We start from the raw sequence: 110,703 nt of genomic DNA on the forward strand, positions 1-110,703 counted from the left end.
CGAGGGCGACCACGGCCAGCCAGGCCGCGGCGGCGAGCACCCCGGCCGGGGGCCGGCGGCGGGCGGCGCGGGCGACAGTGGCGCCGGCGGTCTCGACGGCGGCGTCGGTGGTGCGTGTGGCCTCGGCGGTGCGCGTGCTGTCGGCGGTGCGCGTGGTCTCAGCGGTGCTCATGGGCGATCCTCGGGTCGATCGTGCGGTACAGCAGGTCGACCGCGAAGGTGGCCACGACCACGCCGACGGCGCTGACCACCACCACGGCCTGGACGACGGGGAAGTCCCGGCCGGCGATGGCGCCGGAGACGAGACTGCCGACGCCGGGCACCGCGAACAGCGACTCGACCAGCACCGAACCGCCCAGCGAGGTTCCGATGCCGATGCCGACCAGCGTCACCAGCGGCAGGCTGGACGGCCGCAGGGCGCGGAGCAGCAGCAGCCGGGTGGTGCCCATGCCGCGGCTGCGGGCGGCGGCGATGTACGGCTGGTCGAGGGTGTCGAGCAGTTGTCCGCGCAGGGTGCGGGTGAAGACGGCGGCCTCGGTGAGGCCGAGGGTGAGCGCGGGCAGCACCAGGTGGCGCAGGTTCTCGGCCGGGTCCTCGGTGAACGGGGTCCAGCCGGTGGCGGGCAGGAGGCGCAGTTGGACGGCGGCGATCCAGATGAGCAGCAGTCCGAGGGCGAAGCCGGGGACGGCGAGCCAGCCGAAGGTGGCGGTGGTGGCGACCTTGTCGAAGGTGCCGCCGGGCCGCCAGGCGGAGAGCAGGGCGACGGGCACGGCCAGGCAGAGTGCCACCAGCTGGGCGGCGAGGAAGAGTTCGAGGGTGACCGGGATGCGGTCGGCGAGCTCGGTGGTGACGGAGACCCGGGTGGCCAGCGAGTGGCCGAGGTCGCCGTGCAGGGCGTCGCCGATCCACTGCCAGGTGGCGGCGAACACGTTGCGGTCCAGGCCGAGCCCGGCCTCGTAGGCGGAGATCTGTTCGGGGGTGGCGGTGGGGCCGAGGGCGGCGACGGCGGGTGAGCCGGGCATCAGGTGGGGCAGGGCGAGCGCGCCGACGGTCACCAGCAGCAGGACGGCCACGGCGCGGCCGGCCTGCCCGCCGTACCGCAGGGTGGTCCGGGTACGGGGGGTCATCGCTTCACCCACAGGGTGGCGGGGGAGACGTTGAGGACGGTGCGCTTGGACAGGTCGGGCAGTCCGCCGACCTTGGTGGCGGAGAGGAAGCCGACGGTGTTCTCGGTGAGGAAGGCCATCGGCGCCTCGCCGACGACCCGCTTGGCGGCCTGGCCGTAGGCGGCCGAGCGCTTGGCGGCGTCGGTCGAGGCGCGGCCCTCGGTGATCGCCTTCTGGGCCTCGACGTCGTTCCAACCGGTGAAGTTGTACGGCGAGTTCGGCAGGTAGAGGCTGGCGAGCGCGGTGTCGGTGTCACCGAACATGCTGGTGATGAAGTCCATCACCTGGAACTTGCGCTGGAGCATCGCGGTGCCGAGGCTCGCGTTGTCGAGCGGCTTGACGGTCATCCTGATCCCGGCTTCGCCGAGCATCTGCTGGAGTACGGTGGCGCGCTGCTGGGCCTCGGGCCGGCTGTCGACGAGGTACTCGAAGGCGAGGTCGGGGTGGCCGGACTCGGCGAGCAGGGCGCGGGCCTTGCCCAGATCGCGGGCCGGGTACTCGGCCGCGGTGCGGTACGGGGAGCGGGAGCCGATCGGGCCGTCGGAGACGGAGCCCTGGCCGAGGAAAACGACCTTCTCCAGCGCCTCGCGGTCGATCGCGTACTGCACCGCCCGGCGGACCCGTACGTCGTCGAAGGGCGCCGACGCGGTGTTGAAGACGACGGTGCTGGTGGAGCCGGGCCCGGTCGCGGTGCGCAGCCCGTCGGCGGCGGCCTGCTTGAGCTGGCTGGGCGTCTCGGTCCAGATCAGGTCGGTGTCGCCGGAGCGCAGCGACTGGTAGCGGCTGTCGGCGTCGGGCAGCACCCGGTAGACGAGCTTGTCGGCGTGGCCCTTGGCGCCCCAGTACGCGGGGTTGCGGGTGAGGGTGACGGAGACTCCGGGCTGCAGGCTCTCCACGGTGTACGGGCCGGAGCCGACGGCGGGGGAGTCGCCGGCCGGGGCCTCGGAGACGTAGCCGAGGGCGCGGGTGAACAGGCTGGGGAAGGCGGCGTCGGGCGCCTTGAGGGTGAAGGCGACGGTGGTCGGGCCGGTCACCGCGGTGTTGCCGATGGCGGCCGCGTCGAGGGCGCAGGCGCACTTGCTCTCGGGCTTGGCGAGCCGGGCGACGTGGTCGGCGACGGCCTGGGCGTCCAGCGGCTTGCCGTCGGCGAACGTGACGCCCTCGCGCAGGTCGAGGGTCCAGAGCGTGGCGTCCGCGTTGGGGGTGAAGGACTTGGCGAGGTAGGGCTGGACGGTGCCGTTGTCGCCGTTGACCATCAGCGGGTCGTAGAGGGCGTTGGCGAGGACCATCATCGGCATCGAGGTCAGGGTGCCGTCGGCGGGGTCGAGCTTGGTGAACGGCCGGTCCAGGCCGATCTTGAGCGTGCCGCCGTCCACGGCCGGCCCGTCGCTCGCCGCGCCGGTGTTCCCGGCCGTGCCGCCGGCGCCGGACAGCGCGTCGTCGGAGGCGGAGCAGGCGGTGAGGGTGAGCGCGGTCGTGAGGGTCGCCGCTGCCAGGAGGTAGTGCCGCTTCATGGTTCCTCGGTTCGGGGGAGTGGGGCGGCCAGGGGGAGTTCGGCCGCCGACGCCCCACACCATTCCGGAACTGGCAGTACTGCCAAAAGGCAGTTGTGCAAACTTCGGATGACGAACCCCGGAAGAGTCGGATCCCGCCTTGAGCGAGCACGGTCGGACGTGATTCGGTACTGACAGCCGCCCCCTCGGCGGCCTCGTCGAGACCCGAAGCACCCACTCGACCCACCTCAACTCACCGAACAGGAGCGGCAGAACGATGCAGGGGACGGACACCGTGGCGGAGCCGGGCATGCGCGACCGCAAGAAGGCGCGCACCCGCGACAACATCCGCACCGCGGCGCTCGACCTCTTCGAGGAACAGGGCTACGAGCGCACCACCGTGGACCAGATCTGCCGCCGGGCCGACGTCGCCCACCGCACCTTCTTCCGCTACTACCCCGCCAAGGAGGCCCTGCTGTACGGCTGGGACTTCGGCCACGTCCTCCTCGACGCCTTCGCCGACGCCCCCGCCGAACTTCCCCTCTGGGCCGCGCTCGAACACGCGGTGACCGTCACCGGCGGACGGCTGGAGGAGCCCGTCGAACACACCGCCCGGCGCCGCCGGCTGCGCCGGGGCCTGATGGAGGTGCACTCCGTCCACAACTACGCCCTGGTCGTCATCGACGCCTTCGTCGAGCAGACCGTCACCATCGCCGCCGAGCGGCTCGGCGTCGACCCGGCCACCGACCTGCGCCCGACCGCGCTCGGCGCGATGTTCGGCGGCATGGTGCGCCGCCACATCCTGATCGGCCAGGAGAGCGGCACGCTGGCCGACTGGGTCAAGGCCTACCGGGACGTGCTCGCCGCCGCGGGCTGATCCGACCTGACCCGAACCGACCCAGACCCCGACCCAGACCCCGACCCAGACCCCGACCCAGACCCCGACCCAGACCCCGACCCAGACCCCGACCCAGACCCCGACCCCGCCACCATCCCGGGCGTGCCGCAGGCCGCCCGGACGGCACCGCACGCCCGTTTCCCCCGTCACCCCCTTCGCGCGTCCTCGTCACACCCCCCTTCGTCACACCCTTCGCAATGCGCAATTCCCGAAAGGCCCCCGCATGTCCCTGGTCAACTTCCGTGACCCCGCCGTGCTCGCCGACCCCGCGAGCCGCTGGATCCGCCCCGGTGCCCTGTTCCGCTCCGCCCAGCCCTTCCCCGCCGCCGACGCCGCCGTCGTCGCCCAGCTGTGCGAGCACGGCGTCGCCACCGTCGTCGACCTCCGGGGCGAGGCCGAGAGCAGCCCCGAGGACTGGGCCGCCGTCGAGGCCGCCGGCATCACCGTGGTCGCCGCGCGCATCGAGCCGACCAACGACGAACTGGCGCAGGCCATGCGCACCATGACCACCGCCGAGGACCTCGGCGCCTTCTACCTGCTGATGGCCGAGTCCGCGCCGCAGGCCCTGGCCGCCGCCGTCGAGGCCGCCGCCCGCCCCGGCGGGGTGCTGGTGCACTGCGCGGCCGGCAAGGACCGCACCGGGCTGCTCACCGCGCTGCTGCTGGAGCTCCTCGGGGTGCCCGCCGAGGAGATCGTCGCCGACTACGCCCGCACCAACGAGGCGATCCAGCAGATCTGGGCCGGTCTCGCCGACCGCAACCGCGCCGCCCTCAACGAGGTCGAGGCGGGCCGGCTGGTCGTCCCCGCGCCGCTGCTGGAGGCCCCCGCCGGGGCGATGAGCGCCTTCCTCGACCTGGTCCGCGCCGAGCACGGCGGCGCCGCCGGCTTCCTGGCCGCCTGCGGGGTCACCGCCGAGACCCTGGACGCCTTCCGCGCCAAGGCCGCCGCCCGCACCGAGACCGTCGAGGTGACGGCATGACGACGACCGTCCTGCACCACACCGACGGCACCCCCTTCCGCGACCTCAACCACAACGGCACCATGGAGCCCTACGAGGACCCGCGGCTGCCCGTCGAGGAGCGGGTCGAGGACCTCCTCGGCCGGATGACGCCCGCCGAGAAGGCCGCGCTGATGCTGCACGGCCGGATGCTCCCCGGCGACCACCCGCCGTTCCCCTCCGGCGCCGACCTGATCACCGAGCACGGGCTCACCCACTTCGCCATGATGGCGGTCCCCGACCCGCGCGCGATGGCCGAGTGGAACAACCACGTCCAGGACCTCGCCGCGGCCGCCCGGCTGGGCATCCCGGTGACCCTCTCCTCCGACCCCCGGCACGGCTTCACCGCCAACCCGGCCACCGCCCACACCGGCGGCGGCTTCAGCACGGGCCCCGAGCCGATCGGTCTCGCCGCCACCGACGACGCCGAACTGGTGCGCCGCTACGCCGACCTGATCCGCCGCGAGCTGGTCGCCGTCGGCATCCGGGTCGCCATCCACCCGATGGCCGACCTCGCCACCGAGCCCCGCTGGGCCCGGATCAGCGGCACCTTCGGGGAGGACCCGGAGCGCGCCTCCCGCATGATCACCGGGTACATCGAGGGCCTCCAGGGCGAGCGGATCGGTCCGGACAGCGTCGCCTGCATGACCAAGCACTTCCCCGGTGGTGGCCCGCAGGCCGGCGGGGAGGACTCGCACTTCGCCGCCGGGCGCCGACTGGTCTACCCCGGCGGCGAGTTCGAGACCCACCTGCGCCCCTTCGAGGCGGCCTTCGCCGCGGGCACCGCGCAGATCATGCCCGCCTACGCGATCCCCTCCGGCAGCGGCCTCGCCGAGGTCGGCGCCAACTTCAACCGGGACGTCATCACCGGCCTGCTGCGCGGGCGCTACGGCTTCGACGGCGTGGTCTGCACCGACTTCAACGCCATCACCGGCATGAGCGTCCCCGGCGTGGTCACCCTGCCCCCGCGGCACTGGGGCGTCGAGGAGCTGTCCGTCGCCGAGCAGGTCGTGCTCACCCTGGACGCGGGCGCCGACCAGCTCGGCGGTGAGACCGACCCGGAGCTGATCCTGGCGGCAGTGCGCTCCGGCGCCGTCACCGAGGCCCGGCTCGACGAGTCGGTCCGCCGCATTCTGCGCGACAAGTTCCGCCTCGGCCTCTTCGACGACCCGTACGTCGACGTGGACGCCGCCGCCGAACTGGTCGGCGCTCCGGACGGCCGGGCACTCGGCCGCGAGGTCCAGCGCCGCTCGGTGGTCCACCTGGCCGGCGAACCGCGCACCGCCACCCGGCTCTACGTCGAGGGCGTCGACCCGGCCGTCGCCGCCGGCTACGGCACCGTGGTCGAGCACCCCGAGCTGGCCGACCTGGCGGTCGTCCGCCTCGCCACCCCCTACGAGCGGCGCGAGGGCATGCTGGAACAGCACTTCCACAGCGGCTCCCTGGAGTTCGACCCGGCCGAGGTCGAACGGCTCACCGCACTGGCCGCCGCCGTCCCGACGGTCTTCGCCGCCCAGCTGGAACGGCCCGCCGTCCTCACCCCGCTGGCCCCGCACGCGGCCCTGTTGATCGGGGAGTTCGGCGCCGCGGACGAGGTCGTCCTGGACGCCGCGCTCGGCCGCGCCCCGATGACCGCGACCCTCCCGTTCGACCTGCCCGCCTCGGACGCCGCCGTCGCCGCGGCCCGCGAGGACGTCCCCTTCGACACCCAGGCCCCGCTCTACCGCTACGGCCACCGCGCCCCCGGCGCGAACTGACCCGCTCCGCCCGCCCCGGGGGCCGCCGTCGGCGGACGGCGCCCCCGGGGCGGGATCGTCATATCCCGGCCGACAAAGCGACCACTCAGGAGTGACCCGACAGCACCTCCACCCCGTCGTCGTCCCCCGCGCGCGCCGACGATCGGCCCGGATCGCCGAGCGGCCCACCGGTTGTGACCGACCCCGCCCGGAAGGGGATGATGAGGCCGTCCGCTGTCGGCCGGCGCCGCCGTTCGTCTCACGCCGTCCGGATGCGCATGCGGCACGGATCCGGGAGCGATGGGCTGCCGGCATCCGGTCGAGTCCTGATCGGTCACGCGTGTACGGGGTGCGGTGCCATGGTTGACGACTGGCGGAGCGACAGGATCGGCAGCGCTCTGAGGGGCACGAACCCGACGGTGCTCCGGCGGCTGGACGCCGGGTTCGCGGTGATCGGCGACGTGCAGTTCCTGCCGGGCTATTCGGTCCTCCTGGTGGACGAGCCCGACGTGCGGCGTCTGTCCGATCTTCCGCGCGGCAGGCGGACGGCCTTCCTGGCGGACATGGACCGGCTGGGCGAGGCGGTGGAGCGGGTCTGCCGGCGGCTGGACGCGGAGTTCCGGCGCGTGAACCTGGAGATCCTCGGCAACGCCGACAACGTCCTGCACGCGCACGTGTGGCCGCGGTTCGAGTGGGAGAGCCCGGATCTCGTCCGTCGCCCGGTGTGGCTGTATCCCGCGGAGAACTGGCGCGATCCCGAAACGGCACTCGGACCGCAGCACGACGGACTGCGCGAGGCGATCGGTCGTGAACTCGACCGGTTGTCCGTGCCCGCCGCCGGTCCGGAGGACGGGGCACGGGCCTGAGATCCGGCCGCGGTCCGGCACAGCACCCGGTGTCGTGGTGCGGATCCGACGGCTCCAGGCTCTCGCCGACCGACCCGCCCTGCCGGCGCGAGCGACGTACGCAGCGTCCGGGCGGCCCGGTTCCCCCGTGGCGGTGAACCCACCACACGGCGCGCCCGCTGCGGCCCGTCAGGGCAGCCGGGCCTCGATCTGCGCGAGGTGGGCGGCGAGGATCTCCTCGAACGCGACGCGGCGCTCCACTCCGAGGGGGCGGATGTCGCGGGCGAAGTGGGCCAGGGCGGGGAAGCGTTCGGGGTCGGCTCCGAGCACCGTGACACGGAACTGCTCCATGCCCTGCTCGTACTCCTTGGGGGCGATGGTGCTGATGCCGGCCTCGGAGGAGATCAGTGAGACGAGGAGGATGACGATGCGGTGGTAGTGCACCGGGACCTCCTCGTCGGGCAGACCGGACGCGCGCAGTGCCTGGAGGAGTTCCTCCATGGCCATGCGGGATCCGGTGCCGCCGGACCCGTAGCGTCCCCACACCGCGGCGAGTTGGAGCTGCTCGCCGAAGGCCTCGCGCAGGCGTAGGGCCAGGGCGGTGACGCGCTGCTTCCAGTCGCCCTCGGGGCGGTAGCCGTCCATGGAGGCGAGCAGGATGCGGTCGGCGACCGCGCGCAGGAGTTCGGTCTTGTTCCGGAAGTGCCGGTAGAGGCTGGAGGAGTCGGTGCCGAGCGCCGCGGCGAGTCTGCGCACGCTGAAGGACTCGGCGTCGCCCGTGCGCAGCAGTTCCGCCGCCGTGTCGAGGATCTCCTCGGTCGACCATCGCCGTCGGCCAGTCATTCCGCGCCTCAGCCGCCCTTCGTCCCGTGCCTTGCCTGGTGCGGACTCAGGCTAGCCCATGCACTTGCTGTTGCACGCACCGCGTGCATAATCGGTGCAACGCACTGTCCGACTGCGAGGAGACCCCGGCTTCCGGCCGGGAGGGGGAGAAGGACACATGAGTGGGAACGCATTCGCGACACGGCCGCCCGAGCCGGACCTCTCGGCGATCACGACGGAGGAACTGCTCGCCTACCGTGACGCGGAGAACCGCTGGCGGGCGTCGGACGAGGCCCGGGCCGTCCTGGGGGAGCCCGACCCCGGCGCCGCGATCGCCTGGCAGCGGGTGACGCTGCCCGGCCGTGACCTCCCGGTCCGGGTGTACCGGCCGACGGCGACGGGGGACGGCGGTGCCGGCACCCGAACCGGGCTGCCGCTCGTGGTCCACGTCCACGGAGGTGGATTCGTGGGCACGGCGGCGCAGTGCGACTGGACCAGCAGCCGCCTCGCCGCCGCCCTGCCCGCCGTCGTCGTCTCGGTCGAACACCGCCTCCTCGCCCCCGGCAGCCCGCTCGCGGACGCCGCCGACGACGGCTGGGACGTCCTCGGGCACCTGGTGCGGCATTCCGCGCGGTGGGGTGTCGATCCGGCGCGCGTGGCCGTCTTCGGGGAGAGCTGCGGTGCGCTGATCAGCGCGTTGACGGCGATCAGGGCCAGGGAGGCCGGCCTGGAGCTCAAGGCACAGGTGCTGGTCAACCCGGTGGCCGATGTCACCACCCCGGGCATGTTCGACCACCCCTCGATCGCCGAGTACGCGACCGACGGGAGCCCGGCCCTGGCGCAGCTGAAGCTCTTCCAGCGGCTCGCCGTCCCGCCGGGGGCCGACGCCGCCGCGGTCTCGCCGCTGCAGGCGGACGACCTGAGCGGGCTCGCCCCGGCCCTCGTGGTGGTGCCCACCCTGGACCCGGTCGCCGACCACGGCCGCCGCTACGCCGAGCGGCTGCGCGAAGCAGGAACCTCCGTACGGCTCTCCGAGTACCCGGGAGCCAGGCACGCGTTCCTCACCCTGCCCGCCCTGGAACCCCAGGCCGGGCCCGCCCAGGCGGAGATCATCGCCTTCCTCCACGCGGCCCTGACGGGCTGAGGACTGCTTCAGTCCTTCGGCGAAGAGACCGCAGGCGACGGACGGGCGGTCGGTCAGTCGCTGACGGCGAGATGCAGGACGGTGGCCCAACTGTCGGTGACCAGCAGCAGGTTGCGCCACCAGATGTAGCTCGTGTGCGGCCCCCCGACATCGCCGCAGCCACGGACGGGGCCCAGGTGCGCCTCGACGAGGTCGGCGATGCCGTCGGCGAGTTCGCCGGCCCGCCGGATGTCGTCGGGCGCCTACCGGTCGGGTGCCGCGTGCCCGTCGCCCCGGGCGGGCTGCATGTACCCCTCGGTCACCTGGTGGCGGAAGATGTCCCGCCACGCCCGGGGCGACGCGAACAGGCCCACCGGCGCCTTCACCTGGTATCCGCTGCCCCAGCCGCCGGCGTCGAAGACGGCCTGGGCGAGGACCTGCATCCGGTCACGCCCGGGTGTCGTCCCGGTCGCGGGGACCACGTGCAGCAGTTCGATGAACGGCTGGTGGTTGTTGCCCAGGAGCAGGTCCTCAAGGGGTTCCGCCGCGGCCGCCAGCGCGTCCGGTGTGGAGAACGGGTCGAGCATGGGGATCCGGGGCCTCTCGTCCGATGTCGCGGTCCGGCCCATTGTGCGGGCCCAGCGCCCGTTCGTGCGACGGGGTTTCCACGGCCTCCCGCAGAGGCGGCGGTTCCGGCGCCCCGACCGCGACGGTACCGCCGCGGTCGGGGCAATTGTGCTGGTGGGCCGGCGGTTCGCGCTGACGTAGGGGGAGCCCACGTTCGGAGTGCCGGTGCCGGTGCCGCGCGTTGCTCAGTCGGTGTCCGTGTCCTCGGTGTCGTCGTCGTACTGGCTCAGGCCGAGAGCCGAGAGTATGTCCTCGACCTCCTGGTCGTCGGCTCCTTCGATCTCGATGTCGCCCCACACGTGGAAGTCGAGGTGGGCGAACCGGGGGGCCAGTTCGGCCAGGACGGTGAGAGGGGAGTGGTCCTCGTCCGTGTCCTCGATCACCAGTTCCCTGATGCTCAGGTAGTCGAGCTGGGGAAGCAGCGAGCTCTCCGCGAGGACGACGAAGTCGCCCGCCTCATCGGGTTCGAATTCCGCCTCGCTCAGGTCGAGGCTCCTCAGCCGGGGGTACCGGGAGGCCTGGAGCTCCTCCAGCTGGGCGTTGGATTCGACGGTGCCGTGGACGTCGTAGTCGGACTCCACCTCCAGCGAGGTGAGAGCCGGCGTCGAGAAGGGGAACAGGGAACCGTCCGCGAAGACGGACCCCCGGATCCGCAGATGCGTCAGAGCGCCGTGCTCCAGGTCGTCGAACAGGAACGCGCCTTCGAGCTCCAGGCTGCGCAGGGCGGGCAGGGACGCCCACAGGGCCTGCTCCACGTCCTTCGGGACCACCGCGTTGTCCAGGTAGTCCTCGGGGTCGATCCGGTTTCCCGTCGACGTCTCGTGGAGCTCCAGGAGCAGGTCGAAGTCGTGGCCGAAGCGCAGGGCTTCGAGCCGGGGCCACGACCGGCGGGACAGGGCGGCCGCGGCGCGCTCGGCGGAGTGGTGGTAGTCGGTGAGGTGCAGCTCCAGGTCGGTCAGCAGGCGGCTCGCCGGGTGGGACAGCAGGACGTCGATCAGCGCCGCCTCCCACTGTTCGGGATCGGTCAGGTCGAAGGCACCGGTGTCGGGCAGGTCGGCCAGGAACCGCTCCACCAGGGCGCGGCGCTGTGGCGCGGTCTCCGCCACCAGCCGGAAGACGGCCTTGTCGACGAAGCCGCGGGACCACGTGAACTGCCAGGAACCGTCACCGCGCAGGCCGTCGAGACCGAGCTCCCGCTCCACCTCCGCGTACACCTCGGCAAGTCGGCTCGCCGCGTCCCCGGCGCCGCCGGCGTCGAGGTGTTCCAACCGGATCGCTTCTCCTCGTGGATCACCCGCCGCGGTGAGGGCGTCCGCGTACGCGAGCCACGGCCCCCACGTGTCCGACCCGGGTACGGCCACGTCGTCGACAAAGCGCATGTCATCCTCCTGCTCAGGGGTACGAGGCACCCTAGGCGGCGCGACTGACACCGGCTCATGTCGGGTTCACCGCAAGACCGCCATGAGGGCCGGGCCGTCCGTGACGCGGGCCGGCTCAGCCGCGCGCGGCGGCCTGCCGCAGTGCCCGGTGGGTGGGGGAGCAGTCGGCGGCGCCGGCCCACCGTGCAGCGCGGTCCCGATGTGCCGGGGTGCCCCGCGGTCGGCTTCTGCCACGAAGCGGTCCCGGATGATTCACGATTCGCCGACGGGTGCCGCGCGGGGCGCGTGAAGCTGCTATCACGGGGGAAGCGCAGGCGCATCGGGGTGGCTCGCGGGCCCGGGACGGGCCGGTGGGAGGGGGCTGGAATGTCACGTGGGCGGACAGTCACGGTGATCGTGGTGGCGGTGGCGGGGATCCTCTCGACACCGGTGTTCTGGCTGATGGACGGACCTGACGCCGGACAGCTGGTCGGGGCGTCGGTCCAGGGCGCCTCGGGGATCGCCGCCCTGGTCTGGGCCGTTCTCGAGCAGCGGTCCGCGACGGCGGCGTCGGCGTCCGGATCGCCGTCGGCCTCCGGAGCGGCGTCGGCGTCCGGCCCGGTCGACACGGCCGTCCGTACCGGCGCGGCAGAGGCGGGCGACGGCGGGGTGGCCAGCTCGGGCGTTCGCCGTCCCGGGGGCTCGGGCGGCGGGAGTTCCCGGGCGGATCGGACCGGGAACGCCAAGGCCACCGGCCGGGGCAGCAAGGCCGTCACCGGCGTCGACCACAGCTGAACCGCGAAACCACCGGACGGGGTCTGCCGTGAAGAAGGTCAGGGAGTGGTGGCGCGGTCGGTCGGCCGCGCCCGGGGAACCGGCGCGACCGGAGCCCGACGATCCGTCGGCGCCGACGCCGGCGAGGGTACGGGTCACCGAGTCCGGCGACGCGAGGGCCGAGGACGGTGGCCGTGCCGTGACGGGGTTCCACGGGCCAGGCGATCCGGAGGAGCTCCCCGCACTCCTGATCTCGCAGACCGGCAACGCGTTCGCGAGCGGTCACAACTCCATTGCCGTCAGCGGAAACGCGTACATCACCCAGGAGCGGCGCAAGCCCTTGCCGCTGCCGCACCGGATCGGCGTGCTGCCCTCCGAGGCCGGCTGTTTCCAGGACCGGGGGAGGGACGACCCCGGACTCCGGGAGGCCCTGGCGAACCCGGGGACCGTCGTGCTGACGGGAACCGGAGGGGCGGGCAAGACCCAGGTCGCCGCCGACCACGCGAACCGCCGGTGGAAGGACGGCTGCCTGGACCTGTTGGTCTGGGTGAACGCCTCGACCCGCCAGGGTGTCGTCGACGCCTATGCCGGGGCAGCGGTCGACCTGCTCGGCGCCGACCCGAGGAACAGCGAGCGGGCGGCGCAGGAGTTCCTGGCCCGGCTGCATCCCCGGCCGGGCCGGTCCTGCCGGTGGCTGATCGTTCTGGACGACCTCGCCGACCCCGAGGACCTCGTGGGTCTCTGGCCGCCGGCCGACCCCGAAACCGGGAACTCCCAGACGCTGGTGACCACCCGGCGCCGTGACGCCGAACTCGTCCGGCGCGGACGTCTCGTTCCGGTCGGCATGTTCACCGCCGACCAGGCCGACGCCTACCTCCGCGCCGCCCTGAAGCCCGCCGACCGCGACGACGCGGCCGAGGACCTCCGGGCCCTGGCCTCGGACCTCGGCCACCTCCCGCTGGCCCTGTCCCAGGCCTCCGCCTACCTGGTCGAGGCCGCCGAGATCGACGTCGCCGAGTACCGCACCCGGCTCGCCGACCGTGCCCGGACCCTGGCCGACCTCTTCCCCGAATCCGTGCGGGTGGACGACTACCGCATCTCGGTCGCCGCCGCGTGGTCGCTGTCCGTCGAACGTGCCGACCAGTTGCACCCGCGGGGACTGGCGAGGCCCGTGCTCCAACTCGCCGCCGTGCTCGCCCCCAGCGGGATCCCGAGCGGTGTGTTCACCAGCCCGCCCGCCCTGGCCCATCTGGGGCTCCGTGCGAACGACGGGGCAGCGCCCGCCGGGGCGACCGCAGCGCCCACCGAGGCGACCGAGGACATCGCCGGGGAGATCGCCGAGCCCTCCGAAACGAGGGCAGAACCCTCCGAGGAGCACTCGGAGCCTGCCGGGGTGACCGTCGAACAGGCCGTCGCCGCCCTGCGTACCCTGCACCGCCTGAGCCTGATCGACTTCACCCCCAGGACGCCTCACCACGCGGTCCGCGTCCACCGGCTCATCCAGCGGGCCACCCGGGAGTCGCTCGCCCCCGGTCGGCGCGACGAACTCGCCCGGACGGCGGCCGACGCGCTGTTCGCGGCCTGGCCCGGCCTCGACCACGACGCGGTCCTCGCCACCTCCCTGCGCACCAACGCCGCCGTGCTGATCGGCGACGCCGGCGAAGCCCTGTACCGGCCCGACGCCGCCCACCCACTGATCAACCGCCACGGTTACAGCCTGGAACAGGGGGGCCGGTCGGCGGCCGCGCGGGACTTCTTCCGGCAGGTGGCCGCGGACGCCGCGCGCCACCTGGGACCGGAGCACCGGGACACGCTGACCGCCCGCAGCAACCTCGCCACCTGCGAGGGCGCCTGCGGCAACACCGCGGGCGCGGTCTCCGGCCACACCGACCTGCTCGCCGACATGCTGCGGGTCCACGGCCCCGATCACCGCCACACCCTGTCCACCCGGAACAACCTCGCCCTGTGGCGGAGTCGGACCGGAGAGACCGCCGCCGTGGTCGTCGCCTACGAGGAGCTCCTCCGCGACCTCATCCGTGTGTTCGGTCCCGACCACGACCTGGCCATGACCGTGCGCAACAACCTCGCCTACAGCCGCGGCGAGGCCGGCGACCCCACGGGGGCGTCCGCCGCGTACCAGGAACTCCACCGGGACCTGCTCCGCCTCCTGGGCCCGGACCATCCCGACGTCCTCACGGCCCGCCACAACCTGGCCCTCTGGCGTGGTCAGTCGGGCGACGCCTCCGGAGCGCTCGCCGCGTACGAGGCGCTGCTCCCCGATCGGGTACGCCTGCTGGGCCCCGATCACCCCCACACCCTGGCCACACGCGGCAACCTCGCCCGGTGGCGCGGCACGCTCGGTGACCCCGGGCGCGCGGTGACCGAGTTCGGCGAACTGCTCGCGGACCGGCTCCGGATCCACGGCCCGGACCACCCGGACACCCTGATCGCCCGTCACAGCCTGGCGGCCTGGCGCGGGGAGGCGGGGGACGCCGCCGGGGCGCGCGCCGAGCTGGAGGCCCTCCTGCCCGACATGCTGCGGGTGCTCGGACCCGATCATCCCGACACGCTCGGCGCCCGCAACCAGCTCGCCGGTCAGCAGCGCGCCCTCGGTGATCCCGAGGGCGCGGTCGTCGCCTTCGAGGGACTGCTCCTGGACCAGGTGAGGGTCCTGGGTCCCGACCACCCCGACACGCTCATCACCAGGAACAACCTCGCCGCCTGTCGGGGGAAGGCGGGGGACCAGGCAGCGGCGATCGCCTCCTTCGAGGCACTCCTCCCCGACCTGCTGCGGGTCCTGGGCCCGGACCACCCCGAAACCCTCACCGCGCGCAACAACCTAGCCTCGGCGCGGCACGAGGCGGGCGACGCCGCGGGCGCGGCCGCCGCCTTCGAGGAGCTCCTCGCGGACCAGGCCCGGATCAGCGGCCCCGACCACCCCGACACCCTCTCCGTCGGCAACCGGCTCGCCTGGTCGATCGGCGCCACCGGCGACGCCGCCGGGGCGGTCGCCGCGTTCGAGCGGTTGCTCGCCGCCCAGCTGCGTGCGCACGGACCCGACCACCGGCACACCCTCGCCGCCCGGCACAACCTCGCCTCCTGGCGCGGGAAGGCGGGGGACGTCGCGGGTGCGGCCGCCGCCTTCGAGGAGCTCCTCGCGGACCGGGTCCGGATCAGCGGCCCCGACGACCCGGGCACACGGGCCGCTCTCCGCCACCTCGCCGGGGCGCGGGGCGAGGCCGGGGATTCCGCGGGCGCGATCGCGCGCTTCGAGGAGCTCCGCGACAGGCTGCGGGATGCCGAAGGCCCGGACCATCCCGACACCCTGACCGCCCGAAGCGAGCTCGCCCACTGGCGCGGGAAGTCCGGGGATGCCGCCGGGGCGGCCGCCGTTCTGGAGGGATTGCTGGCCGACCGGCTGCGGGTGCTGGGCCCCGACCACCCGGACACCCTCCACTCCCGCACCAACCTCGCCTACTGGCGGGTGGAGGTGGACGACCTCCGGGGAGCGGCCGCCGCCTTCGGGGAACTCCTCGACGCGCAGGTCCGTGTCCTCGGCCCGACCCATCGCGACACCCTGGCCACCCAGGGCCACCTGGCCTCCTGCCTCGGGATCGCCGGCGACGCGGCGGGCTCGGCCGCGGTCCACGAGGACCTCCACGCCAAGCTGCGGCAGCTCGACGGTCCCGACCACCCCGACACCCTCGAGGCCTGCCACGACCTCGCCGCCGCGCGCGGCGGGGCGGGGGACGCCTCCGGGGCCGCCGCGGCCTACGGGGAACTCCACGCGGGCCGGGCCCGGGTGCTGGGGCCGGACCACCCCGACACCAGGAGCGCCCTGGCCCTCGCCGCCACCTGGCGGCAGCGGGCCGGGGACCCGGCCGGGGCGGCCGCCGCGTTCGAGGAACTCCTCGTCGCCGAGTCACGCGAGCTCGGCCCGGACCATCCGCAGACCATGACGGTCCGGCACAACCTCGCGTTCTGCCGCGGCGAGGCGGGGGACCCCGTGAGCGCCGCGGCAGGACTGGAGGCCGTGCTCGCCGATCGGGCGCGGGTGCTGGGCGCGGACCACCTCCACACGCTGACCACCCGTGGCAACCTCGCCCGTTGGCGGGGGGAGGCGGGCGACGCCGCGGGTGCCGCCGCGGCGATGGAGGAACAGCTGGCGAGTCTGCTGCGGGTCCTCGGACCCGACGACCCCCGCACCCTCCGGGCCCGCCGTGTCCTCGAGCACTGGAGGAACGTGGCGGACGGAGCGGCCGACGACGCCGGGTGAACCGACCCGGTCGTCGGTCCCGGTGCCCACGCGTGCCTTCACCGCCGCCGTCCCGCGGTCGTCCCCGCCCGGCGTCGGCGCCGCGGGGCCGTGGCCGATGCGCCGCACGCCCGTGCCGGGTGGATCGTCGCACGTGACGAGGAGGACGTCAGGGATCTGGCCCGAGGCGACTACGGGCCGGTGTTCGACGCCGCCGCCGACCACGGCCTGCCCGTCTTCGCGATGACGGCACGCAACGGGCACCTGCTGCGGCCGCGCGCGGCGAAACCGTGAACGTGGGCGGACGCCGGAAGCCGCTTGGCCTCCTCGGGGAATCGAACAAATCGGATGAAACCATTCGAAACATGAATTTAAAGTCGTATGTCGGGTAAGACCCCCCATGCGACCGCGTGAATCTCCCCGGTCGCCCCAGCACCCCGATGGGGGTGCCACCAGGACCGCGCTTGAAGAAGCCGGGCAGGGTCCTGGGGGAAGAGGCCCGCGACGCACGAGGTGCGGATCCGCACCCGTCGGTGGGCGTTCACCCCGATGCCCAGGAGCGATCACGTGTCCATCCATCTGGAAGCAAGCGGCCGGGAGGGCCCGCCCCCGGGCGTGCCGGCCGACGTCCCGCCCAGGCCGTCGCCGGCGGAACTGCGCCGCATGGGGAAGTGCGAGGCGCGTGAGCTGAGCGACGCGCTGTTCGCGCGGCTGGGCGGGCTGGCCCGTGAGAGCCGCGCCTACAGCTATGTGCGCGGCACGATCATCGAGCTCAACATGCCGCTGGTGCGCTTCATCGCGGCCCGTTTCCGTCATCGCGCCGAGGACATGGAGGACATCCTCCAGGTCGGCACGATCGGCCTGATCAAGGCCGTCGACGGCTACGAGCCGGAGCGGGGCGTCGAGTTCGTCACGTACGCGATCCCCACCATCACCGGCGAGATCAAGCGCTTCTTCCGCGACACCTCCTGGCCGGTGCGGGTCCCGCGCGGCATGCAGGAGCTCTACCTCTGCGTCGCCCGCGGCTCGGACCGACTGGAACAGCGGCTCGGCCGCCTGCCCCGGCCCGAGGAGATCGCCGAGGACCTGCACCTCACCGTCGAGCAGGCCACCGAGGGACTCACCGCCGGCCGCGTCTACCGCCCCAACTCCCTGGACGCCCTGCGCGACCAGGACACCGACGAGACCGGCAGCGCCCTGCTCGACCGCCTCGGCGGCTGCGACCCCGGCATCGAGCTCGCCGACTTCCGCATCGCGGTGCGCCCCCTGCTGGCGGGGCTGCCCGAACGCGAGCAGACCGTCCTCAAGCTGCGGTTCTGGGACGGCTGGACCCAGTCCCGGATCGCGGAGCGGATCGGCGTCTCCCAGATGCACGTCTCCCGGCTGCTCAGCGCCACCCTGGCCTGGCTGCGCGAGGAACTGGAGGACCGGAACGCCCCTGGCTGGGCCGGCGAGCCCCAGCCGCCGGACTGAGACCCGGGGACGGCCGACGCGCTGCCGGGCTTCCCGCCGGGGTGCGCCACCGGGCCGGCCATCACGAGACCTGGTGATTTCCCCGCCGTTTGCCGGTCCCGGCCACGGGTAGCCGATGGGCTCCAGGGTCCGGCCGGGCGCTCGAGAACCTTCGGAGGTGACCGCCATGGACGCGCGTGAAGGCGGTGATGCGGCCGAAGCCGTCCGCGTCCCGCGGACCGCGGACCGGCCGGCGGGTTCGGGGTGGACCTTCCTCACGAACCACGCCCGGGTGCTGGTGCAGATCGCCCGGGATCCGGGGATCCGGGTGCGGGACATCGCGGCACGGTGCCTGCTCACCGAGCGGGCGGTGCAGCGGATCATCGTCGACCTGGAGGAGACCGGGTACCTCAGTCACGAGCGGCGGGGGCGCACCAATCACTACCACGTGATCGCCGGCAAGCAGCTTCGCCACCCGGCGGACGCGGGCCCGACCCTGGCGGAGCTGCTGGCGGTCCTCCTGCGGCCGCGGTGACGGCCGCGGTGACGGCCGGTCACCATCGGTGCCACCGGGGCCGCTGGTCGCCGGCCTCGCGCCGGCCCGGGGCTCAGTCCAGGCCCCGGGCGCGGCGGAAGCGGGACGTGAGGGCGTCCGGGGCGATGAGCGGGGCCGGGTAGTCGGGGGTGGGGTCGAGCAGCCAGGGGCGGTGGACGGCCGGCCCGGGCAGGTGGGCGAGTTCCGGCACCCAGCGGCGTACGTACGCCCCGTCCGGGTCGTACCGGTCGGCCTGGCGCAGCGGGTTGAGCACCCGGTTGGGTCGGGTGTCGGTGCCGGTGCCCGCGACCCACTGCCAGTTGAGCTGGTTGTCGGCCACGTCCCCGTCGACCAACAGCGACAGGAAGTGGGCGGCGCCGATCCGCCAGTCCAGGTAGAGGCATTTGGCGAGGAAGCCCGCGGTCAGCAGGCGGGCCCGGTTGTGCATCCAGCCCTCCTCGGCGAGCTGGCGCATTCCGGCGTCGACGATCGGGTAGCCGGTGCGGCCCTGCCGCCAGGCCTCGGCCTCGCGCTCGTCCCGGTGCCAGCGGTCGTTCCTGGCCCGGTAGTCGCGGTGCGCGGAGTCGGGGCGGGCGGCGAGGACCTGGTGGTGGAAGTCGCGCCAGGCGAGCTGTCGGACGAACGTCCGTGCCCCCTCGCCGTCGTGCCGCAGGGCGCGTTCGACGAGTTCGGTGGGGGACAGGCAGCCGAAGTGCAGGTACGGGGAGAGCCGGGAGGTGGCGTCGGCGGCGAGGTCGTCGTGCACCCGCGCGTACCCGTCGACGTCCCAGCGCCGCCACCGCTCCCTGGCCGCGCTCTCGCCTCCGGGCGGTAGGGCGGGCGAGAGCGGCCCGGTGAGCAGCAGGTTCTCGCTGCCGATGCCGCTCGGGGCGTCGAGCACCCGCGGCGCGCCCAGCACCGTGCGGCGGGGCACCTGCTGCCAGGCCCGGTGGTACGGGGTGAAGACCGCGTAGTGGTCCCGGCCGGCGGGGGTGATCCGGCCCGCCGGGACGACCGTCAGCGAGGCGTCGTGGACGTGCAGACGGTCGCCGAACACCTCGCGCAGCCGTGCCTCGCGCCGCTGCGCGAAGGCGCTGACACCCGCGGCGACGTGCACGGTGGTGGTCCCGGCACCGACCCGGGCCCCGGCACCGGCCTCGACACCCGCGCGGGCTCCGGCACCCGCGCCGGCTTCGGCCTCGGCCGCGACCCGGGCCGCCTGCTCGGCGGGCTCGCCGCGGCGCACGACCAGCCGGGAGCCGATCCGGCGCAGCGAGGCGTCCAGGTCGGTGAGGCAGTCGGCGAGGAACGCCTGTCGGTTGGGTGCGGCGAATCCGGCGCCCTCGACGGCCGGGTCCAGCACGAACAGCGGGACGACCCGGTCGGCCGCGGACCGGGCGGCGTGCAGCACGGGGTTGTCGTGCAGCCGCAGGTCCTGGGTGAACAGGGCGATCGATACGCTCACGGGTGGGGCCTCGCAGGTGGTGCCGTCGGGAGTCCGGGTGTTCGGGTGCTTCTGCCGCTTCGTACTGTTTCGTACGGCTTCTCCCCGGATGTTCGGAGCGGCCCGCGACGCGGATTGGTCCCGGGGCCCGTCCGAGCGGCGCCGCGGGCCGCCCCGCGGGCGCCGGCCGGTGCGCCCGTGGGCGTGCGTCGGGCAGGGGCGTGTTGCGGTGCGGGCGCCGCGTGAGAGGCTCGTCGCATGGAACAGCGCGTACTCGGCCGCACCGGCCGCCCCGTCTCGATCGTCGGACTCGGCACCTGGCAGCTCGGCGCGGACTGGGGAGACGTCCGGGAAGAGGACGCCCTGGCCGTGCTGGAGGCCTCGGTGGAAGCCGGCGTCACCCTCTTCGACACCGCCGACGTCTACGGCGACGGCCGCAGCGAGCGGCTGATCGGCCGTTTCCTGAAGGACCGCCCGGACGCCGACGTGTTCGTCGCCACCAAGTTCGGCCGCCGGGTCGAGCAGCGGCCCGAGCACTACAACCTCGCCAACTTCCGTGCCTGGGCCGACCGTTCACGGGACAACCTGGGTGTGGAGCGGCTCGACCTGGTGCAGCTGCACTGCCCGCCGACGCCGGTCTACTCCTCGGACGAGGTGTTCGACGCCATGGACACCCTGGTGGACGAGGGTCGGATCGCCGCCTACGGGGTGAGCGTGGAGACCTGCGCCGAGGCGCTGACCGCGATCGCCCGCCCGAACGTCGCGAGCGTGCAGATCATCCTGAACGCGTTCCGGCTCAAGCCGCTGGAGCAGGTGCTGCCCGCCGCCGAGGCGGCCGGAGTGGGGATCCTCGCACGCGTGCCACTGGCCTCGGGCCTGCTGTCGGGCCGGTACGACGAACACACCGTCTTCGCCCCGGACGACCACCGCACCTACAACCGTCACGGCGAGTCCTTCGACCAGGGGGAGACCTTCTCCGGGGTGGACTTCGCGACGGGCGTCGAGGCGGCGGTGGAGTTCGCCGCGCTCGCGCCCGAGGGCGCCAGCGCGGCGCAGGCGGCGCTGCGCTGGGTCACCCAGCAGCCGGGGGTGACGACGGTGATCCCCGGCGCCCGCAACGTGGCGCAGGCCCGGGCCAACGCGGCCGCCGCCGACCTGCCGCCGCTGCCGTCGGCCACCCTGGCCGCCGTGCGCGACCTCTACGACCGGCGGATCAGGCCGCAGGTGCACGCCCGCTGGTAGCGGCGGTCACCGCGCGGAGCCGCCACCCTTGCGACAGCCGTCGGCGCGGCTCCGGTCGGTGAGCCCGCCACCGCGGCGCCCGGCTGCCCCGCCCGCCGGGAGGCATGCCCGGTCCGGCCGTCCCGGCGGCGGGTGGGGCGGAGTCAGGAGAGCAGCTGGGCGAGAGCGGCGTCGACGTCCAGGTGCTCGGTCTCGGTGCCGGCGGGTACCAGGCGGAAGGAGTCGAGCAGGAAGGCCGTCACGACGGCGGCCGGAATGCTGATGACGGCCCGCGCGGACGGGGAGCGCAGGGTGATCAGCACGCGATCCTCCGGCCCGGGCGCGACGGTCACGTCCCCGAGGCCGACCGGGCCGTGCCGGCCCCGGTCGAGCAGCTCGCGCGCGAAGGTCCACTGCGCCGCTTCGTCGTCGCCGAGCGGCGGGAAGGCCAGGCACACCGCGTACGGCGACGCGGTGTCGAACCGCAGCTGCGCCTCCACGGCGACATCGGGGAACGGGCCTTCGGGCAGGGTGACGGCGGTGGACCAGGAGGTGGCGACGGTCATGCGACGAACTCCCATTCTGGCGGTGGCACCGGGTTCTCCGGCCTCGGGGACCGGGGTTGCAGCGCTCGGCTACCCGCGCGCCCGGGGTGCATTCCTCGTCTCTCAACGCGACCGGGCCGCCCGGCGTGATCCCCCGCTCGGGTGGTTTCCCGCCCCGCAGTTCCCGGGCAGCGAAGCCCGCCCCGGCGCACGGTCGCCGGGGCGGGGCTTCGGGTCACCGAGTGATCGCGTGGGGCCTCACGGCGCCACGGTGTCCGCCGCGGGTGGCTCGGGCTCGTCGTCCTCGTCCCGCTCGGCCTTCCGCCGGACGTCCGCGGGGGTCGGGGACGTGATCGCGCGCTCCTCGGCGGAGCGCTCCCGGGCTCCGACCCGGCCCTCGGCCTTCCGTCGGACGTCCGCCGGGGTCGGGGAGGTGATCGCGCGCTCCTCGGCGGACCGTTCCCGCGTCGTCTCGTCCGGCTGCGTTCCGTGGTCGTCGGGTGTGGTCATGGGCTCGTTCCCCTTTCCGGGTCCTGGGTTTCGACGGATCGGATACCGGGCGGGTGCCCCGGATGTCCGGTTCTGAAGCGGATGTCCGGTCGTGAACCGGACGGACGAGGTCGGGCGGCGGCCGGGCGGGCGGCGACCGACGGCCGGCGATCAGCGACCGACCACCGACGACCGGCGCGGCCTTCCGACCGTAACCCCGGGCGGGATGCCGCGCCGCCGGACGTGACGGGCGGCGACCCGGGCTCCCACCGGGACCGCCGTCGTGAGCCCTGGCCGCACCGGGCGGGCTGCGCTTGCGGCCCGGGAAAGGGAATCGACAATGAAGGCGTGAGGCGGCGAGTGGCGTGTTTCGGCATTCCTCGTACGGGCCGAGCGGTCTGCGGAGCCCTGGTGGAGCCTCACCGGCGACGAGGAGATGGATCCGTATGCCGACGCTTCCCTGGGCGACGCCGAACCCGGCCCCCTCGCACACCCGGTCGTACGTCATGGCGTCCCGCTTCACCCTGAGGTCCCGCAGGGACGTACCGAGGTTTCTCCTGAACTCCCTGAAGGCGTGGCGGCAGGTGCGTTCCGCGCCCGGGGTGTTCGGCGCCTCCCTGGACGCCCACCCCGTGAGTGGTGTCTTCCTGACCCTGTCCGCCTGGGAGGACCGCGACGCGCTGTACGAGTTCGCGGGCACCGAACCTCACCGGAGCGTCATGGAGACCCTGCGCCCCACCATGCGCACCGCGACCTTCACCTTCTGGGAGGTCGCCACCGACGAGCTTCCGATCTCCTGGAAAGACGCCCGTCGGCGTCTCGACGAACAGGCCGCCGCCGACACCGTCCGGGGCCGGGCCACCGCAGCGGACAACTGACCCCCGCCGGGCTCGACCTGATCCTCGACCTGGTCCCGCCCGCCGGCCCCGGCCGCGCCGTCGCCTCAGGCCAGCACCAGCGAGCGCAGCAGGTCGAGCTCCTCGAACTCGAACCCGGCGAGGACGGTGGCGAGTTCGCAGGCGCCGGGGGCGAGCAGATCGACGGTGGCCAGGACGTCCCGCCCGCCGGCGCGGTCGACTTCGTCCAGCGCGCGGGGCAGGTTGCGGCGCCACAGGACGGCCGGTGCGGGCGGGCCCTCGGCGCCGCGGCCGCGGTGGAGGGTGCCCTCCGGGGACACCCAGAGCGGCCGGTCGTCGGGCGGACGAGGGCCGTCGGCGGCGGGCGCGGCGGGGCGGTGTAGCAGTAGGCGGTGGTCCATCGCGCGGAACCCGTGGGCGAGGAAGGCCCGGGTGGTGGCCGACCGGCGGTGGAGCGACAGACCGGCCAGGTGGGGCGGCCAGGGCGGGGGATCGGTGAAGGCGGTGACGGCGGTCAGGCCGCTGCTCCCGGCCACGACCGTCCGGACGAGGACCTCGGCCGCGTCCGGGGCCTCCCGGCAGTGCAGCCAGGCCACCCCGCCGGTGAGACGGCCGGCTGTCGTTCGGCGGTGGACGGCCATCGCCCCGAGGAGCAGTCCGTCCTCGTCGTGGAGGACGAGGACGGTCCGGTCGGGTCGGCGGTCCCAGCCGGCGGGGGCCGCCGCCGGGAAGGGCACGACAGGCCGGTCGGCCGCGATCAGCCGGACCACCTGTGCCTGGTCCTCGCGGGTCGCGGGCCTGACCCGCAGCGCCCGTTCCGCCCTGAGGGACACCTTCATCGCGCTCCTGTCCGCGTGCACGTACACATCCACGTCCTCGTTCCCGTCCTCGCCCACCGGTGGCATGGTGGGTTCGGTGCCGACCCGGACCCGGATGGGCGAAGGCACCCGGCCTCACCCGAACGAAGGACAACCGGCGCCCGGGGACGGCCGCGCGGATCACCCCGAGGACGCGGTGACGGTCCGCTCCAGGAGGTCGAGGGCGCTCGCCAGGCTCTGCGGGCCCGCGGCTGTGCCCGGGGCACCGGAGCGGCCCCAGCCGGGGCCGGTGGCCAGCACCAGGGCCCGGCCACGGGACCCGCGCGCGCCCCACGTGGAGTCGGCCACCCGCCGGACCAGCTCGTGGTCGGCGGTGAGCGGGAGCTGGGACCAGAGCATCACGGCGCCGGGGCCGATCCGGTGCACCGCGTCCAGCAGCGCCCTGGGCGGGACGGCCGCACCCAGCATCCGGAAGGGCAACGCCCGCTCACCCAGGCCCGCCGCGGTCGCCTCCAGCGCCAGGCTGTGCTGCTCGTCGGGCATCGCGGCCAGCAGGACGGGCGGGGCGGGCGGGGCGGGCGGCGCGGTCCGGGGTCTGGCGGGCCGTACGGCCGCGGCGCGCAGCACCGTGGACACGTGCCAGGACAGCAGGTGCTCGACCTCGACGTACTGCTCGCCGGAGGAGGCCCACTTGCGTCCGGTCGCGCGCAGCGCGGGCATCATGACCTCCGTCCAGGCGGCGACGACGCCGAGGGAATCCACCACCTCCCGCAGGATCCGGGCGACCTCCGGTGCGTCCAGGCGGACGGCGGCCCGGGCCAGGCCCCGGCACTCGGGGCGGACCGCTCCCATCCGCAGCGCGCGGCCGCCGGCCGGGCCCCGGTCGGCCTCCGGCCCGGACCGCGAGGCCTGCTCGGGCACCGGGCCGAAGGCCGGCGGTGACCCGACGGCGGCAGCGGCTTCGGGCACGGCCGCGCGGTGGGAGGCCAGCACGGCCCGGGCGGCTTCGGCCGGGCGCACACCGCGGGCCGCCAGCCGGCACATCGCTTCGAGCAGGGCGATGTCCTCCGGGCTCCAGCGGCGGTGGTGGCCCGGGTCGCGCCGGGAGGGGCCGATGCCGTAGCGGCGCTCCCAGGAGCGGATCGTGGTGGGGGACACCCCGAGGAGCCGGGCCACGTTCCCGGTCGGCATGCCCGCCTCGTCGGCCCCCATCGTGCTCCTCCCGTGGAAGTCCCGAGCGTCCTCGAAGTCCGGTGAGCCCGGTGGGCCCGGTGGGCCCGGTGGGCCCGGAGCGTCCTGAACCGTTCCCATGATCCTCCGTCGCCCCGTGCGCTCCCGCCCGTTCCGCCCCGGGTGTCAGGCTCCGTCGAAGGCCGCCCGCAGCCGCAGCAGCCCGTCCCGCATGCGCGTCTTCACCGTGCCCAGCGGTACGCCGAGGGCCCGGGCGATCTCGCGCTGCGAGTACCCGCCGTAGTACGCCAGCACGAGCGACTCGCGCTGGACGCCGCTCAGCCGGGCGAGCGCGGACCGCACCCGGCCGGCGTCGAAGGCCCGCTCGACCTGCTCGGCGACCGGCTCGGCGTCCGGCTCACGGACGGGCTGCTCCCGCAGCGCCACCCGCAGTTCGCGGTCGGCGGCGGCGCGTGCGGCCCTGGCCCGGTCCACCGCGCGCCGGTGGGCGATGGTGAGCACCCAGGCCATCACCGTGCCGCGGACCGGCCGGTAGGCGGCCGCCGTGCGCCAGACCTCCAGCAGCACCTCCTGCGCGACCTCCTCGGCCTGTGAGGGGCTGCGCAGCGTCCGCAGGGCGGTCCCGTACACCGGGGCGGCCACGGCCCGGTACAGCCGCGCGTACGCCGCCTGGTCCCCCCGGGCCACCGCGGCGACCAGTCCGCCCAGCTCCGGAGCCGGCGCGGGGAGGGGCGGGGCGGAGGGGGAGGAACGGTCTCGCGTGGTCACCCCGGCACTGTGCAGCGTTTCGGGACTCCGGGACCACCTGCACCCTTTGTGCAGCGTTTCGAGGTCGGGGACGCCCTCGTCCTCGGGTCTGGCGCCGGGATCGTGCCGGCCCCGCTCGGGTCCCCGCGGGTAATTCGGTTGACCGGGCCGCTCGGTAACGCTGCACTTCGGGGGGCGCCACACGCGGTGGCGCCGGTTTCGCGGGGAGGCAGCAGCACCACATGGAGATTCGTTCCACGACCGACCAGGACCTCAAGGCCTACGTCGACACCTTCCACGCCGCGCTGGGGCGCCTCCCGGAGGCCGCGGACGCGAACGGCGGCGGGGTCTGGTGGGCGGCGACCGAGATGGACCGCAACCTGCTCGCCGTGACGGCGGACGGGCGGCCCGTCGGCACCGCCGGTGCGCACACCTTCGAGCTCACCCTGCCCGGGCAGGTCGTCGTCCCGGCCGCCGGGGTGACGTGCGTCGGTGTCCTGCCCACCCACCGGCGTCAGGGCGTGCTCACCGCGATGATGCGCCGTCAGCTCGCCGACCTGCGGGCCCGCGGGGAGTTCCTCTCCGTGCTGCTGGCCTCCGAGGCCGGGATCTACGGCAGGTTCGGCTACGGTCCGGCGACGTACACCCAGCGGCTGACGGTGCAGCGCCACCAGGCCGCCTTCGCCGCACCCCGGGCGCAGCGGGCGGACGACGCCCCGGCGGGCGGCACGGTCGAACTGATGCGGCGGGCCGAGTGCGGCGAGATCGTGGAGGCGGTCTACGACCGCTACCGCCGGGCCCAGCCCGGCGCGCTGTCCCGGCCGCGCCGCTGGTGGGAGCTGGGCGCGGGGCAGGTCCCGATCGCCCCGACGCCGCGCTACGTCGCCGTCCACCGGGACGCCGACGGCACCCCGGACGGGTACGCCAGCTACTGGACGGACGCGGGCACCCTGATGGTGGACGAGACCGTCGCCGTCGACGACGCGGCCCACACCGAGCTGGCCCGGTTCGTGCTCGGCCACGACCTGGTCGAAAAGGCCGTGTTCCGTCACCACCCGCCGGAGCACCCGCTGCGCTGGCAGCTCGCCGACTTCAACGCCGGCGAGCTGAGCAACCACACCGACTGGCTGTGGGTGCGGCTGCTGGACGTCCCGCGCGCGCTCACCTCGCGCGGCTGGTTCACGGACGGCGAGCTGGTCCTGGACGTCGACGACCCGTTCCTCGGCGAGCACCACCGGTACCTGCTGACCGTCCGGGACGGGAAGGCCGAGTGCGTCCCGACGGACCGGGAGCCCGATCTGTCCCTGGACGTGCGGGACTTGGGCGCGGTCTACCTCGGTGGCACCGCCCCGAGCGTGCTCGTCCGGGCCGGACACATCAGGGCCCACCGCCCCGGCGCGGCCGTCCTCGCCGACGCCCTGTTCCGTGCCGAGCGCGCGCCGCACTGCCTGCACTGGTTCTGATCCGGCGGCTGAAGAGCCTCCGCCACGACGAACGCCGGTCCCGCCCTCACCAGGGCGGGACCGGCGTTCGGCATTTCCGGGGGCACTGCGCACCGCCCGTGGGGGCGCGGCCGGTTGCCCCGGAGGACCACGCCGATTGCCCTCAGGGGACAGACCGCGGCGTGTCGTGGGCGGGTCGGCTTTGTTCGTACGGGTGCACGATGCAACAGTGTCCGTCGAGTGTTGACATGGTCACGAGATGTGAGCGGGGATGCGGGAGGAGCAGGAAATTCGAGACGAACGGGCCGGAGTCGTTCAGTTCCCCGGCCGAATGTCGCTCAACGTCCCGCTGATGTTGAGGAGTTCGTGGCACGCGGGCGCCTGCTTGCCCGAGGCCGGGGTGCCCGGCGCCTCGCAGGTCACGTTCGCCGTCACGGCCTGGTCCTCGGGGACCTGGATGGGAGTCACCCAGTGGTAGTCCTGATTGCGGAAGGTCTCCAAGGCGATCGTGGTGATCGTCTTGTTGCCGGCCGTGATGGTCACCAGCCCCTGGTCGCCCTGGAAGTTGGCGACCACGAGGTCCGTGATGTCGAAGACCTTGCCGTGCGGCACCTGGTAACTCCCGGTCGCGGCGGCGCCGTTCTGGGTCTGCACGTCGATCGTGGCGGAGCTCTGCTGTCCGGTCCCGGGCACCGCCAGGCCACCGGGGCCGACCTGGCTGCCGGGACCGGTGGCCGGCTTCCCGGCACCCGGCTTGGTCTGGCCGCCGGGAGTGCTCCCGCTGGAGGGGGCGCCCGGTGTGTCACCGGCCGGGACCTCGGCGGGCGGGGCCGGGGTGGCGCTCTGCTGGGCGACGGCCTGCTCGGCGGCCTGCTTCGCGGAGCTGCGCACCGCCGGGCGGACCAGGGCGAACCAGGCCAGCAGCAGCGCGATCAGCAAGGCCAGGAGCGCCAGCAGCCACCGGGGGAAGACCGGCAGCTGGAGGAACTCGCCCTCCAGGACCGGCTTCTGGGCCTCCGGTGCGGTGACCGCCTCCGGGGCGGCCGCGGGCTTGCCACTCGTACCCTTGCTGTCCTTGGCGTCCTTGCTGTCCTTGGTGTCCTTGCCGTCCGCCCGTTCCTCCGGGCCCACCGTGACCTCGAACGGCCAGGTCGCCGGTTTGCCGAACCAGATCAGCTTGCGGGTGCGCGCCTGCACCCGCACTTCCCCGGACTCACCGGGCTCCAGACGCAGCTTCTCCGGCGCGACCCCGAACCTCAGGTCCTCACCGGCCTGTCCGGGCGTGAAGGCCACCGTGGTGGGAGCGTTCCCCAGGTTGCGCACCGAGGCCCGGTAACGTCCGCGCAGCCAGCCACGGCGACGACGCGGGGCGAGCGCGGCCCGCAGCTCGTGGAACGGCGTCACGGTGACCGTGGTCTCCGGCACCGCCACCAGATCGGGGCGCTCGACGGGCAGTACCCGGATGCCGAGCGGGAACTCCCCGGCCCGGGAGGCGGGGGAGCGCGGCGGAGCCAGCCGGACCGTCACCGTCTCGGAGGTCCCGGGGTAGAGCGAGATCCGGGTCGGCTCGACCGTCGTCCACGCGGCACAGTCGCCGACCACCTCGAAGGTGTACGCCTCAACGATGTCGAGGTCGTTGCGTACCGTCAGGGTCGTGGTGGCCACGCCACCGGGGGCCACCGTCAGTGCTGGCAGGCCGAGTTCGGCGGATGTGGTCATAGCGTGACGGTAGGGCGGTACGGCGCCGGAGGAGAGGGCCGTACGGGCAAGCTGTGGGCACACCCCTTGCCCGTACCGACCGACCGGAGACCCCGCCCGGAGCGGCCGAGGGCCCGGCCCGGCCACGCGTGACCCGCGCTCCCACAGTCCCCCGGCCGGCTCCGCCTCGCGGCGGCCGGCCGTCACCCTCGCAGGACCAGAGAAATGGAGTAGTTCGATGACGTCGACCGATACAACCCGTGAGGAAGCCGTCACCGCCCGCCGGACAGGAACGGCACCGCGCTCCGGCACCGCAGGCCTGCCGCGCGTCCCCGAGCAACTGCGCGGCAGGCGGGCCCAGGTGCGGGTGGCCGTCTTCGCGGAGGACATCATCCTGCAGACCGGCGTGGTCCAACAGCTGCGCCAGCGGCCCGAGGTGGAGCTGCTGAACGAGAGCGAGGCCGGACGGGCGGAGGTCTCCCTGCTGGTCGTCGACGCGCTGACCGAGACGGTGACCGAACACCTGCGCCGACTGCGGCTCGCCACCCCGGGCCGGATAGGCCTGGTGGTGGGGCACTTCGAGGCCGGCGGGCTGCAGACCATCGTGGAGCACGGGGTCGCCGCGGTGCTGCGCCGCTCCGAGGCCGACCAGGACCGGCTGGTGAACCTGATCACGGCGCTGGCGAATGGAGAGGGCGTGATGCCCGGAGACCTGCTGGGCGAACTGCTCGACCGGATCGGGATGTTGCAGCGCACCATGCTGGACGGGCGGGGTCTGACCCTCTCGACGTTGACCGCGCGGGAGGCCGAGATGCTGAAGCTGGTGGCGGAGGGGTTCGACACCAGTGAGATCGCCGCCAAGACGTCGTACTCGGAGCGGACGGTGAAGAACGTGCTGCACGAGATCATCACCCGCCTCGGCCTGCGCAACCGGGCCCACGCCGTGGGCTACGCCATGCGGCGCGGGCTCATATAGGGGAAGCGGTAGCGGTGCCTCGCCCGTCCGGGCGAGGCACCGATCGGCGTGGGGGAGCGCTCAGAGGAGGTCGAAGTCGAACTCCCCGGTGGCCACGGCGGCGATGAAGGAGGAGTGGGCCGCGCGGCCGAAGGCCAGGGCGGGGCCGTAAGGGTCCTTGGAGTCGCGGATGTAGGAGACCGGCCCGCCGGGGATGGCAACCTCGACGCAGTTGTCGTCTCCGGCGCTGTAGCTGGACTTCTTGAAGATCTGCTGGGTCACTTGATCCTGTCTCTCTGTGCGGTGATGAAGGCGAGCGAAGCATCGACGGACATGGCTTCTGCTGTGATCTCCTGGAACTTCGCTCGGTAGAGCTCCACGTCGGTTGGATCCTCGACCCACAGGCTGCTCAGCATCCCTTCGGCCAGGACGACATCGAGGTCTTTCCGCTGTGGGAAGCCCATGAGCGCGAACGCTCCGTTCATCCCCGGGTGGATCGCAGCGCCGATCGGCATGACCTGGATGTTGATGTTGGACAGGCTGCTGAGCGTCAGGAGTCTGTCCAATTGGGGGACCATGATCTCGGGGCGGTTGGCGTTGGAGCAGAGGGCGGCCTCGTGGATGACGGCCCATACCTGCACAGGATTTGGTCGCGTCAGGATGGATTGCCGTGCCATTCGCACCTGAACCAGGTCCTCAACGGACCCACCGGACCGGATGCGCAGCCGGTCGATGACGATGCGCGCGTATTCAGGAGTCTGGAAGAGCCCCGGGACCAAGGACGGTTCGTACGTCTTGTAGGTGGTGGCGTCCGACTCCAGGAGGATCAGGTCGGATGTGGTGGAGTTGATCACATCCCGATAGCTCAGCCACCAGCCGCGCTTGCTCCCGTCCTTCGTGATGGCGATCAGCCCGGCGCGGTACTCCTCGTCATCGCATCCGTAGAAGTCGAGGAGCCTGTTGACGTCCTCGACCTTGGCCGCCGTGTGGGCGGTCTCGATTCGAGTGAGCTTGGCCTGGCTCATCCCCGTTGCCTCTGCCACCACCTCTGCGGTGAGCCTCCGCTCTTCGCGGAGCTTTCGCAGCACGCCTCCGAGTCGGCGTCGGCGAACGGTTGACACCACCATGTGTTGTCCCCTCCAGAACTCATCAGTCGACCAGTCTGCCTGTGTGGCGGTCGGCCGCGCTACCGATAACTGGCAGTCGTAGAGGCCGAATTCAGGTTCGATTTGCAAATATGCGACTTGCAGTGAGTGAGTTGCGCCACATGACACAAAGGCTGCATGCTGAGCGTAGCGGATCGCGTGCACTGAGTAGGCGCAAGTCCGTGACCTCGCCGTTCCTCAGGTGCATCTGCCCGAGGTGTGGCGACTGACGACCCACTTCACCCCCCGCGGAGGTTTCATCGTGCTCCCCCACGACATCCCCCCTGACTGGTCGGCCGCGCGCGAAGAGTTGCGCGTACTCACGGCGCGCGCCGGGTGGACGCCCGACCTGGTCGCCGATGCCGAGACCGCGCTCCTCGAACTGTTCGTCAATGCCTGGCGCCACGGCGGCAGTGCGGCTCCGCTGGTCGTCATCGCGCTGCTTGACCACGTCCTCCGGGTCTCCGTCAGCGACGGGAGCCCCATCCGTCCGGTCCAGCGCGACGGCTCCGACCTCCTCGCGGTCTCCGGCCGGGGCCTGCGCCTCGTCCGCTCCCTCACCGACCGCTTCGGCACGGAAGACCGCAAGACGGGCAAGTCCGTCTGGTTCGAGCTGGACGCCGCCGCGTGACCGCCGACCACCGCCGCCCGACCGGGCCGGCCGACGCGATCATGCGCACCTACACCGAGCCGGAGGTCGCCTCGCTGCTCGACGAACTCCACGAGCGCGGACGCAAGTTCGGCCTGATCTGGCCCGCCCTGGCCACGGACCGGGTGGTCGACGGCCGGGTCCTGGTCCGCTTCGGCGCCACCCCGGCCAGCACCGTGCTCAACCTCCTCGCGATCCTCCGTCACTACGACAAGGCCGAGGCCCCGTGCGACTCCTGATCAACCTCGCCCTTCCCCTCCTCCTGCTCCTCGCCATCGCCGTCGTCGGCCTCTGCGCGGTCGTCGTCCTGCGGATGCCCCACCGCCCGGACCCCATCGCGACCACGACCACCGCTCCCGACCGAGAGCGCGATCGCCAACCCGTGGCCTGAAACCCCACCCCGCCCACGCCGCCCGGCCGGGACCCACCGGGCGGCGGAAGCGCGCGCAGGAACTCGACCCTGCCCGGCCATCGTTGAAGCGGAGCGCAGAACGGCACGGTGGCCGTCTCCCACTCCCGCGGAGCCGCTACATCACGGCGTAGTCCTTCCAGCGTCCGTGGTCGACGGCGTAGTCGAAGATCTCCCGGAACGTCGGGAAGAACGCCAGATCACCGTTGCCGAACCAGAGGAACCGTCCCGGGCCGGCCCCAGCCGGGATCATCACACTCACCACAGCTGTCCCGTACTCTTGTATCTCCGTGCCTGCTGCTGATTCTCCAGTAGGAACGGACACGATCCTCGGCCGCCCGCGGCCCGGCCACCGGCCCCTGACTCCACGCAGCGGGCCCGCCATCGCTGAGCCGGCGGCAACAGTGCGCGGAGCGGTGGCTCGACGCCCTGGAACTCCGATGAAACCGGTCGGCTCTCGATCTAGGATCTGCGGTATGGCAACACGACTCGTGCAGATCAACATGAAGGCCCAGGACGACGCCGCGCTCGGCCGGTTCTGGGCAGAGGTACTCGGATGGGGTGTCGACAGCGAGGGCCCCGGCGTGACCAACCTCGAACCGGTCGGCTTCGCCTACCCCGCCCCCGCGGCCGTCTGCATCGACCTCGTCGCCCGGCCGGAACCCAAGACGGTGAAGAACCGGGTGCACCTCGACCTGGCCACCACGTCGACGGCCCATCAGGCGGAGCTGGTCGCGCGCCTGAAGGACCTCGGTGCGACGCTCGCCGACGTGGGGCAGGGCGACGTCCCCTGGACGGTCATGGCCGACCCGGAGGGCAACGAGTTCTGCGTCCTGGAGCCCCGGGAGATCTACCGGGACACCGGGCCGATCGCCGCGGTGGTGGTCGACTGCACCGACCCGCGGGCGATGGCCCGGTTCTGGGGCGAGGCAATGGACTGGACGGTGCACGAGGTCGCCGACGACCACGCGTCCATGCGTTCCGCCCACGGCGTCGGCCCCTACCTGGAGTTCGTCCGCACTCCCGACATCAAGAGCGGGTGGAACCGGGTCCACCTGGACATCCGCCCCTACCGCGGTGACGACCCGGAAGCCGAGGAGGCCAGGCTGCGCGCTCTGGGTGCCTCCGACCCGGGCATCGACCAGTCAGCCATCTCGTGGCGGATCCTGACCGACCCGGAAGGCAACGAGTTCTGCCTGCTCAGCCCCCGTTAGCCCCGCCCCGCCCCAGGCCGATCGCCTGTTTGACCACCGTTGCTCCCCGGCCCCGGGCCCCGGGCCATTCGACCGGATGGCCCGGGCCCCGGGAGTCAGGGCCCGTGTGGCCGGTGCACCTGGTCGTCCGACCCGGCTCCACGGTCTTTCGGCGGGATCTGTGAGACGGGGGGCACATCACCCTGTCGTCGCGGGATCGAACGCGAGCCTACGCGGAACTGCCGTGGTCCGTTGCGGGCTCCGCCAGGACCAGGTCGAGGAGACCGGGGAACCGCCGGTCGAATTCGGGGCGGCGGAGCCGGTTGAGGCGGCGCGGTCCCTCGTCGCGCTGCTCGATGAGGCCAGCGGTGCGCAGCACGGTGAAGTGGTGACTGCGCGTCGCCTTGGCCACCGGCAGGTCGAACGTGCCGCAGGCGCGGGTCCAGTCGGGGGCGCCGGCCAACTCCCTGAGGATGGTGCGTCGTACGGGGTCGCTTACCGCGTCGAGCGCGTCCTGGAGCGACACCTCGGTCGGATGGGTGTGGGTGAGGCTGCGGGTGCGGGCGGACATGGACGGATCCTCTGCAGAGTGTTCGATGGTCACCGAACACTGATATGGTCGATGCTGATCGAACACTGTAGCCCCGGCCTTCCGGAAAGCGAGCGTTCTCATGCCCCTGGTCCGCATCGACCTGTCCGCCAACCGGCCGCCCGCCGTCCGACGCGCGATCGCCGACGGTGTGCACCAGGCCCTCGTCGACGCCGTCGGCATCCCGGCCGGTGACCGCTTCCAGATCGTCACCCCGCACGAGCCCGAAGAGCTGATCTTCGATCCGAACTACCTGGACGTGGCCCGCCGGGACGTCGTCTGCGTCCAGATCACCCTGGTGGCGGGTCGGCCTCGGGAGCTCAAGCTCGACCTGTACCAGCGGATCGCCGCCAATCTGACCGACGTCGGCGTGCGGCCCGAGGACGTGTTCGTCACGCTCACCGAGAACGCCCTCGACGACTGGTCGGTGGGCAACGGCAGGGCGCAACTGGTCGAGCTGGGTGCCGTGGCGGGAACGCGCGTCGAGCCGTGATCCGGCGCGTCACGCCCGTGCCCCGCATGCCGATCCGCTCGGGCGGGGCGCCGACGCACGATCGATCGGCTACGCGGTCGTGCGCCTGCGGGCCACGGGCGTCCGCTGTGCCGGCCACGCCCACAGACAGCCAACCCACCCCAACCGACCGGCACTTGCCGTTCCGCACCCCCACCCCGAGCGACTTCGCCAGCAGAGTCGCCCCGCCGACTTCCTGTGCACCGCATCTCACCAGGGGTGAAGCCCTTGCCGCCCGGGCCCGAGCCGTGCAAGATCAACTACGGCGACCGGTCGAAAGCGACCGCTGCCGGGGTGTGCGGTGCGAGGGGGAAGCATGCTGAAAGTCCTGGGGCTCGACGGGCAGGCCGAGGCCGTCTACCGCCGGCTGCTGGCTCACCCGGCGACGACTCGTGCCGAACTCGCTGCCCGACTCGGTGAGACCGAGGAGGTCATCGGTCCCGCCCTCGACCGGCTGGGCGACCTGTCGCTGGTCAGCCTGGACGGATCCGGTCTCGTGCACGCCGTCCGTGCGGAGGTCGGGATGAAATGGCTCCTGGACCGCAAGCAGGCGGACCTGGCCGCGCTCCAGCAGCAGCTCGAAATGTCCCGCATCGCCGCCGCTCACCTGATCTCCGAGGTGACCGGCCCCGACCAGGGCGCGGGCCACCGGCACCCGGTGGCCGAACACCTGCCGAGCAGGGAGGCCATGCGTGCGCGCATCGTCGAACTGGCCGGACAGCTCACCCAGGAGTTCATCAGTGTGGGGCGGGGCGAGTCCTACTCCTTCTGCGACCTGGAGGTGGCTCGGAGCGTCGACCGCCAGATGCTCGAACGCGGCATCAGCGTGCGCGCCTTGTGGCCGGACAGTCTCCGGGGCGACAACCGAACGCTGGAGTACGCCGAGTGGTTCCGTTCCCTCGGCGGCCGAGCCCGTACCGTTGCGACCCTCCCGATCCAGATGATCATCATGGACCGTGAGTACGTCGTCCTCCTGCCCGTGATCACGGACGACTCCGACGCCGACGCAGTTCTCATCCACAGTCAGGAGGTCGCCGCCGCGCTGTGCGCCGTGTTCGAGGCGACCTGGAAGAGGGCAACGGAGCTGGGCGCTCTCGAGCCGCTCGACAACCACGGGCTGACGACGCACGAGAGGGAGTACATGAGGCTGCTCGTCCTGGGGCTCACCGATCAGGCAGTGGCGGTCCGACTCGGAGTCTCCCATCGCACCGCCCGCCGCATCGCGGCATCGCTCATGGAGAAGATCGGGGCCCGAAGCCGCTTCGAAGCCGGCTTCAAGGCGGCGACAGGCGGTTGGCTCTCCGACTCGTGACCCACGAGACACGCCCGTGAGGGTCCGTCGGCGAGCTGACGGACCCTCACGGGGATCGAGGCTACGTTCCGTAGTTGATGAGGGACAGGGGCCCGCTGAGCTCCCTGTACTCCACGCCGGCAACGATCCTGATCGACGAGCTGTAGTAGGTGCTGCCTATCACGTACCCCTGGCCGGCGTAGAGACCCCAGCTCCTCATCGACTTGGCGTTGTGGCTGATGGGCGACGGGAAGGTCGAGTAGGTCCCGATCTGCCACTCGAAACAGTCGCCGGTGTACTGGTAGCCGCTGAACACCTGGGCGTATCCGGCCGTCCTGTAGTGGTAGCAGTTTCCGGCGGCACTGGCGCCGGGGGCGGCCGCGACCAGGCCTCCGGTAGCCGCCAGGGCCGCCAACGCGGTGATTCCGGCTTTGAGTCGTAGCGTCTTGGTCATGTGAGGTCTCCGCTCTCTTCGCATTCCACCGGGAGTGGAAGTGGCACCACCACGTCCGGTGACGGGAAACAGCCTCTCCGACCCGCCCACTGCGGCGGAAGGGATCACCCCTGGACTCAAGGGGCCGTGGCTCAAAGAGGCCTCACCCGTACCCGGCGCGGGGCACTCCGCCCTTTGTGGACATCGCCTCGTCGGTCGGTCTGAATGGCTGACGAATCAGCTGTCTTGACGATTCATCAAGGGCTGCCCCGTAAGGTTCCCTGGAATTCGAGCCCTTCTCTCGTGGGTCTGGTAAGGCGCCTTCAGGAAACCGGGCCGGCTGGTGCAAGAAGCTTCCCGACCGCCGCTGGCCTGCGAAGATGTCATGGTTTCGGCGGCATTGAGTGCTTTCTGGCGGTGCAGGTGAGTTTGCTGACATAGTGCCAATTGGAACGTCGATCACCTGGCGTATCGTCAATTCCGCTACTTCGCACACTTGCTGTTCCGGTGTGAGTTCCCGATAGGCTCCGCTGCGGCCGCGATCCGGCCGACATCGACAGTGGAGGTCACTGATGCACGATCCGATAGCCCGATCACGCCGACGAGGGAGGGGGAGGCCGCCCCTGCTCGGCAGGATCTCGCTGAGCCTGCTCCCGCTCGCCCTCACGGCCGGCCTCGTCGGCGCCGGTCTTCCGAGCGCCGTCGCGGACGAACCGGTCGGCGGGCAGGTGCAGCTGAGCGACCGCGAGCGCGCGGTGCAGGCGTGGCTCGCGGGCGGTACCAAGGTCCACGCGCTCGCCGAGACCGCGCTCGCCGGTTCCGACCAGGACGTCAAGCGGTTCCTGGAGAGCGACCTGGCCGGGGCCCAGCACGCGGACGACCTGCTCGCCGCCTCGCAGATCTCCAGCGTCGGCGGACCGGCCGTCCGTGCGGCGGCGGACAAGGCGATCGAGGGAAGCGCCGCCGAGCTGAGCACGTTCCTGCAGACGGGCTGGCAGGCGGCGCTCCAGACCGATCAGCGGCTCGCGGCGACGCGGATCACCGACCCGAAGACGGGAGCCGGCCGGGCGCTCCAGGCCGCCGGTGACGCCGCACTGCGCGGCAGCAGCGACGACCTGCAGCGGTTCCTGACCGAGGGTCAGTACACGGCGAAGGACGGCGACGACCGGGTCAAGCTGGTCCAGATCCTGAGTTCCGGTGGTCCCAACGTCCAGGCGGCGGCGCGCGCCGCGCTCAATGGCACGATCGAGGACGTCCGCGAGTTCCTCGCGGTCGGGCAGTACGTCGCGCAGAGCCGTGACCAGGAGCGCGCGAGCATCGCGCAGCTGACCCAGCAGGTGAAGGACGCCAGTGCCCAGTCGGCCCTGGAGACGGTCGCCGCGACCGAGGCCAAGGACACGGCCGTCAAGAACTCGGAGACGGCCAAGGCGGATGCCGCGCGGGCCGCGTTCGAGACCCAGCAGGCCGGCAACGACACGGCCAAGGCCACGGAGGCCGCCAACAAGGCCGCCAGCGCTGCCCAGCGTGCCGGTAGCGCGGCGCAGACGGCCGTCACCGCCGCCCGCGCAGCCAACGCCTCGGCCCGCAGCGCGGCCTACGCGGCGTCGAACGCCGCCGCCGCGGCCGCTGCCGCCTCGCGGGCCGCCGCGCGCGCCCGTACGTCCGCGGCCGCGGCCGCCAGTGATGCGAGCCTGGCCCACCAGGCGCGGGTGGACGCCGACGCCGCCGCCGCGGCGGCCAAGCTCGCCGCCGAGGCGCAGGGCGCGCTCGAGCAGGCGGGCCGTGCCTCCACGGACAGCAAGGAAGCGTCGGGAGCCGCGCTGAGCGCGAGGCTCAACGCGGACGCGGCAGCGGGTTCGGCCGACCAGGCGGGCGCCTACGCCGACAGCGCCGGTGCGCAGTCGGCCAAGGCCAAGCAGGCCGCGGCGACGACGCGCCGCCAGGCCGCCGAAGCCGGTCGCGCGGCCACCGCCTCCCGGCAGCTGTCCGAGGAGGCCGCCACGAAGGCCCAGGACGCCGCGGCCCTCCTGAAGTCCGCGGCCGAACACGCGACGGCGGCCGCCCAGGCCGCTCGGGACGCCGCCGACCACGCCGGCCAGAGCGCCAACGCCGCCCAGGAGTCCACCGACCACGCCAACGCCGCCTCCGCGCTCGCCAAGGAGGCCCAGGAGACGGTCGACAAGGCGAACGGGATCCAGGACCTGGCCCGCCGCACCGAGGCCGAGGACCTGACGAACCGCACCGCGGCCGCCACCGAGGCGGCCCGCAAGGCCAAGGCCGAAGAGGAGGACAAGCAGAAGGAGACCGACCTGGCACGCCAGGAGGTCCAGAAGGCCAAGGCCGAGGCCGAGCGCCTCTCCCAGGCCGTCAACCAGCCGGGCGCCACCGTGGAGCAGGTCGCCACCGACGGTCGCAAGCTCGCCATCCTCTCCCGGAAGATATCCGGCACCTGGGGGCAGAAGGCCGCCGAGGTCGCCCTCTCCGGTCCGGACGTCGCCGTCGTCACCTACCTGAAGTCCGCACGGGCCGACGCGCAGGCCCAGGACGACCGCGAGGACGTCCGGCAGCTCTACTACAACTCCGAGAACGCCGCCGTCCGCGCCGCGGCCTACGACACCCTCAAGTCCACCGACGCCGCCAAGGTCGGCGCCTTCCTGACCAGCGGTCAGTACGCCGCCGAAGCGCCCGACAACCGGCTGGCGATCACCCGCCTCACCGACAAGGCCGGTCCGGCCGTCAAGACGGCCGCCGACGCCGCACTGCGGACCAACACCCCCGAGGCCCTGCGCGCGTTCCTCGACAAGGGCCTCATCGACGCGCAGATCGCCGACGACCGCCTCACCGCCACCCGCCTGGAGGACGCCCCGGCCACCGAGCCCGAGCTCAAGGCCGCGGCGAGGATCGCCCTCGAAGGCCCTGCCGTCAAGCTGCGCGCCTTCGTGGCCCAAGGCCAGTACTCGGCCCAGCGCAAGGACCACCTGGCGGCCGTCCACGTCGCCGACGTCACGGGCCTGATCGCCGAGGCCACCGCGGCCTCGGCCACCGCCCAGAAGAACGCCGCCGAGGCCCAGCGCGTCGCCGCCCTCGCCCGCGACGCCGCCACCGAGGCCGGCGGCTACGCCGCCGCGGCCCAGCAGTCGGCCAACACGGCCACCGAGTACGTCGCCAAGGCCCAGGCCGCCGCCGACTCCGCCCAGGCCGCCGCGGCCCGGGCCGCCGGGGCCGCCAAGACGGCCGGAGCCGCCGAGGCCTCGGCCCGGCACGACGCCGCGTCGGCCACGTACTCGGCCCAGCGGGCCCAGCAGTCGGCGGGCTCGGCCCGCCGTTCCGCCAACGACGCGTACGCCTCCGCCGCATCGGCCCGGGCTTCGGCCGAAGCCGCGGGCCAGGACGCGACGGCGGCCGAGGCCGCCTCCAAGGAGGCCTGGGGAACCTACGAGGCCAAGTACGAGGCCGAGCAGAAGGCCAAGGAGGAGGCCCTCGCACAGGCCCGTGCGGAGGTCGAGCGGCTGCGCGCGCAGGAGGCCGCCGAGCAGAAGGCCGCCGACGAGCAGGCGGCCAAGGAGAAGCAGGACCAGGTCTCGGCGATCGAGGCGGAGATCAAGAAGCAGGCGGACCAGAAGGACCAGGCCAGCTTCATCTACACCCTCATCTCCGAGAGCATCCACCTCACCCTGGACGTCATCGGCGGCGCCGGCGGCGTCATCGCCCCCGGCCTCGCCGACATCGCCGACCTGATCAACTGCGCCTACTACGCGATCGAGGGCAAGAAGGCGGAGGCCATCACCTCCTGCATCGGCGCGATCCCGTTCGCCGGCGACGGCGCGGCCATGGCCAAGTTCGTCCAGTGGGGCAAGAAGTTCGGCTCCTGGGGCGAGAAGGCCGTCGAGTTCGTCAAGAAGCTGCTCACCCGGGTTCCCCCGAGCTGCCTCAACAGCTTCCCGGCCGGCACGCCCGTCCTCATGGCGGACGGCTCCGCCCGGTCCATCGAGGACGTCCGGACCGGTGACACGGTCCTGTCCACCGATCCCACCCAGGCCGAGACGGGGCCGCGGCGCGTCGACGCCACCATCTACACACCCGACGACCGGCAGTTCACGGACCTGACCCTGGCCGGCGGCGGCTCACTCACCGCCACCAGCAGCCACCCCTTCTGGAACGCCACCGAGCGTTCCTGGGTTGACGCCTCGCGCCTGCAGGCCGGGGACACCCTGCTGACGCCCTCCGGCAGCCGGGCGACCATCGGGGCGACCAGGCAGTGGGAGGGCCTTCAGGCCGCCTACAACCTCACCGTCGCCGACTTCCACACCTTCTACGTCCTGGCGGGCACCACCCCGGTCCTCGTCCACAACTGCTTCACGCCGGTCGCCCTGGGCTACGAGTGGACCGGTACCGCGGGATGGGCGAACAACCAGGGCTTCAGGCACTTCCTGGATCCCAAGTACGGGGGGAACGAGTGGAGGGGGCCCGTCCGGAAGGCCATCGACGACCCCAAGGTCGAGATCCACGTCAACATGAAGGGCTTCGACGGCGATTTCGAGGGGATGGCGGTGGCCGGCCTCGCCCCGGGTGCCAAGGCCACCCAGGAAGAGATGTCATGGATCGCCCGGGCGGTGATCGGCGAGCGGGTGCCGTGGAGCAAGTTCAGGTTCTACGACGAAAGCGGGAAGCGGATCGACGTGCCGGAGCCCAAGTGGCATGACGGCAAATGGCAGAAGGCCTGGATGTTCGAGTGGGCCCCCTGACAGCGATCCCTGTCGGGCGGCCGTTCACGGCGGCCGCCCGACAGGGGCCGGTAACCTGTCCGAGCTTGAGTACGAAGGGAGGATTCCATGACCGACGCGAACGGTGCGACCGGCGGTGACCCATCGAGCGGATCCGGGCACTATCCGGAGTTCGCCCGCTTCGGAGGCCTGACGGCCACCATCCTCGCGACCGCTGCCGAACACGGCATCGATCTCGGGGACGAGACCCCGCCGCCGGTTCCCGACTGGTCGCCGAAAGTCGCGGTGTTCGAGTCACCCGCGCGGCGGGTGAGGGTCAACCTCCTGCTGGAGGAAAGAGGGTTCGTCCTTTGGCTGGGCAGCGGTCGAGGACTGCGGGCATCGGCCGGCGGAACCACTCCTGACCTCGTCGAGACCGCCAGGGTCATCGCGGCCTGGAAGCGGGGGGCCACGCTCAAGGAGCTCTCCGAAGAGTTTCCCTTCATGACGTACTCACGGCTGAGTCAGGGGTACGAGGACGGAAACCCGGAAGCCGTGATGTGGGACCTCCTCCTCGGCAACGAGGAATTCGAGGACTACCGGAACCTCATCACCGCACTGCGTGCGGAGCCGGTCCTCGCGGAGATGTTCCCCTACATCTCGATGTGGACGCTGGTCCTGGCGAAGGACGCCTACGACGAGCAGCCGGGGCAGCTGAGGATCCGGCAGGAGACCGACGGTTCCTACCTGTTGTCCTCATCGAAGGCCGAGGAGGACAACAGGCGGTTCGACCGGCTGGACGACCTGGTCGCCGCGGCTGTCGCCCTGCGGGCCGACCTCTGATCGACCCTCGGAGCACACGGCGCCGCCTCTCCACGCCCGCAAGGGCGGGCGAGAGGCGGCGCCTTCGCGTTGGGGCGCGGCCGTCCCTGGAGCCGACCCGCCGGCCGACCGCCCCCCACGCGCCGGCCCACGCGCCCCACGACCGTCCCGGCCTGCCCTCCGGGGACACCGGTCGTTTCCCCCGCTGAGGGTGCCGGCGCCCTGTCGCTGCCCGCCCCGGCCCGGGACACTGCGGGGGAGACCGCCCCTGCAACCTGTGAGGTCGAGCGTGATCGGCGCCACCGCCACCCCCCGCTCCGTCCGGCGGCCGGCCAGGGCCGCCGTCGCGGTGCTGCTCGCGCTCGCGGCGGCCCTGGTGACCCTGACCGGCGCCGCCCCCGGCGGGCAGGGTGCCGCCGCGGCCTCGGTGGCCGCCGTCGACCCGGCGGCCGGGCGGATCGTCTTCGCCGGCACCAACCACCGCGGCCTCGGCAAGGTCACCGGCGCGGAGTCGAGCACCCCGCTGTTCGGGCCCGGCCCGATCCACTTCGACCGCGACCCCTCGGCCCGCGGCGACGAACTGGTCTTCACCAGCCTGCGCGACGGCCCGCTGCCCCAGGTGTACCTGCGCGACGCGGCCGGCGCGGTGCACCGGCTCACCACCGGCATGGACACCGCCCACCCCGCGTTGGCCCCGGACGGCAAGGGCGTCGTCTTCGAGGCCCTGGAGGCCCGAGGCGGGAACGGCGGTACCCAGCACGTCCTGTGGGCCGTCAACCGGGACGGCAGCGGACTGCGCCGGATCACCGACGGCGCCGCCGACGAGACCCACCCGACGGTCTCGCCCGACGGCAAGTGGATCGCGTACTCCTGCGACGGCGAACCGGAGCACCGCCAGATCTACCTGCGGCCGTTCGAGGGCGGCGCGCCCGTCAAGGTCACCAACGTGACCAACGGGGACGCGGTCGACCCGACCTGGAACCCGGTGAACGACGACGCCCACCGCAACGAGATCGTCTACACCTGGGACCAGCGCGACCAGGGCAGGACCCTGATGCTCACCTCGCCCACCGGCGGCGACAAGGCGTTCTTCCCCGGTACCGGATCCACCTGGAAGACCGGCTCCGCCGCCTGGATGGCCGACGGCAGCGGCGTGCTCTTCCTCAGCGCCGACCTGCTCGACCCCAACAACCCGACCCCGCAGCCCGACCCGGCCCAGCCACCGGTGGTGAACCTCTACCGCGCGCTGACCTGCAACTGCGACGCGCCCAAGATGCTCTACCGCGCAAACCGGTTGATCGCCACACCCGCCTGGCTGGGCACCCAGAACGAGGGCGGCCCCGTCGTCGAGCAGACCAGCGCCTCCGGCGCCAACGTCGCGGACGTGGAGGACATGCGTCCCGACGGCGGCGATCCGCGCGACCTCGGCATCAGCGTGCTCCGCGAGGACCCGGCCGCCGATACCAACACCAGCACCGACCCCGCCACTGACCCCCTGTTCCACCCCCGCCCCGGCTTCGACCCCTGGTACGAGCGCCAGACCTTCACGCCCGACGGCCGGCAGATCGTGGTGACCCGCTACGAGGACGGCCCCGCCGGCCGGATCCAGCGGATCTGGACCGCCGACGCCGACGGCGCGGACCCCCAGCCGATGAACCTCGCCGGACGCGGTCCGAACGACCGGGACACCGACCCGTCGATCTCCCCGGACGGCCGACTGATCGTCTTCAGCCGCAGCGCCCCGGCCACCGGCCGGCAACCGGCCCGGCCCGGGCGGGTCCTGATCGCCGAGGTGTCCACGGGGCGGATCGTCGGCACCGTCCAGCCGCCGGCCGGGCAGCAGGGCGCCTCCGACGGCCAGCCGTTCTGGTCGCCCGACGGCAAGCTGATCGCCTTCTCCCGCACCGCCGTGGTCAACGCAAACGCCGGCAACCTGCACGTCTGGACGGTCTCCGCGGACGACCTCACCCGGCAGACCGACCTGAGTCGGACGGCCTGCCCGGGCAGCTGCAACGTCATCGACGACAGCCCCGCGTTCGCCCCCGACGGCCGCCGGATCGCCTTCAACCGCAAGGCCGGCGACGGCGGGAACAACCAGCAGGACGGCGTGGTGGTCACCACGCCCACCGGCGCCGACTGCACCGTGGTCGTACCCGCCGGGCTCGGCGTGGGCGCCTGCACCCGGCCGCTGCCCGACCGCCCCACCACCGGGCCCTTCCAGCCCCGCGACGTCGCCTGGACGGCCGACGGCGCACAGCTGCTGATGACCTCCCGCCGGGCCGCGCCGCCCAGCTCGCCGGAGGGGCTCAAGGTCTACGACTTCGCGAGCGCCAAGCTCACCGAACTCGACTGGCGGCTGCCGGGCCGTCAGAAGGAGCCGGCCGTCCAGCAGTCCGTCGACCTGGCGGTCAGCGCGCCCGAGCGGACCCCGGCCGTCCCCGTCGACGGCAGCACCGAGGTGACCGTCACCGTCACCAACAAGGGCCCCGCGCCCTCACCCGGTACCGCCCTCACCGTCTCGGTGCCGACCGGCGGCCGGCTCGGCCGGCTGACCACTCCGACCGGATCGTGCGACGCGGCCGCCCTGCGCTGCGAACTGGGCACCCTGGCACCGCGCGCGGTGGTCCGGATCAAGGCCACCCTGATCGGCACCCGGCCCGGTGTCCCGGACTTCGGCTGGAGCGTCACCGGCGCGGTGGTCGACCCGAACCCCGACGACGACTCCGCCCGGACCTTCCTGCCGGTGCTGGAGCCGCCCACCCCCACGCCGACCCCGACCACCACCCCGTCACCGACCGCCTCGCCGTCACCGACGCCGACACCGACTCCGACTCCGACGTCGAGCCCGACACCCACGCTCAGCCCGACCGCCACACCCACCCCCGTACCGCCGCCGCCCCCGGCCCCCGCCCCGCCGCCGCAGGCGGGCCCGGAAGTCGCGGTCGACGCCCAGCCGAACCCCGGCTACGTCGGCGGCCACGTGACCGTCAGCTACACGGTGCGCAACACCGGCCAGGCCCTCGCCACCGGACTGCGCCTGACCCTGGGCCTGCCCGCCGCAGTGCCCACCGAGAAGCTGCCCCCCGGCTGCCGGAACGGCACCTGCACCGTGAGCGACCTGGCCCCGGGCCGAAGCGCGGTGGTCCGGGTGGTGCTCTCGCCCGTGGCGGTGCTGGACACCACCATCACCGCGGAGCTGACCACCACCGGCACCGACGCCACCCCCGGGCCGCACCGGGCGAGCACCCCGCTGCGCATCCTCCAGCCCCGCATCGTCGCGGTGCCGCCGATCGGCAAGCCCGGCTTCGTGACCTCGGTGCGCGGCGTGGACTTCCCGCCCGGCACGCCGGTGACGTTCACCTGGAACCCCGGCATCACCGCCGCGGCGGCGCCCACCCGCCCGAAGGGCGACGGCACCTTCGCCGGCCAGCTGCTCATCCTCCCCAAGGACGAGACCGGCCCCCGCACCATCACCGCCGAAGGCCCCGGCTTCTCCCCGGTGACCTGCCCCTTCCTGGTGGTCGAGGGCAGCATCGGCCCGCCCGGGGAGGTGGAGCGGCGGTGATCCACGAGGTCGACGAGGCGCTGCGGCAGCTGCTCGCCGAGACCGGTCTGCCCGAACGCGGGATCGAGGTGGTCTTCGACGCGCCCACCCGGGACTTCGCGGCCCGGCGCAACGCGCCCACGGTCAGCGTCTTCCTCTACGGGCTCCGCGAGGACACCGGCCGCCGGCAGTCGGGCACCGTCGCGGAGTACGACGCGGACGGGCTGGTGACCGGCCACCGCCCCGCGCCGCGCTGGTTCGAGCTGGCCTACCTGGTCACCGCCTGGACCAACCGGCCGCAGGACGAACACCGGCTGCTGGCCGAGGTGTTGCAGTGCCTGACCGCCACCGACGTGCTGCCCGCCCGGCTGCTCACCGGCTCGCTCGCCGAGCTCGGACTGACCGTCGCGCTGGACATCGCGGGGCGCGACACCGGCCTGCCGTCGGTGTCCGACGTCTGGTCCTCGCTCGGCGGGGAGCTACGGCCGTCGGTGGACCTCCGGGTACTCGCCCCGCTGCCCGGCGGGCGCACCCCGGCGGGGCCGCCGGTCACCGAGGGGCTGGTGCTGCACGCCGACCAGACCAGGCCGGACGGTCCGCGGCCCGACACCGGCCCGGCCGGCCCGCCGCCCGCCGCCGGCCCGTCACCCTCCGCCGCCCCGCCGCCCCCGGACGGCCCGGGCCGCCGGCTGCGCTACCAGGGCGCCGGGGACCCGGGGGCGGACGGCTTCGCCGCGCCCCGGGAACGCGGGCTGCCGCCCGGCCGCCGGCCACGGGGCAGGGCGCGATGAGCCTCGACCTGGACCAGAGGGCGAACGGCGCACCGCCCGCCCCCGACCACCTCTGGGAGCGGCTGCACCGGGTCGAACGGCGGGTCCGCGCCGCGGTGCGCGAACGCCGGGCCGACGACCCGGACCCGGACGACCCGTACCGCGGCCAGTACCTCGGCCCGGAGGCGGTGGAACGCATCCTGGCGGCCTCCGCCGCCGTCCACCGGGGCGCCGCGGACCCCGGTGACGGGCCCGTGCCGCCGCCCGGCTCCCGGCTCTGGCGGCTCACTGCTGCCTTCGGGCTGCTCCCGGTGGACCTCGACCTGCTGCTGGTGGCCCTCGCCCCCGACCTCGACTCCCGCTTCGAACAGCTCTACGGCTACCTCAACGACGACCTGACCCGCCGCCGGGCGACCATCGGTCTGGCCCTCGACCTGTGCGGGCTGTCCGGAGCCGGCGACGGCCGCTTCCGGTTCTCCGTCCGGGCCCCGCTGATCGCCGGCGGCCTGCTGGAGATCACCGAACCGGACCGGCCGCTGCTCTCCCGCACCCTGCGCGTGCCGGACCGGGTGACGGCCCATCTGCTCGGCGACGACGAGCCGGACGGCACCCTCGTCGGACTGGCCCATCGCGCCGGGCCCGGCCACCGCCCCCACCAGCCGCTCGAACAGCTGCGGGCGCTGGCCGCGGACGGCGGCCTGGTGCACCTGCTCGACCGGGGCGGGCACGCGGGCCCGCTCGCGGTGGCCGCCCTCGCGGTCGACGGCCCGCCGCCCCTGGTGGTCGACGCCGCCGTCCTCGCCGCCCGCCCGCCGGAGGCCACCGTACGGGTGCTCGCCCGCGAGGCGCGGCTGGGCGGGGGCGGCGTGGTGCTCGGACCGCTGGACCGGCTCGAACCCGAACGGCCCGAGCGGGCCGCCCTGCTGCGCGAACTGTGCGCGCGGCTCGCCGGCGTCCCGCTGGTCGTGCACGGCCCGCAGGTCTGGGACCCGGCCTGGGCGGCGCAGAGCCCCGTGGTGCTCACCGTCCCGCCGCCGGACGCGCGCGGCCGGGCCGAGCAGTGGGCGCACGCGCTGGGTTCGGAGCAGGGCGAGGAGTTGGGCGAGGAGTTGGGCGAGGAGTTGGGAGAGGAGCTGACCGAGGCGGTGGCCGCCTACCGGTTGGACCAGGAGCAACTGGCCCGCGCCGCCTCGGTCGCGGCCCGGACGGCGGCCGCCGAGCGGCGCCCGGTTCACGCCGAGGACCTGCGCACGGCGGTGCGGGCGCAGAACGCCGCCGGCCTGGCCCGGCTCGCCCGTCGGATCGAGCCCGGGGTCGGCTGGTCCGACCTCGTCCTGCCCGCCCCCACCGCGGGCCGGCTGCGCGAACTCGTGCTGCGCGCCCGGCACCGCGACCAGGTGCTCGGACGGTGGCGGATGCGCCCGGGAGGCGGCCGGGGCACCGGTGTGATCGCCCTGTTCGCCGGGGAGTCCGGCACCGGCAAGACGATGTCGGCCGAGGTGGTCGCCGCCGAACTCGGCATGGAGCTGTACGTGGTGGACCTCTCCACCGTGGTGGACAAGTACATCGGCGAGACCGAGAAGAACCTGGAACGGATCTTCACCGAGGCCGCGCAGGTGAACGGAGTCCTGCTGTTCGACGAGGCGGACGCGCTGTTCGGCAAGCGCTCGGAGGTCAAGGACTCCCGGGACCGCCACGCCAACGTGGAGACGGCCTACCTGCTCCAGCGGATGGAGTCCTTCGACGGGATCGCCGTGCTGACGTCCAATCTGCGGGCCAACCTCGACGAGGCGTTCACCCGACGGCTGGACGTCATCGCCGAGTTCCCGCTGCCGGACGCGGCGCAGCGGCGCCTGCTGTGGGACCGCTGCCTGGGGCCGTTGGTGCCCCGGGGCGACGACCTCGACCTGGACTTCTGCGCCCGGAACTTCGAGCTCACCGGCGGCTCCATCCGGGCCTGTGCCGTCTCCGCGGCCTACCTGGCCGCCGGGACGGGTGCCCCGCTGGGCATGGCGCAGCTGGTCTCCGCGGTGGTCGGGGAGTACCGCAAGCTCGGTCGGCTGGTGCTGGCGAGCGAGTTCGGGCCGTGGCTGGGCGTCCTCGGGGACGCCGGGCACGGCTGACCGCGCCTGGGCACGGCTGGTCGCCCCCGGACGGCTGATCGCCCCCGGGACGGCCGGCAGCCCCGGCACGGCGGGGCGGCCGGTGCGCCCGGGACGGCCGGGGGGGACCTGGGGGAACGCGCTGCGATGTCCCCCGGGGGCACCCGTTCCTGCCCCCGGTCGGGGACCGGCGGACATGTTTCCGGGTGGCGTCCGGGCAGCAGACTCGGGGGCGAATGACCGGCGAACCGATTGGCCAGTTGAAGGAGCGCGTATGCCGTCGTACCTCACCCCGGGCGTGTACGTGGAGGAGGTCCAGTCCGGTGCCCGGCCGATCGAGGGCGTCGGCACGGCCGTCGCCGCCTTCGTCGGCTTCGCCGAGACCGGGCCCTTCCACGAGCCCACACTGGTGACCAACTGGGACCAGTACGTCCAGCGGTTCGGCGGCTTCACCGAGGGCACCTACCTGGCGCACTCGGTGTACGGCTTCTTCGCCAACGGCGGCGGCTCCGCCTACGTGGTGCGGGTCGGCGACCCGGCCCGGCGGACGCCCGGCGCCGCCCCCGCCGTCACCGCGGCCCCGCCCGTCGAGATCGCCGGGTTCCTCTTCTCCGCCCTGCCGGGCGCGGGCGCCGAGGTGTCCGTCGAGGTCGCCGACCCGGAGGGCGAGAACGTCCCCGAGGACCGCTTCCGGCTGCTGGTGCGCCGGGGCGCCGAGGTCGCGGAGACGTACGACGTCTCGACCCGCAAGAGCACCAAGGGCTACGTCGTCACCCAGCTGCGCGAGTCGAAGCTGGTCGCCGTCGCCGAACAGCCCGGCACCGCGCCGAGCCGCCCCGAGCGCCGTACCCACGCCCTGGCCGCCGCGCCCGCGCCGGCCGCGGTCCCGGCGGGCCGGCTCGACCCCGCCGAGTACGTCGGCGACGCCGCCGCCCGGACCGGCTTCGGCGGCCTGGAGGCGATCGACGAGATCACCATGGTCGCGGTGCCCGACCTGATGAGCGCCTACCAGCGCGGCGACATCGACGACGAGGGCCTGCGCACCGTCCAGCTCGCGGTGATGTCGCACTGCGAGCAGATGGGCGACCGGATCGCGGTGCTGGACCCGCCGCCCGGTCTCGACGCCCAGCGGATGCGCACCTGGCGCAACGACGAGGCGGGCTTCGACTCCCGCTACGCCGCGCTCTACTACCCGTGGATCAAGGTCTTCGACCCGGCGAGCGGCCGCAACGTGCTGGTCCCGCCGAGCGGGCACGTCGCCGGGGTGTGGGCGCGCAGCGACGCCGAGCGCGGCGTGCACAAGGCGCCCGCCAACGAGGTCATCCGCGGCGCGGTGGACCTGGAGCTGCGCCTGAGCAAGGGCGAGCAGGACCTGCTGAACCCGATCGGCGTCAACTGCGTACGGGCGTTCCCCGGGCGCGGCATCCGGATCTGGGGTGCGCGCACCCTCTCCTCCGACCCCGCGTGGCGCTACCTGAACGTGCGCCGGCTCTTCAACTACCTGGAGGAGTCCATCCTCCTGGGGACCCAGTGGGTGGTCTTCGAACCCAACGACGACCGGCTGTGGTCCAGCATCCGCCGGAACATCACCGCGTTCCTCACCGAGGAGTGGCGGCGCGGGGCCCTGTTCGGGCAGACCGCGGCCGAGGCCTTCTACGTCAAGTGCGACCGCGACAACAACCCGCCGGAGTCCATCGACCTCGGCCAGGTGATCTGCGAGATCGGCGTCGCCCCGGTGAAGCCCGCGGAGTTCGTGGTGTTCCGGCTGTCCCAGTTCTCCGACAGCACGAGCCTCGTCAACGAGTGACCGGCCCGGTCGGCACCACCCCTCGGCACCCCTCGCATCGGAAGGTGACACAAACCCATGGCTGAAGGCGATCCGCTCTCCACACATATATTCGGCGTCCAACTCGGCGGCTACAACGTCGAGTCCGTCAAGGAGATCAGCAACCTGACGGTCGAACAGGACGTCGTCGAGTACAAGCAGGTGACCCAAGAGGGCAAACTGATCGTCCGCAAGCAGCCCGGCGCCCGGCTTCCCGGCGAGGTGACCATCACCCGCGGCCTGGACAAGAGCGGCGCGTTCACGGACTGGATCAAGGAGACCCTCAACAACGGGGCGATCAACACCGCGCGGCAGAACCTCACCATCGAGGTCAAGGACACCACCGGTGCCACCCTGCGGCGCATCCAGCTGACCAACGCCTGGGCGAGCCGCTGGGAGGGTCCCACCCTCAGCGCCGGCGAGTCCAGCGCCGCGACCGAGACCGTGACCATCGTGTTCGAGGAGATCTCGGTCGAGTGAGGCGGAAGATCGGCCTGGAGGAGCTGCTGGAACGGGCTCCGGCCCCGCAGAGCACCGCGCCGCAGCAGCAGGCCCCGGCGGCAGCGGTGGCGGCGGCGCAGCCCCGGGGGCGGGCGCCGCACACCGAGTTCGAGTTCGAGCTGCCGCTCGGCTACGTCGACGACGAGGGCACCGTGCACCGGCACGGTGCCATGCGCCTGGCCACCGCCCGCGACGAGCTGATGCCGCAGATCGACCTGCGGGTCAAGGAGAACCCGGCGTACCTCAGCGTGGTGCTGCTCAGCCATGTCATCACCAGGCTGGGCGACATCACCGACGTGCACGCCGGGGTCGTCGAGCGGATGTACGCCACCGACGTGGCCTTCCTCCAGGACCTCTACCAGCGGATCAACAGCGAAGGCCACACGCGCGCCGCGGTGACCTGCCCGCACTGCGACGGCGCCTTCGAGGTCGACCTCGCCGGTGGGCGCCTGGGGGAATCGTGACGTACGCGCCTGCTCGGCTGTACGAGGAGATCGCGTACATCGCGTACCACTTCCACTGGCAGCGGGAGGACATCCTCGACCTGACCCACCGCGAACGCGGGCAGTGGGTCAGGGAGATCGCGCGGCTCAACACCCGCATCAGCGAAGGCGGGTGAGCCGGATGGGGCTTCGGGACTGGATCGGCCGCCGCAGGGGCGGCGAGGCCGGGGACGGCGAGGGTGCCGCTTCCGGCGGCGCTCACGGCGCGGCCTCCGGCAGTGCCGGAGGCACGGGCGCGGCCGCTCGGCGGCGCCCGGCGGCCGGGGACGGGGGCTGGCGCGCGGTCGCGCCGCTGGTTCCGACCCTGGCCGGGCCGGCCCACGGCGTCAGTGACGGCCTGAGGTTCCGGTCCCGGCTCACCGCCTGGCAGGACCCGTCGCTCTGCGGCCCGCTCGGCCACGCGGTGCTGCCGACCGCCCCGGTCGGCATCCTGCGGGCCGTGGCGGCGCCGGGCTCGCCGGCTCCCGTCCGCACGGGCGGGGACGAGCTCGTGGTGCCGGTCCTCCCGGGGGAGTCCGGGGCCGAGGCGTTGTCGGAGGAGGGGCAGCCGGGCACGGTCCGGCAGGTCCGTCCGGTCCAGCGGTCCGTCCGGCAGCGGCGGCTTCCGGTCCGGTCCGGGCCGCGACCGGCACGCGCGGGCGGCGCCGAGCGACGAGCGGCGGGGGAGGGTGCTGAGGGCGGTGCGCCGAGGCCCGCGGCGGCGACGCCCGGTGCGGCGACGCCCCGCGCGTCCACGTCTGATGGGTCGAAGTCCGATGGGATGAGGGGGAGTTCGCCGAGGAGTGCCGCCATGGCGCCCGGTGCGGAAGCGCCGAGCGTCTCGGCTGCTGTCGCGGCGACGCCCGAGGCGGTCACCGGCTCCTCGCGCCCGAACGACTCGGCGGTGCGGGCGGAGCGCCCCGTACGGCCGCGGTCCCTCGGGGCCCCGCTGGTCGTGGCGCGGCGCCCGACGTCGCTGCCCGCGCGGCCCGTGGCGGCCGTCCCGGGGCAGGTCGGGAGGCCGGAGGCGGTCACCGAGCCGACGAGCCGCAGCGCGGACGCGCCGCGGCCCGCGGCGGTGACGGGCGAACCCGTCGACGGCACGCGCCGCCCGTCCGCGAGCGGCGGAGCCACCGAACGGTCGACGGCGCCAGGCCCGGCCGTTGCCCCCGCGCCCACGCGGAACGAGCGCACCGAAGGGGTGGTCCAGCGTGCCGCCGCGACCGGCGCCGCCGTACCCGCCCGCCCGGTTCTCGGCGCGCCGCTGACCGCGCTGCCCGCGAGCGCCACACCGCTGGCCACCGACGGCCCCCGGACCCCTGGCGCCTCCTCGGGGCACCCGGCCATGCCCGTCGTTCCCGCCGGCGCCGGGTCCACCGGCCCCGAGACGGGCGGGCGCGACGAGGTCCGGCCGTCCGCGGACGGGGACCGTGGCACGACCACCTCGGCCCGACGCGCCCGTACGGCCGGGGCGTCCGTCGGCTCGGCACCGTCCCGGCCCCAACGCGGGTCCGGCGGCGGCGCGCCCGTCCAGCGCACGCCGTCCTCGTCGCCGACCCCCGAGCGCGCCGTGCCCGTCCAGACCGATCCGGCCCCTGAACGGCGGAACGGGGCCGCCGAGGGCGCGTCAGTGCAGCGCGCCCCGGCCTCGCCCGCCGTCTCCTCGCCTGTCACCTCCGCGCCGGCACCGCTGGCGCCGACGCCCGAAAGCGTCGCGCCGGGTCGGACCGACCCCGCCCGTGCCGACCGGAGTGCGCCCGCGGAGGGCGTGTCCGTGCAGCGCGCCCCGTCCGGGACCGCCGCCTCCACGCCCGTATCGCCGGCTCCGTCGGCCGATCGCGCCGTTCCGCTTCAGCCCGCCCCTTCCCCTGCCCGTACGCGTGGAGGCCTGGGCGCGCCGCTCGACGCGCTGCCGCCGACGGCGGCCGTGGCGGGAGGCGCCGCTCCGCTGCTCGGCGGGCGCCGATCGGTCCAGCGGATCACGGCCCCGGCGGCGGGCGACTCCGCGCCCGCCGTCATCGTGCCCGCGGCCGGTGAGGGGCTTCCCGTGCAGCGTGCCACCCCGCGTTCCGGCGACGGCCCGGCGGAGGCGATGTCCCCGTACGGGAACGGTGGTGACGGGCGGTCGGCAGCTCCGAGCACTCCGAGCACTCCGAGCACCCCGATCGCCCCGGCCGCCGGTGGCCGCAGTGCGCATCCGAGCTCCGAGCGAGGCCGGCTCGGATCGGCTGCCGGGCGTGCCGTGGCCCCCCGGGGGACGACGGCTGCCTCCGCCGCGCAGCCGACCGTTCCCGGGACGCGACCCGTGGGCGCCCCGCTCGCAGCGGGTAGCGGTCCGGTGGTACCCGTGACGGTTCCCGCGCGCCGGTCCTCCGGAGGCCCGGGTGTGCAGCGTGCCGTTCAACTCATCGGTCAGAGGCGCGGGTTGCTCGGGGACCGTCGAATGACGGTCGCCCTCTCCACCGCGCCGGCACCATCCGTTCCCCCTGCCGCCGCTTCCGGCGGCGCCGGTTCGGCACCGACACCACCCGTGGTCCGGCCCGTCTGGCCCACGGCGCTCGCGGCCCCTGCGAACAGCGAAGCGTCGGCCGCCCCGGCCGCCGCCGTTCCGCAGCGCTCGCGGTCACGGGCGCGGCGCTCGCCGGGTGCCGGGACCGAGGCCGGAGGCGCAGCACGGGGTTCGGCCTCGCAGCCCGGCTCGGTGCGACTCCCGGACCCGGCCGCGCCGCGCGGCGTCTTGGCCGCCGTGCAGCGTGCGTTCTCCCGACGCCCGTCGGACCGGCCGGTCGCCCGGGCGGCAGCCGATCACCTGGCAGCGCCCGCAGGTCCGTCGGCACCCGCCACCGCCGCTACCCCGGTCGCGCCGGCGGACCTGGCCCGCGTCCTGCCCGGTCGCTCCCGTGCGGCGGCCCCGAACGCGGGCGCTCAGGCACTGCCACGGCCCGGCACCGTGAGCGGGGGCCGCTCGGCCGTACAGCGTTCCGCCACGCCGACGTCCGGTGGGAACCCGAACTCCGTCACCCCCGGCACCCTCGGTGTGCCTTCCGCCATGACGGCCACCCCGCGCCCGCCGGTCGTCCGGCTCAGGCCCGTGACGGCCGCGCCGATCCAGCGCCTGCCGGCCACCGCCCTGCCCCCGCAGCCATCCCCGGTGCAGCCGCCCGCCGTCGCGGCCCCGGCGGGCACGAGTCGGCCACCGGGCCCACAGCCGGCCACCGCATTCGCGCCGTCGACCACGCCGTCGGCCGCGTCCGCGCCCGCGCTCGTCGTCTCCCGGGCCCTGTCCGCGGGGCACACCACCAGCGCCCCGCCCACCTCGTCGGCGCCGTCCGCGCCGACCTCGCCCGCCACGGCGCGGCTGTTGCAGCGGGTGGCCGAGCAGACGGGCCTGACCGGGGTGCCCCTGACCGCCGTGCCCGCGCGCACACCCACCACCGTGCAGCTCGCGACGCCGACCCGGTCCGCGGCGCCCGGGACCCCGTCCGCCGCGGGCACCCCCGGCAAGCCCCCCACCGCACCGGGCGCCGAGCGGCGCGCCGACCCCGCCGACCTCGACGAACTGGCCCGGCGTCTGGTCGAACCGGTCGGCCGGCTGCTGCGCACCGAGTTGCGCAGGGGCCGGGAACGCGGCGGCAAACCGTACGACATGCGCCGCTGAGACCGGGCCGGACCGCGGACGACGAAGCGGACCGGAGCGTGGACCAGACGGACGGCCGACAACAGGCCGCAGCGACGTGACCGGAAGCAGGGAGCAGGAGCAGAAGCGATGACCGACAACATCTTCGCGTCCAGTGTGTTCTTCAGCCTGACCATCGGCGGCAACGACCTGGGCGAGTTCACCACCTGCTCGGGTCTCGGCGCCCAGGTCGAGATCGAGCAGTACGCGGAGGGCGGCAACAACGGCTTCGCGTGGCAGTTGCCGGGCCGCATCACCTGGTCGAACATCACGCTGACCCGCGCGGTCACCGCCGACACCACCAAGATCGCCCGCTGGCTGTCCGAGATCGTCCGCAAGGTCGAGCCGAAGGACGGCGAGATCGTGGCGCTGAGGCCCGACCTGAGCCGGATCGTCGGCTGGCAGGTGCTCGGGATCGTCCCGGTGCGCTGGGAGGGGCCGTCCTTCGACCCCGCCAACTCCCAGGCGGCGATGGAGACCCTGGAGATCGCCCACGCGGGCCTGCGCCCCTCCTGACCTCACCGCACGCCCGGCCCCACGCCCCCGCCCCCGCCCGACACCCCGACCCACGGAAGGAGCACCAGGATGTCCCCAGCGGTCCCCGCCAGCGTCACCCGGGCCCAACTGACCATCATGGAGCCACCGTCCACGGTCGGTGCCCAACCCGGCGGTACGCTCGCGCAGCTCCGGCTCCAGTTCAACCCGGCGACGCTGGTGTTGAGCAAGACCACCGAGTGGCGGCGCACCCCGTCCCGGATGGCGGGCGAGTCCGCGCTGCCCGAGTTCGTCGGCAGCGGTCCGCGCTCGCTCTCCCTCGACGTCTTCCTGGACTCCACCGCGACCCACGACAACTCGGTGGAGCGGGCGGTGGAACAGCTGATGACGGCGTGCGTGCCCACCCCGGCCAGCCTGGCGCGCAAGACGCCGGCCAGCCCGTGGATCCGGCTGGACTGGGGCACCCTGAAGACCACCTCGTTCAACGGGGTGCTGACCGGCCTCTCGGTCACCTACTCGCTCTTCGACGTCGACGGGAAACCGCTGCGGGCGGTCTGCTCGCTGACCATCGACGAGGCCAGCGTCGACCCGGCCGGCCAGAACCCGACCTCCGGCTCGCCGGAGGCCCGCAGCACCCACCGGGTGATCGCCGGCGACAGCCTGCCCATGCTCGCCTGGCGCGCGTACGGGGACGCCACGGCCTGGCGCACCATCGCGGAGGCCAACGACATCGACGATCCGCTCGCGCTGGTCCCCGGTGCGGACCTGATCGTGCCGGGCATCGAGGAACTCACCCAGAGCCACAGCCGGACCCACAGCCGGAGCGAACTCACCCAGGGCGGACGGCCATGACCACTCCCGAGGCCCGCGGCGGCCGGTCCTTCGCCGCCGATCCCGTCGTCGAGGCGCCCGGCCCGCTGCCGCCGATCTGGGCGACCCAACTGGTCTCCTGCGACATCGAGGAGAGCGTCGGCCTGCCCGACACCGCCGTGCTGTCCTTCCGGGACGCCGACCACACCTTCCTCTCCGCCACCGGCATCACCATCGGCACCCCGCTGAAGGTGTCCGTGGTCACCGTGCAGGGCAACACCCGGGCGCGGCTGTTCACCGGCGAGGTGACGGCGCTGGAGCTGGAGGTGGACTCCACCGGCTCGTACACCGTGGTGCGGGCCTCGGCGGTCACCCACCGGCTGATGCGCGGGCGCCGGGTGAAGGCCTTCCGGAACATGACGACCGCCGACATCGTCCGCCAGGTCGCCTCGGGCGCGGGACTGACCTGCGGGAAGGTCGACTCCTTCCCGGTCGTCCACCAGCAGCTCTCGCAGGCGAACGTCCCGGACTGGGAGTTCCTCCAGTTCCTGGCCCAGGAGAGCGGCGCCCAGGTGCGGGTGGACGACGACGGCCGGCTGGAGTTCGTCCGGCCCGACCCCGCCTCCGGCGCGCCGGCCCCCTCCACCCCCGCGCCGCAGAACCCTCTGGTGCTGGAGTACGGCCGCAACCTGCTGGAGCTGCGCGGTGTGCTGACCGGCGCGGGAGGAGCGGACACCGTCGAGGCCCGCGGCTGGAACGTCACCACCAAGAGCGCCCTGGTCGCCACCGAGCCGGCCGTGACCTCCCGGACGGTACAGCCGGGGATGAGCCCCTCGGTGGTGTCCTCCGCCTTCCCCGGCCGGACCCGACTGACCGTCGCCGACACCCCGTACCGCACCCAGGCGGAGACCGCCTCGGTGGCCCGGTCGCTGGCCGCCTCGGTGGCGGCCGGCTTCGGTGAGCTGGAGGTGGTCGCCGAGGGCAACCCGCGGCTGCGGGCCGGCACCGCGGTCGCCCTGGGCAACGTCGGCGCCGCCTTCTCCGGCCGCTACACCGCCACCGGGGTGCGCCATCTGCTCGAACCGTTCCGCGGCTACCGGACCACCGTGGTGGTCAGCGCCGCCCCCGACCGCTCCCTGGCCGGGCTGACCAGTGGCGGCAACGCGCCGCCGCGCGGGCCGCGGATGCCCGGCCTGGCCGTCGCCGTGGTCACCGATGTCCGGGAGCCGGGCGGCGGTCAGCGCGGCTGGGTGAAGCTCAAGTTCCCCTGGCTGGACGACACCTACGTCTCCGATTGGGTGCGCACCGTGCAGTGGGGCGGCGCCGGGGGAGGCGGCGTGGTCAGCCCCGAGGTCAACGACGAGGTGCTGGTCGGCTTCGAGCAGGGCGACCTGGACAGCCCGTACGTGCTGGGCGGGCTCTACAACGGCGTGGACCGGCCCTCCCAGCACGACGTGCCATTGGTCGACGGGGCCTCCGGAAAGGTCAACCGCCGCTCGGTGGTGTCCCGTTCGGGCCACCGGATGGAGCTGCTGGACGTGCCGGGCGGCAAGTCCGGCGTCCGGCTGGCGAGCGGCGACGGGAAGCTGGAGGTCAGCCTGGACCAACAGCGCGGCGAGATCGTGCTGACCGTCCACGGCCTCGGCGGCGGAGCCGGCAGCACGGTGCGGCTCTCCTCCTCCGGCATCACCCTGGACGCGGGCACCGGCGCGGTGAACGTGCGCGGCGGCTCGGTCACCGTCCGGGGAACGACCTCCGTCACCGTGGACGGCGGCGCCCAGGCTGTGCTCAAGGGAACCTTCGTGCGCATCAACTGACGGACAGTCAAGGAAACAACGGCAGTAGACGAGTGCCCGCGACCGGCGCGGCACCATCGGAAACGGAGACCGCACATGCCCCCCGCAGCCCGGACCGGCGACCTCACCGACCACGGCGGCGCCCTCACCACCCCGCCGCCGGGCGCCCTCAAGGTGGCGACCGTGCTGATCGGCGGCCGTCCCGCCGCCGTGGTCGGCAGCGTGCACGCCTGCGTCGTCCCCCCGCACCTGGCTCTGGGCCCCGGCAACCTGGTGCTGCCCTCCCCGGGCGCGGTCACCGGGGGAATGGTGCTCATCGGCGGCCTGCCCGCGGCCCGCATGGGCGACAAGACGACCTGTGGCGCCACCATCACCTCCGGTGCGTTCGACGTGCTGATCGGAGGCTGAGCATGAGCGGCAGCTTCATAGGCCGCGGCTGGGCGTTCCCGCTGCGGGTGAACGCCACCGGCGGCATCGCCATGGTGGAGCGGGACCGGGAGCTCGCGGAGGCGATCCGCCTGATCCTCGGCACCGCCCCGGGAGAGCGGCCGATGCGCCCCGAGTTCGGCTGCGGCATCCACGAGTACGTCTTCGCCCCGGGCGACAGCACCACCGCCGGGCGGATCGCCCGCGAGGTGCGCATCGCGCTGGAGCGCTGGGAGCCGCGGATCGAGGTCGACGACGTCGTGATCGCCTTCGACAGCGCCGAGGAGGGCACCCTCTACATCGACGTCCACTACACGGTGCGGGCCACCAACGACCGCCGCAACCTGGTCTTCCCCTTCTACACCATCCCGGAGCACCCGGGAGCGGACTCCCTCGACACCGTCGCCGGGGGTGCGCGCTGATGGCCCTGCCCTCCCCGAACCTGGACGACCGCCGCTTCCAGCAGCTCGTCGACGAGGCCAAGCGCTACGTCCAGCAGCGCGCCCCGGAGTGGACCGACCACAACGTCTCCGACCCGGGCGTCACCCTGATCGAGACCTTCGCCTACCTGGTGGACCAGCTGCTCTACCGGCTGAACCGGGTGCCGGAGAAGAACTACGCCGCCTTCCTCGACCTGCTCGGCATCCGGCTGTTCCCGCCCGCCGCGGCCCGGGCCGAGGTCGACTTCTGGCTCTCCGTCCCGCAGCCCGAGACGGTCCTGCTGCGGGCCGGCACCGAGGTCTCCACGCTGCGCACCGAGACCGACGACGCGGTGGTCTTCTCCACCGCCGAGGACCTGCCGATCGTCCCCAGCTCGCTGGAGCGGCTGGTGACCGTCTCCGCCTCCGGCGAGCAGTCCGACGGCACGGCCCGGCTGGCCGACGGCGCGGACGTGACCTGCTTCCAGTCGCGCCCGGCGCCCGGGGACGCGATGCTCTTCGCGCTGCCCGCCGTGGTGCCGCGCTGCATCCTGATCGTCCGGCTGGACAGCCGGGTGGAGGGCGTCGGCGTCGACCCGCGTCAGCCGCCGCTGGCCTGGGAGGTCTGGGACGGCGCGCGCTGGATCGCCTGCGAGACCGGCAGCGACACCACCGGCGGCCTCAACCGGCCCGGCGAGGTCGTCGTCTTCGTGCCCGCCGGGCACACCGCCTCGGTGGTCGCCGGCCGACGGGCCGGCTGGCTGCGCTGCCGGGTCACCGAGCCGCAGCCGGGCCAGCCGTTCTACTCCGAGTCGCCCACCGTCCGCCGGGCCGAGGTGTTCACCGTCGGCGGCACCGCCACCGCCGTCCACGCGCAGACCGTCACCGACGCGCCGCTCGGCGCCTCGGAGGGCGTCGCGGGCCAGCGCTTCAGCCTGGCCCGGCCGCCGGTGCTGCTCGACGGCGAGCCCCCGGTGGTCGAGGTCACGGCCGGCGAGGGCTGGGAACGCTGGACGGTCGTCGAGCACTTCGGCGAGTCCTCGCCCGCCGACCGGCACGTGGTCCTGGACGCGACCACCGGCGAGTTCCTCTTCCCGCCCGCGGTCCGGGAACCGGACGGCAGCCTGCGCACCTTCGGCGCCGTGCCGCCCAAGGGCGCCCGGCTGCGCGTCCCGCAGTACCGCACCGGCGGCGGGATCGCGGGCAACGTGGCCCGCGGCACCGTCACGGTGCTGCGCAGCTCCGTCCCGTACATCGCCCGGGTCGACAACCGGGAGGCGGCGCGGGGCGGGGTCGACGGCGAGACCGTGGAGAATGCCAAGGCCCGTGCCCCGCACCAGCTGCGCCTGCAGGAACGCGCCGTCACCGCCGGGGACTTCGAGCTGATCGCCCGGCAGGCCGCGCCGTCCGCCGCCCGGATCAGCTGCCTGCCCGCCGGCGGTGCGGAGGCGGGGGCGGTGCGGGTGCTGGTGGTCCCCGACGCCGTCGCCGACGAGGGCGACCGGTTGCGCTTCGAACAGCTGATCCCCGACGAGCAGGTGCTGGCCGCCGTCGCGACCGCCCTCGACGAGCGCCGGCTGATCGGCACCCGGCTGGTCGTGCAACCCCCCACCTACCAGGGCGTGACGGTGGTCGCCCGCCTCACCACCCGCTCCGCCGACCCCGACCGGGTCCGTGAGGAGGTGCTCGCCGCGCTGTACCGGTACCTCAACCCCCTGCGCGGCGGCGCCGACGGCGAGGGCTGGCCGTTCGGCCGGGCCGTGCAGTACGGCGAGGTGTTCGCGGTGCTCCAGCGGGTGGCCGCCGTCTCGGGCGTCGAGGAGGTGCGGCTGTTCCCGGCCGATCCGATCACCGGACGCCGGGGCGCGCCCACCGAGCGGGTCGAGGTCCCGCCGGACGCCCTGGTCTTCTCCCACCAGCACCAGGTCGTGGTCACCGCGGTCGCCGAGGGCAGCGAGGCGGGCGCATGACACGGGCCGCCGTTCCGGGGCTGCCCAGCCCGCACCCGATCGGCGAACTGCTGCCCGCGCTGTTCGCCGACGACGACTTCGCCCAGCGGTTCACGGCCGGCCTGGACACCGTCCTCGCCCCGGTCTTCGCGACCCTGGACAACCTGCCCGCCTACTTCCGGCCCGGCCTCGCGCCGGCCGACTTCCTCGACTGGCTGGCCTCCTGGGTCGCCGTGGAGGTGGACCCGGACTGGCCGGTGGAGGTGCGCCGCGCGGTGGTCGAGAGCGCCGTGGAGCTGCACCGCTGGCGCGGCACCCGCCGCGGCCTCACCGAACGGCTGCGGCTGGTGCTCGGCGCCGGAGCCGAGATCGTGGACGGCGGCGGCGCCTCCTGGTCCACCGACCCGCGGGCCGCGCTGCCGCCCGCGCCGAGTGGCGACGTCCTGGTCCGGGTCTGGCCGCTGAGCGGACCGGCACCGGACGAGGAGCAGGTGCGGTCCGTCGTCAGGGCGGGCTGCCCGGTCCATCTGACCTGCCGGGTGGAGATCCTGCCCGGCCCACCCGGGCGAACGGAGGGCTGACGGATGCCGGTGTGCCCCGAATGCGGAACGGCCAACGGGGAGGGGGACGACTTCTGCGGCAACTGCGGCGCCTACCTCGGCTGGTCGCGCAGCGCTGCCGCCGCTCCGGCGGCGCCGACGGCTGGGCCCGTGGCGGCGCCCGCTCCCGCGCGGGCCGAGCCCGAACCTGCGCCCGCACCCGCACCAGAGCCCGCGCCCGCGCCCGTCGAGTCCAGCCGGCGGAGCGTCTCGCGCCGGATCGCGCGCCCCAGGGCGGAAGCCAAGCCGGAGACCACGGCGGAGGCCAAACCGGAGGCCACGGAAGAACCCAAGGCGGAATCCAAGCCGGGACCCAGGGCGGAGACCAAACCCGAGGCCAAGCCGGAGCAGCCGCCCGCTCCGCCCGCCGAGCCCCTGCCCGCCGAGCCGTCGGCGCCCGAGCCTCCGCGCCCGAGCACCGCCCCCGTGCGCCCGAGCACCGCCCCCGTACGGCCGGCTCCCGCGCAGGCCGTTCCCGCCCCCGCGCCGCAGGCCGACCCGGTGGCCGTCCAGCCCGCCAAGCCCGTCGCGCCGCGCCCCGTCAGCCGGGCGGCCGAGGCCGTCGAAACCCAGGACGGCCCGCCCTGCCCCCAGTGCGGCACGCCCAACCTGCCCGAGCGGAAGTTCTGCCGCCGCTGCGCCGCCCCGCTGAATCCCGCCGCGGCCGTGCCCGAGCTGCCCTGGTGGCGCACCCGCTGGCCGTTCCGGCGCCGGGTGCGGATCGGCGGCTCGGGCAACGCGCTGCGCCGCACCATCGCGCTGCTCGTGCTGGTCGCGGTGGTGGTCGCCGGGATCCTGCTGTACCCGGCCGGCAAGGTCGCCTTCCAGGACGTGCTGGACAAGCTCCGCAGCACCGCGCCGATCACCCCGTCCGCCACCTCGGCGAGCGCCGCCGTCGAGGGCCATCCGGCCACCGCCGCCGACGACGGCCTCAGTAACACCTACTGGGGGGCGCCCGCGATCGGGGACTCCGTCACGTTCTCCTTCCGCACCCCGTTCCGGCTGGTGGACCTGATCATCCACACCGGGGATTCGGTGGACCCGCAGCACTTCCAGCAGCAGGCCCGCCCGATCGTCCTCTCCCTGGAGGTCACCGCCGAGGACGGCGAGGTCCACACCCAGCAGGTCCCGCTCGACGACCGACCCGGACCGCAGACCGTGCAGACCGGACTCAGCGACGTCACCCAGGTGAAGCTCACCGTCCGGGAGGCCGCCGGAACCGGTCCGGGCCGCGCCATCGCACTCTCGGAGGTGGAGTTCTTCAAGCGCACCTGACCCCTGGCCCGTCACACGGCCTGCTCCCAGAGGTCCAGTCCGGCCCGGAGGAGGTCGCGCACGGCCGCGGTCTCCTCCTCCGTCCAGGCGTCCTCCCCGGCGGTCGGTTCGAGAGCGTCACCGCCGAAGAGCTTCTCGTAGGCGCTGTCGTGGACCGGTCCCTGGGAGGGAAGGCGCGGGCCGGACTCCACGCTGTGGGAGAGGTCCTCGAAGAAGTTCCACGCGTCCAACAGCAGTCCGGCCGGCACCGGGCCGAGGCCGGGGTGCTCGACCCATCGCCGTACGGCGGCCAGGTCGAGGGTGGCTTCGGCCTCCCAGACGAGCTCCCGGTCGTTGCGGTCACAGTGTTCCCGCAGCGTCCTGAGGTCCCGGAACGCGAGGAGTCCGCCACGGTCGTCCACGAGGAGCCGGTCGGGCGCGTCGCCCTCGCCGGGGCTCCAGATCAGTGTCAGATCCCCTCTCCTGGTCTCGATGCGGTACGGATAGTAGTCGGCCATGCGGAGTCTCCCGTGCTGTCGCGACGACACCCGCCGCGGGGGTCATCCTGCCTGCAACGACCGTCGGCGATGACCGCGGGTCAGGTCGACGTCTCGCCGTCGTCCCCGTCGCCGGAACCCGCACCGGCCGTGCGTCCGCCCCGGACGGGGTGCCACTCCACCAGCAGGATCGTGGCGTCGTCCCGCAGCCGGTGGTCCCGGTGGGTGATCGGGTCGCGGCCCGCCCTCATCCGCACGGCGGACGCCACGGCGGTGCGGTCGCCCGTGGCGTGCCAGCGTGGAGGGGCGCGGCCGGACACGAGCGGGGAAACGGGCCCCTGCCGGGGTCGGCCGGGAGCGCTGGGAGCAGCCGATGGACGAGACCCGGAACACCCCCGGCCGGGCGGTGGGAGTCCCGTCGGACGAACAGGCCACGCGGGTCCGCCGGGACGGCTACGCCCGGCTGGGCGCCGCCGACCTGGGCATCGACACCGGCGCCATGGCGGCGGACTTCGCCGAACTCGCCGAGGCGTACCGGGACCTGCCCCCGGACCCGTACGCGCGGCAGACCCACCGGTTCCGCCGCTACTCGCACGCCGTCCACCTGCCGTGGACCGGCGAGTTGTCCTTCATCCCCGGGGCGCCGGACAAGGAGTTCGGCACCGTCACCGAGTACTGGCAGGTCGAGCACAACCCGGAGTATCCCCGGGTGCGCCGCCGGTTGCCCGACATCCCGCCCGCCCTGCGCGGCAACCGGCTGCTCGACGCCCTGATCCGTGCCGACCTGGGCCACGCGCTGTGGCTGGAGGACCTCCACCGCGTGCCGGTCCACGTCGGAGTCCACCTGATCGCGCTCGGCGTGCACGGGCGGGACGAGGTCGCCGTCTCCTCGCCCGACTGTCTCCACCAGGAGGGTGGTTCGTCGGCCACCTTCACCTTCGCCCACCTCGTCGGCCGCCGGAACGTCGAGGGTGGCGAGAACGTCATCGCCACCCCGGAGAGCGCCGGACGCCGGCCCGACGCGCTGCCGCCCGAGGCCGTCCACGAGCGGTTCGTCCTGACCGAGCCGCTGGACGGCTACGGCGTGCACGACGGCCGCGTCAGCCACTACGTCGGCCCGGTCCGTCTCGGTGACGCCGGCGACGACGGCCGACGCGACATCCTGATCGTCGGCATCGCCCCCTACACGCTCGCGCTGTAGGCCCTGCATCCGATAGGGCCTACGCCCCGGGCCCGCTGTGACGTGGCGGTTCCGACCGGGTGGCTCGCCCGTGCGCCGGCTCAGCCGTAGAGCGCCACCCGGGGCTCGACCGTCCCCTGGACCGGCGCCGCCCCGACGACGGTGATCCGGTAGCGCTCGGTCAGGGTGTGGTGGCCGTGCAGGACGAGCTTGGCCGAGGTGAGCCGGGTGTACAGCGTGCCGGTCTGGCTGGCGAGCGGCAGGGTGCGCCAGTGGCCGTCGGAGGAGAGCACTTCCAGCCGGATGCTCGCCGGATCGAGGAAGGGCCCCTTCACGGGGGACTCGATGAGGACCTGCGGGGCCACCGTACGGTCGGCCGAGGAGTCGTTGCGGTAGGAGACGGTGATCACCCGCTGCGCGTGGTCGGGCGGCAGCGGGGAGGTGGGCAGCTCGACGAAGCCGGTCGGCGGGGCGCCGGTCGCGGTCGGGGTCGGGGTCGCCGCCTGGGCGGGGGCGGTGAGCAGGGCGGTCGGCACGGCGGCGAGGGCCGCGGCCAACGCCAGACTCCGACGGGGGAACTTCAGGGTGCGCATGGCGCCTCCTTCGGCCGACGGGCGGGGCACGCGGGTGCGCCGACTGGTCCGGGCGGATCCGTACGGAACCACCCTGCCCCCTCACCCGGAAAGCCGCACGCCGTGAGCCGGTGGCGGGCCGGGCCGGAGGGCGCGTGGTGCTCCGACTGGGCCGAACGGGCGACCACCGGAGCCACCGCCGGAGCCATCGGGCCGGGGCACCGCCCGTGCGGAGACCGGGCCCCTTGCCGCGGGCGCGGCCTCCGCCCGAGGTCCGGTCGACCGGCCCTCGGCGAACGGGGGCGCCGGGGAGCCGGTGCTACGGGTGCTCGGGCGGGCCTGCGACGATCATCGGCCAGTCGCCGTCGGGGCCGAGGAGGTCGTCCAGCGGGGTGCCCGGCGGGGCGGTGAGGACGGCCGTGCCTTCCTGGAGGCGGCCGGCCAGGCCCGGGTCGACGGCGGCCTCGGCACGCAGGAGGAGGACGGCCGCCGGGTCGGTGGCCGAGCGGAGCGGGAAACCCGCCGGATCCACCTCCGCCCGCTCCAGCACCGCCGGGTGGACGGCTATGCCGACCGTCAACAGGCCGTCCTCGTAGGCGTGCTCGGACCAGCCGTCGGTCTGCACCAGGTAGAAGACCCCGTCGCCCTCGTAGCAGTGCCCGCCGAGCCGGGCCAGGGCCTGCTCCCCGGGGGTGCCGTCCGGGTCGACGACCAGGACGGCCACCGGGGTGTCCGGCTCGTCGGGGTCGAGGCCGGAACGGACGTGGAGACGGGCCATCGGGGCACCTCCGGGGTCGGTACGGACGGGGGCGGGACGGGCATCAGTACACACCGCGCCACTGACAGCGCCGGCCGTCGGGCCGTCAGCGCCCGTCCATGAGGCGGTACATGCCGATCGAGTCATGGGTGGCGGTGTCCGCGAAGCCGAACTTCTCGTAGAGGAAGCGCGCGGGGCCGTCCGCGATCAGCGAGACGTACGCGGTGGCGGGGGCCCGGCGTTCCAGTTCCTCGCTGAGGGCGGCCATGATGCGCCTGCCGAGGCCGTGGCCCTGGTGCGCGGGGTGGACGCAGATGTCGGTGATCTGGAACGCGGTGCCGCCGTCGCCGATGATCCGCCCCATGCCGATGGGCTCGCCCTCGTGGTGGAGGACCACGCCGTACCAGGTGTTGGGGAGGGCGAGCGCGACCGCTTCGGGGGCTTTGTCGGAGAGGCCGGCGTCGGTGCGCAGGCGGCGGAAGACCTCGACGGTGGGCACACCGGGACGAATGTCGTAAGGGTCAATCACTGAATTCATGGATTACAAACTACCCGGTCGGCCCTGCCGCCGGGCTCCGGCCGCTCGGGTGAACGCGCGGCGCGACATGCCGGACGGCGTGGGGGGTCGTGAGGGCGGAAGCGATGATCGCCGGGTTCCCGGAGCACCACCCCGTCGGAGGCGGACATGCGGATTCTTCTCCTCGCCAGCGCGTTCAACAGCCTCAGTCAGCGGCTGCACGCCGAACTGCGTGACCGGAGTCACGCCGTGAACGTCCAACTGGCCAGTGACGACGATGAGTTGCTCGGCACGGTGCGCCGGCTGAAGCCCGACCTGGTGCTCGCCCCGATGCTGCGCACGGCGATCCCGCAGGCGCTCTGGTCGCAGCTCACCTGCCTGATCGTCCACCCCGGCCCGCCGGGCGACCGCGGCGCGTCCTCCCTCGACCGGGCGATCCGGGAGGGCCGCACCGAGTGGGGCGTCACGGTGCTCCAGGCCGAGGCCGAGATGGACGCCGGACCGGTCTGGGCCTGGGCGCCCTGCCCGCTGCCCGCGTACGGCAAGAGCGACCTCTACCGCAACGAGGTCGCCGACGCCGCGGTGTCGGCCGCCCTGCTCGCCGTGGAGCGCTTCGCCTCGGGCACCTTCGAGCCGCAGCCGCAGTCCGGCCCCGGCTGGAGCGCCCCCGTGCGCACCCGGCCCGCCCTGCGCCAGCAGGAGCGCCGGATCGACTGGGCGGCCGACAGCACCGGGACGGTGCTGCGCGGGCTCCGCGCCGCGGACTCCCGGCCCGGGGTGCTCGACGAGCTGTGCGGCGGCACGTGGTACCTCCACGGCGGGCACCGCGAGCCGGTGCTGCGCGGCTGCCCGGGCGAGCTGCTCGCCACCCGGGCCGGAGCCCTCTGCCGGGCCACCACCGACGGTGCCGTCTGGATCCCCGAACTCCGCCGCCACACCCCCGGAGGCCCGGCGGGCATCAAGCTCCCCGCCGTGGCGGCGCTCGGCGGCCTGCTCCCCGCCCTGCCGGAGCTGGCGGCGCCCCTGATGCCGGACGAGGAGGACGGCCCCGTCTGGTCGGACCTCCGCTACCGCGAGGACGGCCCGGTGGGCTTCCTGCGCTTCTCCTTCCCGGGCGGCGCGATGTCCACCGGCCACTGCCGCCGCCTGCTGGCGGCCTACCGCTTCGCCCTCGCCCGCCCGACGTCGGTGCTGGTACTCGGTGGCGGCCGGGACTTCTTCTCCAACGGCATCCACCTCAACGTGATCGAGGCCGCGGCGGACCCGGCCGTCGAGTCCTGGGACAACATCACCGCGATGGACGAGGTGGTGGACGCGGTGCTCACCACCACCGACCGGCTGGTGGTCGCCGCCGTCGGAGGCAACGCGGCGGCCGGCGGGGTGATGCTGGCGCTGGCGGCGGACGAGGTGTGGTGCCGCGGCGGCTCCGTCCTCAACCCGCACTACCGGCTGATGGGGCTGTACGGGTCGGAGTACTGGACGTACACCCTCCCGCGCCGGGTCGGCGCGGCGACGGCCGAGCGGCTGACCCGCCAGGCGCTGCCGGTCTCCGCGGCCACCGCCGAGCGGATCGGCCTGGTCGACCGGGTGCTCGCCTGCGGGCCGGAGGAGTTCGGGCCCGCCACGGCCCACCTGGCCGGGCTGCTCGCCGCCTCGCCCACCACCCAGCAGCGGATCGCGGCGAAGAAGGCCGCGCGCGAGGCCGACGAGCGGACGAAACCGCTCGACGCGTACCGGGAGGAGGAGCTCGCGGTGATGCACCGGCAGTTCTTCACACCCGAATCGCCGTATCACGCGCTGCGTTCCGCGTTCGTCCACAAGCGCCCCGTGCCGACCGGGCCCGCCGCACGATCGTGACCCGAACGGCCCTGCCGGGCTTGCCTCCCCGGGCCCCGCTGCGCGCCGCGCGGACCGGCGCCCGGCCCGGACCGTTGCTATGACTGGCTCTCGAGCCATTCCCTTCGGCTCCCATCCCCGAGGAGGCGTCCTCATGGGTGCTGCAACAGCTGCAACGACTGCAACAGCTGCAACAACCGAGACCGACGTGGTGCACATTCTCTGGATCAACGCGGGCCTCAGCTGCGACGGCGACTCCGTCTCGCTGACCGCCGCGATGCAGCCCAGCATCGAGGAGATCGTCACGGGCGCGCTGCCCGGCCTGCCCAAGATCGCGGTGCACTGGCCGCTGATCGACTTCGAGTGCGGCCCGGTCCAGGGCGCGGACAACTTCGTCGAGTGGTTCTTCAAGGCCGACCGCGGCGAGATCGAGCCGTTCGTGCTGGTCGTCGAGGGGTCCATCCCCAACGAGAAGATCAAGAAGGAGGGCTACTGGTGCGGCTTCGGCGACGACCCCGCCACCGGTCAGCCCATCACCACCAGCGAGTGGCTGGACCGGCTCGCCCCGAAGGCGACCGCCGTGGTGGCGATCGGCACCTGCGCCACGTACGGCGGCATCCACGCGATGGCCGGCAACCCGACCGGCGCCATGGGCGTGCCGGACTACCTCGGCTGGGACTGGACGTCCAAGGCCGGACTGCCGATCGTCTGCGTGCCGGGCTGCCCGATCCAGCCCGACAACTTCGCCGAGACGCTCACCTACCTGCTGTACCAGCTGGCCGGTTCGGCGCCGATGATCCCGCTGGACGACAAGCTGCGGCCCGCCTGGCTGTTCGGCGCCACCGTGCACGAGGGCTGCGACCGCGGCGGCTACTACGAGCAGGGGCAGTTCGCCACCGACTACGGCACACCCGAGTGCCTGGTGCGGCTCGGCTGCTGGGGCCCGGTCGTGAAGTGCAACGTCGCCAAGCGCGGCTGGACCAACGGCATCGGCGGCTGCCCGAACGTGGGCGGCATCTGCATCGCCTGCACCATGCCGGGCTTCCCGGACAAGTTCATGCCCTTCATGGACCCGCCGCCCGGCTCACGCATCTCCTCCAACGCCAGCGGCGCGTACGGCGCGCTGATCCGCCGGCTGCGCGCGGTCACGCTGAACACCCTGGACAAGGAACCGAAGTGGCGTCACACCGGCCGCCACCTGACCACGGGCTACCGCCCGCCCTGGTGACCGCCGCAGGGCCGCACACCGCCCGGTGTGCGGCCGCCGCCGATCCCGCCGCTCACCGGATCCCCGCCCGCTCACCGACCCCTCGCCCGCTCGCCGGGGCCCGCTCCCAGAGACAAGGACACGACAGCAACGATGGCAACACCGACCACCAGGGCGGCCGGCGACGGCAGCGGCCTGACCGAGATGTCCTGGGACCCGATCACCCGGATCGTGGGCAGCCTGGGCATCCACACGAAGATCGACTTCAAGCAGAAGCGGGTCGCGGAGTGCTACAGCACCTCCTCGGTCTTCCGCGGCTACAGCGTCTTCATGCGCGGCAAGGACCCCCGCGACGCCCACTTCATCACCAGCCGGATCTGCGGGATCTGCGGTGACAACCACGCCACCTGTTCCGTCTACACCCAGAACATGGCGTACGGGGTGAAGCCCCCGCACCTGGGCGAGTGGATCATCAACCTCGGCGAGGCCGCCGAGTACATGTTCGACCACAACATCTTCCAGGAGAACCTGGTCGGGGTCGACTACTGCGAGAAGATGGTCCGCGAGACCAACCCCGGCGTCCTGGAGCAGGCCGAGCGCACCGAGGCCCCGCACGCCGGCGACCACGGGTACCGGACGATCGCCGACATCATGCGCTCGCTCAACCCCATCGAGGGCGAGTTCTACCGCGAGGCGCTCCAGGTCAGCCGCTACACCCGGGAGATGTTCTGCCTGATGGAGGGCCGCCACGTGCACCCCTCCACGCTCTACCCGGGCGGCGTCGGCACCGTCGCCACGGTGCAGCTGTTCACCGACTACCTGACCCGGCTGATGCGCTACGTCGAGTTCATGAAGAAGGTCGTGCCGCTGCACGACGACCTCTTCGACTTCTTCTACCAGGCCCTGCCCGGCTACGAGGAGGTCGGCCGGCGCCGGGTCCTGCTCGGCTGCTGGGGCAGCCTCAACGACCCGGACCACTGCGACTTCACCTACCGCAACATGACGGACTGGGGCCGGCGGATGTTCGTCACCCCCGGCGTCGTGGTGGACGGCAAGCTCGTCACCAACGACCTGACGCAGATCAACCTGGGCATCCGCATCCTGCTCGGCAGCTCCTACTACGAGGACTGGCAGGGCAAGGACCTCTTCGTCACCCACGACCCGCTGGGCAACCCCGTCGACCCCCGGCACCCGTGGAACCAGCACACCATCCCCGCCCCGCAGAAGCGGAACTTCGACGACAAGTACAGCTGGGTGATGTCCCCGCGCTGGTTCGACGGCAAGGACCACCTCGCCCTCGACACCGGCGGCGGCCCGATCGCACGCCTGTGGTCCACCGCCCTGTCCGGGCTGGTCGACATCGGCTACATCAAGGCCACCGGCCACAGCGTGCGGATCAACCTGCCCCGCTCGATGACCAAGCCCGAGGTCACCTTCGAGTGGAAGATCCCGCAGTGGAGCAACGCCATCGAGCGCAACCGCGCCCGCACCTACTTCCAGGCGTACGCGGCCGCCGCCGCCCTGCACTTCGCCGAGAAGGCGCTCGACGAGGTCCGCGCCGGGCGCAGCCAGACCTGGGAGCGCTTCGAGGTGCCCGACGAGTCGATCGGCTGCGGCTTCACCGAGGCCGTGCGCGGCGTGCTCTCGCACCACATGGTGATCCGCGACGGCAAGATCGCCAACTACCACCCCTACCCGCCCACCCCGTGGAACGCCAGCGTCCGGGACAGCTACGGCACGCCCGGACCGTACGAGGACGCGGTGCAGAACACCCCGATCTTCGAGGAGAACCCGCCGGAGACCTTCAAGGGCATCGACATCATGCGCGCGGTGCGCAGCTTCGACCCCTGTCTGCCCTGCGGCGTGCACATGTACGTCGGCGGCGGGCGCACCGTGCAGACCATGCACGTGCCCACCGGCCTGAGCGGGCTCGGCGCATGACGGCCGAGCGCACCGGGCAGCGGATCCAGCAGGCCCTGGACGACCTGGCCGGCAGCGGCGCCGAGCGGGCGGGCGAGCAACTCGTCCGGGAACTCATGGAGTTCTACGGGCAGGGCCTGGCCAGGATGGTCCCGGCACTGCCCCCGCCCGCGCTGGAGCGGATGCTGGACGACCCGGCCGTGGCCGGGCTGCTGCTCCTGCACGACCTGCACCCGGAGGACCTCCCCGCCCGGATCGACCGGGCGCTGGCCGCCCTGCCCGAGCGGGTCGAGGTGGCCGGCTTCGACCCGGCCACCGGAGTCCTGCGACTGCGCCGCACGGCCACCGGCTGCGGCTGCGGCGAACAGGACGTGGAGGCCGCCCTCGCCTGCCACGCGCCCGAGGTGACGGCCGTGGAACTGGAACGCGCCCCGCAGCTGCTCCAGATCGGCACCCGCCCGCCGCAGCCCGCGGAGGCCCGATGAACACCCGCCGGATCTCCCGCGACGGAACCGCCCTGCTGCACCGGCTGCGCGAACCGGCCCCGCCGCGCCCCGAGCAGTGCGCTTTCTGCGGCCGGGACCTGCCCGCCGACCACCGCCACCTGGTGGACGTCGAGGAGCGGGCCCTGGCGTGTGCCTGCACCGCCTGCGGCCTGCTGTTCCACCAGCCGGGCGCGGCCGGCGGGCGCTTCCGCACCGTACCGGACCGCTACCTCGCCGACCCGGACGGCGAGTTGGACCACCAGGCCTGGTCGGTGCTGGGCATCCCGGTCGGCACCGCCTTCCTGTTCCGCAGCACGGTGATGGACCAGCTGCTCGCCTTCTACCCCGGCCCGGCCGGCGCCACCGAGAGCGAGCTGGACGAGCTCGCCTGGCAGCGGGCCCTCGGCGGCAGCCGGCTGGCCGAAGCCCTGGAACCGGACGTGGAGGCGCTGCTGTTGCGCCGCACCGAGGAGCGCGTGGCGTGCTTCCTGGTGCCGATCGACGTCTGCTACGAGCTGGTCGGCCGGCTGCGGCGGTGCTGGCACGGCTTCGACGGCGGCGCCGAGGCACGGACCGAACTCGACGCGTTCTTCGCCCGGCTGGCCGACCGGGCCCGCCCGCTGCCCGCGGAGGTGACGGCGTGACGGCGCTCGGCTTCGCCTGCACCGGCGTGCGGTCCGACCCGTACGCGGCCGGGCCGACGCTGGTGTTCCGACTGCGCATCACGGCCGCGGCCGACGCCCGGGTGCACGCCCTCGCCCTCCAGTGCCAGCTGCGGATCGAACCGGGCCGCCGGCCGTACGGCGACGCCGAGGGCGAGCGGCTGGCCGATCTGTTCGGTGAGCGGCAGCGCTGGGCGACCACGCTCAACCCGGTCCAGTTCGCCACCGTGCCGCTGCTGGTGCCCGGCTTCACCGGCGGGACCGAGGTCGACCTCGCGGTGCCCTGCACCTACGACCAGGACGTCGCCTCGGCCCGCTACTTCCGGGCACTGGAGGACGGCGAGGTGCCGCTGCTGCTGCTCTTCTCCGGCACCGCCTTCGCCGGCCCCGGCGGCTTCCAGGTCAGCCCGGTGTCCTGGGACCGGGAGGCCAGGGTGCGGATGCCGGTACGGGTGTGGCGGGAGGCGATCGACCGGCACTTCCCCGGCAGCGGCTGGCTGCGGCTGCCGGAGGACGTCATGGACGAGCTGCTGGCCTACCGCTCCCGGCGGGCCCTGCCCTCCTGGGAGGCGACGGTGCGCGAGCTGCTCGCGGCGGCCGCGGTCGAGGGGACGGTCCGGTGAGTGGCTTCCCGGAGCGGATCGAGCGCGGCTTCGCGGCCGCCCGGCAGATCGCCGACGCGGTGCTGTTGGAGGGTTACGTGCTCTACCCGTACCGCGCCTCGGCGGCCAAGAACCGGCTGCGCTGGCAGTTCGGCGTCCTGGTGCCGCCCGAGTACACCGCCGTGGGCGGGGAGCACTCCCATCAGCGCACCGAGTGCCTGATGGAGGCGCGCGGCGGGGACCGGCTGGCGGTCGAGCTGCGCTTCCTGCGGGTCCAGCGGCGCACCGTCGAACAGGCCACCCCCGCCGGCTTCGAGTCGGTGGAGCGGCTGGAGCTGGCCGACCGGGACCTCGTCGAGTGGGACGAGGGCGTCGAGGAGCGGGTCGAGATCCTGGTCCCGGTCGAGGAGTTGGCCGACGAAGGGGTGCAGCGGCCGTTCCGGCTGCCGGGCGTCGGCGAGACCGGGCTGGTGCACGAGGACGGCGCCGTCGTCGGCCGGCTGGTGCGGCGGCGCGAACAGGTGGACGGACTGGTCTGGCTGCGGGCCGAGGAGGTGCCCGGCCCCTACCGGGCGCAGCGGCTGATCGTGGAGGTGGAGAACACCTCCCCGTGGAGGCCGTCCCGCGGGGCCACCCGCGACCAGGCGCTGCCGCGCTCACTGGTCTCCGCCCACCTGCTGCTCGGGCTGGAGAACGGCCCCTTCGTGTCCGTCACCGACCCGCCCGAGTGGGCCCGCCCGGCTGTCGAGCGGTGCCGCAACGAGCGCACCTGGCCGGTCCTGGCCGGGCCGGACGGCGAGCGCGGCGTGGTGCTGTCCTCGCCGATCATCCTGGAGGACCACCCGCGGATCGCCCCGGAGAGCCTCGGCACGCTGTACGACGCCACCGAGATCGACGAGATCCTGGCGCTGCGGACGGCCGCCCTGACCGAGGAGGAGAAACGGGAGGCCCGCGGCACCGACGAGCGGGCCGGCGCGGTGATCGACCTGGCCGAGTCCATGCCCCCCGAGGTGCTGGAGCGGCTGCACGGGGCGATCCGCGGGCTGCGCGAGGTCACCGGCGGCGGGGCCGAAGGGGCCGAACAGCCCTGGTGGGACCCGGGCGACGATCCGGAGGTGGACCCCGGGCGGGACCGGGTGCTGGTCGACGGCCACGAGGTCGGCGCCGGCAGTCGGGTGCTGCTGCGGCCCGGTCGGCGGCGCACCGACGCCCAGGACCTCTTCCTGGACGGGCGGACGGGCGTCGTGGAGGCGGTGCTGCACGACCTCGACGGCTCGGTGCACCTGGCCGTCACGGTGGAGGACGACCCGGGCGCCGACCTGTGGCGGGCCCAGGGGCGCTTCCGCTACTTCCAGCCCGACGAGGTCACGCCGCTGGAGGGGGCGTGACGGGGGCGACCGGAGGGGGCGTGACGGGTTCGAGCGGAGAAGGCGTGACGGGTTCGACGGTGCTGGTCGCGGGGGTGGGCAACATCTTCCTCGGTGACGACGGCTTCGGGGTCGAGACCGTCCGGCGGCTGTCCGCCCACCCGCTGCCGGCCGGCGTCGAGGTGGCCGACGTCGGCGTGCGGGGCGTGGACCTCGCCTACCGGCTGCTCGACGGCTACCGCACCGCCGTCCTGGTGGACGCCACCTGCCGGGGCGGGGCGCCCGGCACCGTCTACCTGATCGAGGCGGACGCCGGCCGGCCGCTGGAGGTACCCGTCCTGGACGGGCACCGGATGGGGCCGGACGCCGTCCTGGCGCTGCTGGCCACGCTCGCCGCCGGCACCGGCGGCGAGCCGCCCGAGCGGGTGCTGGTGGTCGGCTGCGAGCCGGCCTCGCTGGAGGAGGGCATCGGGCTGAGCGAGCCCGTCGCCGCCGCCGTGGAGGAGGCGGTCCGAGTGGTCCTGCGGGTCGTGGACGAGGCCGCGCAGCCGGAGAAGGAGACATCACCATGCTGAGGAAACTGTTCTGCGTCGCCCTGCTGGCGGGAATCGGCGCACTGCTCTGGCAGAGCCTGCCGGACATCAAGCGGTACCTGCACATCTCCCGGATGTGACCGTATGTGACGGGAAGTGGGGCGTGCGTTGCTGCGAACGGCGCAGCCCCGCGTGCGGTGGCGGCGCGGCTGCGGGTCGATGCCGCCACCGCGCCCTGTAATGGGGCGCGTTGCCGCGCCCGGCCCGGGAAGGGACCCATGCACGAGATGTCGATCGCCGAAGCCGTCGTCGAGCAGGTGGAGACGGCCGCGCGCGAACACGGCGCCCCCGGGGTGGCGCGGGTGCGCCTGCGGGTGGGGGAGCTGGCCGGTGTGGTGCCCGAGGCCCTCGACTTCTGCTTCGAACTCGCCTGTACCGGAACGCTGGTGGCGGGCGCGGTGCTGGACGTCGAATCCGTCGCGGCCCGGGCCCGCTGCACCCCCTGCGCGGTCGAGTGGGCGGTCGGCATGCCGCCGGACCTCGGTTGCCCGAACTGCTCCGGCGGTGGCGGCGTCGAGCTGCTGTCCGGGCGTGAGCTGCAGATCCTCGACGTCCGCTGGGCCGAAGCGCCGGCCGCCCGGGCCGATGTCCGGGACGTCCGGGCCGAACAGAAAGGCTGATGCCGATGTGCCGCACGGTCGACCTCCGTCAGGCGGTCCTCGCCCGCAACGACGACAGCGCCCGCCGGCTGCGCGAGGCGCTGGAGGCGCGGGGGACGGTCACCGTGAACCTGCTGTCCAGCCCCGGCAGCGGAAAGACCGCGCTGCTGGAGGCCGAACTGGGGCTGGCCCGGCGGCGCGGGGTGGAGGTCGCCGCCCTGACCGCCGACCTCGCCACCGAGAACGACGCCCGCCGGCTGGCCCGCTCGGGCGCCCCGGTGAAGCAGGTGCTCACCGACGGGCTCTGCCACCTGGAGGCGCGGATGCTCGCCGGGCACCTGGACGGCTGGCTGCCGGCCGACTGCCGGCTGCTGTTCGTCGAGAACGTCGGCAACCTGGTCTGCCCGGCCGCCTACGACCTCGGCGAAACGCTGCGGGTGGTGCTGGCCTCGGTGACCGAGGGCGAGGACAAGCCGCTCAAGTACCCGACGGCCTTCGGGCTGGCCAACCTGGTGCTGGTGACCAAGGCGGACCTCGCCGTGGCGGCCGAGTTCGACGAGGCGGCGTTCCTGGCCAACGTCCAGCGGGTCAACCCCGGGGTGACGGTGCTCAACACCTCCGCCCGGACGGGCGAGGGCGTCGGCGCGCTGCTGGACCGGGCGCTCGCCGTGCTGGACGGGGCCGAGCCGCACCGGCCGGTGATGTCGGCGGTGCCGCACGACCACGGGCACGACGACGGGCACGACGACGGGCACGACGACGGGCGTGACCACGGGCGTGACCACGGGCATGGGGACGGGGACGGCCACGGCCACAAGCACCACCACGCCCACTCCGTCGCGGGGGAGAGCGCGTGACGGCCGGTCACCCCGGCCTCGACCGCCGCCGGCGGCGGGTCGCCGTCCGCGGACTGGTGCAGGGGGTCGGCTTCCGCCCGTTCGTCCACACGCTGGCCGGTGAACTCGGCCTGGCCGGCACCGTCACCAACACCGGGGAGGGCGTCCTGGTCGAGGTCGAGGGCAGCCCGGACGCCCTGGACGCCTTCTGCCGGCGGGTGGCCGGCGACGCTCCGCCGCTCGCCCAGGTGCATTCGGTGGAGCACGCGCCGCTCGCCACCACCGGCGCCACCGGCTTCCGCATCGTGCCGTCCAGCCCCGACGGCCCCCGCGCAACCCTGATCCCGCCCGACACCGCCGTCTGCGCCGACTGCCTGGCCGAACTCGCCGACCCGGCCGACCGCCGCCACCGGCACCCCTTCATCAGCTGTACCAACTGCGGCCCCCGGCACACCATCGTCACCGGCCTCCCGTACGACCGGGCCAACACCACCATGGCCGGCTTCCCGATGTGCCCGGACTGCGCCCGGGAGTACACCGACCCCGCCGACCGCCGCTTCCACGCCCAGCCCGTCGCCTGCCACGCCTGCGGGCCCGGCCTCGAGCTGACCGTGCCCGGACGGACCCGACTGGCCGGGGAGCAGGCCCTGACCCAGGCCCGGCGGATGCTCGCCGACGGCGCGATCCTCGCCGTCAAGGGCATCGGCGGCTACCACCTCGCCTGCGACGCGCGCGACACCGCCGCCGTCGCCCTGCTGCGCCGGCGCAAGCGGCGCGGTCACAAGCCCTTCGCCGTGATGGCCCGCGACCTCGCCACCGTCGAACGCCTGCTGCCCGTCGACCCGGTCGAGCGGGAACTGCTCACCGGGCTCGTACGGCCGATCGTCCTGCTCCGCCGCACGGGCCTGCCGGTGCCCGACGGGGTGGCCCCGGGCAGCCCCGACCTCGGGGTGATGCTCCCGTACACGCCGCTGCACCACCTGCTGCTCGCCGCCCCGGGGCCGGACCTGCTGGTGATGACCAGCGCCAACCTCTCCGGCGAGCCGATCGTCACCGAGGACCGGGAGGCGCTGGAGCGGCTCGCCCCGCTGGTCGACGGCTGGCTCACCCACGACCGGCCGATCCACGTCCCCTGCGAGGACTCGGTGGTGCGGGTGGTGGACGGTGAACAGCTGCCGCTGCGCCGTTCGCGCGGGTACGCGCCGCTGCCGATCCCGCTGCCGGTGCCCGTCCGCCCGGTCCTGGCCGTCGGCGGAGACCTCAAGAACACCTTCGCGCTGGCCCGGGACGGCTACGCCTGGCTGTCCGGTCACATCGGCGACATGGACGACCTGGCCACCCTCCGGGCGTTCGACCGGGCGGTCGAGCAGCTCGGCACGGTCAGCGGCGTACGGCCCGAACTGCTGGCCGCCGACCGGCACCCCGGCTACCGCTCGCTGCGGCACGCCGAGCGGACGGCCGCCGGCCGGCCGGTGCACCGGGTGCAGCACCACCATGCCCACATCGCCGCGGTGATGGCCGAGCACGGCCTGGACGGCGGTCGGCCGGTGCTCGGGGTGGCCTTCGACGGCACCGGCTACGGCGAGGACGGCGCCGTCTGGGGCGGCGAGGTGCTGCTGGCCGACTACGACGGGTTCCGCCGCCTCGCCCACCTGCGGTACGTGCCGCTGCCCGGCGGCGACACGGCCGTCGAGCGTCCGTACCGGACGGCGCTCGCCCACCTGCGCGCGGCCGGGCTGCCCTGGCTGCCGCAGCTGCTGCCGGTCCGGGCCTGCGAGGGCGAGGAACTGCGGCTGCTGGAGCGCCAGTTGGAACGGAACCTGAACTGCGTTCCGACCTCCAGCATGGGCCGGCTCTTCGACGCGGTGTCCGCACTCGCCGGGATCTGCCAGCGGGCCGGGTACGAGGCCCAGGCGGCGATCGAACTGGAGGCGGCGGCCTGCGAGTACGGACGGGCGGACGGCGGAGTGCCCGGACCGACGGAACGGACGGACGGCTACGCGTTCGGCCTGTCGGCGGCCCCGGCGCACGGCTGGATCGCCGACCCCGGACCGGTGCTGGCCGCGGTCGTGGCCGACGTGACCGCGGGTGCGCCCACGGGGCTGGTCGCCGCCCGCTTCCACCGCGCGGTGGCCGAACTGGTCCGGCGGATCTGCGCCGCCGTCCGGGAACGGCACGGCACCAGCACGGTGGCGCTCAGCGGCGGGGTCTTCGCCAATGCGCTGCTCTCCTCGGCCTGCGCGAGCGGTCTCGGGGAGGACGGCTTCACCGTACTGCGGCACCGCCGGGTGCCGCCCAACGACGGAGGGCTGGCGCTGGGCCAGCTGATGGTGGCCGCCCGGTCGTCGGCCGCCCGGGAGGAGTGAGCGCGGATGTGCCTGGCGGTACCCGGCAGGGTGACGGAGATCGGCGAGCGGGACGGGACCAGGATGGCGGTGATGGACTTCGGCGGCGTGGTCAAGGACGTCTGCCTGGAGTACCTGCCCGACCTGGCGGTGGGGGAGTACGCGATCGTCCACGTGGGCTTCGCGCTGCAGCGCCTGGACGAGGAGTCGGCCCGGCGCACCCTCGCCCTCTTCGAGGAACTCGGGCTGCTGCAGGAGGAGTTCGGCGACCCGTGGGAAGCCGTCGGGGCAGTGGCGGTGGAAGAGGCTGAGGAGGCCGGACGGTGAAGTACCTGGAGGAGTTCCGCAACCCCGAGCTGGCGGCCGGGCTGCTCGCCGACATCAGGGCGACGGTCACCCGGCCATGGGCGCTGATGGAGGTCTGCGGCGGCCAGACGCACAGCATCATCCGGCATGCCATCGACCAACTCCTGCCGGAAGAGGTCGAGTTGATCCACGGGCCGGGCTGCCCGGTGTGCGTCACCCCGTTGGAGGTGATCGACCGGGCACTGGCGATCGCCGCCCGGCCGGGAGTGGTCTTCTGCTCCTTCGGGGACATGCTGCGGGTGCCCGGCACCGATCGGGACCTCTTCCGGGTCCGCGGTGAGGGCGGCGACGTCCGGGTGGTGTACTCGCCGCTCGACGCCCTGCGGATCGCCCGGGAGAACCCGGACAAGGAGGTGGTCTTCTTCGGCATCGGCTTCGAGACCACCGCCCCGCCGAACGCCATGGCCGTCCACCTGGCCAGGAAGCAGGGGCTGCGCAACTTCAGCATGCTGGTCTCGCACGTCCGGGTGCCCCCCGCGATCGAGGCGATCATGGACTCGCCGGACTGCCGGGTCCAGGGCTTCCTCGCCGCCGGACACGTCTGCAGCGTGATGGGCACCGCCGAGTACCCGGCGCTCGCGGAGCGCCACCGGGTGCCGATCGTCGTCACCGGCTTCGAACCGCTGGACATCCTGGAAGGCATCCGTCGCACCGTACGGCAGCTGGAGCGCGGGGAGCACACCGTCGACAACGCCTACCCGCGGGCCGTCCGCCCCGAGGGCAACCCGGCGGCCCGCGCCATGCTGGAGGACGTGTTCGAGGTCACCGACCGCGCCTGGCGGGGCATCGGGACGATCCAGCGCAGCGGCTGGCGGCTCTCGCCGCGTTACCGGGACCACGACGCCGAGCACCGCTTCGACGTCGCCGGGATCACCACCCGCGAACCCGCCGAGTGCCGCAGCGGCGAGGTGCTGCAGGGACTGCTGAAGCCCCACCAGTGCGAGGCCTTCGGCACCGTCTGCACACCGCGCACTCCGCTCGGCGCCACGATGGTGTCCAGCGAAGGAGCCTGCGCGGCGTACTACCTGTACCGGCGGCTGGGCGTGCCGGGAACGACGACCGTCCGCGCCGAGGAGGCGAGCCGCGTTGGCTGACACCGAACTGCTCACCGAAGCGGCCACCGAGGCGCTCGCCGGGCCGCCCGTCGAACAGGGCGCCGAGCGGCCCGACTTCTCCGGCTGGAGCTGCCCGCTTCCGCTGCGCGACCACCCCCGGGTGGTGATGGGCCACGGCGGCGGCGGAGCGCTCTCCGCCGAACTCGTGCAGAACGTCTTCGCGCCGGCCTTCGGTGGCCCGCTGCTGGCCGGGCTCGGTGACTCCGCCGTGCTGGAACTCGGCGGCGCCCGGCTCGCCTTCTCCACCGACTCCTACGTGGTGCGGCCGCTGTTCTTCCCCGGCGGCTGCATCGGCGACCTCGCCGTCAACGGCACGGTCAACGACCTCGCCATGAGCGGGGCCCGGGCGGCCTACCTGTCCTGCGGCTTCATCCTGGAGGAGGGGGTGGAGACGGCCGTGGTGGACCGGGTCGCCAGGGCCATCGGCGCCGCCGCCCGCACCGCCGGGGTCGAGATCGCCACCGGGGACACCAAGGTGGTCGAGGCCGGGCACGGCGACGGCATCTACCTGAACACCGCGGGCATCGGGCTCGTGCCGGCCGGGGTCGACATCCGGCCCCAGCGTGCCCGGCCCGGCGACGTGGTGATCGTCAGCGGCCCGATCGGGCTGCACGGCGTGGCGATCATGAGCGTCCGTGAGGGACTGGAGTTCGGCGTCGACGTGCGCAGCGACAGCGCGGCGCTCGGCGGCCTGGTCGAGGCGATGCTCGCGGCCACGGCCGACCTGCACGTGCTGCGCGACCCCACCCGGGGCGGCCTGGCGGCGGCGCTCAACGAGATCGCGGCCGCGGCGGGGGTGGGCGTCGTGCTCAGCGAGAGCGCCGTCCCCGTCCCGGAGGCGGTGGCCAACGCCTGCTCGGTGCTGGGTCTGGACCCGATGTACATCGCCAACGAGGGCCGGCTCGTCGCCTTCGTCCCACGCGGTTCGGCGGACGCCGTGCTCGCCGCCATGCGCGCCCACCCGCTCGGCGCGGAGGCGGTGGCGATCGGCGAGTGCGTCGAGGAGCACCCGGGGATGGTCGTGGCCCGCACCGGTTTCGGCGGGACCCGCGTGGTCGACCTGCCGATGGGCGAACAGCTGCCGCGGATCTGCTGACGGCACGTGTGCCGGTGCCGTGCGTGCCGACGGCGCGTGGGCCGGTGCCCCGGGGACTCCTCCCGGGGCACCGGTGCGTCGCACCGGTCGGATCAGGAGGTGGTCTCGGCGGTGCAGGTGCCGAGCTGGTCACCGGGCTGGATGGTGCCGTCGCCGAAGGTCTGGTTCATGACCGTGGCGAACTCGGGCAGCACGCTCATCCGGATGTCGGAGAGCGCGAGGTCGACCCGGGGCGGGACCACGGACTGCACGTCGGGGCTGATCTGGGGCCGGGTGGGGATGTCGTACACCGGGATGCGGGCGCCCGCCGGGTCGCTGCTGGTCTGTACGACGAACGTGCTGTCGCCGGAGAGGCTGCCCTCGAGGTTCGAGACCTGTACGTAGTTGCCGGAGGCGTCGGTGAGGGTGAATCCCCCCTTGGCCGCCGTACGGATGTACACGGAGTTCGCCAGCGAGACGGGGTCGCCGACGGAGGTGAGATCGACGGTGACCGTCCCGGTGGCGTTGACGTCCCGGAAGGAGGAGGCGCCGGCGCCCGGGGTGAGGGCCTTGAAGGTGACACCGTCCTTCGCCCAGGACAGCGTGCACTCGGCGCTTCCGGTGCTCATGTTCATGGTGACCGAGGCGCCCGCGAAGGCGACGTGGGCGAGGGCGAGGGTGCCGGCGAGGCCCACGGCGACGGCGGCCATCGTTTTCGGGGACATGGTTGTCGGGGACATCTGCGAAGACTCCTGGTGTGCCGGGTGGATCCCCCGGGCTCCCAGCCTTCCGGGCCCGGAGGCGCCCGGCAATCCGGCCGAGCCCGGTAGCGTCATCACCCACGGTCACAAACGGGGCCCACCCACTTTCCCCGGCCGCTCTCCCCGGCCGTCCTCACCGCAGCACGGACTCCAGGAAGTCGCTGCCCAGCCGGGCCACGACCGAGATGTCGAGCTGGTGGAGGACGTAACGGCCCCGGCGCTGGGTGATGACCAGCCCGGCCTTCTTCAGCACGGCGAGGTGGCGCGAGACCTCCGGGGCGGTGATGCCGTACGCGTCGGCCAGCTCGCTCGTCGAGTACGCGCCGCGCGCGAGGTTGCGGCAGAGGCTCATCCGCAGGGGATGGGTCAGCGCGTCCAGGCGCAGCTTGACCGTCTCCACCGGCTCGGTGCCGCCGACCTCGCGGGTGGCGGCCGGGTACTGGATCACGGGCTGCCAGCCCGCCCCGTACAGGGTGAAGAGGTGGGGCCAGCCGAAGACGGTCGGCAGCAGCGTGAGGGCGGTTTCGCGGGCCTCGGTGCGGCCCTGGACGAGCTTGTCGACGACGATCCGGCTGCCGTGCTCGTCCTCCTCCAGGCTCAGCGCCGGTGACGCCGCCGCGAGCGCCTCCGCCAGGCCCTTGCGGCGCAGCAACTCGGTCTTGTGCTGGGCGTCGGCGGCGAGCTGGACGCGGACCCGGCGCCAGGTGTCGGCGAAGAACGCCTGGTCGCAGTCCTCCAGGAGGCGCCGGATCCATGCCCGCACGGTGGTGGGTTCGGCGAGCATCCGCTCGACGAACGCCGTCTGGCGCGGGCCGCGAGCCGCCGCCAGGTCGAGCGCGCGGCGCCGTGACGACGCGTCGACCAGGGGAGAGGGCAGGCCCTTGGGGTAGTGGCTGATGCTGCACGAGATCTCCAGGGCCGCGCCGACGAACTTCTCGTCGTCCATGCGGTCGAGGTCGTCCAGTTCCTCGGCGAGGGTCTCCCGGGGCCGGGCCGGCATCAGGAAGTCGGAGCGCGTCGACCCCCACATGAATTCGGCCTCGAGCAGCCGGTCGGCCAGTTCCGGTTCGAGCGCGGCGGCGGTCGTCGTCGTCCACGCCTGCAGTCGGGCGTGGTGGGCGGGCTCGGCCAGCGCGTGCAGCGCGTTGCTCAGCTCGGCCAGGGGCGAGGGGCAGAAGGTGATCCGCTCGTGCGGCAGTCCGGTGATGTCAATGGTCACGCTCACCCCTCCATGGTGCAGGGCCGCTCTCGGGCCGGGTCGGGCGGGGGGAGCCGTCCCGTCATTTGACGGGGGTCGTCAATCGGCGGGACTTGCGGGGCGGCCGGGGTGCACGGTGGGTCCATGAACGCACTGCAGCAGCACCTCTTCGACACCTACCGGGCCGCCCAGCACGCCGAACCGGCCCCGCCGGTCCCCGGGACCCACGACGTCGCGGTGCTCCGCGCGGCCCGCGATCACCGCCGCTTCGAGGCCGTCCTCGCCGGCCGTCCGACCATCGGCCGCCTCCGCCTGGCCCTCCGCCGGCGGCGCCGGGCCGCGGCATGCTAGGGATGGAACTGCTGGACGTTGGTGACCCATGGCTCTCCGACCATGGCGGAGCCCTGTCATGCTCCCTTCGCCGCAACAGCAGCAGGACCGCCAGGCCCAGCGGCGCCTGGCGGTCCTGGGACACGGTGAGGAAGTCACCGGAAACGTCTCGCTGACCTGCCGGTACCACGGGATCAGCCGCTGCGGGAAGCCGGCGGCAACCGTGTCGGCTGCCGGGAGGTCAGGCGGACACGTGGCCGTCGACGAACCCGTGCGGTTCCCCCGGGAGCTTCCCCGGGTTCCGGCGCCGCACCCCCTCCGCCGCGACCAGCGCAGCCGGGACGGCAACGGGTGGCACCGTCCACCACGGCAGGCCGGCCCAGTACGCGAGTGCCGCGGGCCCGGCGCAGGCGAGCATCGTCCAGAAGAAGAGCGACCGGGCGAGGGCGAGCGCGCCGGTACGGCCGGTGAACAGCAGCGCGCCCAGGGCGGCGGCGAGCAGCGCCAGCAGCGCGACGAAGGTGTTCGCTCCGGCGATGAGCTGCGCGTCGTCGCGGGGCTCGTCGAGGGAGGCCTGCGTGACGCCGGCCCGCTCCAGGCCCATCACCTGGCCACGCCACACCTTGCCGTCCACCCGGTCGCCGGGCTTCAGGTCGTCCAGCAGCGGCACGGTGTCGCCGAAGCGCACCGTGCCGCTCCAGAACGGCGCGCCGTTCAGCGTTGCCAGGTGGTCCTTGTGCCGGAGGACCGTGCCGCTGACGGTGAACGGCACGGTGCGCACGCACTCCTCGACCGCCGCGCCCGGGCTGTCGGCCGGACAGGTAGCGGCAGCCGAGTACGAGTGGTACCGCTCGGTGTCGTCCGGCAGCCGGACGGCGAACAGGTACCAGGCGGCCGCCGCCGGGACGAGCGCCGCTGCGGCGAGCAGCGCGCCGCCGGTGCGGATCCCTGGTGAGGGACGGTGGTTCATGACGGTTCTCCCCCCAGTCCGGCGCGTGGCCGAAAAGCCCGGGATGCCGTCGCCGGGGCGTGCCGCCCCGCCCCTTCCGGGGTCGGACGGCGCCGGGCGGCCGGAACGCCGGACGGTGTCGCAGTTCTCGGAATCCGTCCGAAGGTCGCTGAAGCCCTCGGAAGAGGGTGCCGGAGCCGGCGTGAGGAGCGGCGGGTCCGCAGCCGCGGCCGGGCCGACGGTGTGCCGGTGGACCTCGCGTCGAGCGCCACGCACACCACCCCCGGACCGGCCCGCGGACACAGCTGTCCCCTGTTCGCCGACCAGGCTTCCCGGCACTCCTTCGCGCACGGTACCGGACACCGACCATGCTTCGCACGCCAGTTCACCGGGGCGCCAGAACCGAGCCTGCCGACCGAACTCCTCGTGAGCGGCCGTGCGCGTGGAGCGGATTTCCTCTCTCGCCTGGCTCATCCGGTCCAAGCCGAACCCCGGGCAAGACCTCGGGAAAGTCGGTGACTTCGAGGTCCCGCGACGTCCTGGCAGCCCAGACCTCCAACCGGCCCCGGAGCTACCAACGCCAACCCGGCGAACCCATGCGGTCACTGCACTGAGTTCTGACCGCTCCACCGGCGGCACCCCATTGCCCCCAGGCGCCTGGAGCTTCCCCCGGCCGTTCAGAGGGGTCCACCGAGAACGCCGCGCATGTCCGCTCGCCGCTGCGCCGTCGACGACTTGGCACAGCATCCCGACTTCCATGCAGAGCGTCTGCTCAACCGTCAGGAGCCGCCGACCGGAGGGACCCGACTTCTAACCTCCTTGGTGAGAGCGGTCGCCTCCATCCGAGCGCGGCCTGTTGTCACCACGGGAGGGGAATTCCATGATCAAGGTTCGGACTTTCGCAGCGGCCTCCGTCGCCGCGGCCTCGCTCGCGCTCGGAGCCGCCGTGACACCGGCGTCGGCGACCGCTCAGACGGCGCCAACCCCGAACGGGCCCACCATCGTCAGCGTCAAGGACGTCACCGAGAGCCCGGACAGCACGAGTGCCATCGGCGGAAGCTGCCAGGCCCCCGTCTCCGACGGCGCGCCCGCCGCACCCTACCTGTGCGACACCAGGGTCGTTCGCATGCTCTGGTCGGACAACCGGCTCGAGTACGTGCTCGTCGGAACCGACCGCCGAGTCTGGCACACCTACCAGGCCACCGCGAACGGATCATGGTCCAACTGGGACCTCTTCGGCGACAGCAGTGGCGTGCAGAACGGCGTCTGGGTCAAGGACCTCAACGGAGCCCCCCTCCTGCAGGTGACCGGAAGCCTCGGCGGCCGCTGGTGCAACACCCTCAACAGCAGCGGCACGTGGACCGACTGGTACCTCTGCCCGCTGCCCGTATGACAGCCGGGTAGCCGGCGGGCGGGCGCCCGCCCTTGGGCGGCGAGATCCACGGACGCGGGACGGGCTTGCGCATCACCCGGTCCGACCCGCAGCCGACGGACCTGGCGGTCGGTCACATCGGCGACGTCGTCTTCGGGGTCGAGGCGGGCCGCGTCCAACAGCCGGCACCAGGAGGTGCGGCCCGTCTCCAGCGCGGCGACGAAGGAGTAGGGTCAGCCGGGGATCGTCAGGTGCCGATCCCCGGCCGCGGCCGTAGGTGTGACAGAACAGCCCGCGAGGGCTGGACCTCGGGAGCACGCGGGGCCCACCCGGCTGGCCAGCCGGTCAGGAGTAGAGCCGGTAGCTGTAGTACGTGGTGGTCTGGTCCGTGGAGCAGCTCTGGCACAGGTCGTAGTAGTTGCCGCTACAGCCGAACTGACGGTAGAGCAGCACCCGCTGGTCCGTGTGGTTACGGACGTACGTGGCGACGGTGTCCCTGAAGGTGCCGCAGACGCCCGACGTCGGGTTGGTGCGAGTCCACTCCACCCCCTGGGAGCCGGTCCACTGCAGCTGGCCGGTGGCGGCGTAGGCGTCGGTGGACAGGCCCAGCGTCAGCAGCGTCGCTCCCAGCAGCGCGCCTGCGGTCCGCGCATACCTTGTGACACTCTTCTTGACGTTCATTGACGTCCCTTTCCGGTCCCGGGCCACCCGGTAGTGGTGGCGGCTGTGTCAACAGCAGCACGCGCCGCGCCGTGGGAACGGAACATTCTCATCAATTCACCCGTATGAGGGATCTGTACGTGCCGAATGCGCCGCCAGGTAGAAGGCCTGAGCGCCAAGGTCCCGACATCTGCGAGACCGACCCCAGTGTCCTGCGTTACTGCTGTCCGACGAGGAGCGGGCCGCGTTGACGCGGTGGGCCCGCAGAGCCTCGTCCGCCCAGGACCGCCGACGAGATCCTCGACTCCCTCCGCCCGATTCTGCCGACGGAGCTCCGGCGCAGGACTAGGACTGGAAGTCGATCCGGGTGGTCGGGTGCGCGGCGGTGATCCGGTCGCGGACCGCCTGGGGAAGCAGGTTGTGTCGCAGGTCGACCACCGTCAGGTCGGGGAGCGTGTCGAAATCCGCCGGCAGGTCCTTGAGTTCGTTGGAGGACATGTCGACGGTCCGCAGCCGGCGGAACGTCCCGATCCCGGCGAAGTGCTCGGGCTTGGGCTTGTGGCGCTTGGTGTTCCTGCGCCATCGGTCGATCCGGAGTTCCTCCAGCCCGGTCAGCTCCATGGCGAACAGCTCCCGCAGGAAGATGTGTCCCGGCTCGGGGGCGCTGAAGCGGTTGGAGTGCCCGCTGAAGCCGAGGACCCGCAGAGCGGGCAGGCGGCCGAGGTCCGGCAGCGGGTCGCGCACCAGGCCGAGGCTGCCGCCGAGGTCGAGTTCTTCGAGTCGGGTCAGCCGGAGCAGGCTGTCCGGGACGGTCTCGAAGAAGTTGCCGCTCAGGTCGAGCCGGCGCAGGTTCGGGAAGGTGGTGACGGCCTCGGGGAAGGTGCGCAGGCTGCCGTGGGCCATGGACACGTCCTCGATGCCGGTCAGGCCGTGCGCGGAGTCGGGGAACACGACGTCGGTCACGTCGGCGACCAGCTTCCGCAGCGCGACCAGACCGCCGAAGGTGTCCGGCAGGACGAACCGCGTCACCTCGGGCAGGTCCCACTGGGTCGTCGTCGTGTCGGTGGTGACGGACAGGTAGGAGATGTCGAGTTCCTCCAGGGCGGTGAGCCGGCCGACAGCGGCCGGCAGGGTGAACTCGACCGCGTCCCCGTCCGGGGTCCGGTTGCCGGCGACGCACAGCACCCGGAGCGCGGCCAGGTCGCCGACCGATTCCGGCAGGGCGGTCAGTTCGCAGTGGCGCACCGACAGGTGCTCCAGCCGGATGAGCGTGCCGAGCGCCTCGGGTAGCTCGCCGATCGGGTTGCCGTCCAGGATCAGGGTGCGCAGCCACGGCATCCGGAGCACCTCGGCGGGGAACGCCCGGAGTTTGCGACCGGTCAGGTCGAGGTGCTCCACCCGGTCGGCCAGAGCCCGGGACACTTCATCACCGGCCGACTCGATCGCCGACCGGGCTCCGGGCCGCAGGACCGGCAGCCCGGCCTGCAGCCGGTCCAGGAACGCGTCGACGTCCAGGCAGCCGTCCTCCGCGTCGACGACCTCGGGCACGAACGCCTCGACGATGCTGTCCCCGACGGCGAAGTCGGCGTCATCGGCATCGCCGTAGTTGTCCACCCAGCGCGCGCCCTGGGCGCAGACTTCCATGTGGTGGTCGAAGTCGATCACCCAAGGGGTCTCGATGATCCCGGTCACCAGGGAGCCGTGGTTGTAGTAGCCGTGGACCAGGTGGGTGAAGGCGCCGTCGTGGATGTGGATCTCCGCTTCGCCGCCCTCCAGGGTCTCGGCCTCGGTGCGACCGCCGACGTAGAGCCCGGGCCGGTCGTCGTAGAGTGCGATCGGGCCGTTGACCGTCAGGTCGCCAGTGACCACGATCAACTCGACGTCGCCCTCGGCGTCTGCGCCGCGCAGTTCGTTGACGGCAGTCAGGAAGTCTCCGTCGAGGGTGAGGTCGCCGTCGAAGAACAGCACCTCGGCGTAGCCGGGCGACGCTCCCGCGCCCTCGAACACGGCGGACAACGCGCCGCCCAGACGGGCATCGGCATCGGCATGGGACAGGGACGCGGGCACGGCGGAGTTCGACATGGGGGCGAGCATAGGTCCGGGCTGTGACAGCCGTACCGGAAGGTCCAGCGCCGGCGTGAGGCTGCCGAACGTGAGAGGACCCGGGAGCGTAGCCTGCTCCCGGGCCCCTGTTTGCCGCCCAATTGCTCACACCGGCACGTTTAAGAGCCGCGGATCAGGTTGAGATCGACGCGTTCTACCTTTGAACTACCGTGCCACGGAGCGGCACAGACAGGACTTGAACCTGCATTCGTCGATGTTCGTCCGCGCCCGGTCGATCCGGTGTTCGGCGGCGAATGCTGAGACTGGAGCGAGAGTCTGAGATTCATGGGGTCTGCCTCTGCCTGCTTGGGCTACCCCGGCCGGTGGTGCCGGGGGGAGGCCTCGAACCTCCACTGTGACCCCTGGTCAGCGTCAACGTCAGTGTCAGCTTTTCGCACCGTGCAGCGCACCCGCCCGGCTTCCCGGACAGGGTTCGACACGCTCGGTGCACCCGCCCGGCTCCCCGGGCGGGCGATCGTGAGGCTACCGGAACAGGTAGCCGAAGACGGCGTCGCCCACCCTCTTGTCGGTGACCTCGACCGCGTTGGCCTCCTCGCGGGCGAACTTGACCGCCTGCTGGAGCTTCTCCACCCGCTCGGCGAGCTCGTTCACCCGGCGGGCCGGCAGCGCGCCGGAGAACTTGACCGTGGTCCAGTAGCCGACCGCGATGTCCTCGTAGTAGACCTCGACCTGGGCCGGGTGCTTCTCCGTGGCCTCGACCTTGACGTGGTTGCGCGGTACCTTCTTGGTCCGGATGGTGCGCACCGGCTCGGTCTTCCAGGAGTCGGTGGACGGGTCGAGGTTCCAGGACTCGGAGGCGTCCAGCACCGGGAGCTTCTTCACGAAGGTGAAGAGGTCGGTGAGCTGCTTCTCCAGGAAGAGCAGGTACGGCACCGGCACCTGGGCGAGGAGCACCTGGCCGTCGACCACCACGTCGGCGCCGGCACCGATGTTGGCCCAGTCCTTGGTGGCCGTCACGTCGAAGAGCCGGGTGAGGGTCTGCGCGGTGGAGCGCAGGATGTCCTCGGCCTTCATCTGCACCCGGGTCGACTCGGGCGGCAGCTGCTCGCCCTCCTCGTCCTTGGGCTGGTAGGTGCGGGAGATCCCGGCCAGCAGCGCGGGCTTCTGCAGGTCCTGGTGGGCCTGCGTCAGTTCCTGGAAGGACTTGGACTTGACGCCCTTTTCAACGGCGATGATCTGGTTCAGCTTTGCCACGTCCGGGACGCTATCAGCCCCGAACTGATCGGCGACAACTAATTATTGACCGGCCGGCTGCCATTGCCGGGTTCGACGGGCAACCCGGACCGTACGGGCGTTCGGTGGCGGGCGGGACGCGAAGACCTCGGGTGCGCGGGGCGCTGGTCCGATGGGGTGGTGTCCCAGGGCTCCCGGCCCCGTCCGGGGAAGGGGGAACGGGGCGGTGGCGGTCAGCGGGTTAGGTTCGGACCCGTGACCGGCAACGACGTGGTTCTGGCGCTGGTGGTGGCCACCGCTCTGGCATTCGACTTCACCAACGGGTTTCACGACACCGGCAACGCCATGGCGACGTCGATCGTCACCGGCGCCCTCCCGCCGCGGGTCGCGGTCGGCGTCTCGGCGGTGCTGAACCTGGTGGGCGCGTTCCTGTCGACCGCGGTCGCCGCGACGATCGCCGGCGGTCTGGTGCAGAGCCACGACGTGACGTTGACCGTGGTCATGGCGGGCCTGACCGGCAGCATCCTCTGGAACCTGACGACCTGGTACGTCGGGATCCCGTCGAGTTCCTCGCACGCGCTGATCGGCGGCGTGGTCGGGGCGACCATAGCGGCGGCCGGCACCTCCGCCGTGAAGTGGCACGGCCTCGTCGACAAGGTGATCGTGCCGGCCGCGCTGTCGCCGTTCATCGCCGGCTCCGTCGCCGCGCTCGGCACCTACCTCGTCTACCGCGTCACCCGCGGAATCGCCGAGGGCCGGCGCACGCAGGGCTTCCGGAGCGGCCAGGTCGGTTCGGCCTGCATGGTCTCGCTCGCCCACGGCACCAACGACGCGCAGAAGACCATGGGGGTCATCACGCTGGCGCTGATCGCCAACGGAACGCTGAGCGCCGGGGCGAAAGCCCCGACGTGGGTGATCGCGTCCTGCGCCATGGCCATCGCGCTGGGCACCTACATCGGCGGCTGGCGGGTCATCAGGGCGCTGGGCAAGGGACTGGTGGAGATCGAACCGCCGCAGGGGATGGCCAGCGAGTCGGCCTCGGCCGCGGTCATCCTCTGCTCCGCGAACTTTGGCTACTCGCTCTCCACCACCCACGTCGCCACCGGGTCGATCCTCGGCTCGGGGGTCGGCAGGAAGGGCGCGGTCGTCCGGTGGAACATCGCCCGCCGCATGGTGGTGGCCTGGGTGCTCACCCTCCCGGCGGCGGGGCTGGTCGGGGCGCTGGCCTACTGGGTCGCGAACGGGATCGGCGGAACCGCGGGTGTCGTGACCATCTTCGTCGTCCTGGTGCTGGCCTCGATCGCCTTCTTCCTCGCATCCCGCCATCCGGCCGTCACCCCGGAGAACGTCAACGCCGCGTGGACCGGTTCGGTCGTCCCGGAGCCCGCGCCCGCCACCGACGAGGTGGCCTCGTGAACTCCTGGATCGACCTCAACGCGCTGTGGAAGATCATCGTGGTCGGATTCCTCGCCGGCGCCGGCCTTCCCGCGCTGTTCGCCGTCGGCGTGCGCGCCCTCAACCCACCGGTCGGGATCGACGAGGCCGGGGTCTCCCGCCGCGCCGCCGGAGCGCTCGGCCACACCGTCGCCGCGCTGTGCTTCGCGGTGGTCCTCGCCGCGATCGGCTGGGGCATCTACATCATCGTCAACCACAGCTGAGCGCCCGGCCCACGCCCGCAGATCGCCCGCCCGTGACCGAGCACGGCGGCGCGGATCCTCCAGGCGCCGTCGGCCGTCGGGGCGGGCAGAGCGCCGGCGCCAGGCGAACGGGCGGATCGACCACCCGTTGTGCGCCCGTGGCCAGTACTTCAGCGATGACGCCGGGAACCTCTACGAGGTCATGTCCCCGCGGTAGCGGGCTCCGCCCGGCCGACGCCCGAGGTCTTGTAGCCCTGCGAGAAGAGTAAATCTGACGGCATTTCGGACGATGGACGCAAAGGACCTCGTGGCTTTGTCAGTTGAAGGAAACGACTCAAGGGTAGGGGGACGTCTCATGAGAATCGTGGCCGAACCGCTCGGCCCGTGACATGAGTATTCGCACTCGACTCCCGTGCTCGATGACCGTCGGGGACGAGGAGACGTTCATGCCGGCGAGCGCTTACAGGTCTGCCGCCGGGGTTCTCGTGGTCGCCGAGGCCGGGCCGAGTGCGGGAACCGGCGGCCTGCCGCCGTACGGATGTGTCGGGAAAAGCTGACATGTCGGAGTCTTCCGACGCATGGTGGTGGGTATGGCAGCAGTCGATGTGTTCAGCGCGCTGGCCAATCCGGTGCGGCGCGGTCTGCTGGAGGCGCTGCGGGACGGTCCGCGCGCCGCCGGTGATCTCGCCGGCCGGTTCGCGCTCAGCAGGCCGGCGGTCTCCGAGCACCTGTCGGTGCTCAGGAACGCGGGGTTGGTACGGGAGGAGCCGCGAGGGCGGCATCGCTACTACCACCTCGAAGCGAGGCCACTCGCCGAGGTGGGCGACTGGCTGCACCCCTTCGAGCACTACTGGCGCGGCCGGATGGCGGCGCTGGCCGACCTGATCGACGAGGAGAACCCGTGACCACCGACCCGACCGTCATCCGCTGCGACCAGTTCATCGCCCATTCGCCCGCGGCGGTCTGGAGGGCCCTGACCGACCCCGACCTGCATGCGAAGTGGTGGGCCGCCGGAGACGTGCGGCCCGTCGTGGGCCACCGCTTCACCCTGGACATGGGGCCCTGGGGGCAGCAGGCGTGCGAGGTGCTCGCCGTCGAGCCCGAGCGCCTGCTGCGCTACAGCTTCGCGCCGGGCGCGCTGGACACCACGATCACCTGGCAGCTGGTCCCGGAGGGGAACGGCACGCGCCTGCTCCTCGAGCACGCCGGTTTCGACCTGGACTCCCCGCTGGGCAGGGCCGCACTCGAAGGCATGGGGCGTGGATGGCCCGATGTCCTGCTGCGCATCGAGCCGGTCCTCGCCGCGGAAGCCCGGTAGGGGTCGGAGCGGCCGCCCCTGGAGGGCGCACGAAGGGTGGTGGTCGGGGAAGAGGTCCTTCCCCGACCGCCACCCTTCGGTGCGTCGGGGCCGGTTCCGGTCCCCACGTCCGTGTGCGGGTTGGGGCTTCCCGGAGCGGGGAATTCCATTCCGGTGTTCACATGGTGAGCAGGTCGCAAGTGGAGTTTTGACATTCCGCTTAGCTTCATACAGTCTTCTCGGCATGTCTGACCGTCACCCGATCGAGTGCGCCGCCATAGAGCTGGCGCTGATCGGCGTGGCCGCGCACTGCGTTTCCGACAATCTCTGTCGCTGAATCCGCCTGCCCCGACGTGTTCCTGCGGTGATCGCCGCGTCGGGGCGTCGCCCCTCCCTGCGGGCGCGGTGCCGCTCATCCTTTCCGAGGCCTCACTGTCGCCCGCCTTCCTCCGTGCACCATCGGTAGCGAAAGGCTCCCTTTCCGATGTCTCGAACCACCTTCACCCCTCGCCGCCTCGCCACGGCGACCGTCACCGTCGCGCTCGTCGTCGGACTGGCGGCGTGCGGACCGAAGGCCGACGGCGGTGGTGGCACCGGCAAGGACGCCGCGCCGCAGCAGGGCGGCACCCTCACCGTCCTCAACCAGAACCCGCAGGAGCAGTTCGACCCCGCACGGCTCTACACCTCCGGCGGCGGCAACGTGCCCTCGCTCGTCTTCCGCACCCTCACCACCCGCAACCGGGCCGACGGCTCGGCCGGAACCAAGGTCGTCCCGGACCTCGCCACCGACACCGGCACCCCCTCGGAGGGCGCCACCGTCTGGACGTACCACCTCAAGGACGGCCTGAAGTTCGAGGACGGCTCGCCGATCACCACCGCCGACATCAAGTACGGCATCGAAAGGTCATTCGCCCCCGAACTCTCCGGTGGCGCACCGTTCCTGAGGGACTGGCTGGTCGGCGCCGCCGACTACCAGGGCCCGTACAAGGACGGCCGCACCCTGGACGCCATCGAGACGCCGGACGAGAAGACCATCGTCTTCCGCCTCAACAAGCCCGAGGGCGACTTCCCGTACCTGGCCACCCAGACGCAGTTCGCCCCCGTCCCGAAGGCCAAGGACACCGGTACGAAGTACCAGGACCACCCCGTCTCCTCCGGCCCCTACCAGGTCGTCAAGAACGAGAACGACGGCGCGCACCTCGTCCTCAAGCGCAACCCCAACTGGTCGGCGGCCACGGACGACCAGCGCAAGGCCTACCCCGACACCGTCGACGTGCAGTCCGGCCTCGACCCGGCGGTGATCAACCAGCGCCTCAGCGCCGGCACCGGCGCCGACGCGGCCGCCGTCACCACCGACACCAACCTCGGCCCCTCCGAACTCGCCCAGGTGAGGGACGACAAGGCCCTCGCCGCCCGCGTCGGCACCGGCCACTTCGGCTACGTCAACTACCTGGCGTTCAACCCCAAGGTCAAGCCCTTCGACAACCCCAAGGTCCGGCAGGCCGTCGCCTACGCCATCAACCGCACCTCGGTCGTCAACGCCGCCGGCGGATCCTCGCTCGCCGAGGCAGCCACCACCTACCTGCCCAACCAGGAGACCTTCGGGTACACGCCGAGCGACCCGTTCCCGGCCGGCGCCACCGGCAACCCGGAGAAGGCCAAGGAGCTGCTGAAGGAGGCCGGTTACCCGGACGGCCTGACCATCACGCTCACCCACTCCAGCGCCGTGGGCAAGGGCTACGGCCCGGACCTGGCCACCGCCGTCCAGGACGGCCTGAAGGCGGCCGGGATCACCGTCCAGCTGGAAGCCCTGGACTCCACCCGGTACTCCAAGACGATCCACACCGTCAGCACCGAGCCCGGTCTCTTCCTCTCCGGATGGGGCGCCGACTGGCCGTCCGGCGGCCCGTTCCTCGCGCCGATCTTCGACGGCCGGCAGATCGTCACCGACGGCTACAACTTCAACTCCGCGCAGCTGGACGACCCTTCGGTGAACGACGAGATCGACCAGATCAACAAGATCACCGACCACGCCGAGGCCGCCAAGCGCTGGGGCGCCCTGGACCAGCGCATCGGTGAGCAGGCCCTCACCGTCCCGCTGTTCCACCCGGTCTACAAGCGGCTGTCCGGCAAGGACGTCCGCAACATCGTGATCAGCGACTGGACCGGCGTGCTCGACATCTCGCAGGTCGCGGTCAAGTAACGGGCGGGAACGGACGGATCGGTCAGACAACCATGGCTCCACAGGAACCCAGCGCCGGGGAGGCCCGCGCGGCCTCCCCGGCCGCCGGGGGACGGCAGGTGTGGCGGCGGCTGCTCGCGCGGCGCGCCGCCCTCGCCGCCGCCCTCGTCATCGTCCTGCTCGCCCTCGTCGCGGTGGCGGCACCGCTGCTCAGCGCGCTCGAAGGCCAGGACCCCACCAGCTACCACAACGACCTGCTCGACTCGGCGGCCGGCGGGGTGCCCACCGGCTCCTTCGGCGGCGTCAGCGCCGAGCACTGGCTGGGCGTCGAACCGGGCACCGGGCGCGACGTGTTCGCCCGGCTCGTCCACGGCGCCCGGATCTCGCTGCTCGTCGCCGTGGGCGCCACCCTCGTCCAGGTCGCCATCGGCGTCCTGCTCGGCCTCGTCGCGGGCCTCGGCAACCGGCTGCTCGACCAGCTGATCGGCAACACCACCGAGGTGATGCTCGCGCTGCCCTCGCTCGTCTTCGCCATCTCGCTCATGGCGGTGGTCCCCTCCGGCTTCCCCCGCCCGCTCCTGTTGACCCTGGTCATCGGGCTGTTGGGCTGGGCCGGCACCTCACGGGTGGTCCGGGCGCAGACGCTCAGCCTCCGGCAGCTCGACTACGTCGCCGCGGCCCGGCTCGCCGGCGCCACCCGCTGGCGCATCGCCCGCCGGGAACTGCTGCCGTCCCTGGCCGCGCCGGTCATCACCTACGCGGCGGTGCTGCTGCCGTCCAACGTGATCGCGGAGGCCGGGCTCTCCTTCCTCGGCGTGGGCGTCAAGCCGCCCACCTCCTCGTGGGGCCAGATGCTCTCCGGGGCGACCACCTGGTTCCGCGCGGACCCGATGTACGTGCTGCTCCCGTCCGCGCTGCTGTTCGCCACCGTGCTCGCCTTCACCGTGCTCGGCGATGCCGTCCGCACCGAGCTCGACCCCCGCGCGGCCTCCCGGCTGCGGGTCGGCACGGCACGCGGCACCGCCGGTGCGGCGCGTGCGGGTGCGGCGAGTGCCGGTTCTCCCACGGCCGGTTCTTCGACCGCCGGTTCTTCGACCGCCGCTGAGGAGGCCACGGCATGACCCGCTTCCTGGTCCGCAAGGCCGTCGGCATGCTCGGCGTCCTGCTCGCACTCTCCCTGATCGTCTACGCGGTCTTCTACATCGCCCCCGGCGACCCCGCCCAGCTGGCCTGCGGCGAGAAGTGCAGCCCCGCCCAGGTCGCCCAGGTGCGCGAACGGCTCGGCCTCGACGCCCCCGTCTACCTCCAGTACGCCCACTTCCTCCAGGGCATCGTCGCCGGCCGCGACTTCAGCGCCGGCACGGGCCTGCTGCACTGCCCGGCGCCCTGCCTGGGCGTCTCCTACCGCAGTGGCGAGCAGGTCACCGACATGATCACCGCCCGGCTCCCGGTGACGGCCTCGCTCGCGCTCGGCGCGATGGTGCTCTGGCTGATCCTCGGGGTCGGCACCGGGCTGCTCTCCGCGCTGCGCCGGGGCCGGCTCAGCGAGCGACTGCTGACCGGGCTGACGCTGGCCGGCAGCTCCGTCCCGGTCTTCGTCATCGGCCTGGTGCTGCTCATCGTCCTGTGCGCCCAGTTCCAGTGGCTGCCGTTCCCGACGTACGTGCCGCTCACCGAGGACCCCCAGCAGTGGTTCTGGGGCCTGTTGCTGCCCTGGATCTCGCTCGCCCTGATCGAGTCCGCCAAGTACGCCCGGCTGACCCGCTCCTCCATGCTGGAGACCCTCGCCGACGACCACATCCGGACCTTCCGGGCGTACGGCGTCAGCGAGCGGCGCCTGGTCACCAGGCACGCGCTGCGCGGCGCGCTCACCCCGGTGATCGCGCTCACCGCCATCGACCTCGGGACGATGTTCGGGTCCGCCGTCCTGACCGAGTCGCTCTTCGGCCTCCCGGGGCTCGGCAAGCTGCTGGTCACCTCGGTCGGCCTGATCGACCTGCCGACCGTCGTCGGCCTCACCCTCGTCACCGGGTTCTGCGTGGTCCTCGCCAACGTCATCGCGGACGTGCTCTACGCGGTGGCCGACCGAAGGGTGGTCCTGACGTGAGCGCCGAACCCCTGAAGGCCGTATCGCCGAAGGTGGAGCCCGTCAAGGCCGAGCCCGTGAAGGCCGAGCCCCTGGTCGATGTCCGGGACCTGGTCGTCGACTTCCCCGTCGGCGACGGCCACGTCCGCGCCGTCGACGGCGTGGGCTTCACCCTGGAGGCCGGGCAGGCGCTCGGCATCGTCGGCGAGTCCGGCTCGGGCAAGAGCACCGTCGCGTACGGGCTGCTCGGGCTGCACCGCGGGACCGGCGCCCGGATCGGCGGCTCCGTCCGGGTCGCCGGCGTCGACGCCGTCACCGCCGAGGGCACGGAACTCCGGCGCCTGCGCGGCGGACTGGCCGCCATGGTGTTCCAGGACCCGCTCTCCGCGCTCGACCCGTACTACGCGGTCGGCGACCAGATCGCCGAGGTGGTGCGGGTCCACCGGGCCGTCTCCCGTCGGGCCGCCCGGGAACGGGCCGTCGAGGTGCTCGACCGCGTCGGCATCCCCGACGCGGCGCGGCGCTCGCGGTCGCGGCCCCACGAATTCAGCGGCGGCATGCGCCAGCGGGTGCTGATCGCGATGGCCCTGGCCTGCGAGCCACGGCTGCTGGTCGCCGACGAGCCGACGACCGCGCTGGACGTCACCGTCCAGGCCCAGATCCTCGACCTGCTGCACGAGTTGCGCGCGGAGACCGGGGCCGGGCTGGTCCTGGTCACCCACGACCTGGGCGTGGTCGCCGGGAGCGTCGACCGGGTGCTGGTGATGAAGGACGGCCGGGCCGTGGAACACGGTCCGGTCACCCAGGTGCTGGGCGCTCCGCGCGAGCCGTACACCCGCGCGCTGCTGTCGGCGGTGCCCCGGGTCGACGCACCCGGTGCTCCGGACGTCCGGGACGTTCAGGACGTTCAGGACGTCCAGGGCGCTCCGGCGGCTTCGTCCGGGGGAGAGGTCCTGCTCGAAGCCACCGACCTGCGCCGGGAGTTCGCCACCCGGGGCGGCCTCACCCGGCGCGCTGCCCCCGTCACCGCCGTGGACGGCGTCTCGCTCACCGTGCGGGCCGGCGAGACGCTGGGCATCGTCGGCGAGTCCGGTTCCGGGAAGACCACGCTCGGGCGGATGCTCGTCCGGCTGCTGGAGCCGACCGGCGGCCGGCTCCACTACCGCGGCCGCGACATCGGCGCGCTCGGGGAGAAGGAACTGCGCCCGCTCCGGCGGGAACTGCAGATGGTCTTCCAGGATCCGGTGTCCTCGCTCAACCCGCGCCGCTCCATCGGGGAGTCCGTCGCCGACCCGCTGCGCATCGCCGGCGAGGGCGACGAGCGCCGCATCCGCGCCCGGGTCGGCGAACTGCTCGAACGCGTGGGGCTCGACCCCGACTGGTACCACCGCTATCCGCACGAGTTCTCCGGCGGGCAGCGGCAGCGGGTCGGCATCGCCCGGGCGCTCGCGCCCCAGCCGCGACTGATCGTCTGCGACGAACCGGTCTCCGCGCTGGACGTCACCACCCAGGCCCAGGTGGTCGAACTGCTGGGCGAGTTGCAGCGCGACCTCGGCCTCGCGCTGGTCTTCATCGCCCACGACCTCGCCGTGGTCCGGCAGGTGAGCGACCGCGTCGCCGTGATGCGGGCCGGGCGGATCGTGGAACAGGGCGACGCCGACACCGTCTACGACGCGCCCCGGCACGCCTACACCAAGGGCCTGCTGGCCGCCGTACCCGTGCTCGACCCTGCCGAGGCGACCGCCCGGCGCCACGCCCGACTGGCCTCCGCCACCGCCTGAACCGGCCCTGCCACCGGCCCGCACCCCACGGGGTGCGGGCCGGTGGCGTCGCCGGAGCACTTCGTCGGGACCCGGGCCCCGGCGGGGCCGACCACCGTTCCGCGCGGCCGGCCGTCCAGGGCCGCTTGGGCCGCACCGGCCCGCCGTGGAGAATCACCCCCATGCGTATCCTGATCGTCACCACCGGCTCCCGCGGGGACGTCGCGCCGTTCACGGGCCTGGGCCGACGCCTGGTGGACGCCGGGCACCGGGTCGCCGTGGTCGCCCATCCGACCTTCACGACGTTGATCGAGTCCTGCGGCCTGGAGTACCGGCCGCTGCCCGGGGACCCGGAGGAGCTCATCCTCGCCAGGGCCCGCGCCACCTCCCCGGAGGAGACCCGCGCGCTGATGACCGCGTTCGTGGACGGGCTCGCCGACGGTGTGGCGGACGCCGTGGCAGGCGGAGCCGACCTGCTGCTCACCGCGTTCGCCCCGTCGCCGCTCAGCCTGACGGCGGGCGAGGCCTACGGCGTGCCCGTCCTCGGTACGTACCTCACGCCCGCCTTCGCCACCAGGGAGTTCCCGCTGCCCGGCCCGGCCGGCAGCGGGGACCTGGGTCCGGAGGGCAATCTCGCCGCCGGCCGGGAGCGACTCCGGAGCGCGGACCGGCTGTTCTCGGGTGCCGTGGCCCGGATGCGTGAGCGGCTCGGCCTTCCCGGTACGGCGTCACCGCCACCGCTCGGGCACACCCGTCCGGTCGTCCACGGCTACAGCCCACTGCTGCTGCCGCGCCCGGCGGACTGGCCGGCCCCGGTCGACGTGGCGGGTTTCTGGTGGCCCGCCCGGCCGTTGGACTGGCAGCCCCCGGCCGAGCTGCTCGACTTCCTCCAGGCCGGTCCGGCTCCGGTGTTCATCGGGTTCGGCAGCATGGCGCCGGGGGAGGGCGCGCGGCTGGGTGAGCTGGTGACGGCGGCGGTGCGGCAGGCGGGTGTGCGCGCGGTGGTCCAGGCGGGCTGGGCCGGGCTGGAGGCGGCGGGCGACGGCGTGCTCTCCGTCGGGGACCTGCCCCATGACTGGTTGTTCCCCCGCACGGCCGCCGTCGTCCACCATGCCGGAGCGGGCACCACCGGCGCCGCGCTACGCGCCGGGGTTCCCGCCGTACCGGTGCCCGTCATGGTCGACCAGCCGTTCTGGGCGGCACGGCTGCACGGGCTGGGAGTGGCCCCGGAGCCCGTGCCGTTCGCGGACCTGACCGCCGAACGCCTCGCCGCGGCGATCACGGCCGCTCTGACCGAGCCGGTCCGCCGTCGTGCGGCTGACGTTGCCGGGTTGATGGCCGCCGAGGACGGTGCCGGTGCCGTTCTCGCCCGCATCGCCCGCACCGTCGAGGACACCGGCCGCTGAGCCCCGCCTGAGCCCTGCCGTCCGTGGACGGCCCGGGCCCGGGCAGGGGCGGAGGAGACGGCAGAACCGACGCGGCGTAGGAGCCGATGGCGGGCCGGTCCTCCACCGGACCGTCCCGCCATCGAGTTCCCTGCCGCTTCGCGCCGCCCTCCCAAGCCTTGGCGGGAACGAGACTGTTAGAAGGCGGAGTTGGTGAACCAGAGGTCCAGCAGGGCTTCGTCTCCGGACGCGGTGATCTCGGGCGCCGAACGGTCGGTGCGGCCGTAGAGGAGGAGCAGGAGGTCGGCGGCGGAGGCCGAGACCGTGGCGTCGGCGTCTGCGCCGGCGTCGGTCGCGTCGCCGGCGACCAGGCCGAAGCCGTCGGGGCGCAGGTGGACCAGCCAGTCGCCGTTTCCGTCGGTGCGGGTGAAGCGGAGGGTGCGGTCCGCGGCGCGGAGCTTGGCCGTGTGCGGGGCGAAGAGGGTGGCGTGCGGCAGGTTGGTGAGGAACTCGGCCACGCCGTCCGCCGCGAGGTCCGGGTCGATCCCGGGCTTCAGCCCCAGCGCGAGTTCGGCGTCGACGCGGTGGACGAGGGTCTCGAAGAGCATCCGGCGCACCCAGAAGCGGGCGTGCTGGTCCGCGCCCCAGGCCCACATCGGGGCGTCGAGGTCGGTGTCGGTGAAGGTCGCGGCCGCTTCCGCACCGGCCTCGGTGAGCCAGGCCGGGTAGTCCTCCGTGCTCTCGGGGAGCTTGAGGTCGACGTCCCGGCTGGTGGGCGGTGCCTGGATGCGCTGCCGCAGCAGGACGGTGAACCAGCGCTGGACGCTGCCGGCGTGGCGGACGAGGTCGGTGAGGGTCCAGTCGGGGCAGGTGGGGACGGGAGTGGCTGGGTCGGCGGACCGTACGGCCGTGACGAACCGGTCGGTCTCGGCGGCCACGGCGTCGACGTGCTCGTTCGGGGTCATGGGTGGATGCTCCGGAGGGATTCAGAGTGACGGCGGGACCAGCGGTCCGGCGAGGGCGGGGGAGCGGTCTCGGCAGGGTCAGTGGGGTCAGCCGAGGGGCTTGTCGACGACGGCCTTGGTGTGGCTGAACGTGTCGATCGAGTACTCGCCGTGGTAGCGGCCCATGCCGCTCTCGCCGACGCCGCCGAACGGCAGGTCGGGCATCGCCAGGTGGGAGACCGGCAGCCCGAAGCTGAGCGCGCCGGAGGAGGTCTCCTCGGTCAGTCGCCGCTTGGTGTCCGCGGACTCGGTGAAGGCGTAGAGGGCGAGCGGCTTGTCGCGCTCGTTGATGAACGCGATCGCCGCGTCCAGGTCGGGCACGGGCAGGACGGGAAGGATCGGGCCGAAGATCTCGGCCTGCATCACGGGGGCGGTCGCGGGTACGTCGGCGAGGACGGTCGGGGCCAGGTAGCGCGTGGCACGGTCGTGCTCGCCGCCGATGACGGTCCGCCCGTCACCGAGCAGCGCGGTGAGCCGGTCGAAGTGGCGCTCGTTGACGATGCGTCCGTACTCCGTGTTCGCGGCCGGGTCCGCACCGCACAGTTCCCTTACGGCTTCGGCCAGTTCGCGTTCCAGGGCGGCCGCGGTGTCTCCGACGGCGAGGACGTAGTCGGGGGCGACGCAGGTCTGGCCGGCGTTGAGGAACTTGCCGCGGGCGATCCGCCGGGCCGTGACGGCGAGGTCGGCGTCGCGGTCGACCACGACCGGGCTCTTGCCGCCGAGTTCCAGGGTGACCGGGGTCAGGTGCTTGGCGGCGGCGGTCATGACGATCCGTCCGACGGCGCCGTTGCCCGTGTAGAAGATGTGGTCGAAGCGCTGCTCCAGCAGGGCGGTGGTCTCCGGGACGGCGCCTTCGACGACCGCGACGGCCTCCTCGCCGAGGTAGCGCGGCAGCAGCTCGGCGATGGCCGCGGAGGTCGCGGGGGCGAGTTCGCTGGGCTTGACGAGGGCGGTGTTGCCGGCGGCCAGGGCGCCGACCAGCGGAGCCAGCGCGAGCTGCAGCGGGTAGTTCCACGGGGCGATGATCAGCACGACGCCCAGCGGGTCGCGGACGACCCGGGCCTCGGCGGGGCGGAACACCTCCGGCACGGCGGCCGGCTTCGGGTCCAGCCACTCGGCCAGGTTGGCCACGGTGTGGTCGAGCTCGTTGAGGGTGAAGCCGATCTCGGTCCGGTAGGCCTCGGTTGCACTCTTGCCGAGGTCGGCGTGCAGAGCCTGCTGGAACACCTCGGCCTGCTCGGTGAGCAGGGTGCGCAGGGCGGACAGCTTGTCCAGGCGCCAGGCGAGCGGCCTGGTCCGGCCGGTGGAGAACTCGGCCCGCAGGCGGGCGACCACGGAAGGGATGGCGTCAGTCATGGGGGGTCTCACGGTCTTGAGGTGGGGAGACGGTGCTCGCGGGTAGAAATTTCACTACCTGAAGCAATGGTGACCCTAGAGATGAAAGGTTGAGTTTGTCAAGCATCCTCCTGTGGGCCGGATGGTCTGTCGGTCGGACGGTCTGTGGGCCGGACGGCGTCAGGGGCGGTAGTCGGTGAGGCTGTGGGCGGGCCGCCAGCCCTGGGCGCGGGCACAGGTGAGGTCGAGGACGACGCCGCGGGTGAGGAGGTCGACGGTGTAGGGGGTGAGGCCGGGCACCAGGGTGGTACGGGCGACCAGACGGACGAGGGGTGCGGGCAGGTGGGCGATCCGGGCGGGGCGGCGGTGGGCGGTGAGGATGTGACGCAGGGCCTCGTCGCGCCGGTAGGGGGCGGCGTCGGCGATGTTGTAGGCGCCGGGGGGCCAGGGCGCACTGCCGGTGAGGCCGAGGGCGGACAGGCAGGCGTCGGTGAGGTTGGCGACGGCGGTCAGACTGAGTGGAACGTCCCCGCCGGGCACCGGCAGCAGGCGGTGCCGGACACGGTCGAGCAGCTGTGGGAGGAGGTGCGGGTCTCCGGGGCCGTAGACGGCGCGGGGGCGCAGGACGACGGCACCGGCCGCGAGCGCGAGCCGGTCGGCGGCGGCCTTGGTGCGGCCGTAGGAGTTGAGGTGGCCGGCGGCGGTGGGGTGGTTCTCGGTGAGCGCGGCGGCGCTGGTGCGTGGGTCGTACACGCTGGCGCTGCTGACGTGGACGACGGGGCGGCCGGCGGCGGCGCGCAGGACGCGCTCGGTGCCGGTGACGTTGACGGTGCGCTGGTGGGCTTCGGCCGGGTGGCCCGCGGGCAGGTCGGCGACGGCGGCGGCGCAGTGGACGACGAGGTCGGCGCCGGTGAAGTCGGGGTCGTGCGCGGTGGCGTCCCAGCTGAGGTGGTGGCCGGCCGGTCCGGGGCGCCGGCCGTGGCAGGTGACGTCCAGGCCCAGGGAGACGGCGGTGCGGGCGAGGTGGGCGCCACAGAAGCCGGAGGCGCCGGTGATGGCGATGTGCATCAGAACCGTCCTCGGCGGAGGGTGAGTTCGGCGTAGCCGGGCAGGGCGGAGCGGCGGTCGACCCGGGCGCGGGTGACGACCGGGCGGTGCGGGGCCAACGCGAGGATTACGTCGGCGAGTTGGGCGCGGGCCAGGCCGGCGCCGGGGCAGGCGTGGGGGCCGGCGCCGAAGACGGCCTGGGTGGTGGTCGGATCCGGGTCCGGGGTCGAGCCCGGGTTCGGGTTCGCGGTGCGGTGGTGGGCGTGGGCGGCGTGCCGGGCGACCAGGATCAGCCGGTCGCCGCGGCGCACCCGGTGGCCGGCGAGGGTGGCGTCGGCGGCGGCCGCCCTGGGCAGCAACGGGGAGGGTGCGGTGAGGCGCAGCAGTTCGGCGGCCAGACGGGGTGCGCTGGTCGCGTCGACGGTGGTCCACAGCCGGGCGTCGGCGCACCAGGCGACGGCGCGGGGTACGGCCGCGAGGGTGGTGTTGACCGCGGCGACGGCGACCATGGCGTCGCGCGGATCGGGCAGCAGGCGAGTGAGGCGGGCCGCGGCGTCGACCGCCTCGGCCGCGGCGCGGCTGCGGCCCGGGCGCGGTCCGGGCAGGTGGTCGCGAGCGGTCGCGGCGGCCGCCTCGGCTGTGGCGTGGGCGAGTTGACGAGCCGGGACGCTCGCGCCGGTGAGGGCGACGGCAGTGGTCCCGGCCAGTTCCCGTACCAGATCGACGAGTTCGAGCTCCCCGGTGATCAGGTCAGGGACGTGCTCGGCGAGGACGGCGCGCCAGAGCGGGCGAATGCGGGCGCGGGCGGCGGTGTCGACTTCGGAGGCCAGCGCGCGGCGGGCGGCGCGGTGGTCGCCGCCGTCCTGGTCGAACAGCAGGCCGCCGTCGGTGAGTCGGGCGGCCGCGCCGCCGGTGGTGCCGGGTGCGGTGCGGTGCAGCGGGACGCGGGTGAGGGCCTCGTGGTAGGCGTCGGTGCCGTGCACCAGCAGGGTGCGGCCGAGCCGCAGGACCGGGCGGTGGCGGGTGGCGCAGAGCAGGGCGAAGAGCGCGGGGTGGCTCTGCAGGTAGACGCGTCGGTCGCGGCGGCGGGCCCGGCGGGAGGCGGCGGCCAGGGCTACGGCGTCCTGGGCAGCGGTGTCCAGGGAGGCGGCGGTCTCGGTGGTGGTCGCAGTGGTGGTGGTCGTGCGGTCGGACGGAATCACCGTGCCAACTCCCTTGCGCAGTAGGTGGATGCCGCGGACCGATCGGGCTTGCGGGAGCGGCCGGCGAGTGGGACGGTGCCGAACAGGACGGCGTCGGGGCGGGCGAAGCCCATGCGGTCGAGCGGCCCGCGCAGGGCGGTGCGCAGGTGCTGCGGGTCCGCCCCGGGCGCGGGCTGGACGAGGGCGACCAGCCGTTCGTCCCCGTTCCCGTCGGGGACACCGACCAGCACGACCAGTTCGACGCCGGGCACGTGCAGAGCCGGTTCGTACAGGCCCGGGTAGATGTTCTCGGCGCGGCGCAGCACCATGTCCTTGAGCCGGCCGGCGAGGACGATCCGTCCGTCGGGGGTGAGGGTGGCGCGGTCGCCGGTGCGGATCCAGGGGTCGGGTTCCTCGCCGAGGTAGCGGTGGCGGGCGCCGGGTCCGGTGAGCTGGAGTTCGCCGTCGTCGGCGAGCCGGGCCCGGACGCCGGGCAGCGGGTGGCCGACGAGGTCGCCGTTCCCGTCGTGAGCGCTCTTCTCGGCCTCCTCGACGGCGGCGGCGGGGAACAGTTCGGTGAGCGCGTAGACGCTCCACGCCTGGTCGGCGCCGGATTGCTTGACCCGGCGCAGCAGCGCGGCGTCGGCGGGGGCGGAGCCCGTCCAGACCCGGCCGGTGAAGCGGGCCCCGGTGGCGAGGGCGGCGCGCAGCTGCGGCGGGGTGAGGTAGGTGTGGGCGGGGGAGAGCCGGGCGAGCTGGCGGCCGATCGCGGCGGGGCGGCGGGCTGGCAGGACGACGGCCGCGCCGGCGGCGAGCGCCGGGACGAGGACGAAGAAGGTGCCGCCGAGGACGACCGTGCCCGGGCGGGGGCGGACCAGGTCGGCGACGGTGCGCAGACCGACGGCGAGGCCGGCGCGGGTGTGGACGACGGCGCGCGGTCGGGCGGTGGTGCCGGAGGTGAAGACGATCACCGCGTCCCCGCTGTCGCGGTCGTCGTCCGCGGACAGAGCGGACGGGGCGGACAGGGCGGGCGGGCCGACCGTCGGGGCAGGAGGAGCGGAGTTGTCCGCCGGACGCAGCCGGGGTGCGCAGCCGGGCAGGCGGCGGCCGACGGTGGCGACCGGCCCCAGTGCGGTGAGCTGGGGAAGTGCGAGGTCGGCGCGGTGGGCGAGCGGCCTCGCCCAGCCGGCGACGGCCTGGGCGGCGGCGTCGGCGAGGACGAGATCGGGGCGGGCCAGGGCGAGCCGGGCCGCGAGCACGTCAGGTCCGGCGCTCGGGTCGAGGACGGCGATGCGCAGGCCCAGCCGGTGGGCCGCGAGCATGACGGCCAATGCGTGTGGGCCGGGACGGACGGCTACGCCGACGGTCGCGCCGGGGCCGGGGTCGGGGCCGGGGCCGCCGGGTCCGAGCCCGCGGGCGTGCAGGGCGGCAGCGTAGAGGTCGGCGAGGTCGGCGAGGTCGCCCCGGCGGATCACCGGGCGGACGGTGCCCAGGGCGGTGTGGCGCAGGATGGCGGGCCGCTCCGGGTGGTCGGTGCGCAGGGCATGGGAGAGGCGGTCGAGCACGGCGGGCTGCTTTCAGGGAGCGGAGGTGGGCTGAGTGGGCGGGGCGAGGGCCTGGCGAGGCGGACGTCGGCCGGTTCACCGGGCGTCCGCCTTCGCTCGACCCGGGCAGGTTCGGTCGACCCCGACTGGTTCGGTTGACCCGGCCGGGGTCGACTCCGACCGGTTCACCGGACGTCGACGGGGCGCCGTCCGGCTCCGCGTTCCAGGTACCAGCGCGCGGTGCCCACCACGCCGTACGCGCGGATCCGGCGGGTGGAGTTCTGCACCACCATGTCGCGGCGGCGCACCACCGCCGTGGTGTGCCGGCGGACCTCGTTGAGGAACGCCCGGTCGGTGGGGGACGGCCGGCGGGGCATGCCGCCCACGGCCTGGTAGAGCTCGGCGGTGATCGCCATGTTGTTGCCCGCGTGCATCCGGTACGGCGTCAGGTAGCCGTGCCGGCGGTGGTGGGCGGGCCGGATCCGGCCGAAGAAGGCGCCGAGGGTGACCAGGAGCAGGAACACCGCGCGCCCGGCCGGTCCGTGTTCGTCGCGACGGGCGGTGACCCGGCCGCAGACCAGCCCGCCGCCCTCCAGCAGACCGGCCCGGGCGGCGGCGGTCCAGCCGGGTTCGGGCAGGCAGTCGGCGTCGGTACGGGCGAGCAGGGTGGCGCCGTGGGCGATGGCGTGGCGGAAGGCGGTGTCCACGGCGGAGCCGACGCCCTTCTCCGGCTCGACCACCACCTCGACCGGGAACGGCGCGCGGGCGGCGAACGCGCGGACGGTGGCGACGGTGCCGTCGGTGGAACCATTGTCGGCGACGAGGAGGGTGAACTCGCGGTCGCGTTGGGCGGCGAGGGCGCGCAGCACGCCGTCGATGCGGGCACGCTCCTGGTAGGCGGGGACCACCACCCACAGGTCGGTCCTCACGATGCCTCCCAGACCATGGTCATCAGGCTGACGCCGCCGCCGAGGCCGACCAGCAGGACCTTGTCGCCGGGCGCCAAGGTGTCTCGTATCCGGTCGAGTTGGACGCCCAGCGTGGCGCTGGCCATGTTGCCGAGCTCCGGCACGGTGAGCACCAGCCTCCGGGCCGGCGCCCCGGTCAGTTCGACGAAGCGGTCCAGGTACGGGAGCGTCACCTGGTGGACCAGGACGCGGGCGTAGTCGTCCCAGCCGAAGCCGGTACGGGCGGCGAGCCGGGCCAGAACGGCCGGGCCGATCGTCTCGAAGATGCCGCGCAGCTCCTTGCCGCCGCCGCGGAAGTAGCTGTGCTCGTCACCGCGCGGGTGCCGGGAGCCGCCGCCGGGGATTCCGCCGGCCTCCCAGTGCTCGGAGGCGGTGGCGGTCTCGACGTCGAGGATGCCGCCCCGCTCGACGGCCTCGACGACGACGGCCGCCCCGGCGTCGCCGAAGGTGTAGCCGGCGAAGCCGTCGCGGAACTCCGCAACGCTGGAAGGCGTACGGAGCATGGCCCGGCTGGGCGTCTCCCCGGTGACGACCAGGGCGCGGCGGGCGCGTCCGGCCAGGATCATCGCGCGGGCCAGGTCGATCCCGTTGAGGAAGCTGTTGCAGGCGTTGCTGACGTCCAACGCGTGGGCCCGGGTGCCGAGTTCGGCCTGCACGATGTGGGCGGTGGCGGGTTCGCAGACGTCCCGGGTGGCGGAGGCGAACAGCAGCAGGTCCACGTCCTCCGGGCGCAGCCCGCCGGAGTCGAGGGCGCGCCGGGCGGCGCCGACGGCCAGGGTGGAGGCGTACTCGTCGTCGGCGGCGAAGTGCCGGCTACGAATCCCGGTCGCCTTCTCGAACATCCGCTCCGGCAGGGCGAGTCGCCCGCCCGCGGCGATCTCGTCCTGGAGCTGCTGGGAGGTGAGCCGGCGGGCCGGCAGATGGGAGCCGACGGCGGTGATGCCGATCCGCTGTATCGCTGCTGATTGCATGCCCTCATGCTCCGGCGGCCACGGCCGCGCGGGCCTGAGTACGGGTACTCAGAGCGACGCGGCCGGCTACCCGATCATGTCTGTGCAGCCCGACGGTTGCCAGGGCCCGCCACCTGCCGAAAACCCACGAGCCGGCCTGGAGGGACCACCCCTCCAGGCCGGCTCATGCTGGTCACACTGGTCTGGAACGAACGATGACGTTCCGTCGACCTATCTCATGAGGAACTTCTCCGGCAACTGCCAGAGTTCGGCATCACCGAAGAGGTGGTTCAACCCGAGTAACGGCGGAAGAACTCTCGCTCTGGCCAGTCGTCTTCGAATGACTCGAGGAGGCGTTCGTAGAGGCGCCGCTTCGCGGTCTTCTTCTCGTGCCGCAGAAGTCCTTCGGCGCAGTCATGAATCTCCGCCCAGCGCAGATCATGCATACAGTATTGAAGGATCTCCAGGCTCCATGGATCGATGTCCTGCATGAGTGCCAGGAAGCGTTCGATCGTTCTCGGCCGGCATGCCTCGCCGACTTTGATGTGATCGGCCAGATCCTCGAGCAACGGTTCGACCTGGTCCACGCCGTCGGCGAGCCGTTGGGCCTTCAGCAGGAAGTCGATCTTGTCGAGGATCGCTCTGCATCCGCTGTCGTCAGCAATCAGGGAACGTGTATTCAACATACTTTCCTGTCGCCTCGAGCCCAACCTTGTTGAAGGCTTCGACGGCTGCGTTCTGAGCGTTGACCCCATGGGGCTTGTAGTGGCCGGATTTGTTGTTCACCTCTGTCATCCTCCCACTCTTGAAGCGGACCTCGCCAGCGGCCAGGACGTCGGCACCCTTGGTGAGGGCGATGTGGCCGTCCCCCTTGCCGATGAGCAGGGTCCCGTCGGCGAGAACCACATACACGTAGTTCCCCGTACGTTGGCCCACAGTGCCGGGCGTGAAGATCCTGGTCCAACCAGTCGTGTCCTTCGGCTCCAGATTCGAGAAGATGCTGGGGTCGGGCTCGCCGCTGCTCTGGACCGTGCGGAGCTGTCCAGCCAGGCTGCTCGTGCCGTCGGCCAGGAGTGCGGGGGCGCCGGCCGGGATGTTGTAGGTCTTGCAGACCCTGCGAACGTCATCGGCGTATATGGCCTCCGCTTCGATTTCTCGGAGCAGTGTTCGATCGATCGCAGCGTTGTTGCGCAGTGCTGCGAGTGCGGCTTCGGTGCCCACCCCGTTTGCCAGGGTGGCGCGGAACGCGGTTACTTGGTCGGCCACGGCGGTGAGCTTGCTGACCACGGCCTGGCTGTAGCCGTCGAGGGTTGCCTGGAGAGCGAGTTTGGCCTCTTCGATGCCGATGCCCGTCTCGACTGCGAAACGGAAGGCGACGATGCCCTTGGCGGCCTTCGAGAGGGTGCCGACCGGCAGGAAGATCGATGCCGCCCATGCGCAGGGCCCGTTCAGGCCGGGGTTGTTGAAGCACTTCACGAAGTCGCCCGTCAGGGCGTCGACGATCAGCTTGGAGGAGTCGCCCGTCACGCAGACGCCGTTGCCGCAGTACGCCTTGTAGTGCTTGGCGTACTCGAGGTACGACATCTCGTAGGTGGTCTCGTACTGCACGTTCTCGAGCGTCTTGGTGTCGAGCACGAGGGTGTCCCAGGTGCTGTACTTGCCCTTGCACGCCTCGACGCTGAGGCCCGGCTCGGGGCAGGTCTTCAGGACGTAGTCGACGGTGCCCGTCACCTTCACGGTCACCTTGACGTCGCAGACCTCGACTCCGGCGTCGTTCTTGTGCCAGGTCTTGCTGCCGCGCTTGAAGAGCCAGCCCAGGAAGGTGCCCGTGTCGTCCGCGATGCACTTGGTCATGTCGGTGCGGACGGGAACCTGGGTGACCCCGGGCCTGGGCTGGACCTCGACGAAGGACTCGCGGTAATTGTCGGGGTCGGTCGCCGTGGTGTCCTTCTGGATCTGGCTGGCTGCCGCTTCCGCCGCCTGCTTCTCCCACACCGCGTGCTGGGCTTCGACAGCGGCCTGGAAGGCCTGGTCCCGGCTGCGGCCGGCGGCAGCTGCCTCGGCGAGTGCCTGGTTGTAGGCGGCCTTGGCGGTGGCCGCGTACTGGCGGGCGCGCTTGGCGTAGCTCGCGGCGATGGCGGCGGAGGTGTCGGCGCTGCGGGAGGCGGCGGTGGCGCTGGCGGCGTTGGCGAGTGCCTGCTTGGCGTACTCCGCGGCCTGGGTGGCCGAGCCCTGCGCCTGGGTGGCGGATGCGGCGGCCTTGCTGGACCAGTCGGCGGCCTGGGTGGCGGAGTTCTGGGCCTGGGCCGCGTAGTTGGCGGCTTCGGCGGCGGCTCCGCGGGCGGTGGCGTAGGACTGGCCGGCTTCGGCGGCGTACTGGCGGGCCAGGGCCGCGGAGCCGTCGATGTCGGCGAGGTAGGCGTTGACGGTGGCCACGTGCATGGCCGAGAACGCATCACGCTGACGCGCCTGGAACAGACCGGACTGGAGGAACGGTTCGAGGCGCGCGGCGGGGCCGGAGAGCACGGCCTGGGCGGCGGCCTTGACCTCGGGGGTGGCGTTGGTCAGGGTCTGGGTGACCAGGACGCGGTTGTCCTCCTCGCGGGCGCGGTACTGGCCGGTGGCGAGGAAGGCACGGACGTCCTCGATGGTTCCGTCCAGGGCCTTGTTGGCAGCCGCCTTCACGCCCGGTCCGCCGGCGGCCATGATCTGCGACAGCAGCACCCGGTCGTCGTCGTCCTTGCCGGGGTACTGGCCGGTGGTGAGGAACGCCTTGACCTGCTCGGGGCTGCCGATGGCGGCGGTCTCGGCGGCGAGGCGCTGTTCGAGCTTGGCCGGGCCCATCGAGATGGCGAGGACGCTGACGCGGTTGTCGCGGTCGCGGGCCTCGGCGAGGCTCGTGTTCAGGAAGGCGAGGACCGAGTCGTCCGCTCCTTCGAGTGCGGCCTCCGAGGCTGCCACGGCCCAGGGCCCGCCGGTGTCGAGCAGGCGCAGAGCGGCCTGACGGCCCTTGTGGACAGCGGTCTTCGGGTCGACGCCGGGGGCTGTCGCATCGGTGATCAGCTGTTCGGTCTCCGCCGCGTAGCGGCTGGCCTTGCCCGCTTCCCAGGCGGCGGCGCGGGTCTTGAGGATGTCCTCACGGGTGGCGTCCTCGGCGGCGGCCATCTCTGCGGCCTGTTGGGCGTCGAGGCGTTCCTGGTCGGCGGCGCGGGCGATGTCGGCGACCTTGTGGGCCTGGGTCGCGGTGGCCGCGGCCGAGTCGGCGGCGGTCGCCGCGGCGGTGGCGGCGGCCTGGGCGGCGTCCGCCGATCCGGCGGAGCTGCCCGCGTGGCGGGCGGCCTCCTCGGC

Annotated in this window: 100 protein-coding genes and 2 pseudogenes; 64 read left to right on the forward strand and 38 right to left on the reverse strand. The window is 73.3% G+C overall.

Translation table 11 applies throughout. The features are described from left to right. Positions 1–158: 158 nt before the first annotated feature. Together ABZ449_RS16270 and ABZ449_RS16275 are read right to left on the reverse strand one after the other, a co-directional pair. Positions 159–1,127, reverse strand: a complete 969-nt coding sequence (locus ABZ449_RS16270; protein WP_360345984.1) for an ABC transporter permease — start codon at positions 1,125–1,127, stop codon at positions 159–161. Beyond that, positions 1,124–2,680, reverse strand: coding sequence for an ABC transporter substrate-binding protein (locus ABZ449_RS16275; protein WP_360345986.1), 1,557 nt, complete (start codon positions 2,678–2,680; stop codon positions 1,124–1,126). Before ABZ449_RS16275 ends, ABZ449_RS16270 begins: the two co-directional genes overlap by 4 nt. Positions 2,681–2,936: 256 nt before the next feature. On the opposite strand from ABZ449_RS16275, the gene ABZ449_RS16280 reads away from it, so the two are divergent. From ABZ449_RS16280 to ABZ449_RS16295, 4 genes are all read left to right on the forward strand, one after another. Further along, positions 2,937–3,536, forward strand: coding sequence for a TetR family transcriptional regulator (locus ABZ449_RS16280; RefSeq protein ID WP_360345988.1), 600 nt, complete (start codon positions 2,937–2,939; stop codon positions 3,534–3,536). A gap of 244 nt (positions 3,537–3,780) precedes the next feature. After that, positions 3,781–4,536: a tyrosine-protein phosphatase gene (locus tag ABZ449_RS16285; protein ID WP_360345990.1), complete on the forward strand. Its 756-nt coding sequence runs from the start codon at positions 3,781–3,783 to the stop codon at positions 4,534–4,536. Further along, positions 4,533–6,311, forward strand: coding sequence for a glycoside hydrolase family 3 N-terminal domain-containing protein (locus tag ABZ449_RS16290; protein ID WP_360345992.1), 1,779 nt, complete (start codon positions 4,533–4,535; stop codon positions 6,309–6,311). The genes ABZ449_RS16285 and ABZ449_RS16290 overlap by 4 nt, the downstream gene beginning before the upstream one ends. A 338-nt stretch (positions 6,312–6,649) precedes the next feature. After that, positions 6,650–7,156, forward strand: coding sequence for a diadenosine tetraphosphate hydrolase (locus tag ABZ449_RS16295; RefSeq protein WP_360345994.1), 507 nt, complete (start codon positions 6,650–6,652; stop codon positions 7,154–7,156). Between the two features lie 168 nt (positions 7,157–7,324). Here ABZ449_RS16295 and ABZ449_RS16300 read toward each other — a convergent pair whose 3' ends face one another. Beyond that, on the reverse strand, positions 7,325–7,978 hold the full coding sequence (locus ABZ449_RS16300) for a TetR/AcrR family transcriptional regulator (protein ID WP_360345996.1): 654 nt from the start codon (positions 7,976–7,978) through the stop codon (positions 7,325–7,327). A gap of 157 nt (positions 7,979–8,135) precedes the next feature. On the opposite strand from ABZ449_RS16300, the gene ABZ449_RS16305 reads away from it, so the two are divergent. Continuing rightward, positions 8,136–9,101: an alpha/beta hydrolase gene (locus tag ABZ449_RS16305; RefSeq protein WP_360345998.1), complete on the forward strand. Its 966-nt coding sequence runs from the start codon at positions 8,136–8,138 to the stop codon at positions 9,099–9,101. Positions 9,102–9,343: 242 nt separating this feature from the next. Here the strand turns inward: ABZ449_RS16305 and ABZ449_RS16310 are convergent, their stop codons facing one another. Together ABZ449_RS16310 and ABZ449_RS16315 are read right to left on the reverse strand one after the other, a co-directional pair. Then, a complete protein-coding gene (locus ABZ449_RS16310) occupies positions 9,344–9,667 on the reverse strand; it encodes a hypothetical protein (RefSeq protein WP_360346000.1) in 324 nt (107 codons plus the stop codon). A gap of 225 nt (positions 9,668–9,892) precedes the next feature. Continuing rightward, positions 9,893–11,086 carry a hypothetical protein gene (locus tag ABZ449_RS16315; protein WP_360346002.1) on the reverse strand — a complete coding sequence of 398 codons (1,194 nt, stop codon included), beginning with the start codon at positions 11,084–11,086 and terminating at the stop codon, positions 9,893–9,895. A gap of 366 nt (positions 11,087–11,452) precedes the next feature. On the opposite strand from ABZ449_RS16315, the gene ABZ449_RS16320 reads away from it, so the two are divergent. The 5 genes from ABZ449_RS16320 to ABZ449_RS16340 all read left to right on the forward strand — a co-directional run bounded on the left by ABZ449_RS16320 (position 11,453) and on the right by ABZ449_RS16340 (position 18,081). Further along, complete coding sequence (locus ABZ449_RS16320; RefSeq protein WP_360346004.1) at positions 11,453–11,860, forward strand: hypothetical protein; 408 nt, start codon at positions 11,453–11,455, stop codon at positions 11,858–11,860. Positions 11,861–12,038: 178 nt separating this feature from the next. Then, positions 12,039–16,115: a tetratricopeptide repeat protein gene (locus tag ABZ449_RS16325; RefSeq protein WP_360346006.1), complete on the forward strand. Its 4,077-nt coding sequence runs from the start codon at positions 12,039–12,041 to the stop codon at positions 16,113–16,115. Positions 16,116–16,205: 90 nt separating this feature from the next. Further along, complete coding sequence (locus ABZ449_RS16330; protein ID WP_360346008.1) at positions 16,206–16,388, forward strand: hypothetical protein; 183 nt, start codon at positions 16,206–16,208, stop codon at positions 16,386–16,388. A gap of 273 nt (positions 16,389–16,661) precedes the next feature. Beyond that, positions 16,662–17,567 (forward strand): SigB/SigF/SigG family RNA polymerase sigma factor, encoded by a 906-nt coding sequence (locus ABZ449_RS16335; protein ID WP_360346010.1) that lies wholly within the window; start codon positions 16,662–16,664, stop codon positions 17,565–17,567. A gap of 166 nt (positions 17,568–17,733) precedes the next feature. Then, on the forward strand, positions 17,734–18,081 hold the full coding sequence (locus tag ABZ449_RS16340; RefSeq protein ID WP_360346012.1) for a helix-turn-helix domain-containing protein: 348 nt from the start codon (positions 17,734–17,736) through the stop codon (positions 18,079–18,081). A 73-nt stretch (positions 18,082–18,154) separates the two neighbouring features. Here the strand turns inward: ABZ449_RS16340 and ABZ449_RS16345 are convergent, their stop codons facing one another. Continuing rightward, on the reverse strand, positions 18,155–19,546 hold the full coding sequence (locus ABZ449_RS16345; RefSeq protein WP_360346014.1) for a deoxyribodipyrimidine photo-lyase: 1,392 nt from the start codon (positions 19,544–19,546) through the stop codon (positions 18,155–18,157). 237 nt (positions 19,547–19,783) lie between these two features. On the opposite strand from ABZ449_RS16345, the gene ABZ449_RS16350 reads away from it, so the two are divergent. Beyond that, positions 19,784–20,767: an aldo/keto reductase gene (locus tag ABZ449_RS16350; RefSeq protein ID WP_360346016.1), complete on the forward strand. Its 984-nt coding sequence runs from the start codon at positions 19,784–19,786 to the stop codon at positions 20,765–20,767. Positions 20,768–20,910: 143 nt separating this feature from the next. Here ABZ449_RS16350 and ABZ449_RS16355 read toward each other — a convergent pair whose 3' ends face one another. Together ABZ449_RS16355 and ABZ449_RS16360 are read right to left on the reverse strand one after the other, a co-directional pair. Next, positions 20,911–21,312 (reverse strand): SsgA family sporulation/cell division regulator, encoded by a 402-nt coding sequence (locus ABZ449_RS16355; protein WP_360346018.1) that lies wholly within the window; start codon positions 21,310–21,312, stop codon positions 20,911–20,913. Between the two features lie 237 nt (positions 21,313–21,549). Further along, complete coding sequence (locus tag ABZ449_RS16360) at positions 21,550–21,801, reverse strand: hypothetical protein (protein ID WP_360346020.1); 252 nt, start codon at positions 21,799–21,801, stop codon at positions 21,550–21,552. 425 nt (positions 21,802–22,226) lie between these two features. Here ABZ449_RS16360 and ABZ449_RS16365 point away from each other — a divergent pair, with 425 nt between their 5' ends. After that, positions 22,227–22,658 (forward strand): DUF3291 domain-containing protein, encoded by a 432-nt coding sequence (locus ABZ449_RS16365; RefSeq protein ID WP_360346022.1) that lies wholly within the window; start codon positions 22,227–22,229, stop codon positions 22,656–22,658. 65 nt (positions 22,659–22,723) lie between these two features. On the opposite strand, the gene ABZ449_RS16370 is transcribed toward ABZ449_RS16365, so the two are convergent. The 3 genes from ABZ449_RS16370 to ABZ449_RS16380 all read right to left on the reverse strand — a co-directional run bounded on the left by ABZ449_RS16370 (position 22,724) and on the right by ABZ449_RS16380 (position 25,414). After that, entirely contained in the window at positions 22,724–23,584 is an 861-nt protein-coding gene (locus tag ABZ449_RS16370; protein ID WP_360346024.1) for a hypothetical protein, read from the reverse strand. Positions 23,585–23,635: 51 nt separating this feature from the next. Then, positions 23,636–24,667 carry a MerR family transcriptional regulator gene (locus ABZ449_RS16375; RefSeq protein ID WP_360346026.1) on the reverse strand — a complete coding sequence of 344 codons (1,032 nt, stop codon included), beginning with the start codon at positions 24,665–24,667 and terminating at the stop codon, positions 23,636–23,638. Positions 24,668–24,811: 144 nt separating this feature from the next. Continuing rightward, positions 24,812–25,414, reverse strand: a complete 603-nt coding sequence (locus ABZ449_RS16380; RefSeq protein ID WP_360346028.1) for a sigma-70 family RNA polymerase sigma factor — start codon at positions 25,412–25,414, stop codon at positions 24,812–24,814. A gap of 221 nt (positions 25,415–25,635) precedes the next feature. Between ABZ449_RS16380 and ABZ449_RS16385 the strand changes: the two genes are divergently transcribed. Continuing rightward, the gene (locus ABZ449_RS16385; protein ID WP_360346030.1) at positions 25,636–26,856 is read left to right on the forward strand and encodes a GNAT family N-acetyltransferase; all 1,221 of its coding nucleotides are present in this window, start codon (positions 25,636–25,638) and stop codon (positions 26,854–26,856) included. A 294-nt stretch (positions 26,857–27,150) separates the two neighbouring features. Here the strand turns inward: ABZ449_RS16385 and ABZ449_RS16390 are convergent, their stop codons facing one another. Further along, positions 27,151–28,554, reverse strand: a complete 1,404-nt coding sequence (locus ABZ449_RS16390) for a hydrolytic protein (protein ID WP_360346032.1) — start codon at positions 28,552–28,554, stop codon at positions 27,151–27,153. 217 nt (positions 28,555–28,771) lie between these two features. On the opposite strand from ABZ449_RS16390, the gene ABZ449_RS16395 reads away from it, so the two are divergent. Continuing rightward, positions 28,772–29,509 (forward strand): LuxR C-terminal-related transcriptional regulator, encoded by a 738-nt coding sequence (locus ABZ449_RS16395; protein ID WP_360346034.1) that lies wholly within the window; start codon positions 28,772–28,774, stop codon positions 29,507–29,509. 60 nt (positions 29,510–29,569) lie between these two features. On the opposite strand, the gene ABZ449_RS16400 is transcribed toward ABZ449_RS16395, so the two are convergent. Together ABZ449_RS16400 and ABZ449_RS16405 are read right to left on the reverse strand one after the other, a co-directional pair. Then, positions 29,570–29,770 carry a DUF397 domain-containing protein gene (locus ABZ449_RS16400; protein ID WP_360346036.1) on the reverse strand — a complete coding sequence of 67 codons (201 nt, stop codon included), beginning with the start codon at positions 29,768–29,770 and terminating at the stop codon, positions 29,570–29,572. Further along, a complete protein-coding gene (locus tag ABZ449_RS16405) occupies positions 29,767–30,576 on the reverse strand; it encodes a helix-turn-helix transcriptional regulator (protein ID WP_360346038.1) in 810 nt (269 codons plus the stop codon). The genes ABZ449_RS16400 and ABZ449_RS16405 overlap by 4 nt, the downstream gene beginning before the upstream one ends. Positions 30,577–30,835: 259 nt before the next feature. On the opposite strand from ABZ449_RS16405, the gene ABZ449_RS16410 reads away from it, so the two are divergent. From ABZ449_RS16410 to ABZ449_RS16420, 3 genes are read left to right on the forward strand one after another with little or no spacing between them, the layout of a single operon-like run. After that, on the forward strand, positions 30,836–31,264 hold the full coding sequence (locus tag ABZ449_RS16410; protein ID WP_360346040.1) for an ATP-binding protein: 429 nt from the start codon (positions 30,836–30,838) through the stop codon (positions 31,262–31,264). Further along, positions 31,261–31,521: a hypothetical protein gene (locus ABZ449_RS16415; protein ID WP_360346042.1), complete on the forward strand. Its 261-nt coding sequence runs from the start codon at positions 31,261–31,263 to the stop codon at positions 31,519–31,521. Before ABZ449_RS16410 ends, ABZ449_RS16415 begins: the two co-directional genes overlap by 4 nt. After that, entirely contained in the window at positions 31,509–31,673 is a 165-nt protein-coding gene (locus tag ABZ449_RS16420) for a hypothetical protein (RefSeq protein WP_360346044.1), read from the forward strand. The genes ABZ449_RS16415 and ABZ449_RS16420 overlap by 13 nt, the downstream gene beginning before the upstream one ends. A gap of 136 nt (positions 31,674–31,809) precedes the next feature. Here ABZ449_RS16420 and ABZ449_RS16425 read toward each other — a convergent pair whose 3' ends face one another. Beyond that, positions 31,810–31,944, reverse strand: coding sequence for a hypothetical protein (locus ABZ449_RS16425; protein WP_360346046.1), 135 nt, complete (start codon positions 31,942–31,944; stop codon positions 31,810–31,812). Positions 31,945–32,167: 223 nt separating this feature from the next. Between ABZ449_RS16425 and ABZ449_RS16430 the strand changes: the two genes are divergently transcribed. Then, positions 32,168–32,905 (forward strand): VOC family protein, encoded by a 738-nt coding sequence (locus tag ABZ449_RS16430; RefSeq protein WP_360346048.1) that lies wholly within the window; start codon positions 32,168–32,170, stop codon positions 32,903–32,905. Between the two features lie 208 nt (positions 32,906–33,113). Here ABZ449_RS16430 and ABZ449_RS16435 read toward each other — a convergent pair whose 3' ends face one another. Further along, positions 33,114–33,455, reverse strand: a complete 342-nt coding sequence (locus ABZ449_RS16435) for a transcriptional regulator (RefSeq protein WP_360346050.1) — start codon at positions 33,453–33,455, stop codon at positions 33,114–33,116. Positions 33,456–33,555: 100 nt separating this feature from the next. Here ABZ449_RS16435 and ABZ449_RS16440 point away from each other — a divergent pair, with 100 nt between their 5' ends. Both ABZ449_RS16440 and ABZ449_RS16445 read left to right on the forward strand, forming a co-directional pair. Next, positions 33,556–33,966, forward strand: a complete 411-nt coding sequence (locus ABZ449_RS16440) for a tautomerase family protein (protein ID WP_360346052.1) — start codon at positions 33,556–33,558, stop codon at positions 33,964–33,966. A 334-nt stretch (positions 33,967–34,300) separates the two neighbouring features. Then, on the forward strand, positions 34,301–35,296 hold the full coding sequence (locus tag ABZ449_RS16445) for a helix-turn-helix transcriptional regulator (protein ID WP_360346054.1): 996 nt from the start codon (positions 34,301–34,303) through the stop codon (positions 35,294–35,296). A 61-nt stretch (positions 35,297–35,357) separates the two neighbouring features. Here ABZ449_RS16445 and ABZ449_RS16450 read toward each other — a convergent pair whose 3' ends face one another. Further along, positions 35,358–35,729, reverse strand: coding sequence for a hypothetical protein (locus ABZ449_RS16450; RefSeq protein WP_360346056.1), 372 nt, complete (start codon positions 35,727–35,729; stop codon positions 35,358–35,360). Between the two features lie 551 nt (positions 35,730–36,280). Here ABZ449_RS16450 and ABZ449_RS16455 point away from each other — a divergent pair. The 18 genes from ABZ449_RS16455 (at position 36,281) to ABZ449_RS16540 (ending at position 61,902) form a co-directional block, all read left to right on the forward strand. Beyond that, complete coding sequence (locus tag ABZ449_RS16455; protein WP_360346058.1) at positions 36,281–40,453, forward strand: polymorphic toxin-type HINT domain-containing protein; 4,173 nt, start codon at positions 36,281–36,283, stop codon at positions 40,451–40,453. Between the two features lie 87 nt (positions 40,454–40,540). Next, positions 40,541–41,254 (forward strand): hypothetical protein, encoded by a 714-nt coding sequence (locus ABZ449_RS16460; protein ID WP_360346060.1) that lies wholly within the window; start codon positions 40,541–40,543, stop codon positions 41,252–41,254. Positions 41,255–41,510: 256 nt separating this feature from the next. Then, positions 41,511–44,798, forward strand: coding sequence for a hypothetical protein (locus ABZ449_RS16465; protein ID WP_360346062.1), 3,288 nt, complete (start codon positions 41,511–41,513; stop codon positions 44,796–44,798). Further along, positions 44,795–45,568, forward strand: coding sequence for a DUF4255 domain-containing protein (locus tag ABZ449_RS16470; protein WP_360346064.1), 774 nt, complete (start codon positions 44,795–44,797; stop codon positions 45,566–45,568). The genes ABZ449_RS16465 and ABZ449_RS16470 overlap by 4 nt, the downstream gene beginning before the upstream one ends. Next, entirely contained in the window at positions 45,565–47,670 is a 2,106-nt protein-coding gene (locus ABZ449_RS16475) for an ATP-binding protein (RefSeq protein WP_360346066.1), read from the forward strand. Before ABZ449_RS16470 ends, ABZ449_RS16475 begins: the two co-directional genes overlap by 4 nt. Positions 47,671–47,923: 253 nt before the next feature. Then, positions 47,924–49,456 (forward strand): phage tail sheath family protein, encoded by a 1,533-nt coding sequence (locus ABZ449_RS16480; protein WP_360346067.1) that lies wholly within the window; start codon positions 47,924–47,926, stop codon positions 49,454–49,456. Positions 49,457–49,513: 57 nt separating this feature from the next. After that, positions 49,514–49,954: a phage tail protein gene (locus tag ABZ449_RS16485; RefSeq protein WP_030290301.1), complete on the forward strand. Its 441-nt coding sequence runs from the start codon at positions 49,514–49,516 to the stop codon at positions 49,952–49,954. Continuing rightward, the gene (locus tag ABZ449_RS16490) at positions 49,951–50,439 is read left to right on the forward strand and encodes a hypothetical protein (protein WP_360346069.1); all 489 of its coding nucleotides are present in this window, start codon (positions 49,951–49,953) and stop codon (positions 50,437–50,439) included. Before ABZ449_RS16485 ends, ABZ449_RS16490 begins: the two co-directional genes overlap by 4 nt. Continuing rightward, the gene (locus tag ABZ449_RS16495) at positions 50,436–50,594 is read left to right on the forward strand and encodes a DUF6760 family protein (protein ID WP_181970396.1); all 159 of its coding nucleotides are present in this window, start codon (positions 50,436–50,438) and stop codon (positions 50,592–50,594) included. The genes ABZ449_RS16490 and ABZ449_RS16495 overlap by 4 nt, the downstream gene beginning before the upstream one ends. A 2,912-nt stretch (positions 50,595–53,506) precedes the next feature. Beyond that, entirely contained in the window at positions 53,507–54,115 is a 609-nt protein-coding gene (locus ABZ449_RS16500; RefSeq protein ID WP_360346071.1) for a hypothetical protein, read from the forward strand. Between the two features lie 108 nt (positions 54,116–54,223). Then, positions 54,224–54,649 (forward strand): phage tail protein, encoded by a 426-nt coding sequence (locus tag ABZ449_RS16505; protein WP_359830489.1) that lies wholly within the window; start codon positions 54,224–54,226, stop codon positions 54,647–54,649. A 69-nt stretch (positions 54,650–54,718) separates the two neighbouring features. Further along, entirely contained in the window at positions 54,719–55,480 is a 762-nt protein-coding gene (locus ABZ449_RS16510) for a peptidase M23 (protein WP_360346073.1), read from the forward strand. Then, the gene (locus ABZ449_RS16515; RefSeq protein ID WP_360346075.1) at positions 55,477–57,255 is read left to right on the forward strand and encodes a VgrG-related protein; all 1,779 of its coding nucleotides are present in this window, start codon (positions 55,477–55,479) and stop codon (positions 57,253–57,255) included. The genes ABZ449_RS16510 and ABZ449_RS16515 overlap by 4 nt, the downstream gene beginning before the upstream one ends. A gap of 75 nt (positions 57,256–57,330) precedes the next feature. Beyond that, the gene (locus tag ABZ449_RS16520) at positions 57,331–57,642 is read left to right on the forward strand and encodes a PAAR domain-containing protein (protein WP_360346077.1); all 312 of its coding nucleotides are present in this window, start codon (positions 57,331–57,333) and stop codon (positions 57,640–57,642) included. 2 nt (positions 57,643–57,644) lie between these two features. Next, entirely contained in the window at positions 57,645–58,082 is a 438-nt protein-coding gene (locus ABZ449_RS16525) for a GPW/gp25 family protein (RefSeq protein WP_360346079.1), read from the forward strand. After that, the gene (locus ABZ449_RS16530) at positions 58,082–60,049 is read left to right on the forward strand and encodes a putative baseplate assembly protein (protein WP_360346081.1); all 1,968 of its coding nucleotides are present in this window, start codon (positions 58,082–58,084) and stop codon (positions 60,047–60,049) included. Before ABZ449_RS16525 ends, ABZ449_RS16530 begins: the two co-directional genes overlap by 1 nt. Further along, positions 60,046–60,609, forward strand: coding sequence for a phage tail protein I (locus ABZ449_RS16535; RefSeq protein ID WP_360346083.1), 564 nt, complete (start codon positions 60,046–60,048; stop codon positions 60,607–60,609). The genes ABZ449_RS16530 and ABZ449_RS16535 overlap by 4 nt, the downstream gene beginning before the upstream one ends. 444 nt (positions 60,610–61,053) lie before the next feature. Further along, positions 61,054–61,902: a zinc ribbon domain-containing protein gene (locus ABZ449_RS16540; protein ID WP_360346085.1), complete on the forward strand. Its 849-nt coding sequence runs from the start codon at positions 61,054–61,056 to the stop codon at positions 61,900–61,902. A gap of 11 nt (positions 61,903–61,913) precedes the next feature. Here the strand turns inward: ABZ449_RS16540 and ABZ449_RS16545 are convergent, their stop codons facing one another. Continuing rightward, on the reverse strand, positions 61,914–62,399 hold the full coding sequence (locus ABZ449_RS16545) for a hypothetical protein (RefSeq protein WP_360346087.1): 486 nt from the start codon (positions 62,397–62,399) through the stop codon (positions 61,914–61,916). Between the two features lie 80 nt (positions 62,400–62,479). Further along, positions 62,480–62,647 carry a hypothetical protein gene (locus tag ABZ449_RS16550; protein WP_360346089.1) on the reverse strand — a complete coding sequence of 56 codons (168 nt, stop codon included), beginning with the start codon at positions 62,645–62,647 and terminating at the stop codon, positions 62,480–62,482. A 104-nt stretch (positions 62,648–62,751) separates the two neighbouring features. Here ABZ449_RS16550 and ABZ449_RS16555 point away from each other — a divergent pair, with 104 nt between their 5' ends. Next, positions 62,752–63,579, forward strand: coding sequence for a 2OG-Fe dioxygenase family protein (locus tag ABZ449_RS16555; RefSeq protein WP_360346091.1), 828 nt, complete (start codon positions 62,752–62,754; stop codon positions 63,577–63,579). Positions 63,580–63,659: 80 nt separating this feature from the next. Here the strand turns inward: ABZ449_RS16555 and ABZ449_RS16560 are convergent, their stop codons facing one another. From ABZ449_RS16560 to ABZ449_RS16570, 3 genes are all read right to left on the reverse strand, one after another. Continuing rightward, positions 63,660–64,151, reverse strand: coding sequence for a signal peptide protein (locus ABZ449_RS16560; protein WP_360346093.1), 492 nt, complete (start codon positions 64,149–64,151; stop codon positions 63,660–63,662). A gap of 298 nt (positions 64,152–64,449) precedes the next feature. Further along, positions 64,450–64,908 (reverse strand): hypothetical protein, encoded by a 459-nt coding sequence (locus ABZ449_RS16565; protein ID WP_360346095.1) that lies wholly within the window; start codon positions 64,906–64,908, stop codon positions 64,450–64,452. An 85-nt stretch (positions 64,909–64,993) separates the two neighbouring features. Then, the gene (locus ABZ449_RS16570) at positions 64,994–65,425 is read right to left on the reverse strand and encodes a GNAT family N-acetyltransferase (protein WP_360346097.1); all 432 of its coding nucleotides are present in this window, start codon (positions 65,423–65,425) and stop codon (positions 64,994–64,996) included. Between the two features lie 147 nt (positions 65,426–65,572). Between ABZ449_RS16570 and ABZ449_RS16575 the strand changes: the two genes are divergently transcribed. From ABZ449_RS16575 to hypE, 14 genes are all read left to right on the forward strand, one after another. Next, positions 65,573–67,261 carry an enoyl-CoA hydratase-related protein gene (locus ABZ449_RS16575; protein ID WP_360346099.1) on the forward strand — a complete coding sequence of 563 codons (1,689 nt, stop codon included), beginning with the start codon at positions 65,573–65,575 and terminating at the stop codon, positions 67,259–67,261. Between the two features lie 133 nt (positions 67,262–67,394). Next, entirely contained in the window at positions 67,395–68,468 is a 1,074-nt protein-coding gene (locus ABZ449_RS16580; protein ID WP_360346101.1) for a hydrogenase expression protein HypE, read from the forward strand. A 132-nt stretch (positions 68,469–68,600) separates the two neighbouring features. Then, positions 68,601–70,388: a nickel-dependent hydrogenase large subunit gene (locus ABZ449_RS16585; protein ID WP_360346103.1), complete on the forward strand. Its 1,788-nt coding sequence runs from the start codon at positions 68,601–68,603 to the stop codon at positions 70,386–70,388. Beyond that, positions 70,385–70,852: a thioredoxin gene (locus tag ABZ449_RS16590; RefSeq protein WP_360346105.1), complete on the forward strand. Its 468-nt coding sequence runs from the start codon at positions 70,385–70,387 to the stop codon at positions 70,850–70,852. Before ABZ449_RS16585 ends, ABZ449_RS16590 begins: the two co-directional genes overlap by 4 nt. Beyond that, positions 70,849–71,496 (forward strand): DUF5947 family protein, encoded by a 648-nt coding sequence (locus tag ABZ449_RS16595; protein ID WP_360346107.1) that lies wholly within the window; start codon positions 70,849–70,851, stop codon positions 71,494–71,496. The genes ABZ449_RS16590 and ABZ449_RS16595 overlap by 4 nt, the downstream gene beginning before the upstream one ends. Next, positions 71,493–72,137 carry a DUF6084 family protein gene (locus ABZ449_RS16600; protein ID WP_360346109.1) on the forward strand — a complete coding sequence of 215 codons (645 nt, stop codon included), beginning with the start codon at positions 71,493–71,495 and terminating at the stop codon, positions 72,135–72,137. Before ABZ449_RS16595 ends, ABZ449_RS16600 begins: the two co-directional genes overlap by 4 nt. Continuing rightward, on the forward strand, positions 72,134–73,504 hold the full coding sequence (locus ABZ449_RS16605; RefSeq protein ID WP_360346111.1) for a hypothetical protein: 1,371 nt from the start codon (positions 72,134–72,136) through the stop codon (positions 73,502–73,504). Before ABZ449_RS16600 ends, ABZ449_RS16605 begins: the two co-directional genes overlap by 4 nt. A gap of 44 nt (positions 73,505–73,548) precedes the next feature. After that, positions 73,549–74,058, forward strand: a complete 510-nt coding sequence (locus ABZ449_RS16610) for a hydrogenase maturation protease (protein ID WP_360346113.1) — start codon at positions 73,549–73,551, stop codon at positions 74,056–74,058. 236 nt (positions 74,059–74,294) lie between these two features. Continuing rightward, positions 74,295–74,696, forward strand: coding sequence for a hydrogenase maturation nickel metallochaperone HypA (gene hypA / locus ABZ449_RS16615; protein WP_360346115.1), 402 nt, complete (start codon positions 74,295–74,297; stop codon positions 74,694–74,696). A 5-nt stretch (positions 74,697–74,701) separates the two neighbouring features. After that, a complete protein-coding gene (hypB, locus tag ABZ449_RS16620; protein ID WP_360346117.1) occupies positions 74,702–75,532 on the forward strand; it encodes a hydrogenase nickel incorporation protein HypB in 831 nt (276 codons plus the stop codon). Then, entirely contained in the window at positions 75,529–77,877 is a 2,349-nt protein-coding gene (gene hypF / locus ABZ449_RS16625; protein WP_360346119.1) for a carbamoyltransferase HypF, read from the forward strand. Before hypB ends, hypF begins: the two co-directional genes overlap by 4 nt. 6 nt (positions 77,878–77,883) lie before the next feature. Next, positions 77,884–78,183, forward strand: coding sequence for a HypC/HybG/HupF family hydrogenase formation chaperone (locus ABZ449_RS16630; RefSeq protein ID WP_360346121.1), 300 nt, complete (start codon positions 77,884–77,886; stop codon positions 78,181–78,183). Continuing rightward, positions 78,180–79,316, forward strand: coding sequence for a hydrogenase formation protein HypD (hypD, locus tag ABZ449_RS16635; protein WP_360346123.1), 1,137 nt, complete (start codon positions 78,180–78,182; stop codon positions 79,314–79,316). The genes ABZ449_RS16630 and hypD overlap by 4 nt, the downstream gene beginning before the upstream one ends. Positions 79,317–79,419: 103 nt before the next feature. Further along, positions 79,420–80,433: a hydrogenase expression/formation protein HypE gene (gene hypE, locus ABZ449_RS16640; RefSeq protein WP_360346171.1), complete on the forward strand. Its 1,014-nt coding sequence runs from the start codon at positions 79,420–79,422 to the stop codon at positions 80,431–80,433. Between the two features lie 92 nt (positions 80,434–80,525). Here hypE and ABZ449_RS16645 read toward each other — a convergent pair whose 3' ends face one another. Next, the gene (locus ABZ449_RS16645) at positions 80,526–81,152 is read right to left on the reverse strand and encodes a hypothetical protein (RefSeq protein WP_360346125.1); all 627 of its coding nucleotides are present in this window, start codon (positions 81,150–81,152) and stop codon (positions 80,526–80,528) included. A 154-nt stretch (positions 81,153–81,306) separates the two neighbouring features. Next, positions 81,307–82,398 (reverse strand): DUF5937 family protein, encoded by a 1,092-nt coding sequence (locus tag ABZ449_RS16650; RefSeq protein ID WP_360346127.1) that lies wholly within the window; start codon positions 82,396–82,398, stop codon positions 81,307–81,309. A gap of 117 nt (positions 82,399–82,515) precedes the next feature. Between ABZ449_RS16650 and ABZ449_RS16655 the strand changes: the two genes are divergently transcribed. Continuing rightward, positions 82,516–82,722 carry a hypothetical protein gene (locus tag ABZ449_RS16655; RefSeq protein ID WP_360346129.1) on the forward strand — a complete coding sequence of 69 codons (207 nt, stop codon included), beginning with the start codon at positions 82,516–82,518 and terminating at the stop codon, positions 82,720–82,722. 220 nt (positions 82,723–82,942) lie between these two features. Here ABZ449_RS16655 and ABZ449_RS16660 read toward each other — a convergent pair whose 3' ends face one another. Next, positions 82,943–83,671: a hypothetical protein gene (locus ABZ449_RS16660; RefSeq protein WP_360346131.1), complete on the reverse strand. Its 729-nt coding sequence runs from the start codon at positions 83,669–83,671 to the stop codon at positions 82,943–82,945. 859 nt (positions 83,672–84,530) lie between these two features. Between ABZ449_RS16660 and ABZ449_RS16665 the strand changes: the two genes are divergently transcribed. Then, positions 84,531–85,043: a hypothetical protein gene (locus tag ABZ449_RS16665; RefSeq protein WP_360346175.1), complete on the forward strand. Its 513-nt coding sequence runs from the start codon at positions 84,531–84,533 to the stop codon at positions 85,041–85,043. Between the two features lie 89 nt (positions 85,044–85,132). Here ABZ449_RS16665 and ABZ449_RS16670 read toward each other — a convergent pair. The 4 genes and pseudogenes from ABZ449_RS16670 to ABZ449_RS16685 all read right to left on the reverse strand — a co-directional run. Beyond that, a pseudogene (locus tag ABZ449_RS16670) lies at positions 85,133–85,313 on the reverse strand (transposase); the annotation flags it as partial. Positions 85,314–85,367: 54 nt separating this feature from the next. After that, on the reverse strand, positions 85,368–85,703 hold the full coding sequence (locus tag ABZ449_RS16675; RefSeq protein ID WP_360346133.1) for a hypothetical protein: 336 nt from the start codon (positions 85,701–85,703) through the stop codon (positions 85,368–85,370). Positions 85,704–86,027: 324 nt separating this feature from the next. After that, positions 86,028–87,764: a hypothetical protein gene (locus tag ABZ449_RS16680; RefSeq protein WP_360346135.1), complete on the reverse strand. Its 1,737-nt coding sequence runs from the start codon at positions 87,762–87,764 to the stop codon at positions 86,028–86,030. Between the two features lie 504 nt (positions 87,765–88,268). Next, the gene (locus tag ABZ449_RS16685) at positions 88,269–89,000 is read right to left on the reverse strand and encodes a hypothetical protein (protein WP_360346137.1); all 732 of its coding nucleotides are present in this window, start codon (positions 88,998–89,000) and stop codon (positions 88,269–88,271) included. Between the two features lie 234 nt (positions 89,001–89,234). On the opposite strand from ABZ449_RS16685, the gene ABZ449_RS16690 reads away from it, so the two are divergent. From ABZ449_RS16690 to ABZ449_RS16730, 9 genes are all read left to right on the forward strand, one after another. Continuing rightward, positions 89,235–90,395 carry an inorganic phosphate transporter gene (locus ABZ449_RS16690; RefSeq protein ID WP_360346139.1) on the forward strand — a complete coding sequence of 387 codons (1,161 nt, stop codon included), beginning with the start codon at positions 89,235–89,237 and terminating at the stop codon, positions 90,393–90,395. Further along, positions 90,392–90,637, forward strand: coding sequence for a hypothetical protein (locus ABZ449_RS16695; protein WP_360346141.1), 246 nt, complete (start codon positions 90,392–90,394; stop codon positions 90,635–90,637). The genes ABZ449_RS16690 and ABZ449_RS16695 overlap by 4 nt, the downstream gene beginning before the upstream one ends. A gap of 569 nt (positions 90,638–91,206) precedes the next feature. Continuing rightward, positions 91,207–91,521 carry a metalloregulator ArsR/SmtB family transcription factor gene (locus ABZ449_RS16700; protein WP_360346143.1) on the forward strand — a complete coding sequence of 105 codons (315 nt, stop codon included), beginning with the start codon at positions 91,207–91,209 and terminating at the stop codon, positions 91,519–91,521. Next, positions 91,518–91,934 (forward strand): SRPBCC domain-containing protein, encoded by a 417-nt coding sequence (locus tag ABZ449_RS16705; RefSeq protein WP_360346145.1) that lies wholly within the window; start codon positions 91,518–91,520, stop codon positions 91,932–91,934. Before ABZ449_RS16700 ends, ABZ449_RS16705 begins: the two co-directional genes overlap by 4 nt. Before the next feature lie 463 nt (positions 91,935–92,397). Then, the gene (locus ABZ449_RS16710) at positions 92,398–94,116 is read left to right on the forward strand and encodes an ABC transporter substrate-binding protein (protein WP_360346147.1); all 1,719 of its coding nucleotides are present in this window, start codon (positions 92,398–92,400) and stop codon (positions 94,114–94,116) included. A 32-nt stretch (positions 94,117–94,148) separates the two neighbouring features. Further along, positions 94,149–95,216: an ABC transporter permease gene (locus ABZ449_RS16715; protein ID WP_360346149.1), complete on the forward strand. Its 1,068-nt coding sequence runs from the start codon at positions 94,149–94,151 to the stop codon at positions 95,214–95,216. Beyond that, a complete protein-coding gene (locus tag ABZ449_RS16720) occupies positions 95,213–96,202 on the forward strand; it encodes an ABC transporter permease (RefSeq protein ID WP_360346151.1) in 990 nt (329 codons plus the stop codon). Before ABZ449_RS16715 ends, ABZ449_RS16720 begins: the two co-directional genes overlap by 4 nt. Positions 96,203–96,258: 56 nt before the next feature. Continuing rightward, positions 96,259–97,962, forward strand: coding sequence for an ABC transporter ATP-binding protein (locus ABZ449_RS16725; RefSeq protein WP_360346173.1), 1,704 nt, complete (start codon positions 96,259–96,261; stop codon positions 97,960–97,962). A 161-nt stretch (positions 97,963–98,123) separates the two neighbouring features. Further along, positions 98,124–99,347: a glycosyltransferase gene (locus tag ABZ449_RS16730; protein WP_360346153.1), complete on the forward strand. Its 1,224-nt coding sequence runs from the start codon at positions 98,124–98,126 to the stop codon at positions 99,345–99,347. Between the two features lie 176 nt (positions 99,348–99,523). Here the strand turns inward: ABZ449_RS16730 and ABZ449_RS16735 are convergent, their stop codons facing one another. The 9 genes and pseudogenes from ABZ449_RS16735 to ABZ449_RS16775 all read right to left on the reverse strand — a co-directional run. Further along, entirely contained in the window at positions 99,524–100,291 is a 768-nt protein-coding gene (locus tag ABZ449_RS16735; protein ID WP_360346155.1) for a maleylpyruvate isomerase family mycothiol-dependent enzyme, read from the reverse strand. 87 nt (positions 100,292–100,378) lie between these two features. Next, entirely contained in the window at positions 100,379–101,686 is a 1,308-nt protein-coding gene (locus tag ABZ449_RS16740; protein ID WP_360346157.1) for an aldehyde dehydrogenase family protein, read from the reverse strand. Between the two features lie 159 nt (positions 101,687–101,845). Further along, the gene (locus ABZ449_RS16745) at positions 101,846–102,733 is read right to left on the reverse strand and encodes an NAD(P)-dependent oxidoreductase (RefSeq protein ID WP_360346159.1); all 888 of its coding nucleotides are present in this window, start codon (positions 102,731–102,733) and stop codon (positions 101,846–101,848) included. Then, positions 102,733–103,914 carry a cytochrome P450 gene (locus ABZ449_RS16750; RefSeq protein ID WP_360346161.1) on the reverse strand — a complete coding sequence of 394 codons (1,182 nt, stop codon included), beginning with the start codon at positions 103,912–103,914 and terminating at the stop codon, positions 102,733–102,735. The genes ABZ449_RS16745 and ABZ449_RS16750 overlap by 1 nt, the downstream gene beginning before the upstream one ends. Next, positions 103,911–105,458, reverse strand: coding sequence for a class I adenylate-forming enzyme family protein (locus ABZ449_RS16755; RefSeq protein ID WP_360346163.1), 1,548 nt, complete (start codon positions 105,456–105,458; stop codon positions 103,911–103,913). The genes ABZ449_RS16750 and ABZ449_RS16755 overlap by 4 nt, the downstream gene beginning before the upstream one ends. A gap of 164 nt (positions 105,459–105,622) precedes the next feature. Beyond that, positions 105,623–106,366 (reverse strand): glycosyltransferase family 2 protein, encoded by a 744-nt coding sequence (locus ABZ449_RS16760; protein WP_360346165.1) that lies wholly within the window; start codon positions 106,364–106,366, stop codon positions 105,623–105,625. Next, positions 106,363–107,376, reverse strand: coding sequence for a 3-oxoacyl-[acyl-carrier-protein] synthase III C-terminal domain-containing protein (locus tag ABZ449_RS16765; RefSeq protein ID WP_360346167.1), 1,014 nt, complete (start codon positions 107,374–107,376; stop codon positions 106,363–106,365). Before ABZ449_RS16765 ends, ABZ449_RS16760 begins: the two co-directional genes overlap by 4 nt. Before the next feature lie 269 nt (positions 107,377–107,645). Then, complete coding sequence (locus ABZ449_RS16770; protein ID WP_360346169.1) at positions 107,646–108,041, reverse strand: hypothetical protein; 396 nt, start codon at positions 108,039–108,041, stop codon at positions 107,646–107,648. After that, positions 108,013–110,703: pseudogene (locus ABZ449_RS16775) on the reverse strand (hypothetical protein); the annotation flags it as partial. The pseudogene ABZ449_RS16775 and the gene ABZ449_RS16770, both read right to left, overlap by 29 nt.

This window comes from Kitasatospora sp. NPDC005856 (assembly GCF_040629945.1).
Classification (GTDB): Bacteria; Actinomycetota; Actinomycetes; order Streptomycetales; family Streptomycetaceae; genus Kitasatospora.

Excerpts from the sequence above, each read along its gene's own strand:
- ABZ449_RS16270 (WP_360345984.1), bottom strand. The coding sequence starts at position 1,127 with ATGACCCCCCGTACCCGGACCACCCTGCGGTACGGCGGGCAGGCCGGC.
- ABZ449_RS16275 (WP_360345986.1), bottom strand. The coding sequence starts at position 2,680 with ATGAAGCGGCACTACCTCCTGGCAGCGGCGACCCTCACGACCGCGCTC.
- ABZ449_RS16280 (WP_360345988.1), top strand. The coding sequence starts at position 2,937 with ATGCAGGGGACGGACACCGTGGCGGAGCCGGGCATGCGCGACCGCAAG.
- ABZ449_RS16285 (WP_360345990.1), top strand. The coding sequence starts at position 3,781 with ATGTCCCTGGTCAACTTCCGTGACCCCGCCGTGCTCGCCGACCCCGCG.
- ABZ449_RS16290 (WP_360345992.1), top strand. The coding sequence starts at position 4,533 with ATGACGACGACCGTCCTGCACCACACCGACGGCACCCCCTTCCGCGAC.
- ABZ449_RS16295 (WP_360345994.1), top strand. The coding sequence starts at position 6,650 with ATGGTTGACGACTGGCGGAGCGACAGGATCGGCAGCGCTCTGAGGGGC.
- ABZ449_RS16300 (WP_360345996.1), bottom strand. The coding sequence starts at position 7,978 with ATGACTGGCCGACGGCGATGGTCGACCGAGGAGATCCTCGACACGGCG.
- ABZ449_RS16305 (WP_360345998.1), top strand. The coding sequence starts at position 8,136 with ATGAGTGGGAACGCATTCGCGACACGGCCGCCCGAGCCGGACCTCTCG.
- ABZ449_RS16310 (WP_360346000.1), bottom strand. The coding sequence starts at position 9,667 with ATGCTCGACCCGTTCTCCACACCGGACGCGCTGGCGGCCGCGGCGGAA.
- ABZ449_RS16315 (WP_360346002.1), bottom strand. The coding sequence starts at position 11,086 with ATGCGCTTTGTCGACGACGTGGCCGTACCCGGGTCGGACACGTGGGGG.
- ABZ449_RS16320 (WP_360346004.1), top strand. The coding sequence starts at position 11,453 with ATGTCACGTGGGCGGACAGTCACGGTGATCGTGGTGGCGGTGGCGGGG.
- ABZ449_RS16340 (WP_360346012.1), top strand. The coding sequence starts at position 17,734 with ATGGACGCGCGTGAAGGCGGTGATGCGGCCGAAGCCGTCCGCGTCCCG.
- ABZ449_RS16350 (WP_360346016.1), top strand. The coding sequence starts at position 19,784 with ATGGAACAGCGCGTACTCGGCCGCACCGGCCGCCCCGTCTCGATCGTC.
- ABZ449_RS16355 (WP_360346018.1), bottom strand. The coding sequence starts at position 21,312 with ATGACCGTCGCCACCTCCTGGTCCACCGCCGTCACCCTGCCCGAAGGC.
- ABZ449_RS16360 (WP_360346020.1), bottom strand. The coding sequence starts at position 21,801 with ATGACCACACCCGACGACCACGGAACGCAGCCGGACGAGACGACGCGG.
- ABZ449_RS16365 (WP_360346022.1), top strand. The coding sequence starts at position 22,227 with ATGCCGACGCTTCCCTGGGCGACGCCGAACCCGGCCCCCTCGCACACC.
- ABZ449_RS16375 (WP_360346026.1), bottom strand. The coding sequence starts at position 24,667 with ATGGGGGCCGACGAGGCGGGCATGCCGACCGGGAACGTGGCCCGGCTC.
- ABZ449_RS16385 (WP_360346030.1), top strand. The coding sequence starts at position 25,636 with ATGGAGATTCGTTCCACGACCGACCAGGACCTCAAGGCCTACGTCGAC.
- ABZ449_RS16390 (WP_360346032.1), bottom strand. The coding sequence starts at position 28,554 with ATGACCACATCCGCCGAACTCGGCCTGCCAGCACTGACGGTGGCCCCC.
- ABZ449_RS16395 (WP_360346034.1), top strand. The coding sequence starts at position 28,772 with ATGACGTCGACCGATACAACCCGTGAGGAAGCCGTCACCGCCCGCCGG.
- ABZ449_RS16425 (WP_360346046.1), bottom strand. The coding sequence starts at position 31,944 with ATGATCCCGGCTGGGGCCGGCCCGGGACGGTTCCTCTGGTTCGGCAAC.
- ABZ449_RS16430 (WP_360346048.1), top strand. The coding sequence starts at position 32,168 with ATGGCAACACGACTCGTGCAGATCAACATGAAGGCCCAGGACGACGCC.
- ABZ449_RS16435 (WP_360346050.1), bottom strand. The coding sequence starts at position 33,455 with ATGTCCGCCCGCACCCGCAGCCTCACCCACACCCATCCGACCGAGGTG.
- ABZ449_RS16440 (WP_360346052.1), top strand. The coding sequence starts at position 33,556 with ATGCCCCTGGTCCGCATCGACCTGTCCGCCAACCGGCCGCCCGCCGTC.
- ABZ449_RS16445 (WP_360346054.1), top strand. The coding sequence starts at position 34,301 with ATGCTGAAAGTCCTGGGGCTCGACGGGCAGGCCGAGGCCGTCTACCGC.
- ABZ449_RS16450 (WP_360346056.1), bottom strand. The coding sequence starts at position 35,729 with ATGACCAAGACGCTACGACTCAAAGCCGGAATCACCGCGTTGGCGGCC.
- ABZ449_RS16455 (WP_360346058.1), top strand. The coding sequence starts at position 36,281 with ATGCACGATCCGATAGCCCGATCACGCCGACGAGGGAGGGGGAGGCCG.
- ABZ449_RS16460 (WP_360346060.1), top strand. The coding sequence starts at position 40,541 with ATGACCGACGCGAACGGTGCGACCGGCGGTGACCCATCGAGCGGATCC.
- ABZ449_RS16475 (WP_360346066.1), top strand. The coding sequence starts at position 45,565 with ATGAGCCTCGACCTGGACCAGAGGGCGAACGGCGCACCGCCCGCCCCC.
- ABZ449_RS16480 (WP_360346067.1), top strand. The coding sequence starts at position 47,924 with ATGCCGTCGTACCTCACCCCGGGCGTGTACGTGGAGGAGGTCCAGTCC.
- ABZ449_RS16485 (WP_030290301.1), top strand. The coding sequence starts at position 49,514 with ATGGCTGAAGGCGATCCGCTCTCCACACATATATTCGGCGTCCAACTC.
- ABZ449_RS16500 (WP_360346071.1), top strand. The coding sequence starts at position 53,507 with ATGACGGCCACCCCGCGCCCGCCGGTCGTCCGGCTCAGGCCCGTGACG.
- ABZ449_RS16505 (WP_359830489.1), top strand. The coding sequence starts at position 54,224 with ATGACCGACAACATCTTCGCGTCCAGTGTGTTCTTCAGCCTGACCATC.
- ABZ449_RS16510 (WP_360346073.1), top strand. The coding sequence starts at position 54,719 with ATGTCCCCAGCGGTCCCCGCCAGCGTCACCCGGGCCCAACTGACCATC.
- ABZ449_RS16515 (WP_360346075.1), top strand. The coding sequence starts at position 55,477 with ATGACCACTCCCGAGGCCCGCGGCGGCCGGTCCTTCGCCGCCGATCCC.
- ABZ449_RS16520 (WP_360346077.1), top strand. The coding sequence starts at position 57,331 with ATGCCCCCCGCAGCCCGGACCGGCGACCTCACCGACCACGGCGGCGCC.
- ABZ449_RS16525 (WP_360346079.1), top strand. The coding sequence starts at position 57,645 with ATGAGCGGCAGCTTCATAGGCCGCGGCTGGGCGTTCCCGCTGCGGGTG.
- ABZ449_RS16530 (WP_360346081.1), top strand. The coding sequence starts at position 58,082 with ATGGCCCTGCCCTCCCCGAACCTGGACGACCGCCGCTTCCAGCAGCTC.
- ABZ449_RS16535 (WP_360346083.1), top strand. The coding sequence starts at position 60,046 with ATGACACGGGCCGCCGTTCCGGGGCTGCCCAGCCCGCACCCGATCGGC.
- ABZ449_RS16545 (WP_360346087.1), bottom strand. The coding sequence starts at position 62,399 with ATGGCCGACTACTATCCGTACCGCATCGAGACCAGGAGAGGGGATCTG.
- ABZ449_RS16555 (WP_360346091.1), top strand. The coding sequence starts at position 62,752 with ATGGACGAGACCCGGAACACCCCCGGCCGGGCGGTGGGAGTCCCGTCG.
- ABZ449_RS16560 (WP_360346093.1), bottom strand. The coding sequence starts at position 64,151 with ATGCGCACCCTGAAGTTCCCCCGTCGGAGTCTGGCGTTGGCCGCGGCC.
- ABZ449_RS16565 (WP_360346095.1), bottom strand. The coding sequence starts at position 64,908 with ATGGCCCGTCTCCACGTCCGTTCCGGCCTCGACCCCGACGAGCCGGAC.
- ABZ449_RS16570 (WP_360346097.1), bottom strand. The coding sequence starts at position 65,425 with ATGAATTCAGTGATTGACCCTTACGACATTCGTCCCGGTGTGCCCACC.
- ABZ449_RS16575 (WP_360346099.1), top strand. The coding sequence starts at position 65,573 with ATGCGGATTCTTCTCCTCGCCAGCGCGTTCAACAGCCTCAGTCAGCGG.
- ABZ449_RS16580 (WP_360346101.1), top strand. The coding sequence starts at position 67,395 with ATGGGTGCTGCAACAGCTGCAACGACTGCAACAGCTGCAACAACCGAG.
- ABZ449_RS16585 (WP_360346103.1), top strand. The coding sequence starts at position 68,601 with ATGGCAACACCGACCACCAGGGCGGCCGGCGACGGCAGCGGCCTGACC.
- ABZ449_RS16590 (WP_360346105.1), top strand. The coding sequence starts at position 70,385 with ATGACGGCCGAGCGCACCGGGCAGCGGATCCAGCAGGCCCTGGACGAC.
- ABZ449_RS16595 (WP_360346107.1), top strand. The coding sequence starts at position 70,849 with ATGAACACCCGCCGGATCTCCCGCGACGGAACCGCCCTGCTGCACCGG.
- hypA (WP_360346115.1), top strand. The coding sequence starts at position 74,295 with ATGCACGAGATGTCGATCGCCGAAGCCGTCGTCGAGCAGGTGGAGACG.
- hypB (WP_360346117.1), top strand. The coding sequence starts at position 74,702 with ATGTGCCGCACGGTCGACCTCCGTCAGGCGGTCCTCGCCCGCAACGAC.
- ABZ449_RS16630 (WP_360346121.1), top strand. The coding sequence starts at position 77,884 with ATGTGCCTGGCGGTACCCGGCAGGGTGACGGAGATCGGCGAGCGGGAC.
- ABZ449_RS16645 (WP_360346125.1), bottom strand. The coding sequence starts at position 81,152 with ATGTCCCCGACAACCATGTCCCCGAAAACGATGGCCGCCGTCGCCGTG.
- ABZ449_RS16655 (WP_360346129.1), top strand. The coding sequence starts at position 82,516 with ATGAACGCACTGCAGCAGCACCTCTTCGACACCTACCGGGCCGCCCAG.
- ABZ449_RS16660 (WP_360346131.1), bottom strand. The coding sequence starts at position 83,671 with ATGAACCACCGTCCCTCACCAGGGATCCGCACCGGCGGCGCGCTGCTC.
- ABZ449_RS16665 (WP_360346175.1), top strand. The coding sequence starts at position 84,531 with ATGATCAAGGTTCGGACTTTCGCAGCGGCCTCCGTCGCCGCGGCCTCG.
- ABZ449_RS16675 (WP_360346133.1), bottom strand. The coding sequence starts at position 85,703 with ATGAACGTCAAGAAGAGTGTCACAAGGTATGCGCGGACCGCAGGCGCG.
- ABZ449_RS16680 (WP_360346135.1), bottom strand. The coding sequence starts at position 87,764 with ATGTCGAACTCCGCCGTGCCCGCGTCCCTGTCCCATGCCGATGCCGAT.
- ABZ449_RS16700 (WP_360346143.1), top strand. The coding sequence starts at position 91,207 with ATGGCAGCAGTCGATGTGTTCAGCGCGCTGGCCAATCCGGTGCGGCGC.
- ABZ449_RS16710 (WP_360346147.1), top strand. The coding sequence starts at position 92,398 with ATGTCTCGAACCACCTTCACCCCTCGCCGCCTCGCCACGGCGACCGTC.
- ABZ449_RS16715 (WP_360346149.1), top strand. The coding sequence starts at position 94,149 with ATGGCTCCACAGGAACCCAGCGCCGGGGAGGCCCGCGCGGCCTCCCCG.
- ABZ449_RS16720 (WP_360346151.1), top strand. The coding sequence starts at position 95,213 with ATGACCCGCTTCCTGGTCCGCAAGGCCGTCGGCATGCTCGGCGTCCTG.
- ABZ449_RS16730 (WP_360346153.1), top strand. The coding sequence starts at position 98,124 with ATGCGTATCCTGATCGTCACCACCGGCTCCCGCGGGGACGTCGCGCCG.
- ABZ449_RS16735 (WP_360346155.1), bottom strand. The coding sequence starts at position 100,291 with ATGACCCCGAACGAGCACGTCGACGCCGTGGCCGCCGAGACCGACCGG.
- ABZ449_RS16740 (WP_360346157.1), bottom strand. The coding sequence starts at position 101,686 with ATGACTGACGCCATCCCTTCCGTGGTCGCCCGCCTGCGGGCCGAGTTC.
- ABZ449_RS16745 (WP_360346159.1), bottom strand. The coding sequence starts at position 102,733 with ATGCACATCGCCATCACCGGCGCCTCCGGCTTCTGTGGCGCCCACCTC.
- ABZ449_RS16765 (WP_360346167.1), bottom strand. The coding sequence starts at position 107,376 with ATGCAATCAGCAGCGATACAGCGGATCGGCATCACCGCCGTCGGCTCC.
- ABZ449_RS16770 (WP_360346169.1), bottom strand. The coding sequence starts at position 108,041 with ATGTTGAATACACGTTCCCTGATTGCTGACGACAGCGGATGCAGAGCG.